Raw genomic sequence first — 91,399 nt, 5'->3', positions numbered from 1 at the left:
CCCTCTTCGGACGCGGGTTGGAGCAGTCTGGTAGCTCGTCGGGCTCATAACCCGAAGGTCGTTGGTTCAAATCCAGCACCCGCAACCAAATTTTTGTACAAAATCAGCCATCGGGCTCAACTCTCTATAAGAGCGCGAAGCTCGCCAGTTCAAATCCAGCACCGCAACAAATTCGTTTTAGAAAGTAGGCTTTCGCGTTTAGCCCTTTTGTAGAAACTCAACACTCAATAAACGTGCTACGAACTGAACCCGCTTATTTTCTTAGTAAACTCAAATCCACAAACTGCCTCGCTCTCATAACTACACATAAATCACATCCTTCTCCAAACCATGCTGTTAAACTACAGCACCTTTTCGTAGTAGCACCTAACCGGCGTTACATGGAGTAGCAACAAGCAATGCAAAATGTGTTATTTATCGCTGTGTGTTTAGCGGTTTTGGTCTGGATGATCATTGATTCGGGTAAAACCGACGTGGTTCTAAATTTCTGGGAGCATGTCTCCCTCCCCGCTAAAGAAGATCTCGCGGTCTACTTCAGTCAGGGTGTGTATTACATAGCATTACTCATCGGCATGGTATACCTGGCACGAAAGTTTAAACGACGTAAGTAATTCACCGTTTCAACTCGCCGTTTCACATACAAAAAAGCCACCCTACTGGGTGGCTTTTTGAGTGTCTAAACAAAACACTTAAGACGCTGAACTGAGTGCATTGAAGTCGAGCGCAATCTTGGCAGCCTCGGTCAAGAATGCATCTTCGAACTCTACATCTTCAGGAAGGTCATCGACGTCCTCAACCTTTGGCAACGACATCCGTGCCAAACGCTCGTTGAGTCGCTCAAGTTGCTTCAGTTCCTTCTGATCGCGCAAGGTAATACGTTCCTGCTGGTTTAAGCTAACTGATTTCTGCTCGCGCTCCTCACGAAACTCTTGAATGTCAGTGAGTATATATTGGAACTCGGGATCAACTTCGATGCGCGCGCTATGTTTGTCGTTGAGCGCCTTAACCAAGCTCGCCAAGTTCCCCACCCGGTCATAACTTGCTGGCTGGATCTGATCCCAAGGCAGTGCATTGTCTTCGACACTCTCACCAGTTTCTTCAGGCAACAGTGGTGACGGGTAAATAACGTCTGGGATAACCCCGCGGTGTTGCGTGCTGCCACCGTTAATCCGGTAGAACTTAGCAATGGTGTACTGCACGTGTCCCAGTGGGTTTTCGTACAAATCATAGATGCGACCGATACCACGATGCTGCTGCACGGTGCCTTTGCCGTAGGTTTGCTCACCTACAACCAACGCACGACCGTAGTCTTGCAGTGCGGCAGCAAAGATCTCTGAAGCGGATGCACTGTAGCGGTCAACCAGAATCACCATCGGTCCATTGTAAGCAACAGAGCCGTTGTTATCGCTGTTTACGGATACCCGGCCTAGCTGATCACGAACTTGGACAACTGGACCTTCTTTAATAAACAAACCGGTAAGCGCAGTGGCCTCGGTAAGCGCACCGCCTCCGTTGCCACGTAAGTCGACGATTAAGCTTTCAACATCACCGAGGGTGGCAAGTTCTGCTTTTGCGTCTTCACTCAGGTTCACATAGAAACTTGGGATCTCAAGCACGCCAACCTTTTTACCGTCAACCTCAATCACCTTGGCTTTAGCTGCGCGATCTTCCAAGCGAACTTTGTCTCGGACGATTTCGATTACTCGTGGCTTAGCGTTGCTCGAACTGGCACCGCCTAATATTTCCAGTCGAACGGTTGTCCCTTTGGGGCCTTTAATCAACTCAACGACATCGTCCAAACGCCAACCGATAATATCAACGATTTCGCCCTTTTCTTGGCCGACACCGATGATGCGATCATCTGGCTTCACTTGATTACTCAGGGCTGCTGGACCGCCAGGTACCAAACTGCGGATCACCGTGTAGTCATCTTCAGCCTGTAGCACTGCACCGATACCTTCCAGCGATAGATTCATCTCCATCTTAAAGCGCTCAGCATTACGCGGAGACAGATAACTGGTGTGCGGTTCAATGCTGCGAGAGTAGGCATTCATTGCGGTTTGGAAGGCGTCTTCACTGGTGGTTTGGGTTAGACGCTTAATCGCACTGTTGTAGCGTTTGCCCAGTGTTTCCACGATCGCTGGCCATTCGCGCCCTGCAAGTGCCAAGCTCAGTGCGTCGTATTTAACTTTCTTACGCCACAGGTCGCGTAACTCTGCAGTGTCTTTCGGCCAGTTAGCTTCGCTACGATCGAACTGATAGCGCTCATCAGACTCGAACTGCATAGGCTCATCAAGCAAGGCCAAGGAGTACTCAAGCTGTTCATAGCGACGCTGAATGGAGAGGTTGAACATGGTGTACAAAGGATCCAAGCGGCCTTTAGGTACATAGTTGTCCAATTGCGAGCGGTATTGCTCAAAGCCTTCAATATCGCTCTCTAAGAATAGAGAGCGATTGAAATCAAGCTGTTGGAGGTACTTGTCGAAAAACTCGCTAGATAGCTCGTCATCGAAAGGAACGCTGCGATAGTGCGAGCGTGTATACAGTGCACTTATTCGTTTAGCGGCAGTCGCGTGCTGACTTTGTTGGCTGAGAACCGGCAAGTCTTGCTTGCCAATCGTTGGAGTTTGAGCAAGAACAACAAAGCTTAGGCTGCTTAGCAGCACCCCCAAGCCAACACAAAACTTTCTCATAGGCACTGCCCCGTTAAGATTTAAGATACAACGTGTTCTGGTTTAACTTTTACCAGCATTCCAGAATTAAGTTTTACAGCAATACCGTCTTTTGTCACTTCTGCAACTTCACCTGGCATCGGCGACTTACCGACCAATACCTTAACCGCAAGGCCAACTTGCAGTTGATCTTGGCTAACTTGAGTCAGCTTAGGCTTAGGTGCGCTTGGTGCATTACGCTTGCTGCTAACGGGTTTTTGAGTACGAGCACGACGGGCTGGAGCTGGCTTCTTATCGCCTTCGCCCTGTGCCTTTTGGGCTTGTTGCTTGGCTTTCTTGGCAGCAAAGGCTTTTTCTTTGCTTTCTTTGAGGGTTTTCTGCGCGTGCTCTACGTGTGACGCTTCAATAGCATCGCCTTCTTTACCGTCGAGATCCACGCGGTTAGCGCCAAGTTTAACGCCATGCAGATAGCGCCAGCTTGAGGTGTATTGACGAAGTGCGCTACGCAGAACAGTGTTGCTAACCCGCTCATCGTCTTTCAGACGTTCAGCCAGATCCTGAAAAATGCCGATTTTAAGAGGCTTAGCCTCGCCCTCTACAGAGAAGCATTCGGGGAATTGGCTAGCTAAGTACTGAATAACCTCTTTGCTATTTTTCAGTTTGTTCGTTTGTTCCATGTTGACCTTTCTTTGTACATCTATAATCACAGCGTGATTTTGCTGATTCGGGCTATTATAGAGAGCGCGAGGTTAATTACCATTAAAAATCCGCGTCACCTAAGGATTTTTCTAGTGTTCTAACCACTAGCTCCAAGCCTCGTTGGTCGTGTTCGCTAAATCGCTGCTTAACAGGACTATCAATATCGATTACCCCGATCAGCTGCTCGTTTGCATACAACGGAATAACAATTTCAGACTCGCTGGCTGCATCGCAGGCAATATGCCCTTCAAACTGATGTACGTCATCTATCCGCAATGTTGTCGCTTGTTGATAGGCACTGCCACACACGCCACGACCAACCGGAATCAGGGTACAAGCGGGCTTTCCTTGGAATGGCCCCAACACGAGTTGGTCTCGCTCAGCGTGATAAAGGTAGCAGCCAGCCCAGTTCAACTCACCCAGCGCGTCAAACAATAACGCCGAAAAATTTGCCAGGTTGGTGGTGCGTGGCAAAGCCGGATCAAGCAGGCTGTTTACCTGCTGGGCCAGAAGTTGATAGTCGAATGAAGCGGTCACTCCGCATTCTCCTCTAATTGGATTTCGTCGAAAGCTTTTCCTTTTAGCAACAACTGCAGCGATTTTTGATGGCTAGCCAAGAACAGGCTAAGGTTTTCTGCCACCGCGTCTTGCAATTCAGGCTCTGCATGCTTGAGCATCAGGTTAAGCTGATCGGCAATATCCAGCATTTTGTCGTAGTTGTCAGCCTCCTTTTTCGACGTAAATGTCATTTTTTCTTCACCATTGCGCTCAACAACATACTTTACAATTACAGCCACTGCTGCCTCCGAATACTGTATATATATACTGGTCATTGTGCACTATTCACCGGCCTTGTGCTAGTCTATTGTAATTAAAACAATTTATTGCTTATCTAACTGCTTATCTGGGCACTCAACATCGATAGCTCTCAGCGGACTGAAACCATGCCACAAAGGCCACATGACCTTTGCATTTGCCCGAGTTGTGATCTGGTGATCTCTCAGTTGCCAGAATTAAGCGAAGGCAATGCACTCCATTGCCCGCGCTGTGGGCACAAACTCAAAAGCAGTAAGTCGCTGCAGTTCTCAGAAACGCTGGCCTTGTCTCTCGCCTGTCTGATTACCTTGATTATCGCCAACCTTTATCCGCTACTCAGCTTCGATTTTCTCGGCTCGGAAAGCCATGCCAATATCTTGGAAGGGACAATTTTGCTGTTCGATAACGGCTATTACTTTGTTGGTGGTGTGGTGCTGTTAGCTAGCGTGGTGGCACCCGTGGCAGTGTTCTCCTTAGTCGCAATCAACTCCTTTTTACTAATGCAGAAACGCAAGACACCGGGCTTAGCGTCGATGCTGCATTATCAAGACTCATTGATTCACTGGAGTATGCTCGAAGTGTTTCTAGTCAGTTTTATCGTGTCTCTGGTAAAACTGATTGAATTATCAGATATTAAACTGGGCTGGGGATTGTGGAGTATTTGCCTCACCATTGTATTTTCCGGGCGCTTGTTGCTAGGAATAGATAGCCAGCGGTTTTGGGAGCGATATGCAGCCATCAGCTAAGCAAGCAGGACTTAAACTGTGCCCTCACTGTCACTTCGTTCAGCCTATCGCGGAAAAGCACTGCCCTCGCTGCAGTATGCGTACCCACTCTCGGATCCCATACAGTATTCAAAAGACGTGGGCGCTGATCATCACCGCAACCATCGCGCTTGTTCCAGCCAACCTACTACCGATTACCGTACTTAGCACCCGAGGTGCACCTAAACCCGAAACGATTATGTCGGGCATCATCAATCTGTTTCAAAGCGATATGCCTGTTGTTGCCAGCGTAGTGTTTATCGCCAGTATTGTGGTCCCGTTTGCCAAGTTAGTGGGCTTAGCGCTGATTTTAGCGAGTTTGCATATGCACATTGAGCTAAGTGACCGCCAACGCGTGCAGATGTTCCGTTTTATCGATTTTATAGGCCGCTGGTCGATGCTAGACCTGTTTGTGTTGTCCATCATGATTGCGGTGTTCAGTCACCACAAGATCATCGATGTTGCCGCAGGCCCCGGGGCTACGGCGTTTGGCCTGGCCGTGGTCCTCACTTTATTTGCCGCAAAGACCCTCGACACCCGTTTAATTTGGGACTATCAAACGTGAGCCAACAAGCAGTAACCCGCAAAGAACGCATTATCTCACCTATTTGGCTGCTGCCAATCATTGCATTGGGCATGGCGATTTGGCTGCTTTACAAAACTTGGAGCGAAGCCGGTGTCCCGATCACCATCGATTTTGCTTCTGCTCAAGGCATCGTGGCAGGTCAAACCCACATCTATTATCAGGGCTTGGATATCGGCGTCGTCACCAAGGTGAACCTCAATGAATCGCTGACCGGCGTTCAGTTAGAGGCGGAAATCGACCGGGATGCCGAGCAGTTGCTCACCGAACACAGTATATTTTGGCTGGTCTCCCCTAAAGCATCACTGACTGAAATCAGCGGCCTGGATGCCTTGGTGGGCGGTAACTACATCGAGCTGCAATACAATGAAGGCGAGCCAGCCCTTAGCTTTGTCGCCGTCCCCGAGCCACCTACGCGTATCGACGGCAAAGGCCTGCTGCTGCACCTTCGGGCTGACGAGCTCGGCTCCTTGGATGTCGGCTCGCCAATTTATTTCAAGAAAATCCCGGTGGGCGAAGTAAAGCGCTATCAACTTGATGACGACCACAGCGTAGTGATGGACCTGCTGGTTAAGCCTGAATACGCGCACTTGGTAAAAGACCATTCCCGCTTTTGGGACGTATCGGGTATCGACGCCGATATCTCCCTCCAAGGTATGCGCCTACAAAGCGAGAGCTTGGCTAGCCTGATACTTGGCGGTGTTGCCTTCGATAGTCCCGATCAGGGTTTGCAAGCCCGCGCAGGTCAACACTTCACCCTATTCGAAGGACGCGACGCGGCAACCCGGCTAAGCCGCGTGTCAGTCGTCACTGATACTGTGGAAGGTCTTAATGTAGACAGGACCCGACTGCGCTATAAGGGCGCGGAGGTTGGCCTGCTGCGACAAGTCGACTATCAGCAAGATCACTACTTACTCAGCTTTAGTGTGAAAAGCGAATACATCTCGCTGTTTAAAGAGGACACCGAGCTGCGTCGATTACAGCCTCAGATAGGACTAGAAGGTGTTAAACACCTGGAAGGCTTGCTCGGTGGCATAGACATTGGGGTCTATCCCGGCAGCGGTGCCCCGGCACAAAGTTTTACCCTGAGCAGTGCCAAACAAGCGCCACCCGGGGCCCAAACGCTGGTACTCAATGCCAGCCAGTTGCACGGCATAGAAGCCAGCTCCGTGGTTATATATCGGGGGTTTCCTGTTGGAGGTATCTTGGATATTCGCCTCGATGGCAATGAGTTCGATATCGAGATCTACCTTGAAAAGCCTTACCTAAGCCTACTTAACGATAAGAGTTACTTCCATATCGTCTCGCCGCTAGAGGTCGAAGCGAGCTTGTTTGGTCTGGATATTAGCTCGGGTGGGATCCGCTCGTTTATTGCCAGCCCCATTGCGCTTGATTACATGGAGTCGACACCCCCCCCCACTGAGCAGCGGCTGTTTGCCTCCAAACATGACGCCCATGAACACCAGCGTCCAAGCAGCGCCCCCAAGCGTGTAAGCCTTCGCACAGAAAGGCTTGGCTCGTTATCGGTCGGCAGCCCGGTGTATTTTAAGCAGCTGCAAGTTGGGGAAGTGGTAGCTTATCAGTTAACTTCACAACAAGATGTGAGCATCGACATCGACATCTATGGTGAGCACCGCGCCTTAGTCACCGACTACTCCCGTTTCTGGCATGCCTCGGGGGTGAACCTTGAGATAAACACCAACGGCGTGTCTTTACAGAGCGAATCTCTGCGCTCCATCGCGCTGGGTGGCATCGCGTTCGAGAACCTGGAGCAACTTCCCAAACTATCGTTGCCTCGCTTGTTCAGCACTAAGGAGGATGCTCTGCAACGCCGGCTTAATGTCACGCTAATTGCAGAGCATGCGCAGGGCTTGAAGCCTGGTGCTGCGATCCGTTATTTAGGAAAACAGATAGGCCGGGTTAAACAGGTACATCTGGCAGACAACTTGTCCCATTTTGAGCTAGACGCGGAGCTCTATCACCCCTACTCCAAACACTTTGCCCGTGAGCAAAGCCGTTACTGGCTAGAAACCACAGAGCTATCGTTAGAAGGAGCAAAGAACCTGGGCAACCTGATTACCGGAAATTACATCGAAGCCAGACCCGGCCACGGACGCCCTATCCAGCAGTTTGAGCTAGCCGCCCGCCCTCCCCGTTATAGCGACGAAGCCTTGTTGATACGGGTAAAAGCGGTTCATTTAGCCAGTGTTAGCGCTGATTCGCCGCTTCTCTACAAACAGCAAGCGGTCGGCCGGATCCTAAGTACCCGGGTGATTAGCGATGGCTCGGGCATTGTGGCAGAGGTAATGATTGAGCCAGAGTATCGCCACCTGGTCCGCGCCAACAGTGTGTTCTGGCAGGCCTCGGGCGTGGACTTCTCATTAGGGTTTGGCGGTGCAGATTTACATATGGACTCTCTGGAAACCCTAGTCAAAGGTGGCCTGGCCTTCGCAACACCGGAGAGCGTTCCCTTTGCCGACGCTGTAACAGCTGGCTTTGAGTTCACTTTAAGCCCCACTTTTGACAAAACTTGGTTAAAATGGTCGCCCTCAATTCCAAACCAATAAGAACACTTTGAACCCAAGTTACCCGCAAGACCTGCTTGAGCTGCTCAAGCAGGCACTGCCCGACGAGCAGCAGCTCGCTGAGATGCTCGATTACAACTCGCGACCGCTGCGCACCAGCATTCGTCTTAACCCACTTAAGCGCAGCCGTGAGGTGTTTATGGCCCGCGCGAATGAGCTGGGTTGGCAATTAACCCCTATTCCTTGGTGTGAAGACGGCTTCTGGGTAGAGCTTCCGGCGGATTCTGTGAGTATCGGTAACAACTTGGAACACATCGCTGGACAGTTCTATGTTCAAGAGGCGAGCTCCATGTTACCAGTTGCAGCTCTGGCAGCACACTACTCTTTTGATGAAGAAAGCGTGGTGTTGGACGCAGCAGCAGCCCCGGGCTCGAAGACCACGCAGATCGCCGCATTGATGGCAAACCAAGGCGCACTGGTTGCCAACGAATACTCCGCCAGCCGCATTAAGGTGTTATCGGCGAACCTTCAGCGCTGCGGGGTAAACAACGTGGCCATCAGCCATTTTAGCGCTGAGGTGTTCGGTAGCTGGACGCCCAAGTCCTTCGATGCAATTTTGCTCGATGCTCCTTGCTCTGGTGAAGGCACGCTGCGTAAAGATCCCGACGCTTTGAAGAACTGGAGCCTACAGCACGTAGAAGAGACTGCCGAACTACAGGTCACCCTATTTGAAAGTGCTCTGCAAGCGCTTAAACCCGGCGGTACGCTGGTCTACTCAACCTGCACTCTCAATCCTTTAGAAAATCAAGGCGTGATCAACGCGATCATGGAGCGCTATCCCGATGCATTAACACCGATTGATCTGTCTGGTTTGTTCGAAGGCGCAGCGCTTAGCGCCACACCCGAAGGTTATCTGCATGTGTGGCCCCATGTATACGACAGCGAAGGTTTTTTCCTCTCTGCTTTCACCCGCAGCGATAGCGAGTTGACCCCAGAGCCTATAGAGAAAAAGCTAAAGCCACTTCCTTTTAAGCCGCTCGCTAATAAGCCTCTGCAAGAGCTTTCCAACTACTTGCGCAAACAGTTTGGCCTGACTCTACCGAACAGCCATACGGTGTTTAGCCGCGACAAAGAGCTTTGGCTGTTTCCCAACGCAATCCTGCCGTTAACTGACGAGATGCGTTTTCAGCGGATAGGTATCCGTCTAGGCGAGCTGCTAAAAGTGGGTTTCAAAATGAGCCATGAGTTTGCGACGTCGTTGGCAAGCAGTGCAGAGATTAACCGTGTCGACTTAGACATTGAACAGGCAAAATTGTACTTTGCGGGGCGTGATGTCCCCTACCCCAACAACCATAAGGGCGAGCTGGTTGTGTGCTATCAAGGCACACCGATTGGCATGGCAAAATGGGTGAAAAACAAGCTAAAGAACAGCCTGCCTAGAGATCTGGTTCGCAATTATGATCAGCTGTCGTAATCGCGAAAATGCATGCTTGATGAAGTTGAAAACTCGACGTTGAAAAATATCCATTCTCAACTAGTCTTAATGCTACAAGTTAGCGCAAAGGCCCGTGCCCACGGGCCATTCCCCTAAGCTCCGCTCATGGATTAGAGTGGAGCGATTTTTTATCTGCCCCCCTCTCTAAACTTGCTTTTCAGCCAGCTTAAACAAGCGGAAAAAGTTGTCGGTGGTTTGTGCCGCCAACTCCGGCATCGATACCCCTTTCAGCCGAGCCAGAAAATGGGCGACTTCACGGGTATACGCCGGTTGGTTCTCTTTGCCGCGATGCGGCACTGGTGCGAGATAGGGGCTGTCCGTTTCAACCAGCAAGCGCTCTAAGGGCAGCTGAGCAAACACCTGCTGTAACTTTTTGGCCGAGTTAAAGGTAACGATACCGGAGCAAGAAATATAAAAGCCCAGTTCGATAGCGGCTTCTGCCATATCCAAGTCTTCAGTAAAGCAATGTAGTACGCCACCGCAGCGCTCAGCACCATGTTGCTTGAGCAAATCTAGCGTGTCTTGCTTGGCATCACGGGTATGGATAATTAGTGGCTTATCGAGCTCGACCGCTAACTCAATCTGTTCAGCAAATACACGCTTTTGCTCAGGCTTGGTTTCCGGCGTGTAGTAGTAGTCCAACCCCGTTTCACCGATGGCGACCACGCGGGGATCTGCGGCCAATTCTCGATGAGCTTGCTGCAGATACTGATGATCTTGCACATACAGCGGATGCATACCACAGGAGGCAAACACCTGAGGAAAATCACCAATGCAGTCCATCATTTGTGGAAATGCCTCCAACGAGGTGGCGACCGCCAAGCAATGCTCTACCCCCTGCTGCTTGGCTTTTTCTAGAACATCGGCAACGCCGTCGTGTAGATCGTTAAAGTTCAAACGATCCAGATGGCAATGGGAATCTACTAACAAGGTTATCTCTCTAGTTGGGCGAAAATCGGATATAGCTGCTGCGCCAGATTGAGACCCGACACCTGATATTGGGCCTGTCTTAAGGCTAGCAGATCGCTATGACAGCTTTGCAGCGACGCGATGGAATGATGAGAAATCAATGCAGACAATGCGGTGCTCGTTTGGTTAGACAGTTTACAGCGAAGCGCAAATTGCAGCAGCTGTAGCGACCAATCCAAAGCGTTAGCGTATTTGCTTATGTGGGCAACCAGCGGCTCGGCGCTAAAAGGTATCGCAGTGAAGGCATTCACGACCTTCTCAAACTCGGCTTTGTCTTCTTCGAGTAACTGCTTGAGCGCCTCTGGGCTGCCTTGCGCCACCCGGTAATACAGCGCAAAGTCATCGGGCACTGTAATGCCTTGCTCCGATAGCCAAGCCAACAATTGAGCTTCGGTGGGTTGTGACACGGTAAGTTGAACACAACGACTCAGCACCGTCGAGATTGGCTGCTTGGTTTCTAGATTGAGCAAGACAAAGAAGGTATTTGCGTTGGGTTCTTCCAGTGTCTTGAGGAAGGCGTTGGCCGATGCCTCATTGAGCTGACCTGCGCCATATAGCAAGGCAACTTTGGCCGCTCCCACCGAAGAAGACTGCTGCGCCCAACGATTTAGCCGACGAATATCATCAACCTTAACGCTCTCTTCCACACCAAGACGAAATACACCCGGATGGGTGCCGGAGTCAACCAGCTGGCATTGTTTGCAGCGGTTACATGCACGTCCACTTTGGGTTTCGCATAGTAGGGCCTTGGCGCAATACTCGGCCATCGCCTCAATGCCCAAGCCTTCGCTTCCTCGCAACAAGGTGCTTTGAGGAAAGCGTTGCTGGCTAAGTGCACTGCTAAGCTGACGCCAAACTGGGGTTAACCACGGACCACTCATATACGCTTATCCTAGTTGCTGACTCAAAGCCTGCGCGATGGCCTCGGCAACAGCCTGCATATCTTGGCTGGCATCGATTCTGACAACGCGCGGGTTAGTTTCCGCTTCGGCTAAATAGACTTCACGGGCGCGGTCGAAAAACGCAATATGCTGCTTCTCAATTCGATCCAGAGCGCCGCGACTGCGCGCTCGCTCGAGGCCTATACGCGGGTCGATGTCCAGATACAAAGTCAGATCAGGCTCGAAATCTTCAATGGCAAGCTGCTTTAACTGGCTAAGCTTGTTTAGCCCCAACTCTCGGCCGCCACCTTGGTAGGCGCGCGAGCTTAAATCATGGCGATCACCAATCACCCAGATACCTTCACTCAGTGTTGGCTGGATAACGGTATCGACGAGTTGGGCACGCGCGGCGTACATCAGCAGTAGCTCGGTATTGCTACTGGGGATATCGTCATCCACGCCGTGCTTCACTAACTGGCGGATACCTTCAGCCAGCGGTGTACCGCCGGGCTCGCGGGTGCAACGGTAGTGAATACCGCGCTGCTCGAGCCAGTGCTCAACGGCGGTCACTGCAGTACTTTTGCCGGCTCCTTCAAGGCCTTCAATAACGATAAACTTACCGGTCATATTACTTACCCAAGATGTACTTTCTTACAGCACGGTTGTGCTCATTAAGCGTTTTTGAAAAATAGTGTTCACCGCCACCCTTGGCCACAAAGTAAAAATACGGGCTGTGTTCGGGGTTGAGCGCCGCATGGATCGCGTCTTCGCTTGCCATGGCAATCGGCGTAGGCGGCAGCGCCGGGATGACGTAGGTGTTGTAAGCCGTGGCCTCGCGTAAATCGGCGCGACGGATCCGACCGTTATAGCGATCGCCCATACCATAGATAACGGTGGGATCAGTTTGCAGCCGCATACCAATATTTAGTCGATTAACAAATACCGAGGCGATACGCGGACGCTCATGCTTTGCACCCGTCTCTTTCTCGATGATCGACGCTAAGATTAGGGCCTCGTAAGCGTTGTTGATCGGCAGGTCTTCAGCGCGAGCCTGCCATTGCGCTTCAAGCACTTGTTCCAATGCCTGATAAGCGCGTTTTACGATCTCTTCTGCGGGTGTATCAGTGACAAAGAAGTAGGTTTCAGGCAACAGCAAGCCTTCTAACTTTTCTCGCTCGGAGCCAAGCAGTTCTGCGACCTCAGTCTCTGTCAGCTCACTGGCAACGATCCCTTCGGTGCCGTTAAGCTTTTGCCAAAACTGCTGGAAGGTTTCGCCTTCCACAAGGGTTACCTGAAGTTGGATCTCGGTGCCGTTTCTCAGCACATCACTTAGACCTTCCAGGCTTAGCGATGAGTCGACAGCAAAGGTGCCGCTGCGCACACCAGCAGTTTCAGGGTTAAAGCGGAACCAAGCGCGTAGCCACCATTCACCGGCAAAGGATTGTTCAAACACCCGGCTCGCAACAGCGTAGTAGGTGTCACCAGGGTTAACGGTCACTTGGGTTACTTGGGCGTCTCGTGGCAACTGCCATTGTTGGACGACGAAGCGTTTAGCGGAAAAAGCAGCCGTAGCCAGTACCAGCCCTAACGCGATCAGGGCGAAAATTATCTTTTTTATCATAATGTGTTAACGGCAGAGAGAAGCCATTGTGTTGCAGAAAAATCGTCGTAGTGTCGTTGGTTGTAGGATTTTACCGGAGCAAACTGCAAAATGGCATTGCTGACGATGATTTCTTCGGCCTCGCGCAGTTGAGCGATGGGAAATTCGTCAATCACCAAGGTGAACGGCGACACCTCAAGATTATCTATCATCCATTGGCGCTGAACGCCTTTTATTCCAGCAAGGCTTAGCGCGGGCACATACACTGTGTTGCCGGAGCGAAAGCAGATATTGGCGCTTACCCCTTCGACGAGGTTGCCGCGAATGTCGGTGCAGACTAATTCATCAACATTCAAGCGCTCAGCGTCGCGGCGAAGCAACACTTGCTCCAATCGGTTAAGGGTCTTTAAACCTGTTATTTGCCCGCCGCTGGCAAGGGGCTGTTCGCTATCAGCCAAGCGTAATCCTTTAGACTGAAGCTGCTGATAATGACTTGGATAGTCAGATAAATATACAGCCAGCGCAGGCTCATTCGCCCCTGTGGGGCTGTACGCCCTACCGCCTTCACCGCGTGATACCAACAGCTTTAACACGCCCCTTGAGCACTCGTTCACCCGCGCGTTTAGTTCAGCTTTAATTTGCTCTATGTCGGGCAGGCTTATCCCCAGTGTTTGGGCATGGCTGACCAGCCGGGCTTGATGATAGTCCCACAAACACAGTTGCCCCTTCTCGACCAAGATGGTGGTAAAGAAGCCGTCGCCATATTGCAACGCGCGGTCACGCAAGCCTACTGAATCAACAAACAAGATCTGCTACCCCAAAAACAAAAAAGCCTGATGCGAACATCAGGCTCATTACTCAATATTCTGTTTTAGTTTAATCGCTTACGCGTTTAAACAACAGTGTGCCGTTGGTACCGCCAAAGCCGAACGAGTTCGACAGTGCGTAATCGATTTTGGCTTTACGCGCTTGGCCAGCTACGTAGTCCAGATCGCAGCCTTCACTTGGGTTCTCCAAGTTGATGGTCGGCGGTGCAACTTGGTCGCGAATACTCAGTACCGAGATGATCGCCTCCACTGCGCCAGCTGCGCCCAACAAGTGTCCAGTCATCGATTTGGTCGAGCTTACCATCACTTGTTTGGCGTGCTCACCGAATACGGACTTAACCGCGTTGGTTTCCGCGATATCGCCCGCTGGAGTCGAGGTGCCGTGAGCGTTGATGTAATCAACCAGCTCTGGTGCCAAGTCAGCATCGTTCAACGCAGCCTGCATTGAACGTGCTGCGCCTTCGCCGTCTGCTGGTGGCGAGGTCATATGATAGGCATCGCCACTCATGCCAAAGCCAATCAGCTCTGCATAGATTTTCGCGCCGCGAGCCTTGGCGGCTTCATACTCTTCCAGTACCACCACACCAGCGCCATCACCTAGCACAAAACCATCGCGGTCTTGATCCCATGGACGACTGGCTTTTTGTGGCTCGTCGTTACGGGTAGACAGCGCTTTAGCAGCACCAAAACCGCCCATGCCCAAATGGGTAGACGCTTTTTCTGCACCGCCAGCAACCATCACGTCAGCATCGCCATAAGCAATCATACGCGCCGCAAGGCCGATAGCGTGGGCACCAGTGGTACACGCGGTGGTCACCGCGATGTTTGGCCCTTTAAGGCCTTTCATAATCGATAAGTGGCCAGATACCATGTTGATGATGGTAGATGGCACAAAGAACGGGCTGATCTTACGTGGCCCATTCTTTACGTAATTCTCGTGGTTTTGTTCAATTAGGCCTAAACCACCAATACCAGAACCGATAGAAACGCCAACGCGTTCAGCGTTCTCTTCGGTGATGTCCAGAGAGGCATCTTCCATCGCCATAAGGCCAGCAGCAACGCCGTACTGGATGAACTCATCCATCTTGCGCGCGTCTTTACGGCTGATGTACTTCTCGCGGTCAAAGTCTTTAACTAAACCTGCAAAGCGGGTTGGGAACAAAGTCGTATCGAAATGCTCAATGTTCGAGATTCCACTTTGACCTGCCAGCAAAGCTTCCCAGCTTTGTTCAGCGGTATTACCTACAGGTGATAGCATACCTACGCCAGTTACGACGACTCTACGCTTAGTCACGGGTGTGCCTCCGGGGGGATATTTATTTCTTCGGTTGGAATCAAAACGGGCGACATAATGTCGCCCATCTTGCAATTAGTCTTGATTATTCAGAACGTAATCAATTGCAGCTTGAACGGTAGTGATTTTTTCAGCTTCTTCGTCTGGGATCTCAGTGTCGAATTCTTCTTCCAAAGCCATCACTAGCTCAACGGTGTCTAGAGAATCAGCACCTAGGTCATCTACGAAAGACGCTTCGTTTTTAACTTCGTCTTCACCTACACCTAGTTGCTCTACGATGATTTTTTTAACACGTTCTTCAATTGTGCTCATGACAATATTTTTCCTTAGTAAATACGCTCTTGCGTTGTTGCGTTAGTGTATTCAAACAAGGTTTCTTTGCAAGCCTTGTTACTGTGGTCTAACCACGATTATGGCGATTATTGTTATCCAGTCCATACCAACAATCAATTTTTTGAACAATAACTTAGTTATCGTTTAAACCATGTACATGCCGCCGTTGACATGCAAGGTTTCGCCGGTGATATAACCAGCATCTTCACTGGCTAAAAAGCCAACGGTTTTTGCGATCTCAGCAGGGTCGCCAAGGCGCGCCATCGGCACTTGGTCTAGAATGCCTTTACGCTGATTTTCATCCAGCGCGCGGGTCATATCGGTCTCAATAAAGCCAGGTGCTACTGCGTTCACGGTAATGCCGCGAGAAGCCACTTCACGCGCTAGAGAGCGAGTAAAACCAAGCAGGCCTGCTTTGGCTGCCGCGTAGTTGGTTTGACCCGCGTTGCCCATGGTGCCCACCACCGAACCGATATTAATGATGCGGCCGCTACGCTTTTTCATCATGGCGCGCAGCACAGCCTTGCTTAGGCGGAATACCGAGGTCAGGTTAGTGTCGATGATCGACTGCCACTCGTCCTCTTTCATGCGCATCATCAGGTTGTCGCGGGTAATACCGGCATTGTTAACCAGAATGTCGATGTCGCCGTGTTTCGCTTTAATGGTGGCAAACAGTTGCTCAATGGACTCGCTACTGGTTACGTTAAGCGCCTGGCCTTCACCTTTGTCGCCCAAGTATTCACCAATTGCCGCCGCACCGCCTTCAGATGTAGCAGTACCAATTACAAATGCACCACGAGCAACCAGCTCTTCAGCAGTTGCTCGGCCGATGCCACGACTGGCACCAGTGACCAGGGCGATTTTCCCTTCCAGTGACATTATCTATCTCCTTAAACTTAAAGACTTAGCGCTGCTTTAACCGAAGCACTATCGTTAATCGCGATTGCCTGTAGCGGCTTATGAATACGTTTTGCCAAGCCGGTAAGCACCTTGCCCGGGCCACACTCAACCAAGGTCTCTACGCCCTGCTCTACCATCGCTTCAACGGTTTCAGTCCAACGTACCGGGCTGTATAGCTGACGAATCAATGCATCTTTAATATCAGTACCCGATTCTGCAGCAGTTACATCAACATTGTTGATAACCGGCAGGCTTGGCGCTTGAAACTCGATGCCTTCGATGTATGCGGCAAGCTCGTCGGCTGCAGGCTTCATTAATGCACAGTGCGACGGAACGCTAACCGGTAGTGGCAACGCACGCTTGGCGCCTGCTTCTTTACACAGTGCATTCGCACGCTCAACAGCGGCCTTGTTACCGGCGATAACCACTTGGCCCGGCGAATTGAAGTTTACCGCGCTTACTACTTCATCTTCGGCTGCTTTCTCACAGGCGGCGATGATTTGCTCATTGCCCAGACCAATGATGGCCGACATTGCGCCTACGCCTTCAGGCACAGCGCGCTGCATCAGCTGGCCGCGCAGCTCAACCAGTTTCAGCGCTTCAGGGAAGCTGATAACGCCCGCGCAGCATAATGCTGAGTACTCGCCCAAACTGTGACCGGCCAATAGCTGAGGCTGGGCGCCACCTGATTCGTTCCACAGGCGCCACAGAGCAACGGAGCTGGCCAGCAAGGCGGGTTGAGTGCGGTGGGTTTTGTTCAGCTCTTCGGCTGGACCATTAGTAATCAGCGCTGTCAGGTCATACCCTAAGGTTGCTGACGCTTCTGCAAAGGTATCGGCTACGATTTTGTGTTGCTCAATTAGCTCGGCCAACATGCCGACACTTTGAGAGCCCTGACCAGGGAACACAAACGCAAATTTATTCATAACTTTTCCTGAGTTAATTTTTAGAATCTGACAAGGGCACTGCCCCAGGCGAAACCGCCGCCGAAGGCTTCGAGCAATACCAGTTGTCCACGTTGAATGCGTCCGTCGCGAACGGCCTCATCCAACGCAATAGGCACCGAGGCTGCCGAGGTATTACCATGGCGGTCCAAGGTGAGTACCACTTTATCGAGTGGCATGGAGAGTTTCTTAGCGGTAGCTTTGATAATTCGGAAATTGGCTTGGTGTGGCACTAGCCAATCCAGCTCAGTTTTATCAATGCCGTTAGCTTGTAGCGTTTCAACCACAATCTGGCTCAACCGGGTTACCGCCACCTTAAACACCTCGTTGCCACTCATGTACATGTACGACTCCATTTCAGAGCCGCTCATGCCACGACGCGGTTGAGGCAGTTTCAGCAGTTCGCCGTAGCGACCATCCGCATGAATATGGGTAGACAAGATGCCAGGCTCTTCGCTGGCACCGATCAGCACTGCACCGGCGCCATCGCCAAACAAGATGATCGTCGAGCGATCATCGGGATCACACATGTGCGAGAGCTTGTCTGCGCCGATAACCAGCGCATATTCAACCTGACCGGTTTTAACAAACTGCTCGGCGACACTCAGCGCATAGCTAAAGCCCGCACAGGCAGCGGCAACGTCAAACGCGGGTACGCCGTCTAGCTCAAGCTTGGCTTGCACTTCACAGGCAGCCGCCGGAAAGGCGTTCTCGTTGGAGGTGGTGGCAAGAACAATCATGCCCACTTTATTTTTATCGATACCTGCCGCTTCAATCGCGCGCAGTGCCGCCTGATAACCCATATCGGCCACCGACTCGTCTTTGGCAGCAATTCGACGTTCTTTGATACCGGTGCGTTCGGTAATCCACTGATCACTGGTATCGACCATTTGTTCGAGATCAGCATTAGTGCGAACGGCCTGGGGGAGATAACTACCGGTAGAGAGAATTTTCGCGTACATAGATAACTAGTTTTTGTCCGTTAATAATGCTTCGATTTTATCGATAATTTTTTGAGGGACTTGTTGCTGAACCTCAATAACTGATTGATTTATCGCCTGAAAGAATGCTTGATGGTCGGCGTGGCCGTGACTCTTCACAACAATACCGCGCAATCCTAACAGACTTGCACCGTTATACTGGTCGGGGTTCAGATTTGAAAGCCACCCCGCCAGTTGCGGTGCGAAAACTTTGAGCAACAGACGTTGCCACCACGAGCCCGTCGACTGCGATACCCTACTAAGCAACAATTGCGCGACACCTTCGGCGGTTTTAAGCGCAACATTGCCCACAAAGCCGTCACAGACAATAACATCTGCCTTGTTAGCAAATAGTTGATTTCCCTCAACAAAGCCAACGTAGTTTAGTCCTGAGCTGGATTCTAGCAACTGGGCTGTTTGGCGGACCACATCGTTGCCTTTGATTTGCTCTTCACCGATATTGAGTAGCGCTACGCGCGGGTTTTGCACCTTCCCGCACGCTTCGGCTAAGGCGGCGCCCATCATGGCAAATTGAGACAAGATCTCGGAGTCGCAGCTGGAATTTGCGCCAAGATCGAGTAATAAGGTTTCACCGCCACCTTCAAGGGGAAGGCCGGTCACCAGCGCTGGACGTTCAATACCCGGTAACAGCTTAAGCACCGATTTCGCCAAGGCCATTAACGCCCCGGTGTTGCCAGCACTCACACAAGCTTGCGCCCTTCCCTGCTTGACCACTTCAAGAGCCTGACGCATCGACGAGTCTTTGCGAGCACGCAGCGCGGTAATCGGACGATCGTCTGAGCGTACCGAGTCAGCACAATGGATAAACTCCAGGCGCGGATGCTTGGCTATTTGGTGCTTAATAAGTTCGGGATTGAGAGCGTGGTGCTCGCCAAAAAGAAGGATATTTAGGTGGGGATGAAATGCGAGTGCCTGCTTGATAGCAGGCACCGTAGCTGAGGGGCCGAAATCGCCCCCCATGGCATCAACTGCAATAGTAAGTTTTTGCAAAGTGCAAAATCTTACTTGTTGATTACCTTGTTACCGCGGTAGTAACCGTCTGCAGTAACGTGATGACGACGGTGAGTTTCACCTGAAGTCGCATCGGTGGTTAGTGCAACATTGTTCTCGATGGCATCGTGTGAACGACGCATACCACGGCGTGAACGAGTAACTTTACTTTTTTGAACTGCCATTGACCCAGTCTCCTAGTCTTTCTTTTTCAAACTTTCTAACACAGCAAACGGATTTGGTCGAGATTCCTCAGCCTTTTCCTCGATAACTCCGAACGATTGTTGCTCCACCTTTACCTCACACTCGCTAAGCTCGTGCATGGCAATCAATGGAAGCGACAGCAGTAATTCGTCTTCAATCAAACGATGAAGCGAAAACATGTCGTTTTCATCGAGTTCCAGTACTTCGTACTCTTCCGGAAGAAGCTCCATTTGCTTCTCAGAGCAGACTGGTGAATAGGTAAACTCAGTGTCGATCGCATAGCTGTAAGGCTTTCCACAACGCTGGCATTCCAATTCAACCTCGGTTACAGCTTTGCCTTGTAAGACAACCAACCCTTGCGGGTCAATTTCAAAGCGTAACCAGACGTCTACATCACTATTAACTTTCAAAGTTGCATCGATTAAGCGCGGAGCCTGCCTAACTTCCAGGGAGCCCTGATAATCAAGCTTGCGTTTCGCCGCCTTAAACGGATCAACTTCTACTGGTAACTTCACCTTCTGCATAAGGCGCGCATCATATAGTTCGGTGTATCTACTGTCAAAGCAAATCTTAATTTTTTCACTACTTTGACGCGTTTAGGGAAGCTTTATTATGCTTGTCTGGATTTTAATTAAGCACAAGCTCAAATAAACACCATGAATAAGCAAAACAAGCCAAAAATTGTACTCGCGTCCAGCTCCCCTTTTCGAAAGCAGATTCTAGCCAAAGTCGTCAGTAACTTCGACTGCTTTTCGCCAGATATTGACGAATCGCCACTGGAAAACGAAACCGCCAAGCAACTGGTAGAGCGCCTGGCGATAGAAAAAGCTAAAGCAGGCAGCGATAAACTCAACGAAGCGCTGATCATCGGCTCCGATCAAGTGTGTGTAATAGATGAAGAGATCTTGGGAAAACCCGGCGATCACCAAGGTGCGATTGCTCAACTTAGCAAAGCCAGTGGTAAAACCGTGCGCTTTTATACCGGGCTGGCATTGCACAACAGCTGCACTCAGGGCACTACCAGCACCGTTGAGATCTTCGATGTAAAGTTTCGAGAGCTCGACCCGGCCCTAATTGAACGTTACTTGCGAAGCGAACAGCCCTATAACTGTGCGGGAAGCTTTAAATCCGAAGGCACTGGCATCGTATTGTTTGATGCACTGCTAGGCGATGACCCTAACACCCTTATAGGCTTACCACTAATACGCTTGGTTAGTTGGCTAGAGAAAGAAGGATTGGCGCTACCTTGCTGATAGCGCATGGTTGCCCGAACAAGCATATTGAGCATGTTCGGGTATAGAAGATAGGCGCGCTTAGCTTAGCGCGTCACAGACCGCTTTAAGATCATCGGGAAGCGGCGCTTCTAGCTGCATGATCTTGCCAGTGGCCGGATGCTCAAAGTTGATCCGCCATGCGTGTAAGAACAGTCGCTTTAAGCCTTTTCCCTTCATCTCGCTCAGTTGCTCGTTCTCGGCATACTTATCGTCACCGGCGATTGGGTGTCCAGCCCACTGGCTGTGAACCCGGATCTGATGGGTGCGGCCGGTAACCGGACTGGCTTTTAGTAGCGTCATATCGCTGAACTGGCGCTCAATCCGATAACGCGTCAACGATGGCTTACCTTCTTGCTGGTCGACAATCACCATCCGCTCGCCCGATGCCACAACGTTCTTACGCAAGGGCGCATCGATGCTACGCTGCTTTTTCGGCCAACTGCCATGGACCAAGGTCAGGTAGTCTTTTTGCACATGCTTTTCGCGCAGTTGTCGATGAAGCTCACGCAAACTGGAGCGTTTCTTTGCCACTAACAAAATACCCGAGGTGTCCCGGTCGATACGATGGACTAGCTCTAGGTAGCGGCAATCGCTACGCAATGAACGCAGCGCCTCGATTGCGCCGAAGCTCAAGCCACTGCCACCGTGCACCGCCAAACCACTGGGTTTGTTTAACACTAATAGGCAATCGTCTTCATAAAGGATGTGCTGCTCGAGTTGGCTAACCTTATCGAGCTTGTTAGAAGGCAGCTCGCTAGGCTCAGCCAAACGGATCGGAGGGACTCTCACGCTGTCTTCAGCTTGCAGCTTGTATTCGGGTTTTACGCGCTTTTTGTTAACTCGAACTTCGCCTTTTCGCAAAATCCGATAAATTCGACTTTTAGGTACCCCTTTCAGGCGCCTGACGAGAAAGTTATCTATTCTTTGGCCAGCTTCATCGGCAGAGACCTCGATGAACTGAACAGCTTGGTAATCGGTATTCATAGACAAAAGTGTAACATGTCCGGAAATTAGTTTGATGGAAAAAACTGGCTTTGCTATATTTGAACGGTTATATGCGCCTAATTTTCAAGTTTTCTATCAAGGCGCGAGCAAAAATCGGCGGATAAGACGTTCATAACGACGGTTTAATTATATGAAACCGTGCCGAGAAAAACAGAATTTATTGCAACCGTAGCAGGCAGTACCACACGCCTTAAATAGCTATAGCGAACAGTTTTTACAGCTTGGCCAACGCATCCAAACACACAGCGTTGGCGGGGCTTGCATAATAGACACGCGACAATGCGCCCTAAAGGAGCCGCTAGCCGAGATGGCTACCATCTACTCTCGAGAACACAGGGCCTAGCCAGTTAAGGCAGGTTGGATGCTGTCTTGCGGTTGTGTAACAACACAATCCAAGGCATAGACATGAAAAGAATGTTAATCAATGCAATGCAGCTCGAAGAGATGCGCGTTGCATTAGTCGACGGCCAACGACTATACGACCTCGATATTGAGAGTCCTGGCCACGAGCAGAAGAAAGCCAACATCTACAAAGGTAAGATTACCCGCGTAGAGCCTAGCCTAGAAGCCGCTTTTGTTGATTATGGCGCTGAGCGCCACGGTTTCCTTCCAATGAAGGAGATCGCCCGTGAGTACTTCCCTGAAGGTTATACCTACCAAGGCCGCCCTAACATCAAAGAAGTGGTGAAAGAAGGCCAGGAAGTTATCGTTCAGATCGACAAAGAAGAGCGCGGTAACAAAGGTGCAGCACTGACCACCTTTATCAGCTTGGCGGGTAGCTTCCTGGTTCTGATGCCAAACAACCCTCGCGCCGGTGGTATCTCTCGCCGCATTGAAGGTGATGAGCGTACCCAGCTTAAAGAAGCGATGAATGGTCTGGAACTGCCGCAAGGCATGGGCCTGATCGTACGTACTGCGGGTGTAGGCAAATCGGCAGAAGAGCTGCAGTGGGACTTAAAAGTACTGCTTAACCACTGGGCGTCTATCAAAGAGAGCGCGGACAACCGCCCTGCTCCTTTCCTAATTCACCAAGAAAGCAACGTTATCGTACGTGCCATCCGTGACTACTTGCGTCGCGATGTGGGCGAGATCCTGATCGATAACCGTAAGATTTTCGACCAAGCCAAGCAACATATTGAACTTGTTCGCCCCGACTTCGTTAGCCGCATCAAGCGTTACGAAGGCGAAGTGCCGATGTTCAATCACTACCAGATTGAGTCACAGATTGAATCAGCCTTCCAACGCGAAGTCCGCCTGCCATCCGGCGGTTCAATCGTTATTGACCCAACTGAAGCACTGACCTCCATCGATATTAACTCGGCCCGCGCAACCAAGGGTGGCGATATCGAGGAGACTGCTCTGCAGACTAACTTAGAAGCCGCTGATGAGATCGCACGCCAACTGCGCCTGCGTGACCTTGGTGGCCTGGTGGTTATCGACTTTATCGATATGACCCCAGTTAAGAACCAACGCGAAGTTGAGAATCGCTTCCGTGAAGCCGTCAAGCAAGACCGTGCCCGCGTACAAGTAGGTCGTATCTCTCGCTTCGGCCTGCTTGAGATGTCACGCCAGCGCCTACGCCCGTCACTGGGTGAGTCGAGCACTCACATCTGCCCACGCTGTAATGGCCAAGGCACCATTCGTGATAACGAATCTTTGTCGCTGTCTATCCTTCGCCTGTTTGAAGAAGAAGCACTTAAAGACAACACTTCTGAAGTCCACGCTCAGGTTCCTGTTCCTGTTGCCGCCTTCTTGCTTAACGAAAAGCGTGTTGCCATTAACAAGCTGGAAAAACGCCACAATGTGCGTTTGGTCATTATTCCTAACCAGCACATGGAAACACCACACTACGACGTAACCCGTATCCGCAAAGGCGAAGAGCCAGAAGAGGTTAGTTACAAGCTGACCAACGAGCAGCCGTCTCCGGTTTACCAACCAAATGTGCTGGCCACCGAAAAAGCGCAAGCTGAGCAACCTGCTCTTCAAGGCTTTAGCGCACCAGCAGCGCCTAAGCAGCCAAGCAAGGCTAAGCCTAACAGCCAGCCAAAAGCCAAGGCTCCCGCCAAGAAAGAGGCTACGCCGTCGCTACTGGCTAAAATCGCCGCTTTCTTTAGCGCACTGTTTGGTGGCACTGAAGAGAAAAAAGAAGCCGAGCAACCAAAGCAGCAGTCAAAAGGCAACGGTAACCCTAATCGTCGCAATGACCGCCGCAACGACCGCCGCCGTGGCAACCGCTCCGGTGATAAGCGCAGCAATCGCTCAGGTGAGAATCGTAATGGCCGCGATGGCGAAAGCCGCAACAAGTCGCAAAAGAGCGATGAGCGCCGTGACAAGCCGTCTGGCAGCAAGCAACAACGCTCTGACAGCCAAGAAGAGGTCAAGCAAGAGAAAGCTAAGCAGTCCAACCGCCGTCGCTCACGCTCTCGCTCTGCTAAAGCAGACACTGCCGAGGAAGAAGGCAGCAAGAAACAGCAACAGGTTCAAGAGCGTCGCCAGCGCCGCAATCTGCGCAAGAGCGTACGTAATCAGCCTGTAGAAACCAAAGCAGATGCCCAGCAAACTGCAGATGCACCAGTTGAAGCGCCAAAAGCAGCACCTGAGGCTAAGCCAGAAACGCAAAACAAACCCGCTGCGCCAGAGAAAGCTGAAGCCATCGTTGAAGCAGTAGACAACACGGCCGAAGCCAAGCCTGCCGAGGAAAAAGCGAAGAAACCTCGCCGCCGTCGCCGCAGCTCAAGCCAAGCCGGTCGCAAACGCTTTAGCGATTTGCCAAAAGCCGAACTGTCAGCCGATGCAGACGCCGCGCCGGAAGCCGCTCCTGAAACCGTAGTCGAGACCAACGGTGAAGCCGCGATTGATGCACGCTACCCAGAGCAGCAAGAGCAAGAAGTTGTTGCCAGCACTGAGGTAAACGAGGTTGCAGAAGCACCGCAACAGAGTGAAACGCCTGCAGAGCAAACCCCTGTGGTTGAGCCAGTGGCAGACGTTCAAGCTGAAAAGCCGCAGGCTACTGAAGTCGCAAACGCAGAGTCAACTAATGCGCCAGTTGCAGATGTTGTTGAGCAGCTCCAAGTTGCGACTGAGCAAGTAGAAGCTGCACCAGCTGAGGAGCTAGCACCTGCAGAGGTTCAGGTTGAGTCAGCATCTACTGATGAGCCACTTGAACAGCCTGTCGAAGTTTCGGTTGAAGAAGTCGCTCAGCCAGTAGAGCAGGCCTCAGAAGCTGAGGTTGTGGCTGAGGTCAGCGAAGCACCAAACGCTGAGCCTGTAGAAGAGCAAGCTGCGGCTGAAAAAGCTCCTGAAGCAGGAGCAGAAGCAGAAGCAGAAGCAGAACAGCCAGCGGCAGTTGCCGAGCAGCCACAACAGATTGTGGTTAAAGGTGGACGCGCCAGCGCCGCCATGGCTAAGCCAGCTGAGTACCCACAAACTGAGTACCCAGAGGTTGAGGTGAAGCCCTACGAGCGCAAAGCTACGCTAAGCAGTACCCGTGTTGCGGGCACTAGCGATGCAGTGAACAGTGCCTCTGCACCAATGGCTAAGCCAGCAGAGTTCTAATCACGCTGTAGTTTCTCGGGCCATTCCAGGCCCGAATCGAAACCGTCCTTAGCCTTGCTAACGGGCGGTTTTTTATTGCCTAAGAAATATTTGTGCCGGACGACAGGCAAAAAAATAAGCGCCCAAGCTTAGGCGCTTATGATATTGCTAATGAAGATTAGCGATGTATGGTGATAGCGATCATGTTGTTGCTATGAAGAAACCTTCCCCTCTTCCATCATATCGAGAAGTCGCTCCGACGCTTCTTCAATGATATCGAGCACTCGGTCGAAGCCCGCGACACTGCCGTAGTAAGGATCAGGGATCTCACCTTGCTCCATGCCCACATAATCAAGCCAAAGGTGCAGCTTATGTTGAAACTCCGGCGGACAGTGTTTCTTCATATAATCGATATTGCTTGGCTCCGCGGCAAGGATCAGGTCAAAACGCTCGTAATCGATGGCGTCAATCTGACGCGAGCGGATCCCCTTAAAGCTGTAACCCCGTTTGGCCCCCACTCTCGCGCCGCGTGGATCAGCGCCCTGCCCGACATGAAAAGCAGCAACGCCCGCGGAATCGATATCCATGTCCATGCCTCTGCTGCGCGCTTTATGGCGTAGCACCACTTCGCCGGTGGGCGAACGGCAGATATTGCCAATACACACCACCAATACCGACGGAAACAGGCTGTCGCGCCGTTTACTAAATCCAAACATTAATTAAAGAAGTTCCCTAATACGTCTTTTACCTGATCGCGCAATCCTTCATCTTTAATCACGCGGTCGACTTCTTGTCCGACTTTCTCTTTCACTTCGCTACCAAACTGAGCTTCTAACAGCGCTTTGAAATCAAGGTCGATCTTCGGTTGAGTCCAGGTACCAGCAATATCGATTGGGAATGTCACGCCGGACAAGTCGTTGTTACCACCCTGTCCTTCAAGGCTTGATACCACTTTGACCAAAAAACGCAGATCGAGTGTTTCCTTAACCAAGTGAGTGCTGCCATCGCCATCTACGCGCAATAGCGGACTTTGCATGCTGGCCGCGTTGAGCTTCGCCACGCCCTTGCCCAATAGCACATCAAGGATGAGCTCACTAAAATCGGTCTTCTCTTCGGCAAGTTGGCTTGCATCGGCGCCGGTCAGGCTAGTCTTGGCTTGGCGGATTTTGTGCGGGATGTTGATGCCATAAATGGCCCCATCGGTAAACGTTGCCTTCAGTGGCCCGGCAATCTTGCTACGCAGTGCGGTTTCTGACAGGCCTACACCACTGAGATTGGCATCAGCATTGAGCGTGCCAGCAACGATTTCCAGATCGGCAGCGGCCTGCAAAAGAGGTAGAGCTTGCACGCCGTTTATCGCTGAGTTGAGCTTAAATGGCGCCGGGCTTTTGTTGCTATCTAACTGACCGCTAAGGTTGATTGCCCCTTGATAGAGCTTGGCGCTGGTTTGATTTAGCTTTAACAGCCCGCTTTGCAAACTGGTGTGCTGCTCAATGTCAGTCACTTCCAGCTTTTGGAACAGCAGCTTTCCAATACTCAGCTTCCCATCCAAGTTAAACTGACTAAGCGCAGTGAGGTCTGGCTCTTGTTGCTTTTCCTGTTCACTTTTCGGCGCGCTTTCCGGCTCCCCGTTTGCGCCTTGCTCCTCGCTAGCCAAGTATGGGTTTACGTCTAACTCTGGGATCGAGAGTTGGTAACTAATTGTTGGCACGCCTGCGTAGCCAACCCCAAGCTCACCGGAGATGGTAATTTGCTCATCGATTTGGGTGACAAATTGCTTCCAGCTAAGCTGTTGGGCGGTTTGGTCTATGTGAATATTGCCCGAGTTAGATACGCTAACCTTGCGGTTGGGAAGCGCCTCTCCCTCTGCCACCAATTGGTTGCTAAGCTCATCGATGGTAATTGTTGCCAGATCGCTCGCGATGGTCAGCATGCCTTCGGCCGACTGGGTGAGCGTGATCGCTCCATCGTCATAAGCGCTGTCTAATGAGAAGCGGTTCGCAGTACCTAAACTGAGCCCTTCCAGGCTAAGGTTAATGGGGCCAATAAGCTGCTGGGTGCCCGCCTGATGATCAATCAGATTGGCTGTTGCCTCTTTGATGTTAAGACCCGCTAGCGAGATAGCCCACGGTTCGGCGCTCGCACCACCTTCGCTTGTGGACTCGCTACCGGGATCTTGCGTGGAAGATTCGTCGCCTTGCAGCAAGTCATCAATGTTACTCGTGCCGCTTTGATTAACCTCATAGCGAATGCTGAGGCCTGATAGCTCAATGTCACCAAGTTCTATCTGACGATCAAGCAGTGGCATCACTGCCACCGACATCGATGCAAGGTCAAAGCCCAGGGTAGGCTGAGTGCTGAAATCAGGGTGATCCATCAGCTGAGTTTTACCCAGCTCAAAGCCAATACTTGGAAAGAAGCGCCAGCTGAGATCGCCTTCAATAACCAGCTCGCGACCAGTTGCTTCACGTACCTGTTTAACTAGAAGCTGTTTGACATCTTCAGTGTCCACCAGCAAAACGACAGCGGTGATTGCAATGGCAATGACCGCGATTAAAGCGACAAATACATAAAGCAACTTTTTCATGAGATATCCCTATGCTCAAACTTGCGGTTAGTCTTGGTTGATTCGACTCGCTACAGCGCCTTGCTGGTCTTTGTACTTAGCGTTATCACGCTTGTTGTATGGCCGCTCGGCGCTACCAGACAAGGTTTCAAAGTTAAGCGCGCCGATACACATTTTCGGGCGCAGCGCCAAAGGCAGCTTACCGGAGTTGTAGAACTCTAATACGATGCGGCCACTCCAGCCAGGATCGATACGGTGGGCGGTTACGTGAACCATCAGGCCCAGGCGCGCTAGCGACGAGCGTCCATCTAGCCAGCCGACGATATCATCAGGCAGCGTAACGGTTTCGTAGGTGACAGCCAACGCGAGCTCACCGGGGTGGAGGAAGAAGGCGTCGCCATCCTCAATCAGGATCTCGTCGCTCATCACCTTTTCCAGCTGTTGGCTTACCTGCTCGCGTGGACCACTTAAATCAATATAAGGCGCGGTATGGTCGTTAAACACGCGGAAAGAGTTGCCCAAACGCACGTCCACGCTAACACCTGAAATGGTGTCTTCACTTGGCGCGGGATCGATCTTGATACGTTGTTCGGCTAAGTAGGCTTTTATGTCTCGGTCACACAGACGCATTGAATAACTCCGTTACTGCGATGCCAACAAGTGGCGGATCTTTGAATTAATAATATCAATGGCGATTTTGTTCTTTCCGCCGCGCGGAATGATCACATCAGCATATTGCTTGGAAGGCTCGATAAACTGCAGGAACATTGGGCGAACCGTAGCATGGTACTGGGCCAGAATCGAATCGAGTGAACGCCCGCGCTCTTTCACATCGCGCTGAATACGGCGCGCTAGGCAAATGTCCAACGGCGTATCGATAAAGATGCTGATGTCCAGCTGCTCACGGATGGCAGGATCGGTTAGCAACAAGATCCCTTCAACGACCACAACTTGGGCGGAAGCGATGTTCTTGGTCTCGGCGGTACGGTTGTGTTCGGTATAGCTATAAACCGGGCAGTCGATGCTTTTGCCCTGTTTTAACTGTTTGATCTGCTCCACCAGCAGCTCGTGGTCCATCGCAGAAGGATGGTCGTAGTTGGTTTGAACCCGCTGCTCCATGGTTAAATGGCTTTGGTCGTTGTAGTAGCTATCCTCTGCTACTACCGAAATGGTCTCCTTGCCTAACTCATGGCGGATGTCTCTGACGATGCTTTTTGCAAATAAACTTTTGCCGGATGCAGATGCACCAGCAATGCCGATAACGACACAATGACGATCTTGATTATTCATGGGAACTACCTGGAGGATTTGGCGTAAATTATAGGCCTTGTAATTGGTTACGTCATCCAAAGAATCACATACTTAAGCACGCTATGCGGCCTTTCCAGCCTAGGCATTCCATGCCGCTTGAGGTAGTATTAGCGCCCTATCCGATTAATCAATTCGCTTTGGCACGAAGTAGATCTCATGACAGAACAACAAAGAAACATTCTTGTTACCAGCGCCCTCCCTTATGCAAACGGCCCGATTCACCTTGGCCACATGTTGGAGTACATCCAAACCGACATATGGGTTCGTTTCCAACAGCTGCGTGGTCATAACTGTATCTATGTATGTGCGGACGACGCCCACGGTACCCCAATCATGCTGAAAGCTCAGCAGATGGGTATTACGCCGGAAGAGATGATCAACCAGGTGCACACTGAGCACAGCAGTGACTTCTCTGATTTTCTGGTGAAGTTCGATAACTACCACAGCACCCACAGCGACGAGAACCGCGAGCTGGCGCAAAGCATCTACCTGAAGCTGAAAGAAAGCGGCCACATTAAGACCCGCACTATCTCTCAGCTGTTCGATCCTGAGAAAGGCATGTTCCTGCCGGATCGCTTTGTAAAAGGCACCTGCCCGAAATGTGGCGCAGAAGACCAAAACGGTGATAACTGTGAAGTATGTGGCGCCACCTACTCGCCAACCGATCTGAAATCACCTAAGTCGGTTATCTCCGGCGCAGAGCCGGTACTGAAAGACTCAGAACACTTCTTCTTCGACCTGCCAGCATTTGAAGGCATGCTAAAAGAGTGGACTGCGTCTGGCTCGCTGCAAGATGAAATGGCCAATAAGATGAACGAATGGTTCGAGCAAGGCCTGCAGCAGTGGGATATCAGCCGCGACGCACCTTACTTTGGCTTTGAGATCCCCGGCGCCGAAGGAAAATACTTCTATGTATGGCTAGATGCGCCTATCGGTTACATGGGCAGCTTTAAAAACCTGTGTGACAAGCGCGAAGATCTCGACTTCGATGCATTCTGGTCAAAAGACTCTGACGCCGAGGTGTACCACTTCATCGGTAAAGACATCATCTATTTCCACAGCCTGTTCTGGCCTGCAATGCTGGAAGGTGCCGGCTACCGTAAGCCAAACAATGTGTTTGCTCATGGCTACGTGACCGTAAACGGTGAGAAGATGTCTAAATCGCGTGGCACCTTTATTAAGGCGCGCACCTACTTGGATCACCTCCAGCCAGAGTACCTGCGTTACTACTACGCGGCTAAGCTTAATAACCGCATCGTGGATATCGACTTAAACCTAGAAGATTTCACCCAACGCGTGAACTCAGATCTCATTGGTAAAGTGATCAACATCGCCAGTCGCACCGCTGGCTTTATTACCAAGCGTTTTGACGCGACCCTGGCCTTAGAGTGCGCCAACGTTGATTTGCTCGACGAGTTCCTGGCAGCCCAAGACACCATCGCCGAGCTCTACGAGCAACGCGAGTTTGGTAAAGCAATGCGCGAGATTATGGCGCTGGCCGACAAAGCGAACCAATACATAGCAGAGCAAGCCCCCTGGCAGCTGGCTAAGGCTGAGGAAACCATGGTTCAGGCGCACAACGTTTGTTCGCTAGCTATCGAGTTGTTCCGCATCCTGCTGACCTATCTCAAGCCAGTGGTACCTGAGCTAGCATCCAAAGTTGAAGCCTTCTTGGGCCGTGAGCTTACTTGGGCCGGTTTAGAGACCACCATGTTTGGTCAAACCATTCAGCCATTTAAGGCCCTGATGCAGCGCATCGACAGCAAAGACGTTGAAGCCATGGTTGAAGCATCCAAAGAAAATCTGGCAGCAGCCACTGCGCCGGTTAAATCGGATGCGCCAGCACAAGCGCCTGCCACCAGCAGCGATATCGAGCCAATTGCCGACACCATTAGCTTTGACGACTTCGCTAAGGTTGATTTGCGCATCGCGCGCATCGTTAAGGCTGAACACGTAAAAGAGGCCAACAAGTTGCTGCGTCTCGAGTTGGATTTGGGGAATGAGACTCGTCAGGTGTTCTCTGGCATTAAGTCGGCTTACCAGCCAGAAGACCTTGAAGGTAAGCTCACCGTGATGGTCGCAAACCTAGCGCCACGTAAGATGCGTTTTGGCGTGTCAGAAGGTATGGTGCTGGCCGCGGGCCCAGGTGGCAAGGACATTTGGCTCCTGAACCCAGACGACGGTGCCCAGCCTGGCATGCGAGTAATGTAAACACGCTCAACTAAGTACCAAAAAAGCCCACCTTTGCGTGGGCTTTTTAGTTGGTGCTGAATTGAGAATAGGTTCTGTCAGTAATCTCGTTAAGTGCAATGACGCTGACAGACTCCACATTTGCTGCCGGCGACCCTCGCTGTAACCACTGCTGCAAAGCTTTAAGTGATTGCTCATCGCCTTCTGCAATCACTTCAACCCGGCCATCAGCTAGATTGCGCGCGATCCCTACAAGAGACAGAGTGTTTGCTTGCTTCTGGGTGAAGTAGCGAAAACCGACTCCTTGCACTTTTCCGCTAATCAATGCGTGGAGTCGTTTCATCGAATTGCCCTGCCCTAATAAGCCTGCTAACGCGGCGCTCAATTCAACAAGGGGTTGATGGGCGTTGGGCTGGATAGAAGTTCTTGAGCGAAGGATTGTTTGGCGTGCTTACTGATGGGGATGGCGCACTTGTCGAGGTCGAGTTGGAAGAAGCGAGTGGGTTTGCCTTTACCGTTAACCCCATCGAGCTCGTTAAAGCCAAACTGGCCAAGGGTCCAACGCAAGCGATGATTATTGCATTCACAAATCAAATTAAGCAGGGTATAACCGCGTTCTGTCGCAAAGCGGCGCGACCAGTCCACCATCTGCTTGGCGTAGCCAACACCCGCATAATCACGGCGTACAGTAAGCTTACGCATAAACATGCTTTCGCGGGTGCTTTTCTCGTCTAGCTGAAGGCTGTGGGTTTGATTATTCAGAACCATCGCAGCGACGGGGACGCCACGACTGAAACCAAGGAACATCTCGTCTAAGCGGTACTTAGCGAGTAAGGCATGGGGAGTAATATCTTTACCGGTCCAGAACTGTTCGCCGGTATGCTCGGCCCAGTTGGCCGCTTCCATTAAAATGTCGCAGAACTGGTAAAGTTCCAGACAAGTAATCGCTCTAATTTCCAAGCTGTTTTGGTGCTCGGTAAGCATAGTATCCCCAATATTTTCAGCGCTCTTATCGTCCTGAAGCGCACTTAACCGTTGTCTGCCTAGATGAATGAAAGACTTTCAAACGACCTAACTACTATTAATCGATGTGGATTAAAAGCGCAGTTGTCACGTGCTGTATTCATGAGCTGGATCTCATTTTAGTTGATCTGCACGCCAAGAGCAATGTAAGGAATCTGAAACATTGCGCTTCCATTGTTCTAAATCAAAAGATTTGTAATGCTAGCGCAAACGCAATAAAGCAAGGACAAACTGCCCCTATGGACCAATGCGCAAGCCCCGGACTTCTCGACTTCCACACCGCCCTTACTCAATTGACCCAACAAGTGCCGCTGCTTTGTGGCGAAGAAAGTGTCGAGCTTAGCGATTTACTTGGACGAATCACTGCACAGGCTATCGTCAGCCCCATCAATGTTCCCGCGTTCGATAACAGCGCAATGGATGGCTACGCTTTTAACGCAGCATCACTTGAAGGCGACACGCTGACCATAAGAGGTAGCGTACTGGCCGGTGATTACGACGATTTGCCACTACAACCCGGCGAGTGCGTACGCATTATGACCGGTGCGCCTATCCCGCCCAATGCAGATACGGTGGTAATGCAGGAAAACACCGAAACAACCGACAACGTGGTACGCATCTTAAAATACAAGGCGAGTTCAAACATTCGTCGTGCAGGTGAAGATATCAAGCAAGGTGAAACAGCAATTCCAGCGGGTCATCAGTTAAAGACGGCCGATATCGGACGACTGGCCAGTTTGGGGATAGCCAGCGCTATGGTGCGTACACGCCTTAAAGTAGCGCTCCTATCCACCGGAGACGAGCTTACCCAACCCGGTACACCACTTGCTCCCGGGGCGATTTATGACAGCAACCGTTTCGCCTTGCACGCAATGCTATCCAAGTTACCGATTGAGCTGTTCGACTTAGGCGTAATCAAAGATGACTATCACGCTATTCGTGACGCCTATGTCCATGCCAGTGAACTCGCAGACATCATTATCTGCAGTGGCGGGGTATCAGTAGGCGATGCAGATTACACCAAGACGGTATTGGACGAGTTAGGCAAAGTCGCGTTCTGGAAACTGGCGATGAAGCCCGGTAAACCCTTCGCCTATGGGCCTATTGGCGATAGTCACTTCATCGGACTACCCGGTAACCCGGTGTCAGCGATTGTGACCTTCTATCAGCTCGCCATGCCGATGCTGGCGAGCGCAATGGGCTGGGACCGCCCGTCACCGACTAGCCTGAAAGTTAAGGCGGGCTGCGCTATACGTAAGTCGCCCGGTCGAACCGACTTCCAACGCGGCATCTTAGGTTGTGACGAAGACGGTAACCCCGTAGTGACGACCACCGGGGCTCAAGGCAGTGGTGTGTTCAGTAGCCTGAGCGATGCCAACTGTTTTATTGTACTGGAGCGCGAGCGCGGTGCAGTTGCAAAAGGTGAACGGGTTAACGTGGAAATGTTCCGGGCACCACTAGTGTGACGCTTGGCTTTCTTCGAGCGGCGCGTAGCCAAAGGCTTTAAGGATTGCGCGCCCCTCTTCTGATTCGATAAACGCCAAAAGCTCACTGACTTCTTTGGTTTCATCAAGAACGGCGTAAAACTGCTCTAAGGGTTGATAGTAGTGCTGCGGGACTAACCAGTAGTCTCCAGCAGGCTGGTAAATCACTTGAGCCAGCGAGACAAAGCCAGCCGGGACCCGATCTGCCAAAATGAAATGGTAGGCTTGTTCTACGTCGCTGGCGATAACCGGCGTTGCACGACCATCGGTTTGGCTAATCACCTGCTTAGCAGCAATGCCATAAGGAGCATTAAGCGGATTAGCTAACACATACGGTTGCTGCCAATTCTGCCAGGTGGACTGATCCACTCTTCCCTGTTCACCTTTACTGGTGCTTGGCGCCCAAAACACTAAGCGGCCTCGCACATAAGCGCTAATACGCGATGCTACACCACCATCATGCAAAAGCTTCGGCCGCAACTTATCGGCAGAAAAGAAAATGTCTATCTCTTCGCCCTGTAGAATTTGCTGGTAAAGAACACCGCTAGAGGCGGCTTTAATCCGCAGGTGAGGCATATGGGTGCGTTGCTGATAACCTTTCACCAACGCTTGCAAGGCAGGCTCGAAGTTACTCGATACACCGATATCGAGGGTATGGGCGCCGGCTGGCACCCACGAAAATACTATGCTCAGTAAGCTTAAGACCAGCGCTTGCTGGCAAGCCGGTCGCTTTCTCTCTGCTCGAGCCATTGTTCTCCTTGGTCGCTAAGCTCCTTTTTCCAAAAAGGCGCTGAGGTTTTAAGGTAGTCCATTATGAACTCGCAGGCATCAAAAGCTGCCTGACGGTGGGCGGAATTAACGCCGACAAACACGATTTGCTGATTGACCTCTAACCGGCCTACCCGATGCACCACTGCCACATCGTTAATCGGCCAGCGCAGTTTGGCCTGCGAGGCAATATCCGAGAGCGCGCGTTCTGTCATGCCCGGGTAGTGTTCGATAAACAGCGCGTTGACTGCCGTGCCGAGGTTGAGATCGCGCACCAGACCGGTGAATGTCACCACGGCGCCGCTTGATGGGTTCTGCTGCAGGGCTTGGTATAGCGCAGCAACATCGAAGTCCTCTTTTTGTACTGAAATCACCCGACTATCCGCCTGTGACCGGAGGGAAAAAGGCGACTTCGTCATTGTCTGCCAAACGATGCTCGCCACTGACTTGCTGTTGATTGACTGCGCAGAGGATCTCTTGCGACTTTAACTGCGCCCAACTGTCGCCCTTTGAAGCTAACTGGTCGGTAAGTGCCGCTACCGTTGCACCTTCTGGGCATTCACACTGAACGCTATCGCCCAATTGCTCGCGTAGGCGCGCGAACAAACGTACGTTAATCTTCATCGCAAGCTCCCTGCTTGGTGTTAGTATGCTGCTCGCCACCTGGCTCTGCGATAAAGTGGCCTGACTTACCGCCGCTTTTCTCCAAAAGCTTTACCTCGCTGATCACGATGTCTTTTTGAACCGCTTTGAGCATATCGTAGATGGTAAGTGCTGCGACACTGGCTGCGGTTAATGCCTCCATCTCGACGCCGGTCGTGCCAGTTAGTCGCACTCGGCTTTCCACCCGGATCTGATACTGCGCCTCGTCCAACTCAAACTCGATAGCCACCTTGGAGATCATCAAGGGATGACACAAAGGAATAAGGTCGCTGGTCTTCTTGGCCGCCATAATGCCCGCAAGCCGAGCGCAACCTAGTACTTCGCCCTTAGGATTGTTCTCGGCAGATAGCGCCGCCCAGCACTGGGCGGATAGCGAGACTCGCGCCTGAGCACGCGCCTCGCGCACCGTCTGCTGCTTAGCAGAGACATCAACCATCTCTGCCTCGCCGTTGTGGTTCAAATGACTTAGCAAGCGTCCACCTCCTTGACATGAGGGGCAAAGTTACACGGCTTGTGGGTCGAGTCTAGCTGCTCAAGCAAGATGCTGTTCCAAGCTGTTTTGCAGGCGTTGGTTGAACCGGGCACGCAGAAGATGGCCGTCTTGTTTGCCATTCCGGCAATAGCACGACTTTGCACGGTTGAGGTACCGATCTCTTGGTACGACACATAGCGGAACAGCTCACCGAAGCCTTCGATGGGTTTATCAAACAATACGCTTAGCGCTTCGGGAGTGTTATCACGCTCAGTAAAACCAGTGCCTCCCGTTGAGATAACACATTGGATAGTTGGGTCCGCAATCCATTTGCTCACGATGGCGCGCAGCTTATATACGTCATCGATAACGATCTGCTTGTCTGCAACCTTATGACCGGCTTCGCTTAGCGCCTCGACCAGAAAAGCACCCGAGGTATCGTTTTCCTCGGTTCGGGTATCAGATACGGTAAGAACTGCCACGCGCAATGGCTTTTTTTCTGCACTTGCCAAATGGCCCATTAGTTACTCCTTAATTGTTGTATGTCACGCCACTGCTGGGGCGTATTCACGTTTCCAAATACCGCGGGTTGCTCGCTGCTTACTAGCGCTTCGCTTTGAATCGTCTTGAGAAAAGCGCGAAGGCGGTAGTCTCCCTGAGCGAGTTGTTGTGAAATAACCGCGCGAGTGTCAGGGGTGTTTTGCACGATAAGGGGAAAGAGCGAGTCTTGAAAGTGATAACTGCCGGGCTTTGATTGATAACTGTGAACAAGCTGCTCTAGCGCGCTTAACGATAACAACGGCATATCGACCGGACAAAACAGCCATGCAGACTTGCTCGGTTTGGCATTAAGACAGCTTGCAATGCCACCGAGGGGGCCTCGTTTTTCATATAGATCCGGGATACAAGCGAAACCTTCGTAATTGCCGCTTACATAGCACTGTTGGCACAGCTGCGCTAATAGCTCCATGCTGTGTTGCAACCACGTTTTGCCTTGCCATGGTAGCAAGGCCTTGTCCTGACCCATCCTTGTCGATAATCCGCCCGCTAGAACGGCTGCAGCAGGTACCACGTCTAACCCTTTACATTCCTATGCTTTTACAAGCTTATACTCTGTTACCAGCATGCCGTTGCTGTTAACAAAAATAAAGGCCTCTCAGCCATTTTTGACTGGAGGCCTCGATTATCATCAATGGCTTACTGATCCCAACGGCGCAATATCAGCAAGCTTACCAACGCCACAGCGACAAAGCCTCCAAGCAAAATGGTGGGTATCGCCGCATAGCCCAGTACATGCCAAATTATTGATTCTAGTTGACTCATCTCGGCTCCTTATTGCCAGCCTTCAACACCGGCCATATCTGGCAAGCGGTGAGCAATGCCCTTATGGCAATCTACACAGGTCTTGTCGCCATCAGCTAGCGCGGTGGAGTGCTGTGCAACACTGCGAGGGCCCTGCTCAGTGAAGTCCATATACTCGAACTCATGGCAGTTACGACACTCGAGAGAATCGTTCTCTTTTAAGCGATGCCACTCACGCTCAGCCAGGTGCTTACGGCGAGCTTGGAACTTCTCTTCGGTACTGATGGTTCCCATGATATGGGCAAACACCTCTTTACTGGCTTGCACCTTACGCACCATTTTGTCGGTCCAGTTATGAGGCACATGACAATCGGAACAGATTGCCCTGACCCCAGACCGGTTTGAATAGTGGATGGTAGATTGGATCTCTTTAACAATGGGCTGGTGACAGCCGGCACAGAACTCTTCTGTGTTGGTCAACTCCATCCCCGTATTAAATGCCCCCCAAAACATGATCCCACCGAAGAACCCCAAGGCTAGCACAATGCCAACCGCGGCCTTACTGGGACGTGAGAGGGCCTTAAAAAAGGCCTTTATCCATTTCATACTGCTGCCTCTTGGTTAACGGAGTGACTCTACTGGCTCGAACTGGTTATCAACCAACGCCGGTGCATCCACCTGCAGCACATGGCACTGCAAGCAGAAATAGCGGCGTGGTGATACGTCGGCCAACACCTCGCCATCGCGACCGAGATAGTGGGTCACACTTACCTTGGTGGCACGACTAGCAGGTGCATTCTTCCAGCTATGGCACGACATGCATTTGTTGGCATTCAGGCTCATCTCATAGTTGCGAATATCATGGGGGATCAGCGGAGGCTGAAAGATATAGGCATTGGGATAGGTGGTATCCTGCTCAATCACCGACGGCATGGTCGGCGGTTGGGCCTCTTGGTTAAGTTCGGTGCTACCACGCAGTGAGCTTAGCCCACCGTTGGTAACGTACTCGTCCGCAGTAACCTGTCCGATGGCAAAGCTGGCGAACAAAACAGCGAATAGGGTTTTAGTCATTGCTTGTTTCTCCTGCTCTATGCCTTGACCATGCGCACTGCGCACTTCTTAAAGTCAGTTTCTTTGGATAGTGGGTCGGTAGCATCCAGCGTCAGTTTATTGGTCAGCTGTTTGGCATCGAACCATGGCATGTAAACCAAGCCTTTGGGTGGGCGGTTCCTGCCGCGTGTTTCAACCCGGGTTCGCACCTCACCGCGACGGCTCTGCAACAACACTTCATCACCGCGGCGTAAATCACGCTCTTTGGCATCATCGGGGTGAACATAAACCACCGCATCTGGGTAAGAGCGATACAGCTCTGGTACCCGGCGCGTCATCGAGCCTGAGTGCCAGTGCTCGAGCACCCGGCCAGTGCTTAGCCACAAATCGAACTCTTCGTCTGGCGACTCGGCTGCCGGCTCATAAGGGGTAGCGATAATCAACGCTCGACCATCGGGCTTACCATAGAATTGGTAACCGGAACCCGCTTTCACATACGGATCGCTGCCTTCACGGTAGCGCCACAAGGTCTCTTTACCGTCGACCACCGGCCAACGTAGACCGCGTACTTCGTGGTAGGTATCGAAGTCAGCCAAATCATGCCCGTGGCCGCGACCAAAGGTGGCGTATTCTTCAAACAGACCTTTTTGCACGTAGTAGCCAAAATGCGCTGACTCATCGTTAAGCGGTGAGTCAATTTGCTCCACGGGGTAGGAATCAATCTTGCCGTTGGCAAACAGTACGTCATACAAGGTTTTACCGCGATACTCTGGTTTCTTAGCAATCAGCTCTTCTGGCCACACTTCTTCTACTGAGAAGCGCTTAGAAAACTCCATCAACTGCCAGAGATCTGACTTAGCCTTACCTGGTGCGGACACCATCTGATGCCAGAACTGGGTACGACGTTCAGCGTTACCGTAGGCACCCTCTTTTTCTACCCACATCGCGGTTGGCAGGATCAGGTCGGCAGCCTGGGCGGTAACTGTGGGGTAAGGCTCTGAGACCACAATAAAGTTGGCGGGGTTACGATAACCCGGCAAGCTTTCCTCATTGATATTTGGCGCAGCTTGCATGTTGTTGTTACACATCACCCAGTAAGCATTGAGCTTGCCGTCTTTAAGCATGCGGTTTTGCAGCACCGCGTGATAACCCGGTTTGGGCGGGATGGTGCCTTCAGGCAGCTGCCAGATATCTTCAGCAATTTGACGGTGTTTCGGGTTGGCAACCACGTAGTCTGCTGGCAACCGGTGAGCAAAGGTGCCCACTTCACGTGCAGTACCACAAGCAGAAGGTTGTCCGGTTAGGCTGAACGGGCTATTGCCTGGCTCGGAGATCTTGCCGGTTAGCAGGTGGATATTGTAAATCGAGTTGTTGGCCCACACACCACGGGTGTGTTGGTTAAAGCCCATAGTCCAGAAGGAAGTTACCTTGGTATTTGGATCGGCGTAGGTTTGTGCCAACCGCAATAAACGTTCTTCAGGCACGCCACTGAGCTCAGCCACCGACTTCAGGTCGTAGTCTTTCAAGAACTCGCGATACTCATCAAAAGACATATCGCTCATTGCGCCGCTATCTGCATTGGCGGCCGCTTTTTGCAGCGGGTGCTCAGGGCGCAGCCCATAGCCGATATCGGTATCACCACGCTTAAAGTTGGTGTGCTGGTTCACAAAGTCCCAGTTAACCTTGTCGTTCTCGATGATGTAATGAGCGATGTAGTTGAGGATTGCCAAGTCAGTCTGTGGCGTGAAAATCATGCCGTTGTCAGAGAGCTCGAAACTGCGGTGCTCAAAGGTAGATAGCACATGCACCTTCACATGGGGGTGAGACAGGCGTCGGTCAGTGATGCGCGACCACAGTACCGGGTGCATCTCGGCCATGTTGGAGCCCCACAGCACGAAGGCATCGGCCGCTTCCATATCGTCGTAACAGCCCATGGGTTCATCGACACCGAAGGCACGTATAAAGCCAACCACCGCAGACGCCATACAGTGGCGCGCGTTAGGGTCGATGTTGTTGGTTCGGAAACCGGCTTTGTGCAGCTTGGCCGCAGCGTAGCCTTCCCACACCGTCCATTGGCCAGAACCGAACATGCCCACCGAAGTCGGACCTTTTTCTTTAAGCGCGGCCTTCCATTTTTCGGCCATCACGTCGAAGGCTTTGTCCCAACTCACCGGGGTGAACTCGCCTTGCTTGTCGTACTCGCCGTCGGTCATACGCAGCAGTGGCGTGGTGAGGCGGTCTTGGCCGTACATAACCTTGGAGAGGAAGTAGCCCTTGATACAGTTAAGGCCCTTGTTGACCGGCGACTCTGGGTCACCTTGGGTGCCGACTACTTTGCCGTTTTGGGTTCCCACCAAGATACTGCAGCCTGTGCCACAAAAACGGCAGGCGGCTTTTTGCCAATTGACTCGGGTTTGATCCGATGAGGTGATCAAATTGGTTGCTGCTGCAGGTAGCTGGATCCCTGCGACGGCGGCCGCTGCGCTGGCAGCGTTCGCTTTAATAAACTGACGTCGAGTCCACTTCATCACCCTTCCTCTTGTTCGTTGTGATCGTTACTTTCGTATTGGTGGTATACCAAGTTTGCACACAGTACTTTTGGTAAGCGGTTGATTTCTTCGATGACATCAACCAACGCGGAGCGCTCTCCGCCTTCTACGGTGACAACCAAACGACCTTCAGGGTGGAAGCCGTGGACTTCCACACCTTCGTAGGCTGTGAGTTCTTCGATTAATGCTTGGATAGACGGAGGCTGGCAATACACCACCGCACTGCTGACATGAAATTCGTCCATTTGATTCCCAGGCTGCTGCTGTGTTTCTTATGTATTTGTATTGTATTAACCCTAGTAGCTATAAGCTTAAAGAGCGAAGACAAGATAAGACTAGCCAGACTGTGCCCAGTACGGTATACCCCTTTGGGGTGAAATTAGCTCAACGACATTGATTTAACGCAAGTTATCCGCCGATACTTGCAAGATGCGGGGTAGCTCCCGTGTTCCCCTCTTGCAGAAAGTGGCTGACCTTTTTCTCCCTCAGCGAGGCTTCCAAGAAGGCCATCAACTCGCCTTGCTGTTGATCGTCTTCTAAAAGATGGCGCAGCGAATAGCCTTGCTCTCCAAACAAACACAGATGCAATTTTCCGGTTGATGAGACCCTAAGGCGATTACAGCTAGCACAAAAATCCTGCTCGTAGGGAAGGATTAACCCTACTCTGCCTTGGTAGTCAGGGTGTGCGAATATCTGAGCAGGCCCGGCATTGTGGGAGGAAATCACCCGCTGCCAGCCATGATTTTTTAAGTAGGTTTTAAAACGCTGTCCACTGATATGGTTGCGGCGGAAGTAGTCGGGGTGCTGACCCATCTCCATTAGCTCGATAAAGCGAATATCTAAGGCCCGGGTTTTAATCCAATCCAGATACTGGTCAAACTCGCGCTCAGCGCTGCCCTTGAGCAGCACCGCATTCACTTTAACCCGCTCAAAGCCCGCCTGTAGCGCCGCTTCTACACCGTCCATCACCTTGGTGTAGGTTTTTGTACCAGTAATCGCATTAAACTCGCGCGGGTCGAGACTATCGACACTAACGTTAACGCAGTTTAGCCCGGCGTCTCGCCACACTTGCGCTTTGCGGGCTAAACGAAAACCGTTGGTGGTCATCGCAACCTTCTCAACACCCTCTACATCAGCCACCCTTGCGATGATCTCCTCGAAGTCTTTACGCAGGCTAGGCTCACCACCGGTAAGGCGGACTTTGTTGGTGCCCATTTTCGCAAACCCGCGCACCACGCGAGTGATCTCCTCACCGCTAAGGTAGTTCTTGGGCTCTTGGCATTGATAGCCATCAGGCAGGCAGTACTGACAGCTGAAGTTACAGGCGTCAGTAATAGACAAACGCAAGTAGTAAAACTTGCGGGAAAATGAATCTTGTAGCATATGCACCTTTCCAATACGGGAGGCCTGCTCGTTTCCTTACAAACCCTGCTCAATCATTGTTGAGGGCCAAGCTGCCATATCGGGTGACTTAGGCAGTCGAGGCTTCGGTTTCTTTATTCAGCGTAAACGCTTTTTAGCACTTTGTTAAGTACCTGCATTCATTGTTACACTTAAGGAGTAGTTACGTTTTTAGCCCCATTCTGGAGTCAAGAGTGAAAGGATTCAGTAGTCGCCGCTCCTTGGGAACCACCGTCATCACGCTACTTAGCACGATGATCCTCATATTTGTTGTGGTTTCCTTGGTCTCGTTAACCAGCCTACGCAATAGCCTCAATGACGCCGAAGCGATCAACATCGCCGGTTCATTGCGCATGCAAAGCTATCGGCTCGCTTATTTACAAGTGACCGACAACCAAGAACGTTTTGCGAAACTTGCCGAGTTCGAACGCTCATTAGCTAGCCCCGCGCTGGTCTTCGTCACTAAGCAAAATGATGAACTTGAACAGCTGTTTGCTGGAGTGCTCGACAACTGGCGCCAGATGAAACCCTACATCGAGACTGATGACCCCTACTATCCGCAGCATGTGGCCCGTTTCGTAAACCGCATCGACCACTTTGTTAATCGCACCGAGTACTACTCAGAGCTTAAGGTTCAGCGCCTCAGCCAATGGCAACTCGCAGGGCTCATCACCAGCTCGCTGATGGCCTTGCTCACCCTCGCCTATTTGCGTTTTCGGGTTGTTCTGCCGCTGTATCAATTAGAAAGTTCGGCCCAGCAAATACAAGAAGGTAACTTTCATATAGCCGCTCCCTCAGGGAAAGGTAGCGCCGAGTTGGAGCGCTTATCGGCAGCGCTGGTGGACATGGCCAAGCAACTGGATGTTTCCTACCAAAGCTTAGAGCGGCAGGTTGAAGCGAAAACCCGTGCCCTCTCCCAAGCCAATGCCGACTTGAGCTTTCTCTACCAACAAGAGCAACTGCTATTCAACAACCAGCTCGACGAGAAACTGCTGCAGCACAGCTTGGGGCTGCTGTCCGAGAACCTAGGCATTAGCCACGCCTCGTTAACCATCGATGCCCTTGGCATCACGGTAAATCTGGGCGATGAGTCCCAAATCTACAACTACCAGCAAACCCTCACCAGCAACGACCAAGCATTTGGACAACTGCGTCTACAAAGCGTGCCGATTGGGCGCGAAGACATTGTCGCCAGCTACCAGCGAACCATCAGCAAGGTGGTGCGCTATGAGCAAGGCTTGTTACAACGTCAAAAGCTGCTGCTAATGGAAGAGCGCGCCATTATCGCCCGAGAGCTGCACGACTCGCTCGCGCAAACCCTCTCCTACTTGAAGATTCAAACCAGTCTATTGCAACGTAGCCTAAGCGACCCAGCAATCGCAGAGGTGAATCCACCAGCAGGCTACGCCAGTGAGATCCACCAAGTGATTAACGACGCTTACGTGCAGCTACGCGAGCTACTCAATACCTTCCGTTTAACCATCAAAGATGCCAGTTTGGCTGATTCGCTATCAGCCTTGGTCAAGGAGATGGGCCAGCAAACCGAGGTGACGATTAAGCTCAACTCAAAGTTAGGCAATGACCTCGTACCAGCTCACCAACAAGTCCATATTATTCAGATATGTAGAGAAGCTATTGTTAATGCAATCAAACACGCAAACTGTGATAGCATCGAATTGAGTTGTGTCGATTATCCGACTAAGTTGTTGGTAAGAGTTAGCGACAACGGCCAATCTGGCCAAAAACTTCAACAGCAGTCCGAACACTACGGGCTGCAGATTATGCAAGAACGCGCAGAACGCCTTGGAGGGCAACTAGAGTTCGGCAGCAGCCCCAGTGGCGGCGTGATCGTAACCCTCGAACTACCGCGCGAACCAGCTACAACAGGGAAAGTTAATGAGTCATCCATTGAATATAGTGGTCATTGATGATCATCCATTGATGCGCAAAGGCATCATTCAATACCTCAGTGTTGATCCTCAATTCAAGGTCGTGGGCGAAGCCAATAACGGCGCGCAAGGCCTCGAAGTATGCAGTGAGCTCGAGCCAGATATCGTGCTGCTCGACTTAAATATGAAGGGGTTGTCCGGCCTGGACACCCTCAAGTTACTGCGTGAGAACCAAATCACCTCGACCATCATCATCTTGACCGTCTCCGACGCCAAGCAAGACGTGATCAGGCTGATCAACGCCGGTGCCGATGGCTATCTGCTAAAAGATATGGAGCCCGAACAACTGCATATCCAGCTACGCAAAGCAGCCAATGGCGAACAGGTGATGAGTGAATCGCTGCGCCCCTTCCTGCAGTGCCTCAATGAGAACGATGAGTTCGATAGCAAATTAGCCGCATTAACCAAACGCGAACGTCAAACCCTCGCAGAAATTGCAAAAGGCTCCAGCAACCGAGAGGTAGCTAACCGCTTGAATATCACCGAGGGAACAGTCAAGGTCCACGTTAAGAGCCTGCTCAAGAAGATGCAGGCGAAATCGCGGGTCGAGTTGACGGTGATGTATCTAGAACATAGCAGCTAGGAGCGGACAACGGTGGGGCAAGTACTTGGACTGGCAGAATCAGCCACGTTAATCGTAGGTTTGGCGTTTGTGATAGTTGCCATTTGGCTTTACGGGAAGCGCAAATCCGATTGGCTCGCGCCGGTTAAAATCGTGTTTAATCGCGTCGATGATATCCAGCCCAACGAGTTTGCAAAGCTGCGCATTGGTGTTGCACTGCTTATCGTTACAGTGGTGCTGCGTTTTGTTAACCATCTGATGTTCGCAGCCTGAGGAGCGCCATGAAGATCCTTTTGGTCGACGACACCCTTACTGAACGATTGGTATTAAATCGCTACCTCACTGCGATGAACCATGAAGTCGTGATGGTCGAAACCGGCGAACAAGCGGTAACGGCGTTCGTGGAAGCCCAACCCGACCTCGTACTGCTCGATGTGATGCTACCCGGTATCGATGGCTATCAGGTGGTGCAGAAGATCCGCGAAGTGGAAAGGCATTGGACTCCCGTCATCTTCCTCAGTGGTAAGAATACCGCAGAGGATATCAAAACCGGTATTGATGCCGGTGGCGACGACTACCTAACCAAGCCGGTAAACCGCTTAGTACTCACAGCAAAGCTTCAGGCCATGCAGCGCATCGCGGATATGCGACAGACCCTGATCCAAACCCAACAACATCTTGAAGAAGCTAACCAAAAGCTGTCGGAGCAAGCGATTCGTGATGGCCTCACCGGTATCGCTAACCGTCGCCACCTCGAACAGGTACTGGATACCTCGTTTAAACGTGCACAACGCACCCAATCACCACTAACTGTGATGATGTGTGATATCGACTGGTTCAAACCCTATAACGATCAGCTTGGTCACCTCAAAGGCGACGAGTGTTTGATTCAGGTGGCACAACTGATGTCTGAGGTCGTGCAACGCCCTTATGACCTGCTAGCGCGCTATGGCGGTGAAGAATTCTGCGTAGTATTAGGGGAAACAGACTTGGGCGGCGGGATGCACATCGCTGATATGCTACTGAACAAGATCCGTAACGCCGCAATCCCTCACCCCACTTCGCCTAACGGCATCGTCAGCATCAGTATCGGTGTTGCCTGTTCACACAACCAGCCCGCCGAGAGCTACGAAGCATTGCTCAAACAAGCCGATAAATCCCTTTACCAAGCGAAAGAACAAGGCCGTGACCGCGCGGTTTGTTTCGACGCTTAGTTCTTTGCGAACTGCTTTTTAGTAAAGCGCGTTGCTGCTCGTTGCCCACCCTGGTTGCGCATCGGCTTACCGCGGCGCTGTCCGGAGCCACCACGGCGGCTATCGGCCGGTACCAATTGGTGCTGGCCATTACCGATTAGCTTAGCCAAGCCCATGTTCTTCAGACCCTCGCGAATAATCGGCCAGTTATCTTGGTCATGGTAACGCAGCAAAGCCTTGTGCAGGCGGCGCTGGCGACCTTTTTTGGCGACCGACACTTTTTCGGCATCGTGAGCAATCTTGTGTAGCGGATTCATCAGGGTGTGGTACATCGTCGTGGCATTGGCCAGCGGCGACGGATAGAAGTTCTGAACTTGATCCAAGCGGAATTTGTTTTGTTTAAGCCACAGCGCCAAAGCCACCATATCCTCATCACGGGTACCCGGATGGGCTGAGATAAAATACGGGATCAGGTACTGTTTCTTGCCAGCCTCGGCCGAGTACTTATCGAACAATTCTTTGAAGCGATGGTAGGTGCCCATGCCCGGCTTCATCATCTTCGATAATGGGCCATCTTCGGTATGCTCCGGTGCAATCTTCAGGTAACCGCCCACATGGTGCAGCGCCAACTCTTTCACGTAACGTGGGTCTTCAATCGCCAAGTCGTAACGCACCCCGGACGCAATCAGGATCTTCTTAACCCCTTTAACCTTGCGGGCGCGGCGGTACAAATCGATGGTCGGCGTATGGTCGGTGTCCATATGCTTACAGATGCTTGGATAGACGCACGACAATCTGCGGCAGGTTTGCTCGGCCTTCGGGCTCTTGCAGTTGAGGCGATACATGTTGGCGGTTGGGCCACCGAGATCTGAGATAACACCGGTAAAACCCGGCACTTGATCGCGGATCTGCTCAATCTCGTTGATGATCGAGTCTTCCGAGCGGCTTTGGATAATCCGCCCTTCGTGTTCGGTAATCGAACAGAAGGTACAACCGCCATAACAGCCACGCATAATATTGATGGAGAACTTGATCATCTCATAGGCAGGGATCTTAGCTTTGCCGTAACTCGGATGGGGCTTGCGTTGGTACGGCAGTCCAAATACCCCGTCCATATCTTCAGTGCTAAGTGGCAAAGCGGGCGGATTAATCCACAGCAAGCGATCGCCATGGCGCTGCACAATGGCTCGCGCACAACCGGGGTTGGTCTCCAAATGGAACACCCGCGAAGCGTGGGCATAGAGTACCTGATTAACCTTAACCTGTTCGAAGGCCGGTAAGCTGATGTATACCTCTTCCCAAGGCTTTTTGTTGTCACCTTGCAGTACGATGGGCTTGGCCTCCTCGGCTTTAGCCGGCTCGACCTGCTGAGCATCGCTGTCTTTGCTGCAGCTTTCCTCTTGCTCGGCATAGGGACTGAGGATTGGCTCAATTTTGCCCGGCTTATCTAAATGGGTCGAATCAATACCCGACCAACCGGGGATAGCTTGCTTGCGGATATGCGCAGTGCCACGTACTTCCGCTAACTGTTCTACGCTCTGCCCTTCATTCAAGCGATGGGCCACCTCGACCAATGGGCGCTCAGCATTACCGAAGATCAGCAGGTCTGCCTTGGCGTCAAACAGCACAGAACGGCGCACTTTGTCTGACCAGTAATCGTAGTGGGCGATGCGGCGCAGGCTGGCCTCGATACCGCCAAGGATTACAGGAACATCTTTATAGGCCTCTTTACAGCGCTGGCTATACACCAAGGTGGCGCGATCCGGGCGCTTACCGCCCACGTTGTCTGGCGTGTAAGCATCGTCGTGACGCAACTTCCGCTCGGCAGTATAGCGGTTGATCATCGAGTCCATATTGCCGGCGGTGACGCCGAAGAATAACCGTGGCTTGCCCAGAGCCATAAACGCGTCTTTGCTGTTCCAGTCGGGTTGGGCAATGATACCCACACGGTAGCCTTTGGCCTCCAACATACGCCCGATCACTGCCATACCGAAGCTTGGATGGTCGACGTATGCATCACCGGTAACGATGATAATGTCGCATTGCTCCCAGCCTAACTGTTTCATCTCCTTGCGCGACATCGGCAAGAAAGGTGCAGGTTTGGCGATTCGGTTGGCGCAGGTTTGCGGCTGAAATAGGACACTGGCTGTTTGCATGGACTGGGGCTCTTTGACGCTCGGGGGCGCAATTATAACCAAATTAAACTTTGACGATAGCCTAAGTTAAGCACATAAGAAAAAGGGTATAATAAACAATCAGATGACTAGGTAATCAGGAACTCATTTGTCGTTAAAACGCCGTATCTTTGCATGCATGCTCACACTGGCCGTCAGCTTCCAGCTGTTTTCTTGCGCCCAACGCCCGGAGCAAAGCCATATTGATGCACTTAAACACCCCAGCGAGGCGATATTACTCGACCCTGCCAGCACATTGGCCGAGGCCGCATCCGAGCATGCCATGCTTATCACTGGCAGCAACGGCGTTACCCTGTTAAGTAGCGGCATTAGCGCCTTTGCTGCACGTTGGGAATTGATTGAGCACGCCGAAGTCAGCGTAGATGCCCAGTACTATCGACTCAACAACGACCTCACCGGTAAACTGTTTCTCGTTGCCCTACTCCGAGCGGCTGAGCGCGGCGTGCGGGTGCGCTTGCTGGTAGACGACATCAGTACTTCCGGGTTTGACCAACTGCTGAACACCCTCGCCGCTCACCCCAATTTTTCTGTACGGGTTTACAACCCCTTCTACGACCGCCGCTATCGTGGCAGCCAGTTTGTGCATAGCTTCTCGCGCTTAAACCATCGTATGCACAATAAATCACTCACTGTCGACGGCGCTTTTTCGATAGTCGGCGGGCGAAACATTGGCGATGAGTACTTCAGTGCCCGCCATGATATGGAGTTCAGCGACCTCGATGCTATCGTCTTCGGTCCGGTGGTGGCCGACATTCAGCAAAGTTTTGACGAGTATTGGAATCACCACATCGCCTACCCCATCGAAGCCTTGGCGAGCCCGCCTGCGGATACCCACAAGGTATTGCTCGAGCTTGAGCAACAGCTCTACGCGCAATCATTGCGCCCTTACCTACAGGCAACCCAACGCTTTGAAGACTATTTTACTCAGCAAGCTAGCGAGCTAACGCTATTTGGCTGCGAGGCCACCTTGTTGAGTGACACCCCCGGGGTATTGGTGGGCTCTGAGGTTGCAACCAAGCTGGGGCTGAGCATGGTGCGCTCAACCGAAAGCGTTGTGGTAGCGTCGCCCTACTTTGTTCCGCGTAAGCATGGCGCTGAAGGGCTGGCGGACCTCGCCGAGAAAGGTATCGAGATCTCGATTCTTACCAACTCACTGGCCTCCACCGATGTAGTCGCCGTGCACTCTGGCTATCAGCGCTACCGAAAGCAGTTGCTGGAAGCCGGGGTTAATCTGTTTGAGCTAAAAGCAGATGCACCTCAAGATAAACGGGTGAAGTTTTTCGGTAATCAAGCTCAGCGCTCAAGCCTGCACAGTAAGGTGTTCGTATTTGATCAAACACAGGTGTTTATCGGCAGCTTTAACTGGGATCCGCGCTCCATCAATATCAACAGTGAGATGGGCCTGCTGTTTGATTGTCCAGAGCTGGCCAGCTTTGTCTACCAAGGGGCATTCAGCGACTTGAAGCAAGATGTGTACTTTGTTGAGCTGGAGGGTAAGCGTGTAAGATGGCGGGAGTATCAGGGTAACGGTGAATTACGGCAACACCGCTCAGAACCAAACGCCTCTTGGTGGAGGCGTTTCCAAGTATGGGTAGCATCGTGGCTACCCATTGAAGACCAGTTATAGCTGCAGCAAGAATGGCCTAGTGGCCCTTGCCACCGCAACATTCATGATCGTCGTCTTCATGGCCTTTGCCACCACAACACTCGTGGTCATCGCCCTTGTCGTGGCTACCACAGCCGCCGTTACCGCCACAGCAACCGCTGCTAGGCTGATGGGCGTGGCCGTGAGCGATCTCTTCTTCAGTCGCTTCGCGGGTTTCGACGATTTCAACGTCAAATGACAGGCCCACGCCAGCCAAAGGGTGGTTGCCATCAACAATTACATCGTCGCCTTCAACGGCAATCACCATCACCGACTGCTCGCCTTCTTCGGTGGTTGCACGGAACTGCATGCCGGCTTCCACTTCTATCTCGCCAAACATAGACAGCGGTACCGCTTGTACCAGGTTGTCGTTGCGTTCACCGTAGGCATCGGCCGGCTCTAACTCCAGTGCGAAGGCGTCACCGGCTTGCTTGCCAATAAGCGCAGCTTCCAGGCCTGGAACCAACTGCATATGGCCAATAAGTACCGCCAGTGGCGCTTTGCCTGCGGTGGTGTCTAGCTGCTCACCGTTTGCTTTAACGGTGTAGTTCATGGTAACAACGGTGTTTTGGGTAATCGCCATTAAGCTTTCCTGTGAATGTGCTTGCTTAGCATATCGAAAAAAGGCGATTTTACTCTTATGCCGCCTCTGGCTCCAGTATTTCTGTTTAACCTTGATGTTTTGGATGTAGTCTCGTGGACCTCACTAACCTTTTGTTGTTTATTCCTACCTTCTTTTTAGTCTCCATTACCCCCGGTATGTGTATGACCCTCGCGATGACGCTGGGTATGACCGTGGGTATTCGCCGCTCGCTATGGATGATGGCCGGCGAAATGGTGGGCGTTAGCCTGGTCGCTATTGCCGCCGTGCTTGGCGTGGCTGCCATCATGCTCAGCTATCCTCAGATGTTCACCGTGTTTAAACTGATTGGCGGCAGCTATTTGGCCTACCTCGGTATTCAGATGTGGCGCTCGCGGGGGAAGATGGCGATTCCAGATACCCTATCAGCCCCGCCAAAGATTGGTCGTAAGGATTTGGCCACTCAAGGCTTTGTCACCGCAATCGCCAACCCCAAGGGCTGGGCATTTATGATTTCCTTGCTGCCGCCGTTTATCGAACATGAGCGCGCTCTTTGGCCGCAACTGAGCACTATGGTGGTGATCATCGCACTGAGCGAGCTGACCTGTATGCTTATCTACGCCAGTGGCGGCAAGAGCCTGCGCTTGTTCCTTAATCGCAGTGGTAACGTACGCTTGATGAATCGCATTTCGGGCAGCCTGATGATTGGCGTCGCGCTTTGGTTGGTGTTGGGGTAGTCGCGTTCTTCAGACATAAAAAAAAAAGGCCAGCATCATGCTGGCCTTTTTTCTAAAGCGTGAACGCTTATTTTAGCTTAGCGCCTGCAGGGGTTGCGCTACCCGCTTGGTCTTTCCACATCGGGTCAACCAATTGAGCTTCAAGGCCCGGTACGGTGGCAGCGTTAAAGCTCGGTTTTTTACCCGCTTTAAGTTGCTTCTCGTAGTCGGCAAATACTGCGAAGGCTACCTTAGACAGCGCAACGATAGCCGCGATGTTCACCAGTGCCATTAGGCCCATCGATACATCGGCAAAATCCCATACGATATTCAGTGAGGCGACAGAACCCACCATTACCATCGCCAAAACCAAGGCACGGAATACGTACAGCGCAATCTTATTCTTGGTTAGGAACACCAGGTTAGTTTCTGCGTAGCTGTAGTTGGCGAAAATAGAGGTAAAGCAGAACAGCATGATTGCGAAGGTCATGAAGTAAGCAGTCCATGAGCCTAGTGCATCAGCCAGTGCTGATTGCAGCAGGCCGATACCGCCCAGCTCGCCACCGAAGTCTACACCCACAATCAGTACCATTGCAGCAGTTGCAGTACAGATAACGATGGTATCTGCGAACACACCCAGCATTTGCACAAAGCCTTGCGCCGCAGGGTGGTTAGGATTTGGATTAGCACTTGCCGCGATGTTAGCCGCAGAACCCATACCGGCTTCGTTAGAGAACAGGCCACGAGCCACACCGGCCATCAGCGCGCCCATCAGGCCACCAGCAGCTTGCTCCATACCAAAAGCGCTCTTAACGATGGCAACCAGTACGCCCGGCAGTTCGCTGATGTTCAGCAGGATCACAACCAAAGAGATGCTCAGGTAGGCCAGTGCCATCACAGGCACCAAAGTAGAAGCAACTTTACCGATCTTCTTCAGACCGCCGGTGATAACCCAAGCGGTAGCAGCAACGATGGCGATGCCCACGTAGGTTTCGTTAAAGCCGTAGGCGCTGCCCAGAGAATCAGCAATGGTATTAGCTTGTACGCCATTGAAGGCGAAACCGAAGGCAATAATCAGCAATACTGAGAACAACGCGCCCAACCAACGAGCGTTCAGGCCTTGTTCCATGTAGTAGGCAGGGCCACCGCGGTATTGGCCATCGGCCTCTTTTACGCGGTAAACCTGAGCCAGAGTAGACTCTACGAATGCAGTAGCCATACCTAGCATGGCAATTGCCCACATCCAGAATACGGCACCCGGGCCACCAGCGGTGATAGCGACAACCACGCCCGCCATGTTACCGGTGCCCACACGGGCTGCCATAGAGGTCCAGAAAACTTGTTTAGAAGAGAGGCCCGAAGCGTCTTGAGATTGGCCGCCTTTTAGAACGGATACGCCGTGTTTGAACATGCGGAATTGGACAAAGCCAAGGCGAAAGGTGAAGAAGATGCCAGCGCCAACCAGTGCATAAATAATCAGGTGGCTCCACAGCAACCCGTTTACCGAGTTAATTGCTGATTCGAGTAGTTGAATCATGAAAGTGCTCCAATGTTGTGTCTGCCGTGTACATTCCGCTCACGGCAAGTCGGTTTTTCCTCAACCGTCTGCAAAAAATGCCTAACTTGTTAACATCCTCCCTGCGTAACAAGCGTCTTAGAAGGCATAAGCAAACAGACAGCCTGGTGCTAAAACGCGGCGGAATATAGCACCAATGACTGGTAATTGCGACTTTTATGGAGTTATTCGTTATATTTATGCGAGAAGAACATTCTTTGCACTGCGCAGTGTAGCTCAAAGAAAACCCTTTAACTTCTGTCGCTTAGGTGAGGGAAAGGCGGATGTCAGGGCCCTAGTCAGGCCCATGTAAGCGCAGGGCCAATCCCGAATCACGTTGCGTGTACGACTCGCAGCAGTTCAGCAAACTTCGGCGATTCGCATACAGGGTTAAGGCCTTCTTCGCCCGAGTGATTGCGGTGTAGAGCAACTCCTTAACGAGCAAACTACTAAAGCCCGGCTCCTCGGGTAGGCAGATCGCCACCGTCGAAAACTCTGAGCCCTGCGACTTATGAATGGTCATAGCAAAGGCGGTGTCATGGCTTGGCAAACGAGCTGGCAAAATGCGCCGGGTCGAGCCGTCTACCCCGGCGAAGTGCACGTAAAGCTGCCCAGAACTTGAGTCGTGTAAGGTGATACCGATATCACCATTGTAGAGTTTCAACTGATGATCATTGCGGGTGATCATCACCGGCCGGCCGGGATAGAACTCTTGCTGGCGCGAGATAAGCTCACGTGCCGCTAAGCGCTTCTCGATGGCTAGGTTTACCTCCAGAGTACCCAGCTCGCCCTTGCGGCTGGCACACAGTACGCGGAACTGCTCAAAGCTGTTTAGCACGGCAAGGGGCTCGCCATCCAGCATGGCCAAATAGTCTTGATAGTGACTAACGGCTAATTCTACCGTGTGCTTAAGCAGCTGTTTTTGGGTCCAATTGATATCGTCAAGCTCGCGGTCTTGCAGCAAGCTAAGGGCCTGTCGACTATCACCCGCGTTGACCGCGCTGGCCAGGCTGCCAATACCACCGCCAAAGCGCCAGCTCTTTTGCAGCATAGTCAGGCTATCGGCCACTGGCGATACCGCACGGATATGCTGTTTCAGGTCGGCCCCGGTCGCCGCACTCAAGAACCCGGCTTGATCTGCGCTGTAGCTCATCAGCGCTCCATTGGCTATAGGGCGGATCACCGAGCACACGTCACCTAATATACTCCCCGCCTCCACCGAGCTCAGCTGGTCTTTGTCGCCGAGCAAGATCAAGCGGCAATGGCGCGGAAGCGCTGCCAGCAGCTTGGTCATCATCGACAGGTCGATCATTGAAGCCTCGTCGACCACTAGCACGTCGGCGTGCACTGGCGCGTCTTGATCGTGGCGAAAGTGAATGGAGCCGGGGATCGGTCCTAACAGACGATGTAAGGTACTGGCCTGCTCAGGAATCAATTCCACCAAGCCTGCATCCAGCGTTAATGACGATTTAGCATTGCGGATTGACTCGCTCATACGCACAGCCGCTTTACCGGTAGGTGCCGCCATGCGTATCACTAAGGACTCGGGCTTGTCATGCAAAGCCAGCAAACTGGCCAGAAGACGAATTACCGTGGTGGTTTTGCCGGTCCCCGGGCCACCGGTAATCACCGACAAACCGCTACGGCAAGCACTGGCACAAGCCAGCTGTTGCCAGTTTGGCTGCTCACCTGCCTCAAACAACTGGCCAAGCAAGCCATGTAAGCGCTTATCGTCGACCCGGTGCTGGAGAGTTGCTCGCTCCACCAAGCTGTTCGCTACCTGCGTTTCATAGAACCAATAACGCCCAAGATATAGCCGTCCGAACTCGACCACTAAGGGCAACGCGCACTCAGCCCTTTTGTCCGCCGTTCGGGGCTCACCCGCTACACCTGACGCTTGTAGCATAACCGCCCAGCTATTCGTGTCCGGAAACTGGTAGCCAGTGTGCCCCTCAAAGGCCACTAGTTGGCTGTGTTGGTAGTGCTCAAAGCGAATACACACGTGGCCATCGCCTTGGCGCTGACTAAGCAGCAGCGTGCTGTAGAACACCAACTCATGATGGGCACTGGCTTGCTCTGCCATAAACCGGGCAAAGCGCCAGTCGATGGCTCTTAGCTGCCCCTGCTCGCAGGCCTCAGTAAATGCCGCGTGGTCGATAAAGGAAAGGCGCTGGGTTTGCTTAAGCATGAGTGCTTCCTCCCAGTAATCGATCCAAGGACTCTATCAGCGCCAGCGGCGGCTTGATAAACAACTGACCATAGCCGCCCTCCGTGCCATCAATGCCGCGTAAGAACAGATACAAGGCTCCGCCAAAGTCGCGCTGATAGTCATAATCGGCAAGTTGCTGCTTAAGGAAGCGATGCATCGCCAGGCAATAGAACAGCAGCTGGGCATCATAACGATGATCGGCCATCGCATTGCTCATCGCTTGCTCGCTATAGTCCTCAGTGCAATCGCCTAAATAGTTACTCTTGTAGTCGCACACGTAGTAACGACCGTTGGCCTCAAAGCTAAGGTCGATAAAACCGCGCATCAAGCCATGAAAGCGACTGAAATCGAGCCCGGCAACGTTCTGGGCGAGCAAGGGGTACTCCTTTAATAAGCGGTTAAACTGCTCGGCGCTCACGCTGCCATCAACTGAAAGCATAAACTCCATCTCTGGCAATACTTGCCTCAGTTCGAGTGACGCCAAGCTAACATCGTTCTCTTCGCCAAGCATCAAGGGCGTAGTCATTACAGTGCTTAGCCAGTTTGCTACCACGGCAGGCCACGGCGCCTCGACATTCAAGCCAGCACGCTGCATGGCATCCTCGGCCAGCGATTCCACTGCCTGAAGGTCCAAGCACTGAAAATCCCCTGCCTTACCTTGGAATATTGCTTCGAGGATATCGTGTAAGGCATTACCGGCATCAGCCCCTTTGGCAAAGCTAAACTGGGTGGGCACAGGCGCAAGCGGCAGCGGAGAATCAAGTTCTACTTCTATCGAGCTTTGCTCGTCTAACACCTCATCCCCTGCCCCCGGCTCCAGCTCTGGGCTATGAAGCTTTCTGGCCATGGCAGAGTATGAGGTTAAGCGCCAGCCTTTATCGATAGTGCCGTCAAAACGCTTGGCGGGCGATGTACTCTGCTCAGCATCATCATTGGCCTGATACTGACTAAAAGCGTCTTCCGGCTTGGCTAAGGCAACCAGTCCGCTGTTTTGCGCCGCCAATTGGCTAAGCGCTTCATCTCGCTCTGCCGGGTCGCCAGCCGGACAATTAAGTAGGTAATCCAGTGCGGTGATACCTTTAGGCTTACTGAGTGCGGCAGCTCCCAGATAACACGCGAAGCCTGCGCGGGTGATTGCCACATAAAGCAGGCGCAAGTCCTCGGCCAATCGTTCGGTATCGGCGATCTCCAGGTTCTGCTGCTGGCCGCTAAAATCGACGGTGGTTTCGCCCTGTTGTGGGAACACGGCCAACTTTGGCTGACGACTGGCTAAGGCATAGGGCAGCATCACCACCGGATACTCCAGGCCTTTACTGGCGTGAATGGTGACGATTTGCACCAGATCGCGGTCACTCTCCAGATAGCGTTGCTGACCACCGTACTGTTGGGTGTCTGCGCCGCTTAACAACTGTTGATATAGATTGAGCAAGGCCTGTTCGCCTTGCAGTGCGCTAGCATAGTGCTGCAGCAGCTCGCAGCAATGCAGCAGATCGGCCATCTGCCGTTCACCTTGCAGAGGGTCAGCTAACAGTTGTGCTGGAATTTGATAGATCTCCATCCAACTGAGTAGCGCTGCCATCACCCCTTGCTGCTGCCACAACTGCTGTAGATCGCTGAAATGGCCAAGGTGTTGCTGCCAGCTCAGTTCGTCTTCGCGAAGCGCTGACAGCTGCTTGGCGCTTTTGGCGCACAAAGGCAGTGCCAGAGCCGCCATCACCAAGCGCTCGTTACGTGGCTCATACATCGCCAATAGCACCCGATATACCGCCTCAGCGGCGGCGGTACTAAATACACTGTCGCGGGATTGAAATACCGAGCGCACCCCGCGCAAGCGAAGCTGGGCCGAGATCTTTTCTGCCTCGAAGCGGCTACGCACCAGTACCGCAATATCGCCGGGGTTGAGCCTGCGTTCGCCGAGAGTGGCGCGATCGTAAACAGCGAGATTGAGCATATCGGTGATCTGCTGGGCACAGCAGCGTGCGGCGCTATCGCCGACCATAGTGTCTTCATCAAACTGCCAGATCTGCAGGCTTGGCTGCACCTGACCGTCCAGTTCAAGTGCGCCCTTATCGCCTTGATCGTGGCTGTTTACCGCACTAAAAGGGATCTGCGCATCGATAAATGCCGAGTCCTTACATGTGCTAAACAAGGCATTGGTCGCCGCCACCATGGACGCTGCCGAGCGATAGTTCTTATCCAGTGTGTAGTGCGCGGCTTGCTGGGTATCTTGCTTGGCCTCCACATAGGTATGGATATCGGCACCTCGGAAGGCGTAGATGGACTGCTTTGGGTCGCCAATCATCATCCAGCTACAGTCGTCGTGATTAAACAGCTGCTCAAAAATGGCAAACTGCAGCGGATCGGTGTCCTGGAACTCATCGATTAGCGCTACCGGATATTGCTGGCGCAACTGCTTAGCGATACGTTCGCCGCTTTCGGGTTGGGCCAGTAACTCGGCTAAACGGGTCATCAAATCATCGGGGCTTTGTAGGCTCAACCGCGCTTTCTCGTGGGCCAGTTGCTTAGCCAGATAATCCAGCGCTTGGCTTTTCAGTGCAGCCGCGATATCTAACTCGCTAGCGGCAGCCTGCCATTGCTGCAACAGCGCGCGGCACTGGCTCAGGTCAACATCCAGCCCTTTATCATCGGCCGTAGCAACTTTATCGAAGATATAGTCGAAGGCCACACGGCTGGCTTTGGACGGTTGCGCCGCTTCGCTGTCGTCGACAATGGCTGCGCAGTGCTTGTCTATAGTTTTGCGGTTTAAGCGCGGCAAGGAAGCGATCTCGACCGCTACTTGCTCCAAGTTCTCTTTGATAGCAGCCACAAAGTCTTGCCAAGCCTGTTTGCTGCCAGACAATCGCTGAAGCACTGCGCTTGCCGGATCGATTGCTAATGGCTTGGGCGACAAGTTGAGTGACTTGCGCGACAGCAAAGGATAAAGCGTTGGGAACAAGGCGTTTGGCTCCTTGCATCCCAGCGCGCTCACTACCGCTTGGTAATCATCACCGCGCAGCGGGTAGATGGCTTGTCGCCAGAAATCTGCCAAACACTGCTTGGCTAGCAGGCTATCGTCTTCTAGTAGCTGGCTCTGCGCACTAGGCGATGCAGTGACTTGCTGATCGCTCAGCGCCCGGTGACAAAAACCGTGAATGGTAAAAATCGCCGCCTCGTCCATCGACTTTTCAGCGGCATAGAGGCGCTTAAGCACTTGTTCGCGCTCATCGGCATAGCGTTCCAGCAGGTCATCGATGATCTCATCACCCTCGCTGGGCTTGCCCTTAAAACAGTTAACCGCACTGTGCAGACGCGCACGGATACGCTCGCGTAGCTCCGCGGTGGCCGCGCGGGTGAAGGTTACTACCAGTATATTTTCTGGCGTTAGGCTGCGGCCTAAGGGCTGCTCCACCACATAACGCAGGTACAAACTAGCAATGGTATAGGTCTTACCGGTACCGGCGCTGGCTTCAATGATACTGCGTCCGGGCAGATGAACAGTCTTAGCATTAAGAACCTGCATGTGCGCCCTCCTGCTCTAAGAACTTAAAGAAAGCGCTGTGGCTTAACATATCGGTTTGCTTCTTCCTGACTTCATGCCATTGGGTATGTTGCTCAATCGGTTTGAGCAAGGTTGCGCAGTGCTTAATAAACTCGGGATAAACCGGCGCGAGCAAAGGATGACAGCGTTGAATATATGGGTCGTTGCCATCGCCTTTGTGGGCAGAGTAGATGTCCTGCGGTGCCCAGGCCGCTTCGAGTTTTTGCTGCAATGCCTCGGGCTCTAGCTGTTGGTTAGCAAGCCAGCTAAATCCGCTGTTTAAAAAGAACGGCACTGCCCGGTGCTGCGCCGACGTAAACACGCTAATTGCTTGCTGCAAATAATCCAGCGCCAGCTCTTGTGGCAGCGCGCGATAGAGCAAGGCCTTGCCATCGTCGATAAGTACGCTATCGGCAGATACCCCAAGGGCTGCGCTCACCAGATGCTGCAGCCAGCCATGCAATCGGTCTTTAGCGCTAAGGTTGCCGTTTTTCACCCGCCATAGCCGTCCCTCGACGGGCGCGACGGTTTGGCCTAGCAGCTCGGGCAAGTCATCGCCAAGACTTAAGCGAAACTCTTGCGGCTGAGCTGGACTGCGCAGCGCATCGGGCAGATACTCCATCAGCGAATCGCTGGCAGAGATGGCCTCTTCCAGTTTGCGCTCGCCCGCATCCCCCACCGGCAAGCTGCCGGTTAATCCTTGCTGGCGCTTAAAGCCCGGCACATTCTGATAGTAAAAACGGCTCACAAAGGCTTGTTGTTTGAGCTGCCAACCGCTTAGTGCATCTAACGCGAAGGGCTCGCTATCGGGCACTTGTTCGGCGACCCCATCGAAGTACACGCCCAGCCGCCGCTGCAGAAAATAGCGGCAAGGGTTGCTCAGCGCTGCGGCAACTTCACTGAGCTCAACTCGCAAGCGCTGTTCAACACTTTCCTGCACACCTAACGCGGCATCACTAAAGGGCTCAGGTAGTTGCGGCTGTACTGCCCAAAACTGTGAGTAGGAATGCAGCGGCGACCCTTGCTGGTAGTACTGGGCATTAAACGCCTGTAAGGGGTGCTCAAAGGTCATAGCGTGCAATACCTGCTTACCGGCTTTATCGGGCGCTAAGGACTCATCGCCGCTCACCAGCCACGACTCAGCAATATAGTCTCGCAGCTCCATTAATAGCACCGACGGCGGCAGCTCTTGGTCGCTGCGAATATCCTTGCCCACCCATGAGATATGCAAGTGCTGGCGGCACGAGAGCAAAGCTTCAAGGAACAGGTAGCGGTCGTCCAAACGGCGCGAACGATCGCCACGACGCCGCTGCTTTTGCATCAAATCAAAACTGATAGCGGGGTTTTGCCGCGGGAAATCGCCGTCGTTCATGCCGAGCAGACATACAACCTTAAACGGGATACTGCGCATCGGCATTAGGCTGCAGAAGTTAATTGCCCCCGCTTTAAAGCGGCGACTGGACTGGGCAGCATTAAGGGTATCGAACAGTAGCTCTCGGACAATCTCACGCGAGACCGGTCGATCATAGCCGGTCTGCAACTGCGTATCACGAAATGCCTGCATCGCCTCGACCACAGCCTTAATGTCGCGGCTACCTTGCTCATCGGCGATATAGAATTCGCTTAGCACCTGATTAACACATTCTAGCCACTGCTCAGCGGTATAGCTTTGAGTGAGTAGCTCACTGGTCCGCTCAAGCCGCTCGATAAACAAACTGAACTTACCCAGCGCCTGTGCCTGCGCGCCCTCAATCTCATCGAAGGGCAAGGTGTCGGCGTAATCACCCATGCTTGGGTGCATCGCGTAACCCAGCAGCATCCGTTTGAGACCAAATAACCAGCTGTTTTGCTCAAATTCCCCCACCCCAAACTGGGCACGGTGCTCCGCATCTAAGCCCCAACGAACGCCCACATCGCGAAGCCAGTGCTTGAGCAAGTCAAACTCATCTTCGCTAATGTCGAAACGGGCTAAAGTGGCGGGCACCTCTAGCAGCGCCAGTACTTCACTTAAACCAAAGCGGCTTTCGGGTAAGCTGAAGATCTGCAATAAAGAGTTGGCCAACACCGACTGCTGTACCGCCGATAAGTCGCTAATACTAAACGGAAAGCTCGGACGCTTCGGATTATAGGCAAACACCCCGCGGATAAACGGCGCATAAATCGACACATCGGGCATCATCACCACAACATCGTTGGGGCTGAGGCTTGGGTCACTGTCAAATAGTGCAAACAGTTGGTCTTTTAACACCTCTAACTCGCGCAGTGGTGAGTAGCACTGGTGGAAACGCAGATTAGCCAGTTCCGATTGCGCGAACACTTGCTTGTCGTCATTCGATGAAAGTTGTTGCGGGCTTAGGGCATCAAACTGACCACGGCACTCAAGGTGGAGGATCTGCTGCTGCAAGTAGTTAAGCGCGCCGGTCGAAGGGAACGGAAAATACTGCTCGTACAAGTCGCTCTCCAGCTTTTCTAGCATCAGCGACAAGTTCTCTCGCCCCAAACCACCGAAAGAAGCCAACAGCGGATTGCCTACAAGGTAGTAATGATCGCTATCGAGATCTTCAAGCTTACCCACCAGCTTGCTGGCTTCTATCTTGGCCAGCGCCTTTTCATCGACGATATCCAGCCAAAAGTGCTCGCAGGGGTTGAGCTGGAACCAGTGGATGTCGATATGCTTGGCCAAGGCATTGAGCAGCATCATGGTCTGCTCTGGCAACGAGCTTAAGCCAAAGATGGCAATGCGCGGCGGTAGCCCGCGGATCTGTAGGTGATCACTGTGATCTAACACCTCAAGGGTTTGCTGCAATAAGCGACCACGGTGCAGGTCTGACCCCGCCCTAGCGGCAATATCGTCGCTAACCATCCGCCATAAACGCGCTTGCCACTCCTGTTGATCACCTAAGCCCTCGACCTGCTCGTCTTGCTCCCAACTGGCAATCCAATCCGGGCGATACATCAGGTATTGGTCGAAGGTATCAGCAATCGTTGAGCACAGGCTAAACAGCTTTTGTTGTTGCCGTTCGGGCTGGGCATCTGCCAGCTCACTTTGCATCCATTGGAACTCGGGATCGCTCATATACTGAGGAAGCAGGCGCATCAGCGTCCAAGTCATCGCCGATTTGGCAAACGGGCTCTGTTCGGGCAACGCGCTAAACGCTTGCTTGAAGATCTGCCACAGAAAGGATGAGGGCAGCGGAAACTGGATGTTGGCTGCGATGCCCTGCTTTTCGGCAAGCGAAATCTTAAGCCACTGCGCCATATCCGGGTTTTGCACCAAGATCTGCTCAGGTTCGAACACCGAGCAACCTGCCGGTCGCTGCTGATAAACATCGGCTAAGGTGTCGAGCAGCTTTTCGGTCAGGTTGGATTGATAGATAGTTAGCATTGAGCGTTGGGTGAAATTATTGTTCTGTTTAGATAGCGTCTAGCTTACCCCTTAGCATCGCCGAAACAAACAGTAAGCATGCGCTAAGCCCTTGTTTGATGGGCAATATCACGTTCCATCCCCTAGCTAGTTTGTAACCATACAGTCTTAATACCTCTTTCGGATTAGTTTAAGTAATCATAACAGCGTATTTTTCCTAAGCTTTCTTGAGAGAAGCAGATACTGATTTTTGATATATTTCAGCGCATTAACCCACCTATAAGAGTTAAAACATGCTGTCCGATTTAAAAATCTCTCAACAAGCCACCCTAAAACCAATTAGTGAAATCGCCAAGCAGGCGGGCATTCCTGATCAGGCCTTGATCCCACAAGGCGCATCGAAAGCCAAAGTAAACCTCAACCTGCTAAAGGACAGCAGCGATAACGCACAGGGTAAATTGGTATTGGTGACCGCCATCACCCCAACCCCACTGGGCGAAGGCAAAACCGTTACTACCATTGGCTTGTCGCAAGGCTTGAAGAAGCTCAATCAAAAGGTCATGGCTTGTATTCGCCAGCCATCGATGGGCCCGGTATTTGGTGTTAAAGGCGGTGCTGCTGGTGGCGGCTATAGCCAAGTGGCGCCGATGGAAGAGCTCAACCTGCACCTGACCGGTGACATCCACGCCGTATCTGCCGCCCACAACTTGGGTGCCGCCGCTATCGATGCGCGTTTGTACCACGAAGAGCGTTTGGGCGAAGGCTTTACTGCGAAAACTAGCCTTGAGCGCCTGAACATCGACATCGAGCGCATTACCTGGCGTCGTGTGGTCGATATGAACGACCGTTGCCTGCGCCGTATCAGGGTCGGCATCAACCGCGAAGGCTCTACCGTGAACGGTATCGAGCGCGAGTCGGGTTTTGATATCACCGCCGCCTCTGAGCTAATGGCAATTCTGGCGCTGGCCACCGACCTTAAAGACCTGCGCAAGCGCATCGGTCAAGCGGTGATGGCCTACAACACCGACGGCCAGCCAATTACTGCCGAGCAGCTACAAGTTGCCGGTGCCATGGCTGCCATTATGAAAGACGCCGCTCAGCCTACCCTGATGCAGACTCTGGAAGGCGTGCCTACCCTGCTACATGCTGGCCCATTTGCCAACATCGCCCACGGTAACTCGTCTATCATTGCCGATCGCATCGCACTAAGCCTTAGCGATATCGTGGTAACCGAAGGTGGCTTCGGCTCCGACATGGGCTTTGAGAAGGCCTGTAACATCAAAGCACGAGCGGCGGATAAAGGCCCTGATGCAGGTGTGGTCGTTGCTACCCTGCGCGGCCTAAAAGCCAACTCAGGTAAATACGACCTGCGTCCGGGCCAAGCACTGCCAGAAGCGATCTTCGAAGCAGATAACGATGCGCTAAAAGCAGGTTTTACCAACCTGAAATGGCATATCGAGAACGTGAAGCGCTACGGCGTCCCGGTTGTGGTTGCGATTAACCGCTTCCCACAAGATACCGACCAAGAGCTGGAGTTGCTGGCTAGTTGGGTACGTGAGCTGGGCGCAAAAGTGGCGATCTCCGAGGCCTTTGTCAAAGGCGGCGACGGTGCCACTGAGCTGGCCGAGCAAGTGCTGCTGGCACTGAGTGAGGCCGAGCAGTTCAAGCCGCTATACGATGTGGAGCAAAGCATCGAAGCCAAGCTGCTGACTATGGTAGAAGCCGGTTACGGCGGCGCAGGTATCGAGCTAAGCGAGCAAGCTAAAGCGGATATCGCCCAGCTTAGCGAAAACGGCTTTGCCAACCTGCCACTGTGCATGGCCAAGAGCCCGCTGTCGATTAGCCACGATCCATCGCTAAAAGGCGCGCCGACTGGCTTTATCGTGCCAATCCGCGAGCTAAAACTGTGCGCAGGCGCTGGCTTTATCTACGTGCTGACCGGTAACGTGCTGACCATGCCAGGCCTGCCAGAGCGCCCCGGCTACCTAAACATCGATATCGATGAAGAAGGCAATATTGTGGGTATCGACGAGTAAGGCGCTCACTTAACGCAGTAGCGCTCCTTCAGTACTCCTATCAAGCCCGCATCTGCGGGCTTTTTTTCGCCGCTAATACGCACAGAAGTTGGCTATTGCTGTAGGGCCCTGTTCAAGGCAGACTTTGGCTATCTCTCTAATCAAGGAACGACATGCTAAACGCCATCCACCACACTGCACTTATCTGCTCTGATTATCAGCGTTCTAAACACTTCTACAGCGAAGTACTCGGTCTTACCATCATCTCCGAGTATTACCGCGAACATCGCGATTCCTACAAGTTAGATTTAGCCCTGCCCAATGGCAGCCGCGTTGAGCTGTTTAGCTTTGCCAACCCACCAGCGCGCCTTAGTCATCCTGAAGCCTGTGGCCTGCGCCATTTGGCGTTTAGCGTAACGAATATTGATGATGTGGTGAGCAAGCTCACCACACAAGGCATTGAGGTGGAGCCAATCAGAGTCGATGAGCTCACCGACAAGCGTTTTACCTTCTTTGCCGATCCCGACGGCTTGCCCTTAGAGCTTTATGAAGAGTAAGTCGCTCTACGAAAACTAAGCCGCTTTAAGAAGCCTAAAACGACAAAAGCTCGGAGAACCCGAGCTTTTGCTTGAGAAGAGCAACCAACTTGGTACTAGTCGCCAAGCTGCTGCGCCTGAATAGAGCTCACCGCATCCGCTGCCAAGTTACGTTTGAGCAGTAACTCACCAGCTACCGCCAAGCGGTGATGCTTACGGCACACCGATACATAACGGTCCTCCCCGCCAATCTCGGTTTGGGCGCCAGCGCTCATAGCACGGCCTTCTGCGTCAACCCGCGCCACCATGGTTGCCTTGCGGCCACAAAAACACACACCTTTGATCTCTTCGATGCGCTCAGCCCAAGCCAACAGCCAACGGCTTCCCTCGAACAGTTCGCCAAGGAAGTCGGTACGCAGACCATAGGCCAGTACCGGGATATTCAGCTCGTCGACCACTTGGCAAAGCTGCTCCACCTGCTCTTTGCTGAGAAACTGAGACTCGTCCACCAAGATGCAATCTAGTCGCTTGCCCTGCTCAGCAATCACCTCTTTCACTACCTCAAACAGGTTTAAGCCGTTATCGAAAGGATGCGCCGGCGCACTTAAACCGATGCGCGAGGAAATAATGCCCTTTTGGATACGGTCATCGATGGCCGCCGTGAACAAATAGGTGCTCATATGACGTTCGATGTAGTTAAAGTTTGCCTGAAGCAGGTGGCTGGATTTACCCGCGTTCATGGAAGAGTAGTAGTAGTGCAGAGAAGCCATGTAAAACCCGTGAATCAAAGTCGTTATGCCAAAGTCACACTGGCACAAAATTCGCAAATTTTACCTAGCTTCTTCACTAAATACTACGTTTGCAGTAACTGCCTTAGTTGTTGGCCCCGGGCCTGCTGCGGTACACACGAATAAGTAATAACAAAACCAGCAGCACAGCAAGCATACCGGCCGCACCGGCGCTTCCTGAGTAACCCTTCTTGTGTTCAACCACTATTCTTTTATTGGTTGTGTTTACAGCATCATCTTTTAATTGCGTCTCAAAGCGACCCAGTTGGTCACTTAAGTTGACAATCATATCGTCTACCGCGTAATCGAAGCTCAATGCAGCGTGTTTAGTGATGCTCTCTTCTACGTTAACAGCAGAACTGAGCGCCTCAGCGCGATGTGTACCCGGAGCCCTCAGTAAAAGTGTTTCGCCGGATACATCAAACACTGCTGTATCGACAAAGGTGTTGATGGAGTTACTATTTGCCGGGACCACATACATGCCAACAATCGTCCAGTACAAGAACGCAGCAGAGTTCTCTTTTGACTGTTGTAATTGGTCGTAGGAAACCAGAGCGAATATTTCTACATCATACATTCGCGCCAGTTGTCGTAAGCGGTCAAAACCTTGCCCCCCTTCTAAATAGGTATCAGTGAGCACTTCAATACGGCCAACGTACTCACGATCAGAAAATTGGTCACGAATCTTTTCTAGCAGGGTCTGCTGCAGCTCGCTGGACATCCCCCGGTGCCCCTCATTGACCGGTGGAACCATCGCTATAGCAACATTGACCGGAGGCCTCAACACCACGGTTTGCGGCGTTTTGTTGTGCCCTCCATTCTCATCTGGATAAAGATAACTCATTAAGCTGCTTGAAACAGAGTTGCTCTCGGGTGGATGGCGCACCAAAAAGCTACAGCCCGAAAGCAGAGTCACCAACATCAGGCAAACACAGCAAACGAGAAATCGACAATCACGCCTACGAGCGAGTGGAGTAACCTTGTACATATAACTATCCTTGTCAGTCTATTTTCGTAGCGGAGTCTACCGCCCACACTTAATGACAATTTAGTTCATATTGGCTACTGCGGGGCGCAAAAGCTTGCCCTAACCGCCATGCTGGTTAAACTAAGCGCTTACCGAAAAAAGAGTGTTGTTATGGCCTACCGAATTATTCCAGTTACTCCTTTTGCCCAGAACGCCAGCATCATTTGGTGTGAACAAACTAAAAAAGCCGCCATTGTCGACCCCGGCGGCGACCCGAAAGACTTGCAAGACGCCGTTGAAGAACTTGGCGTTGAGGTTGAGAAGATCTTGCTTACCCATGGCCACCTTGACCATGTTGGCGCTACCGAGATTATCGCCCAGCGCTTTGCCGCGCCGATTGTCGGCCCGCAGCAAGCCGATGATTTTTGGCTAAGCCAGCTGCCTATGCAAAGCCAGATGTTTGGCTTCCCACGGGTGGAGAGCTTTGCCCCTAGCCAATGGCTAGAGCATGGCGAAGTAGTGACCATTGGTGAAATGGAGCTGGAAGTGCGCCACACCCCGGGGCACACGCCGGGCCACGTAGTGTTTATTGATCATGCCGCTAAGCTGGCCATAGTCGGCGATGTGCTGTTCAAGCGCTCCATCGGCCGAACCGACTTCCCGCAGGGTGATCACCCCACCTTGATCAAAGCGATCAACGAACAGTTGTACAGCTTGGAAGATGACTACCAATTTATTCCCGGTCACGGCCCAATGTCGACCATTGGCGAAGAGAAACGGATGAATCCGTTCACGCGTTAAGCCCTAAGCGGTCTGCTGGCGATTGATTCACTGCAGACCGCCGCCTCTGTTTTCGCTGCCCAAGCGATTCATTTTACTCACGTGTTTTTGATATAAATCAGCTAAAGCAGATTTACTCCCAGTATTCACACAACCTCGCAGTCAACGCTATTGACTTAATACTCACAACGAGTTTTATTGAGCTTCGTCACACTTTGTAGCACGTCTATTGTACCAATCGGATGCTTACCCGCGGGTCTGTTTGGTGCGTTGTCACGCGGCTGCGTGGTCTTATTGCGGGTGATACTTAAGGAGAAGTACCGTGAAAACACAGTTAGTCGGCCTTACACTGTCAGCACTTTTAGGATTTGGCCAAAGCTACGCTTCAGACTCAGCGCAGCATGAAGTCTCTGATGCCGAAATAGCTCGCCAGCGCCAATCACTTGCGACGCATACAAAAGGCTTTGGCCCGCAAGCACCGCGCGATATCGATAGAGTTGATGGCAGGAATCGCCATCGATTCGCCTCAGCCCCCGATGTTGAGCAGATGAATCTATGTAACATCCACTTTCATATGAATGCTGAGCATCGCGGCGGCGAGTATCGCACCTATGCTGGCAATGGCGATGGACGCGGCTTTCATAGCGGTTTTGTTTACTCGGGTACGTTACAAGACCTTGAGCTGGCAGAGCTCGATCATTCGATATGCCCCAGTGAGCATGGTAGCTTGGCACCTGGCGATACCATCGAACTGCACTATGTGTATTCCACTGCCGAGGTCGAGCCCGGCCCTACGCTGGGAGCATGTATGAGCCCATCGATTAAGAACCCGCAACTGCGGGTTGAGGCGGTGGTGATGGTACTAGTGAGCGATCATGACGCGGCAAGTTTCACCCACCTTACCGAAATCGGCAAAACCAACGAGTTATATCAGGCGCTGCACCTACCCGAGTCCGGCAAGGGTGCAGTACAGTATGCCGGTTCAACCACTGGCCCGGGCTACAACGAGCAGGGCTCACCTTTTCAGGTGACCTGGAATGTGAGACCAAAAGTGCTGAAAGTCGACGCAGATAGCGTTGGCCATTGGTGCGAGGGGAATCCTTTTGATGAGGACCACGCCCACGGGGTACGCAATCTGGTGACTAACCTCGCCCTGTTGTCACCTATCTTGTAACGTGGCTTAGCTTGAGCTGACCAGCAAAGCCAGCTCAAGCACATTCCAGATGCTAGATGGCTTTCACAAACTCGCCAGCAAAGTCATCAAAGTGGCGAGGCGCACGCCCCAACACCTTTTCGACATCTCCAGTCACCTCGGTATAACGTCCGGTGCCAAACCACGCCATAATCTCTGCCAGCGCAGCAGCCAGCCAAGCATCCATCCCCGCGCCGGCCATCGCTTGTTCTGCCGCTTCACGCGGAACCGCTACGTAGTTAACCGGTTTGTTTGCTAGCGCGCTAATCCGCGCTGCTTGCTCATCGAAGCTTAAGGCTTCTGGGCCGGTTAACACGTAGGTCTGGCCTGCATGCCCCTCTTCGGTAAGCGAGGCAACCACCACATCGGCCACATCACGAATATCCACCACACTTTGGGCTGCGTCTGCCAGCGGCAAGTAGAACTCACCGTTGGTTTGGATGGTTGGCAACGCGCCATAGAGGTTCTGATAGAACGAGTTAGGTTGGATCAGGGTATAGGCAAGCCCAGATGTTTTTAGCAATTCATCGGTCAGCGCATGAGTGCGAATAACCTCTGAGCCCGCATCTTTACTTGCGTGCATGCCCGATAGCTTAACGATATGCGCCACGCCGCTGGCTTTAGCCGCCGCAATCACGTTCTCTACCCAGCGCTGGTTATGCGGTGATACCGGCATAGACAGATAAACCCGCTCTACCCCTTTCATCGCCTGTTCGAGATTGTCTAGATTATCGAAATCGCCAATCGCAGTTTGCTCGTCGCTCAGGCCCAGTTGCTGTGCCTTCGCCTCGTTGCGCACCAAGGCTCTAAATGTGGCCCCTTTCTGTTTCAAGCCCGCTACCACCAATGAACCGGTGTTACCTGTTGCACCAAGCACCAAAATAGTCATGTTTGCTCCTTACGCTACGCGTGTATCAGTGTTTGCATACGATAAGAAGCAGTCTAGAGCATCCCAATTAGCTTGATTAGATAACACATGCGGGCTTTACTATCCCGTATATGGGACAGTGCTCATAGCTAGCAACCGGTTTACCGCGAGGTACCAACAACAGCTTATGAAAGAAATAGATGCCCTCCCCCTATTCTCCAAGGTGGTAAGGATGGGAAGCTATGCAGAAGCCGCCCGCCAGCTAGATATGCCAACAACCACCCTGAGCAGGCGTATTGCCGCGCTAGAACAACAACTCGGCGGCAAGCTAATGCAGCGCACCACCCGCTCGCTGTCGTTAACCGAGCTAGGTGAAGCAATATTGCCGCAAGCCCGGCTGGTGGAAGAGACCATCCACCAGCTAGGTGAAACCATCGACGCCTTGCAGCGTCAGCCCCAAGGCACCCTACAGATCTCTGCCTCGCGCAGCTTTGCCCAGCACGTGCTCGCCCCGCAATTAGCAGACTTTGCCCACACCTACCCGGGGATCCAGTTAGATCTGCATGTGAATAATCGCCGGGAGAACCTGGTGTCGCAACATCTCGACTTCGCCTTTCGCGCAGGTCCCCTGCAAGACTCATCGCTTATAGCCATGCCGGTGGGCAGTGTGCGCTACCATCTGGTGGCGTCGCCAGAGTTGATAGCAAAGCACAAAGACGCTGACTCACTTGAGGGTGTGTTATCGCTGCCACGGGTGCTCAATCATATCGATGGTGCGCTATTTAACTGGCCGCTTAAGTCAGTCATCAATCAAGTAACTGCACCGTCGGTTAGCCCGCAGAGCCAAAACCGCTACGCGGTAAGAAGTGATGATTTCGAGATCAGCCTGAATATGGCAATACAGGGCGTTGGCGTGGCCTTATTGCCCCATTTTGTGGTGGCGCAAGCGCTGCAGTCAAAGCAGCTTGTCTCGCTGCACCCTGATGCGCTAGCCCAAGACAATACCCTGTATCTGGTTTACTCAAGCCGCGAATACCTGCCCAGTAAGTCGCAGTGCTTTCTCGACTGGGTGCGCGCGCACCAACCACAGTTCGCTGAACGTCTACAAGGGAACTAGTGCTGCCTTGTAGACGTTCGGGGATGGTTTGAGTGCGGTTAAAGGTTATCGGCGGTTAACGATTCTTGACAACTAAGCCCTGGAAACTAAGCCTTGGCGGTTTCGGTAGTTAAGCTTGCCACCGTTTCACGTAACTGCGCCTGCAACTCGGAGTTCGTCAACCGCTGCTCGGCCAGGTCGAAGTTATCGTAAAAGCTTGGGATTGAGAGCGAGCCCTTCACCTCGGCGGCAAAGTATGGAGCGCTGGTGACTGCCGCACCCAGTACCGATTGCGCGCCGCCCGGACCCGGCGAGGTTGCAAGGTATACCGCTGGCTTACCCTGATATACCTTCATATCAATGCGTGAGGTCCAGTCAAACAAGTTTTTGTAAGCTGCGGTATAGCTGCCGTTGTGTTCGGCGAAGGCGACAATCAGGGCATCGGCGCTACCGATTTTGTCGAAGAAGGCCTGCGCTAATGCGGGTACTCCGCCAGCCGCTTCGCGGTCACTGCTGTACAAGGGCATCTCGTAATCATTGATGTCGAGCACTTCTATCTCTGCGCCTTCTACAAAGGTCGCTGCATAGGTCGCCAGCTGACGGTTGATCGATTGGGCGCTGTTAGATGCTGCAAATACCAGTAGTTTCATGATTCATCCTTAGTGAGTTTGCCGAGACGGCGACACCATGTGTTTAACTTGTAAACACTATAATTCCCTTTTCAGATTTGATTAATGGGGCAAATGTGTAAGGATTATTTCCATATGACTCGCAATAAGCGGTGAATGCCTCAATTTTCGCTTATCGATAGGCAAGGACGACGATGAATAGCCAATTGTTCGATGGCATGGTGATCTTCACTGAATTGGTCAAACAAGGCAGTTTTACCAAGGCCGCGCAAAAGCTTGAACACTCCACTTCGTACATCAGCAAAGAGCTGACCAAACTGGAAGAGCGCTTGGGAGTACGGCTATTGCAGCGCAGCACCCGTTCGTTAAACCTCACCGCCGAAGGGCAGCTCTACTACGCCCAAGCCGAACAACTGGTAGACGATGCCGCAGCGCTGGAGCGTGCTATGCAGGGCCAACAGGCCAGCCCCTCTGGCGTGCTACGAATAAGCTGCCCCACCAGCTTAGGCATTAACACTCTGCCGAGGTTCTTAGAGCATTTTAACCAGCGCTACCCCAGAGTCAGCTTCGATATTGAACTGAATGACAAAAAGGTCGACCTGATTGCCGATGGCTTCGATTTAGCCATCCGCGCCACCACGGCATTGGACGACTCCAGCCTGATCAGCCGCAAGTTCGCCACCTTCCGCGCTGTCATGGTAGCGTCGCCAGCCTATCTAGCGCGCTTTGGTACGCCGCAAACCCCGGATGATCTGCGCAATCATAAGCTTATCTGCTATAGCAATCTGCCCAACTACAACCAGTGGCGCTTCACCGGCCCCGATGGCCAACAGACCGAGCTGGCTCTCCACAGTTTTGTGGCAACTAATAGCTCGCAGTTAGAGGTTGAGCTATGTATCGCAGGTCAAGGCATTATGCGTATGCCGGAGTTTAACCTTGGCGATGAGCTGAGCAACGGCAGGCTGGTGGAGGTTTTAAAGGACTACTCGAATGGCGATGTGGATGTGTATTTGGTGTACCCGAACCGGAAGCATATGTCTTCCAAGGTGCGTAGCTTTATTGATATGTTTTTGGAGCACAAGGAGTGTATTGGAGCGGGGCTCGTTAATAGCAGTAGCTAGTTAGTTGCTCTGGACGCAGGCTGTTATCTTTCACGTCGGTTATTGAACACAGCGCATGCGTCATACAACACCTTCAAAGGACTTGAACTCTCCAGCCAAGAGCCAAACTCACGCGGTTTCACCTCAACATTCGACAGTTCCTGTTGGTTAGCGACAGCACAAAGTTGAATGACATGCTTTGCTAAACCCACACCATAGACGGTAGTATCAATCATTATTTGACTCCTAACTCATTAACCTTCACATGAAGCGTAGCAGGGAGCGGAGGGAGTCTAATTATCTGTTAGGGCTAGAAATGTAAATGGATAGATCGAGGTACTCATGAGTGATGAGACGAAAGAACAAGAACTTAATGTCGAGGTTACAGCAAAGAAAGATGAGTTATCTCTTAAAGCAAAAGGGGCGGGGTTGCTGATTCTAATAGCAATTTGTTTGGTTGGGATTGTACTTGTGGCTTTAAAAATGGCGAATAGTGAAAATATGACAATATTTTTTCTACCATTAATCTCTCTGTCTTACATTACCAACAATTTAATTGCAACGCTGGATGCTACGTTGGGTTTAACAGTTCGTCATCACGATTGAGATTTAGCCCTAACAAATCGCTTAAGTCGATAGCTAACGCTCGGCATTTTTTGGTTCGGTTGAGTTAAGTGACTACGTGGCTTTGCTTAGGTATTGTGTTCGTTAACTTCGACTTAGCTATGCGTTATGCAGTTTGTTTTACTTCATCGAACTTATGATTTGTACCAGTTGTAACTAAACGATTGTTCAAACGAATGGAGGCGTAGATGTTTGATTTTTTAGGAGGAGTGCTCACTGGTATTGCAGGGAACCTCGCAACGAAAGCTCTTGAAGGAATTTGGGGAAGTAAAAAGTTAAACTATGAGGAGCCAGAGAATAACGAAGTAGAGTCACCAGAGACGAATCCTCAAGTAGAGGACTCCCCCAAAATATTTCAAACCTTCCACATTAAAAATGGCTTCAAGGACATACTGGCATACGTTCAGAAGCCAGTGGTACATGCAGTTGTGGAAGACTCTCCTACAACTCACTATCACCTGATTACGTTGGTTGTTGAGTGCAGAAAAACTGGAGAGTGGTTCGTTTCTCGTAAAGGAGAGATGGCGTTTGAAGGTGGCGGTGGAGGTATAATGGTCGCAGAGAGAGTCATTATGTGGTGTTCTGAACGACATATAAAAGTTATACCTTGGGTTTTAACTAAGGAAAAAGTAGATTTGCTTTCTACAGGCCGAATTCTTTGGCACACAGTCAAACCAGAGCTAGTACCATTATTGACTTATGCTAGAAGCGAGTATTTTGTTAATCGCATTGCAAAGCGCTATAGAGAGCTAACTGCATAACAATGCGCTCAACAGTGACCCCAAGCGCATGGCATTTCACTGCGTGAAAGTTTTATGTCATCGTTTGGGGCACGTTAGCTTAGCGTTGATATGATTCCCCCTGTCAACGCTCACTCAAATAAACCCAAAGAAGCTTAAAGGCATGCCCACACACCTTTAAGCCCAATCTCAGCGTCCTACTCAGCCAACGACAAAGGCGGCAATGGCGCACTGCGCAGCGGCTCATCAACCATATCATTCACTTCCAGCCAGGTGTCGACATCGCTGTCGAATACATGGGGGCTGCCGGTAATCGGGTGAGTGCCGGTCCAGAACTCGATGCTGTTTAGCACCATTGCATCGCCCATTAGGGTGAAGGCATAGACTGGCGAAAGCGCAATATTCAAGCCGCCGCGGGCATAGCGGTTATCTACCGCTTCAACGTTTTTCTCCAGCAGCATGCCGGTTAGCACGTTACTGCCAACACAACCACTTAGCAGGCCGGGTAATACCAAGGCCAGTCCCATTTTCTTTAAGTCTTTTAACCGCATTTTGGCTCCAATAGTCGTGCGCTCTGTGGCGCACTTGAAAAAGTGCGCCGATGATACACACAAGCACTGGCAGGTTCACCGTAAGACGAACCGTTCGCTTATTAATTCGACTAAATGGCCGATTTGGAGAAGCTAGCTTGGCTACAGGCTCTTGAACTGAGCCTAGGGCTGCGTTTAGAAACCGAGCATGTCCAGCACAAAAAATGGTGCCAACAGAACAACCACGGAGCCCAGCAGGCACACCAGGCTCAGACCAAATACACGCCAGTTTGAATGAAATACATGGTTAGGTGAGTCGATAATCGCCTGTTTGGTCATTTGATGGCGCTCAGCCATCATTCGACCAATCACGACGTAGCAAGCGGTAAACGCCGAACTCGGGAAACTATCCGGCAGCAGGGGCAAAAACACCCACATGGCCACGATGGCAATCAAACCGATCACCAAGGTCTCCTTTTTGAGTGCTTCGTTCTTCAGCATCGCAAAGTTCGCCATCAGAAAATAGATAACCGCTACTGGGCCACCCAGTGCGGAGGCCGCACCGATTTGGTTAGGCGAATACATTTTTGTTGGGTTGATTGCTTGTGGTGAAGCGGGTGTTGAGAGATTGGGAGAGTGAGAAGAATTGGGTGCTTCCACGCGAGTATTCCTTGAGTTTGTTCGATGAATCAAGCATGCCCAAATGGCGCTACATTGCTTAGCTGAATTTTAGATATTAACTTTACATATCAATAGCTTATAGAGAGCATGCGCGCGTGGATTATTACATACTTGATGGCTGTTACGCTATCATTTCAATCTCGACAATCTTGGAGCGGGTCATCACCACCTTCCAGCGCTGGATCACCGGCTGATCATCGTCGTCGGTACTGCGAATGATCAGGTTGATAAGGTGGCGTTTCTCTACCGACTCTTTGAGTACCTTGCCTTCTTTGAGTCGATACACCCGCTGAGAGCCTTTTTCCATAAGCCGGGAGAATACCCGAAGATCTAGCAGCATGGACTCGCGGGTTTTCTCGTAGCCACTGAGAAAACGGGTGCTACTGAGGTTGGCGCGACTTTTGTAGCGCAGCACCACTTCTTCTTTTTGCGAGACCTTGCCGCGGCGGGCCTTCTGGATATCGCGATCAAGCTTGCGAAAGCTTAGATATTCCAACCATTCGAGCTTTCTGCCGAGCGGCTTGCCTGAGGTGCCATCGAGGTAGGTTTTACGCCACTTCGGCCTACCTTTGTTGATCACCCGCCACAGCGCATTGGTCACATCATCCTTAAACACTTCGCGTAGCGCATAAATGCCCGATAGCGTCACCACCAGCAGCAAGGTCACCCCATCCAGATAAGAGCGCGCTTGTAGCACCATATAAGAGACAAACAGCATCACAAAGGCGGTGGCGCCGGCCTTTACCCATTTCTTGGTGTTTAGGCTGAGGTCGAGCGTCTTTTCGCGCAAGGTGACCGGGTACTCAATCAAGCGGCGCAGCAGGCGCATCTTATTCGATAGCCGGGTCATATCCTTCATAGCATGGCGCGAGTTGTACTCACGGGCCTTGCGATACTCAGCTTCGGCATTAACGGTGGCCAGCAGTTGCTCTTTGGTATCGCCATACATGCCGCCACGTGGTAGGTGCGCCACCAACGACAGGCAGCGTTGCTCGGTAAACCACGATAAGTAGTTGTCGATGTTTTCGAAATACTTAAGCAAGTGCGCGTCGCTGGGCTTGTTGCGGCGCAGTTTGCGCAGAATACTCTCGGCCAGCTCGCGCTGCTCGCTCACCAAATCCCAGAACTCATTGGCTTGATAGGCCTCGTCCAGCATGTCGTCATGCTCTTGGTTATCGCGCTTTTGCAGCACAAAGGGATGCTTAAGCAGGCGGTGGGCGGTTTTCTCTAACGCGATAACATATTGATAGGCATACAGACTCAGGCTCAGTCGGTACTGCTCAGGCGGTAGCTTGCCGCGCGATGCCAAGCGGCTATGTACCAAGGGGAGCTGGTTCTTGTCGCTATAGTAGGTGCGCTTGCTGTGGATGGCGGCGTGGTAAAACTCATCTTCAGATAACAGCTTTGGGCTTAGTTCCAGCTCGCCGGGCACAAACAGAAAGATCTCCAGCTCACCCTGTTTGCTCTCGCTTTGCACGTGCGCAATGCGCAGTTGCATGCCATCTCGCTGTTCTACTGTTACCAATCGCCTACTCCCGTTATTACTGCGGCATATCTGCGTATGCTCGACTTAGGTGCGAGATAATAGCATTTGCGCTGCTGTCCCCCTAGCCTATTCTCGCTTCGCTAGCATCTAACAGCTATCGTTTGCAGGGCTTTCTTTTGATGTCTCCGTAACTGCCCGTATCCAATCAGTCAGTGAACTACTTAACATGTTTATTTCTAGTCAGAGGACCGCCTTTTTGTTAATTTAATCATTAACTAAACTAGGAGGTACCATGTTGAAGAAAAGGATTTTTTCGTTAGGTGTTAGTTTGGCTTTAACCATCGTTGTATCGGGATGTGGCTCGTCGAGTAGCGATACTTCGCCAAGCAATCACGTTAGTCTTACCCTGGATCGCAGCACTATCGATGACACCCCTTCAAACCCCAATGCCAATGATGACGCCGCTCGTATTCTCGCGTATTTAGCGGATTTGTCGACGAATACCCGAGAAGGCGTATTAGCTGGTCAGCAAGCTGGTCACGGCAACCAGATTGTTGATGACGAAAACATCATGGGCTTTGCTCAAAACGTGGAAAGGCTTTATGAAGCGACCGGCCAATGGCCTGCGGTTCTGGGACTCGACTACGGGCACGACGATTGGTACACCCAAGAGGAGCTATCTATCGGTAATCAGGTGCTCATCGATCATTGGAACCAAGGGGGCTTGATAATGCTCACCTGGGTGCCAATGAACCCTTGGGATCTCAGCCAAAACAAGTATACCGGCGATGTAGATATGACGGCGCTGTTCGATCCAGACTCTGAGGTATACGACATATGGATGGCTCAGGTCGATAACGTCGCGACAGCGCTCAAAGAACTGCAAGATGCTGGCGTTACTGTGCTGTGGCGCCCTATGCAGGAGTTAAACGGTTTCTGGTTTTGGTGGGGGGCACAGGGCACTGACTCTGAGTCAGTGTATAAACCAGTCTTTCGAGAACTCTATCGCTACTTCACAGAAGACAAACAGCTCAGCAACCTGCTATGGGTTTATGCCCCCATTGGTCGTTGGCATGTTGACAGACCGGTGATGAGTGATTACCCCGGCGATGACGTTGTAGATATAGTTGGGCCAACCACCTATAACAACGAGCTGGATATTCCCGATTACCTCGACTATTTAACATTCAACAAGCCTTTGGCGATGACAGAGCTGGCTGGCTATCATACTGCTGTCGAGGGCGCTCAAGGTGAGTTTGACAACATGCAATATGTAACTCGCTTACCCAGCGATTATCCCGCGGTGTCTTTCTGGATGAGCTGGCACAGTTGGTACAACGGCGACGGTACCTATACCCACATGTCTATCGTTGCGAACGAGCACGCCAATGAGATGATGAATCACCCTGACATTATCACTCTGGAAGAGTTGAACTGGCGTGATACGCCATAATACATGTGGGAAGGCGAATGCCTTCCCCTTACTCCGCCCTCACTGCTCACACCATTACTGGCACTATTTAGACCACAGAGCTGTCGACGACTATTCATCGCGCCAATGTCTCGACTTTTCCTCAAGACACTGTTTTAACTACCTCTGCTTTCAGCACTTTTAGCTTAGAAACCCGCCACCTCTCCTCGGAGTAGGCTAAGTTTTTACTATTCCCTATCACAAAGGAGGTGCTGTGGGGGCGTTTGGATTAAACACAGCCACAACGGAATCACTTCACCCAGAGCTTCAGACTGTTTATAGCCAGCTACAAAGCCAACTACTGGGCAAGTCCGCGGTGATCAAGCAGGCTATGGCCTGCTTGCTGGCCGGTGGGCATTTGCTATTGGAAGACTTGCCCGGCGTGGGCAAGACCAGCTTGGCCAAGTGGCTCGGTAGTAGCTTTGGCATGAGCTTCCAGCGGATCCAGTTCACCAGCGACCTGTTGCCCGCCGACATTATTGGGGTGTCGATTTTCGAGCAGAATGAACAAGCCTTCCACTTTCACCCCGGTCCGCTATTCCATCAGCTGATTTTGGCCGACGAGCTCAATCGCGCCAGCCCTCGCACCCAAAGTGCATTGCTGGAGGCCATGGAAGAAGGCCAGGTCAGCGTGGATGGTGTAAACCACACACTGCCCAGCCCCTTCTTTGTTATTGCAACCCAAAACCCCCACGAGCAACTGGGTACCTTCGAGCTGCCCGAATCGCAACTGGATCGCTTTGCGATGCGCCTTAGCATCGGCTTTCCCGATGCCGATAGCGAGCTGCAGATGCTCAAGCAAAGCAATCACGCGGCTCGCTCAGATAGCCCATTAGTGGTTGAACAACTACCGCAACTGCAAGCACAGAGCCAGCAAGTGCATGCGAGCGATGCCCTGCTCGGCTACCTGCTCCGGCTTATCCATGCCAGTCGCACACTTGAGCATGCCCGCCCGCTCTCTCCGCGCTGCTCAAAAACACTGCTGGCGTGCGCCCGCGCCTGGGCATTTATCCATCACCGTCAACACGTCGAACCAGAAGACTTACAAGCGGTATTTGTGGCAGTAAGCGCCCATCGGCTAGGACGCGGAGAGCAAGGTGTGCAGTTCGCCAGCCAACTGCTAGACGGTGTGGCCCCCTACAATGATCTCGAATAGCAAGCGCCGCCTGTTTGACCGCGAGCGCTGGTTAAGACGCAGGCTTCCTCCTGAGGCGTCCACCCAGCTGGGACGGCGCAACCTGTTTATTTTGCCCACCGGTTTTGGCAGCTGCTACCTGATTGGGGTGCTGGTGCTGTACTTGCTGTCGACCAACTACCAAAACAACTTAGTGCTACTGATGGCGCTGTTTCTGCTGGTGCTCTGGGTGGTAACCTTGCACCTATGTCACCTCAACCTGTCGGGGCTGCAAGTCACGCGCAAAGCACGCCCTCTTGGGCTTGCTTGCGACACATTGGTGTTGGAGCTGCAGATTCACAAACCCGCTAGCCTGCGTGGTTTGGCGCTGGAGGGCTCAATTAACGAGCTTAGCGACCAGCATTGGCTGTTGGACGGCGATCATGCCAGCCTCAGTTACACCCTCGACCAACGAGGAGTATTTCCACTGCCCAGGCTAAAGCTCTACAGCAGCTTCCCCTTTGGGCTGTTTCGATGCTGGACCTGGCTCGATTTAGACTGCGAGAGTTTCGTAGCGCCGACGCCAGAGCCCGGTTACCCCTGCCCACGCGGCGGTGAGCAAGAAGCTACAAACCACACTACCCAAAGTCATACCCTGCAAGACGAGTTCGCCGGACTTGTTCCCTACCGCTCAGGTGAGCGCTTAAGCTTGCTCTCATGGAAGGCCTTAGCGGCCGGGCGCGGCCTTCAGCGCAAGAGCTTCGAATCCTACCATTCGCAAGCACTCGTACTGGACGAAGCGAGTTTACAGCAGCTTGAGCGAGAGCTTCGTTATCGGGTGTTGTGCCACTGGGTGTTGCAACTTAGCCAACAAGGACAGCGTTTCTCGCTCAGCGTTGCAGGCCAACAGCTCCCAATGGGTGAAGGCGAAGCCCATAAGCAGGCGGCATTAGAGATGCTGGCGAGGGCGCCGCGATGAGCCCCTTCAAGCCTACCCCGCAAACGCGTGACCAGCACAAGGCTATATTGACATACTTACCCCTTGGCAAGGCACAATCTCTGCTTTTTCTGCAGTGTTTTTTCGCCACAAGCCTACTGCTTTGGTCGGTGGCGCCGTTGTGGCTGTTAGCAACGGGAGGCGTGCTTGGCCTGTGGCGCTGGCGCTTAAGCCAAGGGCGCGCGCCGGATTGTTCGCGTTGGCTCAAGCTACTGATCACGCTAGCCATGGCGCTTTTAACTATCGCCAGCAGTTGGCAGCAGGGGCAATTCGAGATCGCTGTCAATGTAGTGCTGCTTGGCTACTGCCTAAAGCTTATCGAGCTGCGCCAGCGCCGCGACTTGCAAGCGTTTGTCCTATGTGGCTGGATTCTAGCTGCCCTAGCCCTGCTGCTTAATGTCGCGATTATCTACGCAGTGCTAGCGTGCATCAGCCTGCTGCTGCATCTGCTGTTACTGCTTAGCATTGATGTGCCCTTATCATTGCCGCTGCTACGCAGGCTTGCACTGTGGAGCGGCTCAGCCCTGCCGCTAACCGCGGTGTTGTTTGTAGTGTTGCCACGGCTTGGCCCATTGTGGCAAATGCCAACGCTGCAATCAGCCACTACCGGATTATCCGAGCAAGTGCGGCCCGGGGATATCAGCCAACTTATCCGCTCCGACCGCTTAGCCTTTCGCGCAACCTTTGATACCCCGCAATCAAGTTTACAACAGTTCTATTGGCGCGCCTTAGTGCTCGACCAGTTCGACGGGGAAAGTTGGTCGCGCAGCACTCACGCTAAGCTATTACGCACATCGGGCGAGATTAGCTGGACTGCAGGCGGTGTGCCCTACTCGATTATCTATCAGCCCAGCGATGGCGTGTGGGCACCGAGCCTTTGGCCCAGTGTGGTATCGCAAGGTGCACTTAGGCTGACCCGCGACAACAGCTGGCAACGCCGAGCCAACATTAACCAACGCAGTCAGGCATCGTTTGTTTGGCTAAGCGATGCGCCAGATGAGACACTCGCGCCAAGCCTGTTACGCCGGCTAAGCACCCTTCCCGCGAACACCGAGCAACGAATACTTAGCCTTGCCGAACAGTTCGCCGCAGCCCCTCAACCCTTAGCTGCCATGCGCGACTGGTTCTTACAAGCGCCCTTTGGCTACACCCTGAATCCGCCCGTCTATCCGGGTAGCCAAGGCTTGGGCGATTTCCTGTTCGAGGGCCAACTAGGATTTTGCGTGCACTACGCGCAGGCGGTGGTGGTGCTGGCCCGCAGCATGGGCTATCCGGCTCGGATGGTTGCTGGCTATCTTGGTGGCGAGTGGAACACCCAGCGTACGGTGATCACCGTACGTGACTACGACGCTCACGCCTGGGCTGAGATATGGGTGGAAGGCAAATGGCAGCAGATCGATCCAACAGGCTGGATCGCGCCCAAGCGAGTGCAACTGGGCCTGCAGCAAAGTGCTGAGCTAGCCACACAATGGCGCGCGCTGTCGCCGCTCGGTAGCCGCCTGTGGTACAGCCAACAGCTGTTGGCACTGCGCTCCTTGCTCGAACGTGCCGACTATCTGTGGGCGCAGTGGGTAGTTAACTTTGATAGCAATCGACAAAACCGGCTGCTCGATGAGTTGCAGCGCCGGTTTAGTTTAGACAGCTTGCTGGCATTAAGCTTGGGCCTGCTATCTACCGCTGGCGCCCTCACCTTGTTGCTGTTCGTTCGCCCTTGGCAGTGGCGTGTACCCGATCTACCATTGTTGCGACTGAGAATGCAGCTAAGTTATTGGCGACTAAGGGGAAGGCAGCGCGCGCCAAACGAAACCTTAAAGCAGTTTTGCCAGCGCCTTCGCACTGAAACTCCTCGCGCCACAAGACGCTTGGAACTAGCGGTGGATGCCTACTATCGCAGCCGTTATCACAGCAACACATAAGCAAGTAACAGCAGGCCAAGGCGGTGTTTGCTTGCGCAAGTCAGTAACACCACTCAATTTAATGCACAGGGACGTGTAATGGTCGATTTAGTGATTTATGACGAGTCAGAGTTTAGTGAGATTGAGCAACAGCTCTCCGCCCTGCTAGAGCACCGAGAGGCGTTCTTCCTCCCGTATACAAGCTCGCTTGAGGTGCCTGAACAGGCGTGTCAGATCTGCTGGCTGTTTCTTAGTGATGAACAGCTACGCAGTACGCTGCCTTTGTTCCTTGCCAGTGAAACGCAACTTGCGGTGCTGCCCCACCCTAACGCGGCCATGGCCAGTAAGGGCTTAGCGCTGGATAGCAAGTTAGATCAAGCAGTAGATCACTACCTGCAGGTAGAACCAGAAGCCGTCGACTTGCTTATGTGTAATCAACTACCGATTCTTCAGTCGGTGACCATCGGCGATATGTATGGCTTTGTTCCCGGCGCTGAAGTATCAGGCTTTAAGGCCAAACTGCTCAAATTTAAGCACTACATAAGCAAACTAAGCAGCATTCAACCGAAGGCCTATCATCTAACCACGCGTAATAACGAAGCATTCTGTACAGCCGCCGTTGGGATAACAGTGGTAGAGCACGGCCGAAACTCTACCATTGGAAAACGCCTGCTGAGTGACTCCCACCTTAACGACGGCATGTTTCATATCTTGCTCTTAGCGCCACGCAGTGTGATGGAGTTACTCGCTGTGATGCTAGTGGCACTGTTTGCCCGTCAACAAGCCACCTTGCCACGCAGCGTGGGCACGCTCAAAACCGACGAGCTAAAGATTGCCTGCGATCCGGGTATAGAATACAGCCATGATGGAACCAGCATGTGTTCACGCGAGCTCAGCTTTACCAACCACCCTCGAGCGCTGCAGTTGCTGCCTTCGAGCAAGCTAAGTATTGAACGAGCGGCTACCCCGGAAAAAGAATCGCGACGCCTGCAACACCTACCAAAAGGCGAAGGCATCACAGAGCTTTGCGCCAAGCCACTGCGCTGGGTCGCCCACGCAGCTCAAGATGACTTCCGAGAGCTCTACCAAACCCTAAGGGAGCAAGCGAGCCCCTCGCCGGTGTTCCTCACCTTAATGATCCTCTCGACCTTACTCGCCTCCTTGGGGCTGTTCGCCGACTCACCGCCGGTGATCATCGGTGCGATGATCCTCGCCCCACTGATGGGGCCAATCATCTCGCTGGCCATGGCACTCGCACGGCAAGATGAGAGCTTGCTTAAAGGCAGTATCACCACGCTAAGCACTGGCTTGGGGTTAGCCCTGCTGTTTGCAGTGCTGTGCACCTGGTTGCTACCACTGCAACACACCACCAGCGAGATTGCAGCGCGAGTAAGCCCAACCTTGTTAGACCTTGGCGTCGCCGTGATATCCGGTATCGCGGGCGCATATGCCCATGCGCGTGCTGCTATTACCAAAAGCTTGGCTGGGGTGGCCATCGCCGTCGCACTTGTTCCGCCGTTAGCGGTGGCGGGGATTGGCTTGGGATGGATGGAAGTTGAGCTAGTCGCCGGTGCATTGCTACTGTTTCTGACCAACTTAGCTGGCATAGTGTTGGCCGCAGCCGCAACCTTTTTGGTACTCGGCTTTGCCCCCTTCAAACGCGCCCGCAAAGGTTTGCTGTTCTCGGCTTTAGCGGTTGCTCTTGTGAGCGTTCCGCTGGCCATTAGCTTCAACAAAATGGCGCAGAAAACTCAAGTTAACGAGGCTCTGGAAGGCCTTACCAGCGGCAAAATTATGATTCAGCGAGTACAAGTGCTACAAGTAAATCCGCTTACGATTAAGCTCGATATCGTCAGCTCTACACCACTTGAGGCTGACGATTATCGCGAGTTAAAGCAACTGGTTGAACAACGGATTGGCGAAGGTGCAGAGCTTCAGGTAGATAGTTCTTTGCGTTTGTAAGTGCCGGATGTTCATTGGGCAACCGCAAGTAGAAAGTAAAAAGCTCAATACAATCATATCGATAAGCATTGGATGAAGCCAGGCCGCAACCAATAGACACGCTTCAGCCTAGTTTTCCCACCTACACCATCCTCATGCACTGAATACCGACACCTTAACCACACATAATGTCGCCACTTAAGCCCATGACGATGCCATGGGTTGCATTAGGTCTGATTTCTGAGATCATGTGCTACAATGCTGCTGGTTATCTGTCACAACTAACCAACATCTAAATCGCTCTATATGAAAACCTGCTTAGTACCATTGATTGCAATTACACTAATCGCTTGTAAATCAAGCGATAACAGTAATGACGAAGTCACACCGCCTCCGGCCATCCCCCCACAAATCAAAAACATCGAAGTAACTGGTGATTACTACAATGTCACCGCTTCAGCTGAATGTACAAACTGTAACGGAGAAATTACGTATGAATGGTTTTACAATGGCCTAAGTCTAGGGGATGGGGCCTCACTTGATATTCAGCCTATTTTTCGAGATCAAAGTCTTCATTTGAAGGTAACTGCGTATAACGAAGACCTTAGTGAAGATTCTGTTGTTGTCGCTCGTCCTAACTACGCGACTGATTTTTATTTACACAGTAGTGGTTTGGTTGCTAAGCGACTAGATGGAACCTACTTCGGTATCGGGCGGGGTATCTTGAGAGGTGTTGAGCTAGATAAACTTTACCCAGATACCGAACTGCTAACGATTCATTCGCTAAATCACACATTCCTAGCCGAGTATGAAGATGGTTCAACCTACGCATGGGGAATTGATTGGAACATCAGTGAGGTTGAGGACGAGTTGGCGCGCGGAATAAACTACACAACACACAACATATTTGCTAACGCAGCACTGATGGAAGACGGGAGTGTTGTTACTTGGGCAAGCGGGCCAATGTGCGGCGCAAACGGTTCTGACATGTTTGACGAGCTCTCTTCGGGTGTCATTGATATTTTCGCCTCAAGGTGCCAGTTTGCCGCGCTAAAAGATGATACGAGTCTGGTCGTGTGGGGTTATCACCTTTATGACGACGTGGAGGAGCTTAAATCAGGCGTAATAAAGGTAGTTCCTTATCACTGGGGGTTCTCAATTATTCGTGAGAATGGAAAAGCGATAACATTGAACCTTCAAAACGGTATTGAAGTCATCAGACCAGAGGTTGACCACGTTATAGACCTTCAGTCTACTTACGGCTCGCATGCAGCCCTTGATGTAAACGGTAAGGTTACCGTTTGGGGTTCAAACTATGATTGCGATGGTGACGATATTAGTGATGTAGAAGATCAGCTCGAAAGTGGAGTTGTAAAGCTGTTCTCTACATTCCGGAGTTTCGCAGCTCTCAAAGAAGATGGCTCCCTTGTTGTTTGGGGGTCAGCTGCAAAGTTTCTCGACGATGAAGTGCGTAAAGAGCTAGCGCACGATGTGGTGGATGTTCTCACAAGTCATAACCATATGACTGTTCTTAAGGCAGATGGCCGAATGGTGACGTGGCAAGGCCATGAGGCCCCCGATAACGTATATCACGATACCCTGACAATTACGTCTTCCCCCCATAGTTTTGCCGGTGTAGACCACGATGGCCGCGTGTTTACATGGGGTAGCACGATCGGTGAAGGAGACGATGGCAAAGTCGAAGAGGGCCTGAAAAGTGGGGTTGCAAACGTAATCAGCATGCCCGGACGCAGATCATACGACATTGGCAGCGATGCAAACTATATGTTTGCTATAAGGGAAGATCGTAAACACATCACTTGGGGACGCGAGCTAGAGTCAGAGCGCCACTATATTGAATCAATGCTTGATTATCATTGGTACCTTGTTGAGCCTGGCCCTTATGAGTAGTTAATAAGTCATGTCACCTGATTGAAGTCTCAATGCTAACTCATCTGAGACTTCTCTATTTTTTTCGGGCCTTACCAGATGATGGCATCGCACAAAAATGGATGAGCAGTGAACTCCGTTCGATGAAACGCCGCCAACATACAACGCGAGGCGGCAATGAAAGACATATGAAGGATTAACAGATAGATGGCTAACGTGCCGACGCTGCACCTACAACACGAGCAGCGCCCTAGCTTAGACGTGGCCTACCCTTGCAACGAAGGCGGCATACACACCCCTAGCCCGCCGAGCCCGCAATAGCCCTGCGGGTTCTTGTACAGATACTGTTGGTGATACTCTTCAGCAAAATAGAAGTTGGAGAACGCTGTTACCTCGGTGGTAATTGCCGATTCAACGCCCTGCTCGCTGAGTGCTTGTTGGTAATTGGCTAAGGCGGTTTCTGCTACTGCTTGCTGCTGCTCGTTGTGAACATACAAGGCTGAACGGTATTGGGTACCGATATCGCCGCCTTGGCGCATGCCTTGGGTTGGGTCGTGGTGCTCGAAAAAAGCGGTGACCAATTGTTGGTAGGAAATCTTGGCTGGGTCGAACACCACCAGCACGACTTCGGCGTGAGCGGTATCACCGCTGCACACTTCTTCATAGGTGGGGTTGGGTGTAAAGCCGCCACCATAGCCAACGGCGGTGGATACGACGCCCTCTAGCTGCCAGAACAGGCGTTCGGCGCCCCAAAAGCAACCTAGTGCGAAGTGGGCGATTTCATAATTGGCATCATAGGGAGGCAGCATGTTGCTACCGTTTACCGCGTGAGTTCCGCTGATATCGAGGGCGGTGTCGCGGCCAGGCAAGGCTTGGCTTGCGTTGATTAACTCGGTTTTACCCATTTCCATGTCCTCTTACTGCTATCTGGGATATAGACCCGCAGATAGTAAAAAGTAGCTCACACTAATTACCTAGGGAGCTACTTTTTAGTTTTTACGTCAGGTGTATATACGCTTATCCAGCGATTTTGGCCCAACTGTCGCGCAGACCGACGGTACGGTTAAATACCAGTTTGTCTTTGCTGCTGTCTTTGTTGTCAGCGCAGAAATAACCCTGACGCTCGAACTGATAGGCCACTTCGGCTTCAGCGTTAACCAGCGCAGGCTCAACCACACCTTTGAGCACCACCAAAGACTCTTCGTTTAATACAGTGGTGAAGTCTTCTTCAGCCGCTGGGTTTGGCACGGTGAACAGGCGGTCGTACAGGCGGAATTCGGCCTCTACCGCGCCCTCTGCCGCTACCCAGTGGATAACACCTTTTGGCTTGGTGCCGTCTTCTGGGTTTTTACCCAAGGTATCTGGGTTGTAGCTGCAGTACACGGTGGTGATGTTACCGTCGGCGTCTTTGTCGCAGCGCTCGGCGGTAATCACATAGGCGTTACGCAGGCGTACCGATTTGCCGATTACCAAACGCTTGTACTTCTTGTTCGCTTCTTCGCGGAAATCATCACGCTCGATGTATAGCTCACGGCTAAATGGCATCATGCGTGATCCCATCTCTTCTTTGCTTGGGTGCAACGGACCTTCGACTTGCTCGACCTGCCCTTCTGGGTAGTTTTCGATAACCACTTTCAGCGGCTCAAGCACGGCCATGGCGCGAGGTGCGTTCTCGTTTAGCTCGTCGCGTACACAGGCTTCCAACATCGGCATCTCTACCATGTTTTCCATCTTGGTCACGCCAATGCGCTTACAGAACTCGCGGATAGACGCCGCGGGGTAGCCGCGGCGACGCAGACCGGCAATGGTTGGCATACGAGGATCGTCCCAACCATTTACATGCTTGTCGACTACCAATGCATTCAGCTTACGCTTGGACATCAAGGTGTATTCCAGGTTCAGACGAGAGAACTCGTACTGACGTGGCTGACACTCGATGCTGATATTCTCGAGAACCCAGTCGTACAGGCGACGGTTATCTTGGAACTCCAGGGTACACAGCGAGTGAGTGATTCCCTCGATGGCATCTGAGATACAGTGGGTGAAGTCGTACATCGGGTAGATGCACCACTTGTCACCGGTTTGGTGATGGTGAGCAAACTTAACCCGGTACAGTACTGGATCGCGCATACACATAAAGCTTGAGCTCATGTCGATCTTGGCGCGCAGGCTACACTCACCTTCTTTGAACTCGCCAGCTCGCATCTTCTCGAATAGCGCCAAGTTCTCTTCCACCGGTGTGTCGCGGTATGGGCTGTTTTTACCCGGCGCGCTCAGGGTGCCACGGTACTCGCGGGCTTCTTCCGGAGTCAGGAAGTCCACATACGCCAGGCCTTTTTCGATCAACTCGATGGCATAGCCATACAAACGGTCGAAGTAACCCGAGGAGTAGCACACCTCACCGCTCCATTCGAAGCCAAGCCATTTCACGTCTTGCTGAATGGAGTTTACGTAGTCGATGTCTTCTTTCTCAGGGTTGGTATCGTCGAAGCGAAGATTACATTGACCCTGGTAGTCTTGAGCGATGCCAAAGTTCAAGCAGATCGATTTTGCGTGACCGATGTGCAAGTAACCGTTGGGTTCAGGTGGGAAACGGGTGTGAACACTGGTGTGCTTCCCGGTTTTCAAGTCTTCATCAATGATTTGACGAATAAAGTTGCTAGGGCGTTTTTCCGCCTCACTCATCGCAAGCCTACCTATCTCGTAACTACAGAATTTAATTGGAGTATATTCGCTGAATTAGCTGACTGTGACAAGGGCTGGCAAGGATGTTGATAGGCTCAGGTGAGCGTTTGCCGATTATCTGCCCACCCAAAGCGAACAATCGATACAAAAACAGCGCCCTTGGGCGCTGTTTGACTCAATAAGCGAAGGGCTTACTTGGTCCAATCCCAAAGCGAGCTTTGAGTAACCTGTTTGACGCCCTGCTCTACTCCACTGCTGGCCGCTTGAGAAAGCTTCTCTGCCAGTTTTTTCTTGCCGTGGTATTGCAGTTGGATCACTTGATGATCAGCGTAGCTGTCCATCAGGTAGTCATCACTGGTGCGTAGCTCATCCACCAGCTCCAGATCCAGCGCTTGCTTACCGAACCAATGCTCACCGGTAGCAACTTTCGCCAAGTCGAGCTGTGGGCGGTTGCTTTGCACAAAGTCTTTAAACAGCTCGTGGGTTTCTTGGATTTCGGTGCGGAACTTATCGCGGGCAGCGTCGGTGTTCTCACCAAACATGGTCAAGGTGCGCTTGTACTCGCCGGCGGTGATCTGCTCGAATTCAATGTCGTTACGCTTGAGCACTTTATTAAAGTTAGGGATCTGGGCGATCACGCCAATCGAGCCGACAATCGCAAATGGCGCAGCAATCAGTTTGTCGGCAATACAGGCCATCATATAGCCGCCGCTGGCTGCAACTTTATCTACGGCAACGGTTAGCTTAATGCCCTTATCGCGCAAGCGGGTAAGTTGGCTGGCCGCCAGACCATAACCATGTACGACACCGCCACCGCTTTCCAAACGCAGCAATACCTCGTCGCCCTCTTGGGCAATCGCGATCACCGAGCTGACTTCTTCACGCAGACCCGCCACTTCTTTGGCATCGATGCTGCCTTTAAAGTCGATCACAAACAGCTTGGGTTTGCTCTCTTCTTTTTTCTCTTTCTTGGCAGCTTTTTGCTCGGCTTTAAGCTTCTTCTTTTGCGCTTTAAGTTGTTCTTTGTTCAGCAAACCATGCTGCAGTTTTTCGACGCCTTCTTTGTGGGCCTTGGAGAGATCTTTCACCTCAAGCTCACCGCTTTTGTGACGCTGACGGTTCGAGCTTGCGGCAATAACCACGATAAGCACAACCAACGCAACCAATACGGTAAGGGCTTTGGCTAAAAACAGACCATATTCGATAAGAAATTCCAAAAAGTTTCTCCTTTTTAATTATCTGCTCTGTTGTACCACAGCAAGCATGCAACTCCAAAACGACAAAGCCCGCAAACGCGGGCTTTAAGTGCTTGGTTTAACGTGGGTGGTAAACTACGGCGCGATAACGCTGCTATCGCTAATCAGCACGGTAGCACCGCCGGTCGCGGCAAAGGTGGCCATTTGGGTTTGCATCTCGGTGGTCACATCGATACCACCCGCGGTAGAAATCAAGCTGCCGTGGATCCCCTTGCTAAAGCGCACTGCGTGACTACCGGCTGCAGTGACCTCGGTAGTAGCCAAACCAAAATTGGCAATGAGAGGATCGGTACCCACTAAGGGTTGGCCCTCGACATTGTTAGGGATGGTTTGGTCACTGAGGCTGTCGGCGCCATCACCTACCACTTCGTGCAGCAATACCGGGCTAGTAATGCGGCTGGCATGAGCCAATGGATCGGCGCCATCAATCACGCTCTGTACCACACCCGAGAACACACTTAGGAAGGCTGGGAAGTTGGCCTCGATGAGAAACTCAGCAGCCTCTGGATTGGCTTCGCGGTATGCCTCAAACTGAGTCAAGGCGTCGTCGCCGGTAAAGCCCAAACCGTTAGCCACGAGGGTTAGGTAACCCTCGTTCTCTTTCAGGCCAGCTTGGATCTCTGGACCAAAGGTAGCGGAGTTCACGATAACCCCTGCCGCCGCTTGGCCCGGCACACTAAAGCCAGCACTGGTAAAGCTAAAGTCAGTACCAAAGCTCGCGGTGTAGTTGTTGGCCGTCGCAACCGCAGGGATAGCGACCATCGCGCCTAGCGACTGCCCCGCCAGATGCACATTTGAGCCATCGAGCTGGGCGATACCACTGGCGGACAACGCCGCACGCAGGGCCAAGATGTCGGCACCAGCTTGTCGTACGTTATCGCGAATGCTTAAGGTGCTTCCAAGGTTCATAAACACCAAGTCATCGGCGTTTGCCCATGCAGGGACCGCACTAAAGGTGGTGCTGGCATTAAACTCATCTACCCCATCCATATCCACATCGATACCGCGTGAACCATGGTAAGGCAAATCAATCGCCACTACGGCAAAACCAGCAGCGTTGTAAGCAGGCGCAATAGCCGAGGTGAGCTCTTTGATGGTGGAAATTCCATGCTGGAATATAACAACCGGCCAACCGCCAGCTGGCATGGTCAAACTGGTAAGGATGCTGGTATCCGGCAGGTACACATCAACAGTTAGGCTTGCGGTGCTTTTCACCTCGGGTACTGGGTTGTAAGCGGTCAGGTGACGGGCAAAATCGACCGGCACCGAGTCACCACTCTCGTTCATATAGGTCAAACCGGTTAGCCCCGAGGCGGCTAGCAGCGCGGCGGCTGTAGCTGTATCACCCGAGCCTGCAGCGATTAACACGGCGGTAGGGTCAAACCCTTGCATGGTCGCCTGCGCAGCAAAACCGGTAGCACTGGCAAGATCTGCAAAATCTGCGTTGCCTGATAGCAGTTGCAGCACCGCGACCGGACTGTCCGATTGCGCCTGCGCCCAACCGTTAACATCGGTCACGGTTGGCGCTGCAAGATCAGATAGATAGTACGGCACGCTTAAGGTGGTTTGGTAGTACATTGATGCCGCCATACTTGGCGTACTGGCACCTAGATAAGTGGTGGCGATATCTGCCGCGGTCAAGCCGGTGGCAGTGAGCGCCGGCATGGTTAAGGCGCTCACTGCCGCCATACCATCGTATACCTGAGCCACCGAGTCCAGCACCGCATTGGATGATTGAGTAGTAAAGGTCGCGGTGTAAATAACATCACTAACACCTTCCGCCGCCAGCAGGCCGTTATCCCATTGGATAAGCGAGGCGATGGACAGTGCAGTGCCGCTTAGCTCCGCCAACGAGGCCGTTGCCAGCTCTTCATAGGCTTCTGAAGCATGCACTGAGGCGCCGGCCAGATCCATCAGATCAGCATTCAGTGCAATTAAATACGAGCTCGCCGCATCGAAAGGCTTGAGAGGCACAATGACCAAGTCGCCGCCGGAGAAGCTGGCAACAAAGTCCTCGCCATAGTTCAAAGCTTCGTCGATACGACAGGTTTGGCCAGCACTAAAACTGCCGCCGTTTTCGGTTACATCACTACAGTCATCGGCAAAGCCGGATACGCGCGCCTTATACAGCATCACTCCGGCTGGGAAGGTGGTTTCGTCTAATGCCGAGTGGGTTAGCTCATCGTAATCTGCGTCGTGCTCACCGTAGGCCAGTGGGATTGAGATGGGCACCGACAACTGCCAGCCGTCCAACGCACCGAGTACCACACTCACATCCTGATACTGCGCAGCCATGGTTAACGCTGCTTCGTCTGGCAGGTTAACCGTTCCATCTAAGCTGCCAGAGAACAGCAGATTGTTCGGCGTGGAGACCACTCCGGCCAGCGGATCGAAGCTGATTTTTGCTGAGGGGGGCGCGACAGGCGTGGTATCATCTTCGAAATCAAACGGCGAATCGCTGCCTCCACATCCGCTCAAACCCAAACTCAGGGCAATCGCGAGACTACCGGCAGCCTTCGTAGT

Annotated in this window: 82 protein-coding genes, 1 tRNA gene and 1 riboswitch (1 of these 84 running past the window's edge); of the genes, 29 read left to right on the top strand and 54 right to left on the bottom strand. The window is 52.2% G+C overall.

The features are described 5' to 3' along the window. The first annotated feature begins 11 nt into the window (after positions 1-11). A tRNA-Met gene (locus G461_RS0122550) sits at positions 12-88 on the top strand. Between the two features lie 601 nt (positions 89-689). Here G461_RS0122550 and prc read toward each other — a convergent pair. The 4 genes from prc to G461_RS0122525 all read right to left on the bottom strand — a co-directional run bounded on the left by prc (position 690) and on the right by G461_RS0122525 (position 4,168). Next, entirely contained in the window at positions 690-2,693 is a 2,004-nt protein-coding gene (gene prc, locus G461_RS25245) for a carboxy terminal-processing peptidase (protein ID WP_051333778.1), read from the bottom strand. Positions 2,694-2,713: 20 nt separating this feature from the next. Then, on the bottom strand, positions 2,714-3,349 hold the full coding sequence (proQ, locus tag G461_RS0122535) for an RNA chaperone ProQ (RefSeq protein WP_026973552.1): 636 nt from the start codon (positions 3,347-3,349) through the stop codon (positions 2,714-2,716). A gap of 82 nt (positions 3,350-3,431) precedes the next feature. Next, positions 3,432-3,908 carry a GAF domain-containing protein gene (locus tag G461_RS0122530; protein WP_026973551.1) on the bottom strand — a complete coding sequence of 159 codons (477 nt, stop codon included), beginning with the start codon at positions 3,906-3,908 and terminating at the stop codon, positions 3,432-3,434. Continuing rightward, positions 3,905-4,168 (bottom strand): YebG family protein, encoded by a 264-nt coding sequence (locus tag G461_RS0122525; protein WP_026959029.1) that lies wholly within the window; start codon positions 4,166-4,168, stop codon positions 3,905-3,907. Before G461_RS0122525 ends, G461_RS0122530 begins: the two co-directional genes overlap by 4 nt. Before the next feature lie 207 nt (positions 4,169-4,375). Between G461_RS0122525 and G461_RS0122520 the strand changes: the two genes are divergently transcribed. Genes G461_RS0122520 through rsmF form a run of 4 tightly spaced genes read left to right on the top strand, consistent with a single transcriptional unit; the run spans position 4,376 to position 9,533 of the window. Continuing rightward, positions 4,376-4,933: a paraquat-inducible protein A gene (locus G461_RS0122520; protein ID WP_169727288.1), complete on the top strand. Its 558-nt coding sequence runs from the start codon at positions 4,376-4,378 to the stop codon at positions 4,931-4,933. Beyond that, positions 4,917-5,516 carry a paraquat-inducible protein A gene (locus tag G461_RS0122515; RefSeq protein ID WP_026973549.1) on the top strand — a complete coding sequence of 200 codons (600 nt, stop codon included), beginning with the start codon at positions 4,917-4,919 and terminating at the stop codon, positions 5,514-5,516. The genes G461_RS0122520 and G461_RS0122515 overlap by 17 nt, the downstream gene beginning before the upstream one ends. Further along, positions 5,513-8,101: an MlaD family protein gene (locus G461_RS0122510; RefSeq protein ID WP_026973548.1), complete on the top strand. Its 2,589-nt coding sequence runs from the start codon at positions 5,513-5,515 to the stop codon at positions 8,099-8,101. Before G461_RS0122515 ends, G461_RS0122510 begins: the two co-directional genes overlap by 4 nt. 7 nt (positions 8,102-8,108) lie before the next feature. Then, on the top strand, positions 8,109-9,533 hold the full coding sequence (rsmF, locus tag G461_RS0122505; protein WP_026973547.1) for a 16S rRNA (cytosine(1407)-C(5))-methyltransferase RsmF: 1,425 nt from the start codon (positions 8,109-8,111) through the stop codon (positions 9,531-9,533). A 165-nt stretch (positions 9,534-9,698) separates the two neighbouring features. Here rsmF and G461_RS0122500 read toward each other — a convergent pair whose 3' ends face one another. From G461_RS0122500 to yceD, 13 genes are all read right to left on the bottom strand, one after another. Then, positions 9,699-10,484 (bottom strand): TatD family hydrolase, encoded by a 786-nt coding sequence (locus tag G461_RS0122500; protein WP_026973546.1) that lies wholly within the window; start codon positions 10,482-10,484, stop codon positions 9,699-9,701. Between the two features lie 2 nt (positions 10,485-10,486). After that, complete coding sequence (locus G461_RS0122495; protein ID WP_026973545.1) at positions 10,487-11,404, bottom strand: hypothetical protein; 918 nt, start codon at positions 11,402-11,404, stop codon at positions 10,487-10,489. 6 nt (positions 11,405-11,410) lie between these two features. Next, on the bottom strand, positions 11,411-12,031 hold the full coding sequence (tmk, locus tag G461_RS0122490) for a dTMP kinase (protein ID WP_026973544.1): 621 nt from the start codon (positions 12,029-12,031) through the stop codon (positions 11,411-11,413). 1 nt (position 12,032) lies between these two features. After that, positions 12,033-13,025, bottom strand: a complete 993-nt coding sequence (gene mltG, locus G461_RS0122485) for an endolytic transglycosylase MltG (RefSeq protein WP_026973543.1) — start codon at positions 13,023-13,025, stop codon at positions 12,033-12,035. After that, positions 13,022-13,810 carry an aminodeoxychorismate lyase gene (gene pabC / locus G461_RS25240; protein ID WP_051333777.1) on the bottom strand — a complete coding sequence of 263 codons (789 nt, stop codon included), beginning with the start codon at positions 13,808-13,810 and terminating at the stop codon, positions 13,022-13,024. The genes mltG and pabC overlap by 4 nt, the downstream gene beginning before the upstream one ends. A 70-nt stretch (positions 13,811-13,880) precedes the next feature. After that, positions 13,881-15,125 carry a beta-ketoacyl-ACP synthase II gene (gene fabF, locus G461_RS0122475; protein ID WP_026973542.1) on the bottom strand — a complete coding sequence of 415 codons (1,245 nt, stop codon included), beginning with the start codon at positions 15,123-15,125 and terminating at the stop codon, positions 13,881-13,883. A 75-nt stretch (positions 15,126-15,200) separates the two neighbouring features. After that, positions 15,201-15,437 (bottom strand): acyl carrier protein, encoded by a 237-nt coding sequence (gene acpP, locus G461_RS0122470; protein ID WP_026959020.1) that lies wholly within the window; start codon positions 15,435-15,437, stop codon positions 15,201-15,203. 165 nt (positions 15,438-15,602) lie between these two features. Next, complete coding sequence (gene fabG / locus G461_RS0122465; RefSeq protein WP_026973541.1) at positions 15,603-16,337, bottom strand: 3-oxoacyl-ACP reductase FabG; 735 nt, start codon at positions 16,335-16,337, stop codon at positions 15,603-15,605. A gap of 17 nt (positions 16,338-16,354) precedes the next feature. Beyond that, entirely contained in the window at positions 16,355-17,284 is a 930-nt protein-coding gene (fabD, locus tag G461_RS0122460; protein ID WP_026973540.1) for an ACP S-malonyltransferase, read from the bottom strand. Between the two features lie 20 nt (positions 17,285-17,304). Continuing rightward, the gene (locus tag G461_RS0122455; RefSeq protein WP_026959017.1) at positions 17,305-18,264 is read right to left on the bottom strand and encodes a beta-ketoacyl-ACP synthase III; all 960 of its coding nucleotides are present in this window, start codon (positions 18,262-18,264) and stop codon (positions 17,305-17,307) included. 6 nt (positions 18,265-18,270) lie between these two features. Continuing rightward, positions 18,271-19,293, bottom strand: a complete 1,023-nt coding sequence (plsX, locus tag G461_RS0122450) for a phosphate acyltransferase PlsX (RefSeq protein ID WP_026973539.1) — start codon at positions 19,291-19,293, stop codon at positions 18,271-18,273. Positions 19,294-19,304: 11 nt separating this feature from the next. Then, positions 19,305-19,478, bottom strand: a complete 174-nt coding sequence (gene rpmF / locus G461_RS0122445; protein WP_026959015.1) for a 50S ribosomal protein L32 — start codon at positions 19,476-19,478, stop codon at positions 19,305-19,307. A 12-nt stretch (positions 19,479-19,490) separates the two neighbouring features. Beyond that, on the bottom strand, positions 19,491-20,021 hold the full coding sequence (gene yceD, locus G461_RS0122440) for a 23S rRNA accumulation protein YceD (RefSeq protein WP_026973538.1): 531 nt from the start codon (positions 20,019-20,021) through the stop codon (positions 19,491-19,493). Positions 20,022-20,153: 132 nt separating this feature from the next. Between yceD and G461_RS0122435 the strand changes: the two genes are divergently transcribed. Beyond that, positions 20,154-20,750, top strand: a complete 597-nt coding sequence (locus G461_RS0122435) for a Maf family protein (protein ID WP_026973537.1) — start codon at positions 20,154-20,156, stop codon at positions 20,748-20,750. A 60-nt stretch (positions 20,751-20,810) separates the two neighbouring features. Here G461_RS0122435 and rluC read toward each other — a convergent pair whose 3' ends face one another. Then, a complete protein-coding gene (gene rluC, locus G461_RS0122430; RefSeq protein WP_026973536.1) occupies positions 20,811-21,755 on the bottom strand; it encodes a 23S rRNA pseudouridine(955/2504/2580) synthase RluC in 945 nt (314 codons plus the stop codon). A gap of 426 nt (positions 21,756-22,181) precedes the next feature. Here rluC and rne point away from each other — a divergent pair, with 426 nt between their 5' ends. Continuing rightward, positions 22,182-25,331, top strand: a complete 3,150-nt coding sequence (rne, locus tag G461_RS0122425; protein ID WP_026973535.1) for a ribonuclease E — start codon at positions 22,182-22,184, stop codon at positions 25,329-25,331. A gap of 191 nt (positions 25,332-25,522) precedes the next feature. Here the strand turns inward: rne and G461_RS0122420 are convergent, their stop codons facing one another. The 4 genes from G461_RS0122420 to udk are packed head-to-tail and all read right to left on the bottom strand — an operon-like array spanning position 25,523 to position 29,166. Next, positions 25,523-26,026, bottom strand: coding sequence for a low molecular weight protein-tyrosine-phosphatase (locus G461_RS0122420; RefSeq protein ID WP_051333776.1), 504 nt, complete (start codon positions 26,024-26,026; stop codon positions 25,523-25,525). After that, the gene (locus G461_RS0122415) at positions 26,026-27,897 is read right to left on the bottom strand and encodes an AsmA family protein (protein WP_026973533.1); all 1,872 of its coding nucleotides are present in this window, start codon (positions 27,895-27,897) and stop codon (positions 26,026-26,028) included. Before G461_RS0122415 ends, G461_RS0122420 begins: the two co-directional genes overlap by 1 nt. A 27-nt stretch (positions 27,898-27,924) precedes the next feature. Beyond that, positions 27,925-28,506 (bottom strand): dCTP deaminase, encoded by a 582-nt coding sequence (dcd, locus tag G461_RS0122410; RefSeq protein WP_026959009.1) that lies wholly within the window; start codon positions 28,504-28,506, stop codon positions 27,925-27,927. A gap of 12 nt (positions 28,507-28,518) precedes the next feature. Beyond that, positions 28,519-29,166, bottom strand: a complete 648-nt coding sequence (udk, locus tag G461_RS0122405) for a uridine kinase (RefSeq protein ID WP_026959008.1) — start codon at positions 29,164-29,166, stop codon at positions 28,519-28,521. 177 nt (positions 29,167-29,343) lie between these two features. Here udk and metG point away from each other — a divergent pair, with 177 nt between their 5' ends. Then, entirely contained in the window at positions 29,344-31,398 is a 2,055-nt protein-coding gene (gene metG / locus G461_RS0122400) for a methionine--tRNA ligase (protein ID WP_026973532.1), read from the top strand. Positions 31,399-31,444: 46 nt separating this feature from the next. Here the strand turns inward: metG and G461_RS25235 are convergent, their stop codons facing one another. Further along, positions 31,445-31,720: an acylphosphatase gene (locus tag G461_RS25235; protein WP_035481142.1), complete on the bottom strand. Its 276-nt coding sequence runs from the start codon at positions 31,718-31,720 to the stop codon at positions 31,445-31,447. A 38-nt stretch (positions 31,721-31,758) separates the two neighbouring features. Next, a complete protein-coding gene (locus tag G461_RS0122390) occupies positions 31,759-32,283 on the bottom strand; it encodes a GNAT family N-acetyltransferase (protein WP_157360406.1) in 525 nt (174 codons plus the stop codon). Between the two features lie 356 nt (positions 32,284-32,639). Between G461_RS0122390 and moeA the strand changes: the two genes are divergently transcribed. Then, entirely contained in the window at positions 32,640-33,866 is a 1,227-nt protein-coding gene (moeA, locus tag G461_RS0122385; protein WP_026973530.1) for a molybdopterin molybdotransferase MoeA, read from the top strand. Here the strand turns inward: moeA and modA are convergent. The 12 genes from modA to moaA form a co-directional block, all read right to left on the bottom strand. After that, positions 33,858-34,634 carry a molybdate ABC transporter substrate-binding protein gene (modA, locus tag G461_RS0122380; RefSeq protein WP_026973529.1) on the bottom strand — a complete coding sequence of 259 codons (777 nt, stop codon included), beginning with the start codon at positions 34,632-34,634 and terminating at the stop codon, positions 33,858-33,860. The two genes, moeA and modA, sit on opposite strands and share 9 nt — an antisense overlap. Then, positions 34,583-35,071, bottom strand: coding sequence for a molybdopterin synthase catalytic subunit MoaE (gene moaE, locus G461_RS0122375; protein ID WP_157360405.1), 489 nt, complete (start codon positions 35,069-35,071; stop codon positions 34,583-34,585). Before moaE ends, modA begins: the two co-directional genes overlap by 52 nt. Then, the gene (gene moaD, locus G461_RS0122370; protein WP_026973527.1) at positions 35,031-35,276 is read right to left on the bottom strand and encodes a molybdopterin converting factor subunit 1; all 246 of its coding nucleotides are present in this window, start codon (positions 35,274-35,276) and stop codon (positions 35,031-35,033) included. The genes moaE and moaD overlap by 41 nt, the downstream gene beginning before the upstream one ends. After that, complete coding sequence (gene moaC, locus G461_RS25230; RefSeq protein WP_051333784.1) at positions 35,266-35,751, bottom strand: cyclic pyranopterin monophosphate synthase MoaC; 486 nt, start codon at positions 35,749-35,751, stop codon at positions 35,266-35,268. The genes moaD and moaC overlap by 11 nt, the downstream gene beginning before the upstream one ends. Positions 35,752-35,780: 29 nt before the next feature. Continuing rightward, positions 35,781-36,308, bottom strand: coding sequence for a molybdenum cofactor biosynthesis protein B (gene moaB / locus G461_RS0122360; RefSeq protein WP_026959000.1), 528 nt, complete (start codon positions 36,306-36,308; stop codon positions 35,781-35,783). After that, positions 36,308-36,859, bottom strand: a complete 552-nt coding sequence (gene mobA / locus G461_RS0122355) for a molybdenum cofactor guanylyltransferase (RefSeq protein ID WP_026973526.1) — start codon at positions 36,857-36,859, stop codon at positions 36,308-36,310. The genes moaB and mobA overlap by 1 nt, the downstream gene beginning before the upstream one ends. Positions 36,860-36,984: 125 nt before the next feature. Then, entirely contained in the window at positions 36,985-37,110 is a 126-nt protein-coding gene (locus G461_RS26005; RefSeq protein WP_084405023.1) for a TIGR02808 family protein, read from the bottom strand. A gap of 9 nt (positions 37,111-37,119) precedes the next feature. After that, positions 37,120-37,695, bottom strand: coding sequence for a NapC/NirT family cytochrome c (locus G461_RS0122345; protein WP_026958998.1), 576 nt, complete (start codon positions 37,693-37,695; stop codon positions 37,120-37,122). Between the two features lie 15 nt (positions 37,696-37,710). Then, on the bottom strand, positions 37,711-38,160 hold the full coding sequence (locus tag G461_RS0122340) for a nitrate reductase cytochrome c-type subunit (protein WP_026973525.1): 450 nt from the start codon (positions 38,158-38,160) through the stop codon (positions 37,711-37,713). A gap of 17 nt (positions 38,161-38,177) precedes the next feature. Next, on the bottom strand, positions 38,178-40,667 hold the full coding sequence (napA, locus tag G461_RS0122335; RefSeq protein WP_026973524.1) for a nitrate reductase catalytic subunit NapA: 2,490 nt from the start codon (positions 40,665-40,667) through the stop codon (positions 38,178-38,180). Further along, the gene (locus G461_RS0122330; protein ID WP_026973523.1) at positions 40,667-40,933 is read right to left on the bottom strand and encodes a chaperone NapD; all 267 of its coding nucleotides are present in this window, start codon (positions 40,931-40,933) and stop codon (positions 40,667-40,669) included. Before G461_RS0122330 ends, napA begins: the two co-directional genes overlap by 1 nt. A 163-nt stretch (positions 40,934-41,096) precedes the next feature. After that, a complete protein-coding gene (gene moaA, locus G461_RS0122325) occupies positions 41,097-42,071 on the bottom strand; it encodes a GTP 3',8-cyclase MoaA (protein ID WP_026973522.1) in 975 nt (324 codons plus the stop codon). Next, a riboswitch (molybdenum cofactor riboswitch) is annotated at positions 42,060-42,193 on the bottom strand. (Overlaps the previous gene by 12 nt.) A gap of 90 nt (positions 42,194-42,283) precedes the next feature. Here moaA and G461_RS0122320 point away from each other — a divergent pair. Genes G461_RS0122320 through G461_RS0122305 form a run of 4 tightly spaced genes read left to right on the top strand, consistent with a single transcriptional unit; the run spans position 42,284 to position 45,814 of the window. Then, positions 42,284-44,017 (top strand): type IV pili methyl-accepting chemotaxis transducer N-terminal domain-containing protein, encoded by a 1,734-nt coding sequence (locus G461_RS0122320; protein ID WP_157360404.1) that lies wholly within the window; start codon positions 42,284-42,286, stop codon positions 44,015-44,017. After that, a complete protein-coding gene (gene narL / locus G461_RS0122315; RefSeq protein ID WP_026973520.1) occupies positions 43,986-44,621 on the top strand; it encodes a two-component system response regulator NarL in 636 nt (211 codons plus the stop codon). The genes G461_RS0122320 and narL overlap by 32 nt, the downstream gene beginning before the upstream one ends. Positions 44,622-44,633: 12 nt before the next feature. Next, positions 44,634-44,873: a hypothetical protein gene (locus tag G461_RS0122310; RefSeq protein WP_051326683.1), complete on the top strand. Its 240-nt coding sequence runs from the start codon at positions 44,634-44,636 to the stop codon at positions 44,871-44,873. Positions 44,874-44,881: 8 nt separating this feature from the next. Next, the gene (locus G461_RS0122305; protein WP_026973519.1) at positions 44,882-45,814 is read left to right on the top strand and encodes a GGDEF domain-containing response regulator; all 933 of its coding nucleotides are present in this window, start codon (positions 44,882-44,884) and stop codon (positions 45,812-45,814) included. Here G461_RS0122305 and G461_RS0122300 read toward each other — a convergent pair. Then, the gene (locus tag G461_RS0122300) at positions 45,811-47,949 is read right to left on the bottom strand and encodes a YgiQ family radical SAM protein (protein ID WP_026973518.1); all 2,139 of its coding nucleotides are present in this window, start codon (positions 47,947-47,949) and stop codon (positions 45,811-45,813) included. The genes G461_RS0122305 and G461_RS0122300 overlap by 4 nt on opposite strands. Positions 47,950-48,076: 127 nt before the next feature. On the opposite strand from G461_RS0122300, the gene G461_RS25225 reads away from it, so the two are divergent. Further along, positions 48,077-49,615 (top strand): phospholipase D family protein, encoded by a 1,539-nt coding sequence (locus tag G461_RS25225; protein WP_051333774.1) that lies wholly within the window; start codon positions 48,077-48,079, stop codon positions 49,613-49,615. 16 nt (positions 49,616-49,631) lie between these two features. Here G461_RS25225 and G461_RS0122290 read toward each other — a convergent pair whose 3' ends face one another. Further along, a complete protein-coding gene (locus tag G461_RS0122290) occupies positions 49,632-50,216 on the bottom strand; it encodes an FKBP-type peptidyl-prolyl cis-trans isomerase (RefSeq protein WP_026973517.1) in 585 nt (194 codons plus the stop codon). 113 nt (positions 50,217-50,329) lie between these two features. On the opposite strand from G461_RS0122290, the gene G461_RS0122285 reads away from it, so the two are divergent. Continuing rightward, complete coding sequence (locus G461_RS0122285) at positions 50,330-50,950, top strand: LysE family translocator (protein WP_026973516.1); 621 nt, start codon at positions 50,330-50,332, stop codon at positions 50,948-50,950. A 67-nt stretch (positions 50,951-51,017) separates the two neighbouring features. On the opposite strand, the gene G461_RS25220 is transcribed toward G461_RS0122285, so the two are convergent. From G461_RS25220 to recC, 4 genes are all read right to left on the bottom strand, one after another. Further along, entirely contained in the window at positions 51,018-52,466 is a 1,449-nt protein-coding gene (locus G461_RS25220; RefSeq protein WP_051333773.1) for an alanine/glycine:cation symporter family protein, read from the bottom strand. A gap of 313 nt (positions 52,467-52,779) precedes the next feature. Beyond that, positions 52,780-54,672, bottom strand: coding sequence for an exodeoxyribonuclease V subunit alpha (recD, locus tag G461_RS0122275; RefSeq protein WP_051333772.1), 1,893 nt, complete (start codon positions 54,670-54,672; stop codon positions 52,780-52,782). Beyond that, a complete protein-coding gene (gene recB / locus G461_RS0122270; RefSeq protein WP_026973514.1) occupies positions 54,665-58,213 on the bottom strand; it encodes an exodeoxyribonuclease V subunit beta in 3,549 nt (1,182 codons plus the stop codon). Before recB ends, recD begins: the two co-directional genes overlap by 8 nt. Continuing rightward, positions 58,200-61,616 carry an exodeoxyribonuclease V subunit gamma gene (recC, locus tag G461_RS0122265; protein WP_026973513.1) on the bottom strand — a complete coding sequence of 1,139 codons (3,417 nt, stop codon included), beginning with the start codon at positions 61,614-61,616 and terminating at the stop codon, positions 58,200-58,202. Before recC ends, recB begins: the two co-directional genes overlap by 14 nt. A 272-nt stretch (positions 61,617-61,888) precedes the next feature. Here recC and G461_RS0122260 point away from each other — a divergent pair, with 272 nt between their 5' ends. Both G461_RS0122260 and gloA2 read left to right on the top strand, forming a co-directional pair. Beyond that, entirely contained in the window at positions 61,889-63,631 is a 1,743-nt protein-coding gene (locus tag G461_RS0122260; protein WP_026973512.1) for a formate--tetrahydrofolate ligase, read from the top strand. A gap of 152 nt (positions 63,632-63,783) precedes the next feature. Next, positions 63,784-64,167, top strand: coding sequence for an SMU1112c/YaeR family gloxylase I-like metalloprotein (gene gloA2, locus G461_RS0122255; RefSeq protein WP_026973511.1), 384 nt, complete (start codon positions 63,784-63,786; stop codon positions 64,165-64,167). A 95-nt stretch (positions 64,168-64,262) separates the two neighbouring features. Here gloA2 and G461_RS25215 read toward each other — a convergent pair whose 3' ends face one another. Both G461_RS25215 and rhlP read right to left on the bottom strand, forming a co-directional pair. Continuing rightward, the gene (locus tag G461_RS25215; RefSeq protein WP_051333771.1) at positions 64,263-64,916 is read right to left on the bottom strand and encodes a thymidine kinase; all 654 of its coding nucleotides are present in this window, start codon (positions 64,914-64,916) and stop codon (positions 64,263-64,265) included. A 103-nt stretch (positions 64,917-65,019) separates the two neighbouring features. Further along, entirely contained in the window at positions 65,020-65,922 is a 903-nt protein-coding gene (gene rhlP / locus G461_RS0122245) for a rhombotarget lipoprotein (protein ID WP_084429488.1), read from the bottom strand. Between the two features lie 150 nt (positions 65,923-66,072). On the opposite strand from rhlP, the gene G461_RS0122240 reads away from it, so the two are divergent. Beyond that, complete coding sequence (locus G461_RS0122240; RefSeq protein WP_026973509.1) at positions 66,073-66,702, top strand: MBL fold metallo-hydrolase; 630 nt, start codon at positions 66,073-66,075, stop codon at positions 66,700-66,702. Positions 66,703-67,003: 301 nt separating this feature from the next. After that, entirely contained in the window at positions 67,004-67,855 is an 852-nt protein-coding gene (locus G461_RS0122235) for a delta-class carbonic anhydrase (protein WP_026973508.1), read from the top strand. A 52-nt stretch (positions 67,856-67,907) separates the two neighbouring features. Here G461_RS0122235 and G461_RS0122230 read toward each other — a convergent pair whose 3' ends face one another. Further along, positions 67,908-68,762, bottom strand: coding sequence for an SDR family oxidoreductase (locus G461_RS0122230; protein ID WP_026973507.1), 855 nt, complete (start codon positions 68,760-68,762; stop codon positions 67,908-67,910). A gap of 166 nt (positions 68,763-68,928) precedes the next feature. On the opposite strand from G461_RS0122230, the gene G461_RS0122225 reads away from it, so the two are divergent. Beyond that, a complete protein-coding gene (locus tag G461_RS0122225; protein WP_026973506.1) occupies positions 68,929-69,858 on the top strand; it encodes a LysR family transcriptional regulator in 930 nt (309 codons plus the stop codon). Positions 69,859-69,944: 86 nt separating this feature from the next. On the opposite strand, the gene G461_RS0122220 is transcribed toward G461_RS0122225, so the two are convergent. Then, positions 69,945-70,487, bottom strand: coding sequence for an NADPH-dependent FMN reductase (locus tag G461_RS0122220; RefSeq protein ID WP_026973505.1), 543 nt, complete (start codon positions 70,485-70,487; stop codon positions 69,945-69,947). A 173-nt stretch (positions 70,488-70,660) separates the two neighbouring features. On the opposite strand from G461_RS0122220, the gene G461_RS0122215 reads away from it, so the two are divergent. Then, the gene (locus tag G461_RS0122215) at positions 70,661-71,587 is read left to right on the top strand and encodes a LysR family transcriptional regulator (protein WP_026973504.1); all 927 of its coding nucleotides are present in this window, start codon (positions 70,661-70,663) and stop codon (positions 71,585-71,587) included. Positions 71,588-71,610: 23 nt separating this feature from the next. On the opposite strand, the gene G461_RS0122210 is transcribed toward G461_RS0122215, so the two are convergent. Further along, positions 71,611-71,802, bottom strand: coding sequence for a hypothetical protein (locus G461_RS0122210; protein ID WP_026973503.1), 192 nt, complete (start codon positions 71,800-71,802; stop codon positions 71,611-71,613). A gap of 106 nt (positions 71,803-71,908) precedes the next feature. On the opposite strand from G461_RS0122210, the gene G461_RS0122205 reads away from it, so the two are divergent. Continuing rightward, positions 71,909-72,172 (top strand): hypothetical protein, encoded by a 264-nt coding sequence (locus G461_RS0122205; protein ID WP_026973502.1) that lies wholly within the window; start codon positions 71,909-71,911, stop codon positions 72,170-72,172. A 206-nt stretch (positions 72,173-72,378) separates the two neighbouring features. Next, positions 72,379-72,951 carry a hypothetical protein gene (locus G461_RS0122200; RefSeq protein WP_026973501.1) on the top strand — a complete coding sequence of 191 codons (573 nt, stop codon included), beginning with the start codon at positions 72,379-72,381 and terminating at the stop codon, positions 72,949-72,951. Between the two features lie 176 nt (positions 72,952-73,127). Here G461_RS0122200 and G461_RS25210 read toward each other — a convergent pair whose 3' ends face one another. From G461_RS25210 to G461_RS0122185, 3 genes are all read right to left on the bottom strand, one after another. Beyond that, the gene (locus tag G461_RS25210; RefSeq protein ID WP_051333767.1) at positions 73,128-73,481 is read right to left on the bottom strand and encodes a DUF3332 family protein; all 354 of its coding nucleotides are present in this window, start codon (positions 73,479-73,481) and stop codon (positions 73,128-73,130) included. A 174-nt stretch (positions 73,482-73,655) separates the two neighbouring features. Beyond that, positions 73,656-74,120: a hypothetical protein gene (locus G461_RS25205; protein WP_157360403.1), complete on the bottom strand. Its 465-nt coding sequence runs from the start codon at positions 74,118-74,120 to the stop codon at positions 73,656-73,658. A 142-nt stretch (positions 74,121-74,262) separates the two neighbouring features. After that, positions 74,263-75,666 carry a hypothetical protein gene (locus G461_RS0122185; RefSeq protein ID WP_026958979.1) on the bottom strand — a complete coding sequence of 468 codons (1,404 nt, stop codon included), beginning with the start codon at positions 75,664-75,666 and terminating at the stop codon, positions 74,263-74,265. A gap of 253 nt (positions 75,667-75,919) precedes the next feature. Between G461_RS0122185 and G461_RS0122180 the strand changes: the two genes are divergently transcribed. The 6 genes from G461_RS0122180 to G461_RS0122155 all read left to right on the top strand — a co-directional run bounded on the left by G461_RS0122180 (position 75,920) and on the right by G461_RS0122155 (position 84,956). After that, on the top strand, positions 75,920-77,080 hold the full coding sequence (locus G461_RS0122180) for a glycosyl hydrolase (protein WP_026973500.1): 1,161 nt from the start codon (positions 75,920-75,922) through the stop codon (positions 77,078-77,080). 232 nt (positions 77,081-77,312) lie between these two features. After that, entirely contained in the window at positions 77,313-78,254 is a 942-nt protein-coding gene (locus G461_RS25200; RefSeq protein WP_425393855.1) for an AAA family ATPase, read from the top strand. After that, positions 78,241-79,191, top strand: a complete 951-nt coding sequence (locus G461_RS25195) for a DUF58 domain-containing protein (protein ID WP_051333765.1) — start codon at positions 78,241-78,243, stop codon at positions 79,189-79,191. The genes G461_RS25200 and G461_RS25195 overlap by 14 nt, the downstream gene beginning before the upstream one ends. After that, entirely contained in the window at positions 79,188-81,125 is a 1,938-nt protein-coding gene (locus G461_RS0122165) for a transglutaminase TgpA family protein (RefSeq protein ID WP_026973499.1), read from the top strand. The genes G461_RS25195 and G461_RS0122165 overlap by 4 nt, the downstream gene beginning before the upstream one ends. Positions 81,126-81,203: 78 nt before the next feature. Next, positions 81,204-83,066, top strand: coding sequence for a TIGR00341 family protein (locus tag G461_RS0122160; RefSeq protein WP_026973498.1), 1,863 nt, complete (start codon positions 81,204-81,206; stop codon positions 83,064-83,066). 285 nt (positions 83,067-83,351) lie between these two features. Then, the gene (locus tag G461_RS0122155) at positions 83,352-84,956 is read left to right on the top strand and encodes an RCC1 domain-containing protein (protein WP_026973497.1); all 1,605 of its coding nucleotides are present in this window, start codon (positions 83,352-83,354) and stop codon (positions 84,954-84,956) included. 245 nt (positions 84,957-85,201) lie between these two features. Here G461_RS0122155 and msrA read toward each other — a convergent pair whose 3' ends face one another. From msrA to G461_RS0122135, 4 genes are all read right to left on the bottom strand, one after another. Next, positions 85,202-85,846, bottom strand: a complete 645-nt coding sequence (gene msrA / locus G461_RS0122150; RefSeq protein WP_026973496.1) for a peptide-methionine (S)-S-oxide reductase MsrA — start codon at positions 85,844-85,846, stop codon at positions 85,202-85,204. A 106-nt stretch (positions 85,847-85,952) separates the two neighbouring features. Further along, a complete protein-coding gene (gene glnS / locus G461_RS0122145) occupies positions 85,953-87,620 on the bottom strand; it encodes a glutamine--tRNA ligase (RefSeq protein WP_026973495.1) in 1,668 nt (555 codons plus the stop codon). Between the two features lie 191 nt (positions 87,621-87,811). Continuing rightward, positions 87,812-88,837: a protease SohB gene (gene sohB / locus G461_RS25190; protein WP_035481139.1), complete on the bottom strand. Its 1,026-nt coding sequence runs from the start codon at positions 88,835-88,837 to the stop codon at positions 87,812-87,814. Between the two features lie 114 nt (positions 88,838-88,951). Next, a protein-coding gene (locus tag G461_RS0122135) for a VolA/Pla-1 family phospholipase (protein ID WP_035481137.1) crosses the window boundary here: on the bottom strand, positions 88,952-91,399 show its 3' portion. It continues 9 nt past the right edge of the window; only the last 2,448 of its 2,457 coding nucleotides appear in the window; the start codon falls outside the window, past its right edge; it ends in the stop codon at positions 88,952-88,954.

Origin of the sequence: Aliagarivorans marinus DSM 23064 (genome assembly GCF_000429485.1) — a bacterium.
In the GTDB taxonomy this organism is placed as follows: Bacteria; Pseudomonadota; Gammaproteobacteria; order Enterobacterales; family Celerinatantimonadaceae; genus Aliagarivorans; species Aliagarivorans marinus.
Note: the sequence above shows the minus strand (reverse complement) of the source record. Positions and strands in the feature narration are given on the sequence as shown.

Coding starts and splice junctions, on each gene's coding strand:
- prc (WP_051333778.1), bottom strand. CDS start 2,693: ATGAGAAAGTTTTGTGTTGGCTTGGGGGTGCTGCTAAGCAGCCTAAGC.
- proQ (WP_026973552.1), bottom strand. CDS start 3,349: ATGGAACAAACGAACAAACTGAAAAATAGCAAAGAGGTTATTCAGTAC.
- G461_RS0122515 (WP_026973549.1), top strand. CDS start 4,917: ATGCAGCCATCAGCTAAGCAAGCAGGACTTAAACTGTGCCCTCACTGT.
- G461_RS0122495 (WP_026973545.1), bottom strand. CDS start 11,404: ATGAGTGGTCCGTGGTTAACCCCAGTTTGGCGTCAGCTTAGCAGTGCA.
- tmk (WP_026973544.1), bottom strand. CDS start 12,031: ATGACCGGTAAGTTTATCGTTATTGAAGGCCTTGAAGGAGCCGGCAAA.
- mltG (WP_026973543.1), bottom strand. CDS start 13,025: ATGATAAAAAAGATAATTTTCGCCCTGATCGCGTTAGGGCTGGTACTG.
- acpP (WP_026959020.1), bottom strand. CDS start 15,437: ATGAGCACAATTGAAGAACGTGTTAAAAAAATCATCGTAGAGCAACTA.
- fabG (WP_026973541.1), bottom strand. CDS start 16,337: ATGTCACTGGAAGGGAAAATCGCCCTGGTCACTGGTGCCAGTCGTGGC.
- fabD (WP_026973540.1), bottom strand. CDS start 17,284: ATGAATAAATTTGCGTTTGTGTTCCCTGGTCAGGGCTCTCAAAGTGTC.
- G461_RS0122455 (WP_026959017.1), bottom strand. CDS start 18,264: ATGTACGCGAAAATTCTCTCTACCGGTAGTTATCTCCCCCAGGCCGTT.
- rpmF (WP_026959015.1), bottom strand. CDS start 19,478: ATGGCAGTTCAAAAAAGTAAAGTTACTCGTTCACGCCGTGGTATGCGT.
- yceD (WP_026973538.1), bottom strand. CDS start 20,021: ATGCAGAAGGTGAAGTTACCAGTAGAAGTTGATCCGTTTAAGGCGGCG.
- G461_RS0122435 (WP_026973537.1), top strand. CDS start 20,154: ATGAATAAGCAAAACAAGCCAAAAATTGTACTCGCGTCCAGCTCCCCT.
- rluC (WP_026973536.1), bottom strand. CDS start 21,755: ATGAATACCGATTACCAAGCTGTTCAGTTCATCGAGGTCTCTGCCGAT.
- rne (WP_026973535.1), top strand. CDS start 22,182: ATGAAAAGAATGTTAATCAATGCAATGCAGCTCGAAGAGATGCGCGTT.
- G461_RS0122420 (WP_051333776.1), bottom strand. CDS start 26,026: ATGTTTGGATTTAGTAAACGGCGCGACAGCCTGTTTCCGTCGGTATTG.
- G461_RS0122415 (WP_026973533.1), bottom strand. CDS start 27,897: ATGAAAAAGTTGCTTTATGTATTTGTCGCTTTAATCGCGGTCATTGCC.
- dcd (WP_026959009.1), bottom strand. CDS start 28,506: ATGCGTCTGTGTGACCGAGACATAAAAGCCTACTTAGCCGAACAACGT.
- udk (WP_026959008.1), bottom strand. CDS start 29,166: ATGAATAATCAAGATCGTCATTGTGTCGTTATCGGCATTGCTGGTGCA.
- metG (WP_026973532.1), top strand. CDS start 29,344: ATGACAGAACAACAAAGAAACATTCTTGTTACCAGCGCCCTCCCTTAT.
- G461_RS25235 (WP_035481142.1), bottom strand. CDS start 31,720: ATGAAACGACTCCACGCATTGATTAGCGGAAAAGTGCAAGGAGTCGGT.
- G461_RS0122390 (WP_157360406.1), bottom strand. CDS start 32,283: ATGGAAGCGGCCAACTGGGCCGAGCATACCGGCGAACAGTTCTGGACC.
- moeA (WP_026973530.1), top strand. CDS start 32,640: ATGGACCAATGCGCAAGCCCCGGACTTCTCGACTTCCACACCGCCCTT.
- modA (WP_026973529.1), bottom strand. CDS start 34,634: ATGGCTCGAGCAGAGAGAAAGCGACCGGCTTGCCAGCAAGCGCTGGTC.
- moaE (WP_157360405.1), bottom strand. CDS start 35,071: ATGACGAAGTCGCCTTTTTCCCTCCGGTCACAGGCGGATAGTCGGGTG.
- moaD (WP_026973527.1), bottom strand. CDS start 35,276: ATGAAGATTAACGTACGTTTGTTCGCGCGCCTACGCGAGCAATTGGGC.
- moaC (WP_051333784.1), bottom strand. CDS start 35,751: ATGGTTGATGTCTCTGCTAAGCAGCAGACGGTGCGCGAGGCGCGTGCT.
- moaB (WP_026959000.1), bottom strand. CDS start 36,308: ATGGGCCATTTGGCAAGTGCAGAAAAAAAGCCATTGCGCGTGGCAGTT.
- G461_RS26005 (WP_084405023.1), bottom strand. CDS start 37,110: ATGAGTCAACTAGAATCAATAATTTGGCATGTACTGGGCTATGCGGCG.
- G461_RS0122345 (WP_026958998.1), bottom strand. CDS start 37,695: ATGAAATGGATAAAGGCCTTTTTTAAGGCCCTCTCACGTCCCAGTAAG.
- G461_RS0122340 (WP_026973525.1), bottom strand. CDS start 38,160: ATGACTAAAACCCTATTCGCTGTTTTGTTCGCCAGCTTTGCCATCGGA.
- napA (WP_026973524.1), bottom strand. CDS start 40,667: ATGAAGTGGACTCGACGTCAGTTTATTAAAGCGAACGCTGCCAGCGCA.
- G461_RS0122330 (WP_026973523.1), bottom strand. CDS start 40,933: ATGGACGAATTTCATGTCAGCAGTGCGGTGGTGTATTGCCAGCCTCCG.
- moaA (WP_026973522.1), bottom strand. CDS start 42,071: ATGCTACAAGATTCATTTTCCCGCAAGTTTTACTACTTGCGTTTGTCT.
- narL (WP_026973520.1), top strand. CDS start 43,986: ATGAGTCATCCATTGAATATAGTGGTCATTGATGATCATCCATTGATG.
- G461_RS0122305 (WP_026973519.1), top strand. CDS start 44,882: ATGAAGATCCTTTTGGTCGACGACACCCTTACTGAACGATTGGTATTA.
- G461_RS0122300 (WP_026973518.1), bottom strand. CDS start 47,949: ATGCAAACAGCCAGTGTCCTATTTCAGCCGCAAACCTGCGCCAACCGA.
- G461_RS0122290 (WP_026973517.1), bottom strand. CDS start 50,216: ATGGCGATTACCCAAAACACCGTTGTTACCATGAACTACACCGTTAAA.
- G461_RS25220 (WP_051333773.1), bottom strand. CDS start 52,466: ATGATTCAACTACTCGAATCAGCAATTAACTCGGTAAACGGGTTGCTG.
- recD (WP_051333772.1), bottom strand. CDS start 54,672: ATGCTTAAGCAAACCCAGCGCCTTTCCTTTATCGACCACGCGGCATTT.
- recB (WP_026973514.1), bottom strand. CDS start 58,213: ATGCAGGTTCTTAATGCTAAGACTGTTCATCTGCCCGGACGCAGTATC.
- recC (WP_026973513.1), bottom strand. CDS start 61,616: ATGCTAACTATCTATCAATCCAACCTGACCGAAAAGCTGCTCGACACC.
- G461_RS0122260 (WP_026973512.1), top strand. CDS start 61,889: ATGCTGTCCGATTTAAAAATCTCTCAACAAGCCACCCTAAAACCAATT.
- gloA2 (WP_026973511.1), top strand. CDS start 63,784: ATGCTAAACGCCATCCACCACACTGCACTTATCTGCTCTGATTATCAG.
- G461_RS25215 (WP_051333771.1), bottom strand. CDS start 64,916: ATGGCTTCTCTGCACTACTACTACTCTTCCATGAACGCGGGTAAATCC.
- rhlP (WP_084429488.1), bottom strand. CDS start 65,922: ATGTACAAGGTTACTCCACTCGCTCGTAGGCGTGATTGTCGATTTCTC.
- G461_RS0122240 (WP_026973509.1), top strand. CDS start 66,073: ATGGCCTACCGAATTATTCCAGTTACTCCTTTTGCCCAGAACGCCAGC.
- G461_RS0122230 (WP_026973507.1), bottom strand. CDS start 68,762: ATGACTATTTTGGTGCTTGGTGCAACAGGTAACACCGGTTCATTGGTG.
- G461_RS0122225 (WP_026973506.1), top strand. CDS start 68,929: ATGAAAGAAATAGATGCCCTCCCCCTATTCTCCAAGGTGGTAAGGATG.
- G461_RS0122220 (WP_026973505.1), bottom strand. CDS start 70,487: ATGAAACTACTGGTATTTGCAGCATCTAACAGCGCCCAATCGATCAAC.
- G461_RS0122215 (WP_026973504.1), top strand. CDS start 70,661: ATGAATAGCCAATTGTTCGATGGCATGGTGATCTTCACTGAATTGGTC.
- G461_RS0122210 (WP_026973503.1), bottom strand. CDS start 71,802: ATGATTGATACTACCGTCTATGGTGTGGGTTTAGCAAAGCATGTCATT.
- G461_RS0122205 (WP_026973502.1), top strand. CDS start 71,909: ATGAGTGATGAGACGAAAGAACAAGAACTTAATGTCGAGGTTACAGCA.
- G461_RS0122200 (WP_026973501.1), top strand. CDS start 72,379: ATGTTTGATTTTTTAGGAGGAGTGCTCACTGGTATTGCAGGGAACCTC.
- G461_RS25210 (WP_051333767.1), bottom strand. CDS start 73,481: ATGCGGTTAAAAGACTTAAAGAAAATGGGACTGGCCTTGGTATTACCC.
- G461_RS0122180 (WP_026973500.1), top strand. CDS start 75,920: ATGTTGAAGAAAAGGATTTTTTCGTTAGGTGTTAGTTTGGCTTTAACC.
- G461_RS25195 (WP_051333765.1), top strand. CDS start 78,241: ATGATCTCGAATAGCAAGCGCCGCCTGTTTGACCGCGAGCGCTGGTTA.
- G461_RS0122165 (WP_026973499.1), top strand. CDS start 79,188: ATGAGCCCCTTCAAGCCTACCCCGCAAACGCGTGACCAGCACAAGGCT.
- G461_RS0122160 (WP_026973498.1), top strand. CDS start 81,204: ATGGTCGATTTAGTGATTTATGACGAGTCAGAGTTTAGTGAGATTGAG.
- G461_RS0122155 (WP_026973497.1), top strand. CDS start 83,352: ATGAAAACCTGCTTAGTACCATTGATTGCAATTACACTAATCGCTTGT.
- msrA (WP_026973496.1), bottom strand. CDS start 85,846: ATGGAAATGGGTAAAACCGAGTTAATCAACGCAAGCCAAGCCTTGCCT.
- glnS (WP_026973495.1), bottom strand. CDS start 87,620: ATGAGTGAGGCGGAAAAACGCCCTAGCAACTTTATTCGTCAAATCATT.